This window comes from Lutibacter sp., assembly GCF_033723435.1.
Lineage (GTDB): Bacteria > Bacteroidota > Bacteroidia > Flavobacteriales > Flavobacteriaceae > Lutibacter.
The window spans coordinates 1-115,343 of sequence record NZ_JAWVXC010000001.1 but is presented as its reverse complement, the minus strand read 5'-3'; the positions used below and the strand labels follow the sequence as shown (position 1 = coordinate 115,343).

Below are 115,343 nucleotides of genomic sequence, written 5' to 3'. Positions count from 1 at the left end.
TTTATAGTTTTAACAATTCCTTTCTGATTGATAATCAATAATCTATCTTCACCTTTAAATTCCCCTAATAACTCTCCTCTGCCATCAACATTTAATCTTTCAGTTACATCATCAAACCAAATTTTACGAGGTTTTAAAGTAGAAACTCCTTCTGCTTTTAACTCAATTTTTTTAATAGCATTTTTAGTTACTCTATTTCCTCTAACTCCTCTTCCTTTAATAGCTAACTCTGAAAAATCAATATCCCATTTCAACTTTTTAATGCTGCCAACTGCACGCAGGTAAACAGTAACTGTTTCTGCTTCACCATTAGGGTTTGCAGTAAAATAATGAACTATAGAAGCCTTAGAACCATTGGTTAAATCGTATGTTTTATCTCTGGTAACTCCAGTAACATTAAATCGTTTTATATAACTTGGTCCACCTCTACCATCTCTATAAATCATGTTATAAACCGTACGTTTATCATTCTTTTTAAATACTGCAACATGAATAATATCTTTCCCAACAAAAGTTTTAGTGTCTACTTTTGTTACTAACATATTACCATCTTTTCTAAAAATAATTACGTCGTCTATATCTGCACAATCTGCTACGTATTCATCTCTTTTTAATGAAGTTCCAACAAAGCCTTCTTCTCTATTTACATACAATTTAGAATTACGCATTACTACTTTTGTAGCGACAATATCGTCAAATGAACGTAACTCTGTTTTTCGCTCTTTTCCTTTGCCGTATTTTTTCTTTAAATTTTGAAAATAGTTAATTGCAAAATCAATTATATTGGCCAAATAACCTTTTACTTCCGCAATTTTATCTTCTAAACTTTCAATAAATTGTTTAGCCTTATCAATATCAAATTTGGATATTTTTTTGATTTTAATTTCTGTTAACCTAACAATATCTTCTTCTGTAATAGCACGTTTTAAGTGTTTAATATGTGGTTTTAAACCTTTATCTATTGCTACAATTACACCTTCCCAAGTTTCTTCTTCTTCAATATCACGATAAATTCTATTTTCAATAAAAATTCGTTCTAAAGAAGCAAAATGCCATTGTTCTTCTAATTCATTTAACTGAATTTCAAGCTCTCTTTTTAAAAGGTCTACAGTATGGTCGGTTGAAATTTTTAAAATTTCAGAAACACCAATAAATACAGGTTTATTGTCCTCAATTACACAACATAATGGCGATATTGAATTTTCGCAACTAGTAAATGCATATAACGCATCCATAGTTTTATCAGGTGAAATTCCACTTGGTAAATGAACTAAAATTTCAACATTAGCAGCTGTATTATCTTCAATACGTTTAATTTTAATTTTACCCTTTTCATTTGCTTTAAGAATAGAATCAATTAACGATGAAGTTGTGGTTCCAAAAGGAATTTCATTAATAACTAATGTTTTTTTATCTAATTGAGAAATTTTTGCTCTAACTCTAATTCTACTACCTCGTTTTCCATCATTATAATTAGAAACATCCGCAATTCCTCCTGTTAAAAAATCTGGAACTAAAGTAAAACTCCTTCCTTTTAAATACCTAACTGATGCATCAATTAATTCGTTAAAGTTATGTGGTAAAATTTTTGTAGAAAGTCCAACTGCAATTCCTTCTGCTCCTTGCGCAAGTAACATTGGAAACTTTACTGGCAAATCAATTGGTTCTTTTCTTCTTCCATCATAAGAAGCTTGCCATTCTGTAGTTTTAGGATTAAATACAACTTCTAGCGCAAATTTAGATAAACGTGCTTCAATATATCTTGAAGCTGCAGCACGATCGCCGGTTAAAATATTTCCCCAGTTACCTTGCATATCAATTAGCAATTCTTTTTGCCCAATTTGCACCATAGCATCAGCAATAGAAGCATCGCCATGAGGATGATATTGCATTGTATGTCCTACAATATTAGCAACTTTATTATATCTTCCATCATCCAAGTCTTTCATAGAATGTAAAATTCTACGCTGTACTGGCTTAAACCCATCTTTAATTGCAGGAACGGCACGTTCTAAAATTACATACGATGCATAATCCAAAAACCAATTTTTATACATTCCTGTAACTTTGGTTATGGTTTCCTGATTCTCAAAATTTTCGTTAATGGCTTCGTTGTTTTCTTCTTGCATGTTATGCTTCTTCTACAATATCTAATTCAACTTTTAAATTTTCAATGATAAATTTTTGTCTATCTGGAGTGTTTTTTCCCATATAAAACTCTAATAATTTATCAATAGACATTTCTTTATCTAACATCACTGGATCTAATCTAATATCATTTCCTATAAAATGAACAAACTCATCTGGGGAAATTTCACCTAAACCTTTAAATCTAGTTATTTCAGGTTTTCCTTTTAAGTTTTTAATTGCATCTTTCTTTTCATCTTCAGAATAGCAGTAAAATGTTTGTTTTTTATCACGAACCCTAAATAATGGAGTGTCTAAAATATATAAATGTCCTTGTTTTATTAGCTCTGGAAAAAATTGTAAAAAGAAAGTAATTAATAATAATCGAATATGCATACCATCTACATCCGCATCGGTAGCAATTACAATATTATTGTAGCGCAAATCTTCTATTGACTCTTCAATATTTAAAGCAGCCTGTAATAAATTAAACTCTTCATTTTCATACACAATTTTTTTACTCATATTGTATGAATTCAGGGGTTTACCACGTAAACTAAACACTGCTTGAGTATTTACATTTCTTGATTTAGTAATTGAACCACTTGCTGAATCTCCCTCCGTAATAAATAAAGTACTTTCTAATCGATTATCATCTTTTAAATTATTTAAATGAACTCTACAATCGCGTAATTTTTTATTGTGCAAACTAGCTTTTTTAGCTCGTTCTCGTGCTAACTTTCTAATTCCAGATAAATCTTTTCTCTCTTTTTCTGCTTGAAGTATTTTTTTTTGAATTTTTTCAGCTACATCAGGATTTTTATGAAGATAATTATCTAATTTAGTTTTAACAAAATCTCCAATAAACGTTCTAACAGTTGGTAAACCGCCTCCCATTTCTGTAGAACCTAATTTTGTTTTAGTTTGGCTTTCAAAAACTGGTTCCATTACTTTTACACTAATAGCGGAAACAATGGATTTTCTAACATCCGAAGATTCATAATTTTTACCAAAATAATCGCGAATTGTTTTTACAACTGCTTCTCTAAATGCATTTTGATGTGTTCCGCCTTGTGTTGTATGCTGTCCGTTTACAAATGAATGATATTCTTCACTATATTGAGCTTTACTGAAAGTTATAGCTACCTCAATATCTTCTCCCTGTAAATGAATAATTGGAAATAACATAGATTCATCTGCAATATTTTCTTCTAATAAATCTTTTAATCCATTTTCAGAAAAATATTTTTCACCATTAAAATGTATGTTTAATCCTGTGTTTAAATACACATAATTTTTAATCATTTTTACAATGTATTCATTCCTGAATTTATATTTTGTAAAAATGGTTTTATCTGGCGTAAAGGAAACCTTTGTTCCGTTACGTTGGTTAGAATTTTCAGGGTTTTGGTGAATAGTTAATTCTCCTTTAGCAAATTCAGCAATTACAGTTTTACCTTCTCTAAACGATTCTACTTTAAAAAATGAAGAAAGTGCGTTAACCGCTTTGGTACCAACTCCATTTAACCCTACTGATTTTTTAAATGCTCTAGAATCGTACTTTCCACCTGTATTCATTTTAGAAACCACATCTACTACCTTTCCAAGTGGAATTCCTCTACCATAATCTCTTATAGTAACTAGATCATCTTTAACGGTAATTTCAATTTTTTTACCAGCTCCCATCACAAATTCGTCAATAGAATTATCTAATACTTCCTTAATAAGTATATAAATTCCATCATCTGGTGAAGAACCATCTCCCAACTTACCAATATACATTCCAGGACGAGTTCTAATATGTTCTTTCCAATCTAATGAACGAATATTATCTTCAGTATAAGATGTTTGCGATGCCATATATTTTTGTAAAATTTTTTGAAGCGATGCTAAAGTACTATTTTGCTTGAAAATATAAAAAAAAGTCTGTTAAAATAGTTATTAACAGACTTTTTAATATCTTTTATTTTATAATTCCGTTAAACGTTAAATCTAAAATGCATAACATCTCCATCTTTAACCACATATTCTTTACCTTCCACTCTCATTTTACCAGCTTCTTTAACTTTGGCTTCACTTCCATAATGAACAAAATCATTATAAGCTATAACTTCGGCTCTAATAAATCCTTTTTCAAAATCTGTATGGATAACTCCTGCTGCTTGTGGAGCTGTATCTCCAATATTAATGGTCCAAGCTCTAACTTCTTTAACTCCAGCAGTAAAATAGGTTTGTTGATTTAATAATTTATATGCTGCTCTAATTAAAACAGATGCACCTGCTTCTTCTAAGCCTAAATCTTCTAAAAACAATTGACGTTCTTCAAAAGATTCTAATTCGTTTATATCTGCTTCTGTAGCTACTGCTAACACTATAATTTCAGCATTTTCATTTTTAATAGAATCCTTAACGGCATCTACAAATTTATTTCCGCTTACCGCAGATTTTTCATCTACATTACAAACATATAATACTGGTTTATCCGTAAGTAATTGTAAAGGCTTTACGTATTCTTCTCTTTCTTTTTCAGTAAGCTCAATTGCTCTTACTGAAATAGCAGATTCTAAACCTGTTTTCACTTTTTCTAGAACTTCTAATTCTTTTTGAGCTTCTTTATTACCTGTTCGTGCAGTTTTTTTAACTCTTTCTAATTTTTTATCAAGCGATTCTAAATCTTTTAACTGCAATTCAAAATCAATAGTTTCTTTATCTCTAACTGGATCAATAGTAGTATCTACATGAACTATATTATCATTTTCAAAACAACGTAAAACGTGAATAATAGCATCTGTTTCTCTAATATTTCCTAAAAATTGATTTCCTAATCCTTCTCCTTTACTAGCGCCACGAACTAAACCTGCAATATCAACAATATCAACAGTTGCGGGCAAAACTCGTTCAGGGTTAACCAATTTTTCTAATACAGCTAATCTATTATCTGGTACATTTACTACTCCAATATTTGGTTCAATAGTACAGAATGGAAAGTTTGCACTTTGCGCTTTTGCGTTTGATAAACAGTTAAATAAGGTTGATTTTCCAACGTTTGGTAATCCTACAATTCCAGCTTTCATATATTATTTTTTAGCGGTGCAAATATAGTATTTCCTTTTAATATAAAATAAGTTAGGTTAATTGGTTTTTAAAAGAAATTAAAATTTAATCTTCATTATATAAAAATCTTTTTTTCGTCAATAATTCTTCTTCCGATTCTATATGATTTTCATCAGGCACACAACAATCTACAGGACAAACTGCTGCGCACTGTGGCTCATTGAAAAACCCTTTACATTCAGTACATTTATCCGAAACAATATAAAAATAATCATCCTCTACCGGCTCTTGATCTTCTTCTGCTTTTAACTTTTTCCCATTTGGCAATACAACAACTCCTGTTAAATAAGTTCCTTCTGATAATTTCCAATTTTCCGATGGCTCATAAATGGCGTTATTTGGACATTCCGATTCACAAGCACCACAATTTATACATTCATCGGTTATTATTATTGCCATACATTATTATTTAGATTATTTTTGCAAATATAAAATTAAAATTACGATGAATTTAGAGGAACGAATTCAATCCTTTGTTAAACTAGGTAACTTCTTTAAGCAATTTACAACTTCTAAAATTGAAAAATTTGAAGAATCTGAAAATAACATACTATTTTTTGATGCTTTTAAAATGCAAATTGAAAGAGCTTACGAAAGCAATGGTTGGTTTACAAAGGAAAATGTATTGAAAGCAATAGAAAATTGGGCGAATGCTTTAACTTATGAAAATTTAACTACTTGGACATCTAATTACAATTTTAACGCAGAACCCAAAATAGTTGCCTTAATTTTAGCAGGTAATATTCCACTAGTTGGTTTTCACGACTTTTTATCTGTATTAATAAGCGGGCATAAAGTTATTGCTAAGCTTTCTTCAAATGATAAATATTTTTTACCTTTAATAGCAAAGTTTTTAGAATATGAAAACAATTATTTTAAAGATAAAATTGTATTTACCGATAAAAAATTAAAACAATTTGATGCAGTTATCGCAACTGGCAGTAATAATACAGCCAGATATTTTGAATTCTACTTTAAAAATAAACCAAATATTATTCGAAAAAACAGAAATTCAATTGCTATTTTAACAGGTAATGAAACCAAAGAAGAACTAGAATATTTAGGAGAAGATATTTTTCAATATTTTGGTTTAGGCTGCAGAAGTGTTTCTAAAATATTTGTTCCAAAAGATTATAATTTCGATTTACTCTTTAATGCTTTATACAAGTATAAAAATATTATAGAATATAAAAAGTACGAAAACAATTACGATTATAATAAAGCCATTTATTTAATGAGTCAATTTAAGTTTTTAGAAAATGGTTTTTTTATGCTTAAAGAAGACGCTAATTATGGCTCACCAATTGGGACTTTATTTTATGAATACTATACATCATTACCAAATTTACAAAACAGATTAGCTCAAGAAAAGGATAAAATACAATGTATAGTTAGCAATCTAAAACAATCCAATTCCGTTTATTTTGGGCAAACTCAACATCCAAAATTATGGGATTATGCCGATGATGTTGATACAATAGAATTTTTATTAAATTTTTAATGTTTTTTTACGCAAATTATAACAAGTAATCCTACTTTTTTTCCGAAATTTGTGGTATTCATAAATTTCATATTTAAACCAAATGAAAAAACATAATTTCAGCGCAGGTCCTTGTATTTTACCACAAGAAGTTTTAAAAAAAGCATCCGATGCAATTTTAAATTTTAACAATTTAAATTTATCCTTAATTGAAATATCTCACAGAAGTAAAGATTTTGTTGAGGTAATGGAAAATGCACGGAGTTTAGTAAAAGAATTATTAAACCTTCCTGAAGGCTATTCCGTACTATTTTTACAAGGTGGAGCAAGTTTAGAGTTTTTAATGAGTGCATACAACCTATTAAAAGTTGATGGTAAAGCAGCTTATTTAGATACTGGTACTTGGAGTTCAAAAGCAATTAAAGAAGCTAAAAAATTAGGTGAAATTGAACTAGTAGCGTCTTCTAAAGATAAAGGATATAATTATATTCCTAAAAATTATGAAGTTCCATCTAATACAGATTTTTTCCATTGTACATCCAACAACACTATTTTTGGAACTCAAATTAAAAGTTTTCCAAAAACAGATAGTTTGTTAGTTTGTGATATGAGTTCCGATATTTTTTCACGTCAATTAGATTTCTCAAAATTTGATTTGATTTATGCAGGAGCTCAAAAAAATATGGGTCCCGCAGGAACTACTCTAGTTATTGTTAAAGATGAAATTTTAGGAAAAACCGGTCGTGATATTCCTTCTATGCTTGATTACCAAGTTCATATTAGTAAAGATAGTATGTTTAATACTCCTTCTGTTTACGCAGTTTATGTATCTATGCTAACTTTAGAATGGCTGAAAAATTTAGGTGGAATTCCTGAAATTGAAAAAATAAATGAAGCTAAAGCTGCTTTATTATATGCTGAAATTGATAGAAATCCACTATTTAAAGGTTACGCCAATAAAGAAGATAGATCTTTAATGAACGTAACTTTTAATTTAACCGATGAAGCACATAAAGAAACCTTTGATAAAATTTGGAATGCTGCAGGTATTGTAGGAATTAAAGGTCACCGTTCTGTTGGTGGATATAGAGCAAGTATTTACAACGCAATGCCAATTGAAAGCGTTCAAGTTTTAGTAGATGCTATGCAAGAATTTGAAAAACAAATCTCTTAAAATTAATAAAACTGTATTATGAAAGTATTAGCAAACGATGGAATAGCAACTAGTGGTGTAATAGCACTTAAAGAAGCTGGTTTTGAAGTAGAATTAAAAACCGTAGCCCAAGAAAATCTTATTGATTATATAAATGAAAATGATATTTCAGTTTTATTAGTAAGAAGTGCAACAAAAGTTAGAAAAGATATTATAGATAACTGTCCCGGTTTAAAAATAATTGGACGTGGCGGTGTTGGTATGGATAATATTGATGTTGAATATGCAAAACAAAAAGGTATAAAAGTTATAAATACTCCTGCGGCTTCTTCTCATTCAGTAGCCGAACTTGTTTTTGCTCATTTATTAGGTATGGTTCGCTTTTTACATGAATCTAACCGTCAAATGCCTTTAGAAGGAGACTCAAAATTTAAAGATTTAAAAAAATCTTTTGCAAAAGGAGTTGAATTAAAAGGAAAAACTATTGGTATTATTGGATTTGGTAGAATTGGTCAAGCAACTGCAAAAGTAGCTTTAGGTTTAGGAATGAGAGTTGTAGCTTATGACCCATTTTTAGATGCTGTAAATTTAGAACTTAATTTTTACGATCACCAATCTATATTTTTTAATATAAATACTATTTCTAAAGAAGAAGTTTTAAAAGAAGCTGATTTTATTTCATTACATGTTCCAGCTCAAAAAGATTATATTATTGATACTCCTGAATTTGAAATGATGAAAGATGGTGTATGCATAGTAAATGCTGCACGTGGAGGTGTAATAAATGAAGTAGCTCTAGTAAAAGCTATTGAAAATGGTAAAGTTGCCAACGCAGCTTTAGATGTTTACGAAAATGAACCAAAACCTGAAATTCAATTGTTAATGAATGAAAAATTATCATTAACACCTCATATTGGAGCAGCTACTAGTGAAGCACAAGAACGTATTGGAACAGAATTAGCAACTCAAATAATTTCTATTTTTGAAGAAATAGCTTAAAATTTTAAAACAACTTAATTAAAACCCAAAACATGGCAATTATTAAACCTTTTAAAGGACTTCGTCCTCCAAAAGATATTATAGAAGAAGTAGCAAGTTTGCCTTACGATGTAATGAATTCTGAAGAAGCTACCAAAATGGCTGAAGGCAAAAATGCATCTTTACTTCATATAACTCGTGCTGAAATTGAATTTGAATTAGGCACAGATCCACATGAGGAAAAAGTTTATATTAAAGCTAAAGATAATTTTAACGACTTTCAAAATAAAGGAATTTTAGTTCAAGATAGCGAAGCACATTATTACATTTATGCGCAAACTATGAATGGCAAAACACAATACGGAATTGTGGGAGCTGCAGCTTGTCAAGATTATATAGATGGCATTATAAAAAAACACGAATTAACTCGTCCGGATAAAGAGGAAGATAGAAAAGTTCTTACACGATATTTAAAAGCAAATATTGAACCCGTATTTTTTACATATAGAGCTGTTCCTGAAATTGATGCTATTGTTGAAAATATAGTAAACACAAAAGATCCAGAATACGATTTTACTGCAGAAGATGGTTTTGGTCATCATTTTTGGGTAATTGAAAATCCTGAAACTAATGCAACTTTAGAAAAACTTTTTGAAGAAAAAGTTCCTTTTACATATGTAGCTGATGGGCATCATAGAACTGCTGCTGCTGCTGGTATGAGTGAAGAATTCAAAAAAGCAAACCCAAATCATACTGGTAATGAGCCTTATAACTATTTTATGGCTGTTCATTTTCCAGATGATCAACTACAAATAATTGATTATAATAGAGTTGTAAAAGATTTAAATGGTTTAAGTAATGAAGATTTCTTAAATAAAATTGAAGAAAACTTTTCTATTTCAGAAGTTAGTGAATCCATTTTAAAACCAACAAAATTACACAACTTTTCTATGTATTTAAATGGAAAATGGTATGGTTTAACCGCTAAATCTAATACGTACAATGATAATAATCCTATTGATAGTTTAGATGTAAGTGTTTTATCTAAGTTTATATTAGAACCTGTTTTAAATATTAAAGATTTAAGAACAGATACTAGAATAGAATTTATTGGTGGAATTAGAGGTTTAGGTGAATTAAGTAAACGTGTAGATAATGGTGATATGGCAGTTGCTTTTGCTTTATTTCCAGTTAGCATGAAACAGCTAATGAATATTGCAGATACTAATAATATAATGCCCCCAAAAGTAACTTGGTTTGAACCAAAATTACGATCTGGATTAGTAATAAATAAATTAGATTAATTGTATTGAGTATACAAAATAATTTACATACCATACAAAGTACATTACCTATAAATGTCCAATTAATAGCCGTTTCAAAAACTAAACCTATTGCTGATATTTTAGAAGCTTATAATGCAGGTCAAAGAGCATTTGGTGAAAATAAAATTCAAGAAATGGTTGGTAAATTTGAACAACTTCCAAAAGATATTGAATGGCATATGATTGGACATTTACAGCGTAATAAAGTAAAATATATGGCTAGCTTTGTTCATTTAATACATGGCGTAGCTGATTTTAAAACTTTAAAAGAAATAAATAAACAGGCAATAAAGCATAACCGCACTATTAATTGTTTATTAGAATTAAAAATTGCAAGTGAAGACACAAAATTTGGACTTTCATTTGATGAATTAGAGCAAATTCTTACTTCTTCCGAATTAAAAGAATTAAAAAACATTAACATTCAAGGATTCATGGGGATGGCAAGTTTTACAAACGATGAATCAATTATTCATGCAGAGTTTAAAGCTTTAAAAAATCAATTCGAATCCTCAAAAAAACACATTAGCACTAATTTTAACCCAACTATTTTATCTATGGGAATGAGTGGTGATTATAAAATTGCTATAGCCGAAGGAAGTACAATGATTAGAGTTGGAAGCGCAATTTTTGGAATAAGAAATTATAATTAATGTATGCTATTTTAGACATAGAAACTACTGGTGGAAAGTACAATGAAGAAGGTATTACGGAAATAGCTATATATAAATTTGATGGACACCAAGTAGTTGATCAATTCATTAGTTTAGTTAATCCTGAACGAGAAATTCAACCATTTGTAGTTAAATTAACAGGTATAAATAATGCTATGTTAAAAAATGCTCCTAAGTTTTTTGAAATAGCAAAACGAATTATTGAAATTACGGATAACTGTACTTTGGTAGCTCATAACGCAAATTTTGATAATAGAATTTTAACTACAGAATTTAAAAGGCTTGGGTACGATTACGAAAAGCAAACTCTTTGTACGGTTGAATTAAGTAAAAAATTAATTCCAGACTTACCTTCCTATAAATTAGGAAATTTATGCCACTCGTTGGCAATTCCAATTTCAAGTCGTCATAGAGCTGATGGAGATGCAATGGCAACTGTTCAATTATTTAAATTGTTATTAAATAAAGACGTAGATAAAGAAATTGTAAAAAAATCTATAAAAAGAACAAACACAAAAAAATTAGCACCTAAATTACAAAGTCTTTTAGATGATTTACCTCATAGAACTGGATTATTTTATATTCATAACTGTTCTAGTAATATTTTATACATAGGCAAAGGAAAAAATATAAAAAAATCTGTAAATCAATTATTTTTACGCACTTCAAAAAAAGCAAAAGAAATTCAAAATAAAGCAACTTCAATATCTTATGAAGACACTGGAAACGAACTAATTGCACAATTAAAGTTTGCAGAAGAATTAAAAATTAACAAACCCAAATACAACTTTGTAAGAAAAAATCATTTAAAAGATGTAAACTTTAATAATGATAATTTTTTAATTGTAGAAAAAGGGCGAGATGTTGGAGAAAAATCAGTTTTACTTATTGAAAATAATCAAGTAAAAGGCTTCTGTTTTACCGATTTAAATTATCAATTAAATAATTTAGAAATATTACATAGCTTACTATCACCTATGGAAAATAGTATGCTTAACCGAAATATTATAAAAAAATACTTACAAAAAAATAATGTAGAAAAATTAATACGCTTTTAATAAATTAAAATGAAAAAAAATGAAAAAAATTGCTATCCTATTTACACTGTTTACCATAAATATCTTTGCACAAAAACAAAGTGATTACACTTTTGGAAAAGTTACAAATGAAGAACTTAATTTAACTAAATACGACAAAGATACAACTGCAAACGCATTAGTTTTATTTGATTATGGTAATACCACTTTTAAGGTTAAAAACAACAGAATTATTATTCAAACGAAATTTTACAAAAAAATTAAAATATTTAATGCTGAAGGATATAAATATGGAACAGAAAAAATTCCTATATATAATAATAAATCTGAAAATGAAGAGGTATTATCTATTAAAGCTGAAACGCATAATGGCTCAACAATTAGTCATCTCCTAAAAGGTAATATTTATAGAAAAAAAATTAATGAAAATTGGAGTGAAGTTAGTTTTACGTTGCCAAACTTGAAAAAAGGTAGTGTTATTGAATATGAATACACTTTAGAATCTCCTTTTAAATTTAACTTAACAGGTTGGTATTTTCAATCTTCTATTCCTAGTAAAGTTAGCCTATATAAAGCTTTAATACCTGGAAATTACGTTTATAACAGAAAATTAAATGGCTATTTAAAATTAACTAAAAATTTAGCATCTGTTAAAAAGAAATGTTTTCATGTTCCTCCATATATGGGAGATTCAGACTGCGAGAAATTAACTTATGAGATGAGAGATATTCCTGCATTTGAGAAAGAAGATTATATGACTAATGAAGATAATTTCATTTCAAAAATTAAATTTGAGTTGTCAGAACTAAGATGGTTTGATGGATCAAATATCAAATATACTAGTACTTGGGGCGCGGTTGATAAAGAATTTAAGCATGACAGAGATATTGGTGGTCAATTCAAAAAAACTAAATTTTTTAAGGATAAACTACCTAAAAAAATTAGTTCCTTAAATTCTGATTTAGAAAAGGCAAAAGCAATTTATACATTTATACAAAACCACTATACTTGGAATAAAAAATATAGTATTTTTAAAGGTAGTAATGTTAAAAAAGCCTTCGAAATAAAAATTGGATCGGTTGGTGAAATAAATATTTCATTAATTAATGCTCTTAAATCTGCTGGTTTAAATGCAGAATTAGTATTGCTTTCAACTAGAGAAAATGGTTTTCCAACAAAGATTCATCCTGTAATTACTGATTTTAATTACATAATTGCAAAAGTTAATATTAATGACACTTATTATTTACTAGATGCTACGGATAAACTAATTCCTTTTGGAATATTGCCATTTAGATGTTTAAATGGTTCAGGTAGAGTTATGGATTTTAAAAATCCTAGTTATTGGATGGATATAAAACCTAATAATACTTCAAAAACACAATTAAATGTTAGTTTAAAATTAGATAATGAAGGTAATATTACTGGAAAATTAAGAAAAGTATATTTTGGGTATGATGCAATTGATAAACGAAAAGACTTACTCACTAAAACTGAAGACGATGTTCTCTCAAATTTTGAAAGCTCTTTTGATAATCTAGAAGTTTTAGATTATAAATTACTAAACCAAAAAGATATTGACAAACCTATTGTTGAAAATTATGATATAGCTATAGATTCCGATTCAAATTTACAAACAATATTTTTACATCCATTTTTTGATATAGTAGTTAAAAAAAATCCTTTTAAACAAGAAAACAGATTATACCCTGTTGATTACGGATATCCTAAAAAAGCTGTCGTTAATTTTTCTTTAGAACTCCCTGAGAATTTTAAAATAAAATCTCTGCCAAAATCTGTAGCATATAAACTTCAAAAAAATGGTGGAAGCTTTAACTTAATCACTAAAAATCACGATAATAAAAGGGTAACACTAAACAGTACTTTTTCTATCAATAAGCCTATTTTTTATAATTATGAATATTATTCATTAAAGGAATTATATAAATTAATTATTAATACAGAAAAAACACCTATTGTTATATCATCATCTAAATCTAATATCACAAGTACTAATTAAAATAAATCTACTATTTTAGTAAATAAATATATTTTCTATACAATTTGAATACATTAAAATCAAATAAAAACTGGAAGTCTAAACTTTATGAAATTATTTATGAAGCAGATACTAAAGCTGGTAAATGGTTTGATATTATTTTAATTTTAGTAATTATAGCAAGTATTATTATTGTAATGCTAGAAAGTGTTAATAGCATTGACGCTAATTATCACAATTTTTTAAACATTGCCGAATGGATTATTACTATACTTTTCAGTTTAGAATATTTTGCTAGAATTATTTGTATTCAAAAACCTACTAAATATATTTTTAGCTTTTACGGTATTATTGATTTTTTAGCTACCATACCAAAATATATTTCTATTTTTTTTATCGGAACTCATGCCCTTGTTGCTCTAAGGGCGCTTAGACTTTTAAGAGTTTTTAGAATATTAAAATTAGCACGTTATTTAGGTGCTTCCAATAAATTAATGACAGCATTAAAAGCTAGTAAAATTAAAATTGCAGTATTTTTATTTAGCGTTTTAGTACTTACAATAATTTTAGGAACAATAATGTACATTATTGAAGGTCCTAAAAATGGATTTACAAGTATTCCTTACAGTATGTATTGGGCTATTGTAACGCTAACTACAGTAGGTTATGGAGATATTTCTCCTCATACTCCAGTTGGTCAATTAATTGCTAGTATGGTTATGATTTTAGGTTATGGAATTATTGCAGTACCAACTGGAATTGTTACTTCTGAAATGACCAAACAAGATGTTATTCATACCAATACACAAACTTGTCCTAATTGTTTACATGACAAACATTTAGACAACGCAATATATTGTAATAAGTGCGGAGAAAAACTTAACCATGAATAATTATTTAATTACCATTGTTGGAGCTACTGCTATAGGAAAAACTAATTTAAGTATTGAAATAGCAAAATACTTTAAAGCTGAAATCATATCTTCTGATTCTCGACAGTTTTATAAAGAAATGAGTATTGGAACAGCTGTTCCTTCTAAAGAAGAATTAATGGCTGTTCCTCACCATTTTATTCAAAACCGAAGTATTTTTGATGATTATAGTGTAGGTCAATTTGAGAAAGATGCCTTATTAAAATTAGAAGAATTATATAAAAAACATAATATTGTGGTAATGGTTGGTGGAAGCGGTTTATACACCAATGCTGTAATTAATGGTTTAAGTTATTTTCCAGAAGTAGATCCTGAAATACGAACAAAATTAAATAAGGAAGTAGAAAATGGTAATCTAGCTAAATTACAAAATCAATTAAAAGAGTTAGATATTGATAGTTATAATACCTTGGCTATTGATAATCCACACCGTATAGTTAGAGCCTTAGAAATTTGCATTGGAACGGGTAAGCCATATTCTTCATTTAAAAAACAAACTAAACAAAAACGAAATTTTATTCCTATAAAAGTTGGATTAGAAGCTCCACGAGAAATTATGTACCAACGGATTAATAAGAGAGTAGATATTATGATAAAAGAAGGTTTAGTTAAAGAAGCTAAAAAACTACACCAATACAAAAAATTAAATGCTTTACAAACCGTTGGTTATAAAGAAATCTTCGATTATTTAGATGAAGTATATACTTTGGATTTTGCTATAGATGAAATAAAAAAGAACACACGCCGTTTTGCTAAACGACAAGTAACTTGGAATAAAAAAGACACTTCTATAAACTGGTTTAATTTTCAAGAAAAACCAACCACTATTATTAAAAAAATTGAAAAATTAATAGTTTGAATAAATTAGAACTCAAAGATTTTTTAGATGCAAAAGTTTTGGAATATAATCATCCAAAGTTTATTGAAAGTGATCCTATTCAAATTCCACATAAATTTAATTTAAAAGAAGATATTGAAATTTCAGGTTTTTTAACAGCCACAATTGCTTGGGGGAATAGAAAAATGATTATAAAAAATGCTACTAAAATGATGGAGCTTATGGGCAATTCACCATATGATTTTGTGATGAATCACAAAGAATATCATTTAGATTCATTAGATGGTTTTGTGCATAGAACTTTTAATTCAGAAGATTTAAAATATTTTATAACTGGCCTAAAACATATCTATTTAGAATGTGGAGGTTTAGAAGAATTATTTTCAATACATACAACTAGTAATTCTACGCAACCAGCAATTCATAAATTAAAAGAAGTATTTTTTGAAAAACCACATTTACAAAGAACTGAAAAGCATATTTCAGATCCTTTAAAAGGTTCAGCAGCAAAAAGAATAAATATGTTTTTAAGATGGATGGTTAGAAATGATAAATCTGGAGTTGATTTTGGAATTTGGAAAAGCCTCTCTCCTGCTCAACTTTCATGTCCTTTAGATGTTCATTCTGGAAATGTTGCTCGAAAATTAGGTTTGCTAACCAGAAAGCAAAATGATGCAAAAGCCTTAAAAGAATTAGATACTTCTTTAAGAAAAATAGATAGAAATGATCCTGTAAAATATGACTTTGCTTTATTTGGTTTAGGTGTTTTTGAAGGATTTTAAATAAACCATTACAAAAAACTCTCTAAAGCTAATTCATAACTCTGTAATCCAAATCCAGCAATTACACCTTTAGCATTTGGCGCAATATACGATACATGCCTAAACTCTTCACGAGAATAAACATTTGAAATATGAACCTCAATTACAGGAGTTTCAATCGATTTAATTGCATCACCAATTGCAACAGAAGTATGTGTATAAGCGCCTGCATTAAAAATTATAGCATCAAAACTAAATCCAACTTCATGTAATTTATCAATTAATTCTCCCTCAATATTACTTTGAAAATAATGCAACTCAACATCAGCATATTTCTTTTTTAAAGTTTCAAAAAACTCATTAAATGTTACATTTCCATATATAGAAGGCTCTCGTTTACCAAGTAAATTTAAATTCGGGCCGTTTAGAATTAGTATCTTCATAAGATAAAAGTATTATTAAATTTTAACAAAAAAAAACCGAAAGCAATAACTTTCGGTTTTAAATAATTATTAATTATAATTAGTTGAATTTATATCCTAATCCAACATTTAAGAAATTAATTCTAGAAGTAACATCTTGATTACCGGTGTAATAATTATTAACTTGAAAAGTATATCTGCTTTCAATAAAAAATTTCTCAGAAAAATCATAAGCAGCACCTAAACCTAATCCTATATTAAATTTGGTAGCATCTCCATAAGTTTTTTCCAAAGTATAGGTTATTTCAGGTCCAACTTGCAAACTAAATTTATCAGCCACATAAAATTTAGCCATAATTGGAATTTGCATAAAACTTAAGTCACTAATGTTTGTATAAACTAGTTCGGGCTGTACGTGAAATTCTTCTGATACCTTAATATCAGCAACTATTCCAACATAAAATCCTGAATTTGAATCTGTGAACTTAGTTCCTTCTAAATCTAATTTACTTTCAGCACTTAAATACCCTGAAGTAACTCCAAATGATGTTTGAGCGCTCATACTCACCATAGTAACAACTGTTATAACAACAGTTAATAATAATTTTTTCATAATAATTTTTTTGTTTGAATTAATGTTAATAAATAAATTAAATCCTTAAACTAGAAAAGTATACCTAACTAGTATATTTATAACAGAAAGAATTATTTTAATAAAAATAAAGTTATATTTTATATACAGTTAAGGCTTTTCATAGCATAATTTTTTAACACTACAAATATATATTTTTCTTTACAATTTTAATTATATTTTATTGATAATATTGCGTAAATTTCAATCATGAAATGGCTTAATACATTACAAGATTACACTTACTATTTAAAAATTGAAAAAGGTTTATCAAAGAATTCTATAGATGCTTATAGTAGAGATGTTAAAAAATTAATAGCGTATTTAGAAGTGAATAATATAAGCCTTTCTCCTATTTCCATTAGTAATGAAGAAGTTAAACAGTTTATGTATGAAACTGCAAAAGAGTTAAATGCACGTTCTCAAGCTCGTTTACTTTCCGGACTTCGAAATTTTTTTAATTATTTAATTTTTGAAGATTATAGAAATGATAACCCAACTAGTTTATTAGAAACTCCTAAAATCGGTCGAAAACTACCTGATACGTTATCTATACATGAAATAGATTTAATTATTAATAGCATTGATTTAAGCACAAATGAAGGTGAACGAAACCGAACTATAATTGAAACACTATACAGTTGTGGTTTGCGTGTATCAGAACTAATAAATTTAAAACTATCCGATATATTTTTTGATGAAGGTTTTATTAAAGTAGTTGGAAAAGGAAACAAACAACGTTTTGTACCAATAAATAATCAAACTCAAAAATATATTGAAATATATAAAACGTCTATAAGAAATCATATTTCTATTCAAAAAGGATTTGAAGATTATTTATTTTTAAATAGAAGAGGAAAAAACCTAACTCGTGTTATGATTTTTACCATAGTAAAAAAATTAGCAGAAAAAGCAGGAATTCATAAAAATATTAGTCCTCATACATTTAGACATTCATTTGCAACACATTTATTAGAACGTGGTGCTAATTTATTAGCTATTCAACAAATGTTAGGTCATGAAAGCATTACTACTACCGAAATTTATATGCATTTAGATAAACGATTTTTAAAGGAAGTAATGACTAATTTTCATCCTAGAAAATAAAAATCCCGCCTTTGCGGGATTTTAAATAACACTTATATTTTTATCTATTTGGCTATATTTACAGCTCTAGTTTCTCTAATAACAGTAACTCTAACTTGACCAGGATAAGTCATATCATTCTGAATTTTTTGAGATATATTAAAAGAAAGTTCATTTGCTTTTGCATCAGTAACTTTTTCACTTTCTACTATTACTCGCAATTCTCTACCTGCTTGAATGGCATAAGCTTTTTGAACTCCTCCAAATCCAAAAGCTATATCTTCTAAATCTTTAAGTCTTTGAATATAAGAATCTAGAACTTGGCGACGAGCCCCTGGACGAGCTCCTGAAATTGCATCACAAACTTGTACAATTGGAGCTATTAATGTTTTCATTTCTATTTCATCATGGTGAGCTCCAATAGCATTACATACCTCAGGATTTTCATTATATTTTTCAGCCCATTTCATTCCTAGTAAAGCATGTGGCAATTCACTTTCTGTATCAGGCACTTTACCTATATCATGTAACAATCCTGCTCTTTTCGCTAATTTTGCGTTTAAACCTAATTCAGCGGCCATAATTCCACATAAATTAGCAACTTCACGCGAGTGTTGCAATAAGTTTTGACCATAAGAAGAACGATATTTCATTCTACCAATAGTTTTAATTAATTCAGGATGTAATCCGTGAATACCAAGATCTATAACCGTTCTTTTACCTACTTCTATTATTTCTTGTTGAAGTTGTTTTTCAGTTTTTTTAACCACTTCTTCAATTCTAGCAGGATGAATTCTTCCATCAGTTACTAAATTATGTAAAGATAATCGAGCAATTTCTCTACGAACAGGATCAAAACAGGAAAGAATAATTGCTTCCGGCGTATCATCTACAATAATTTCAACACCAGTTTCAGCTTCTAAAGCTCTAATATTTCTTCCTTCTCTACCAATTATTCTACCTTTAATATCATCGGATTCAATGTTAAATACAGAAACACAGTTTTCTACAGTTTGTTCAACTCCAACCCTTTGAATAGTGTTTAGAATAACTCTTCTAGCTTCTTGTTGCGCTGTTAGTTTGGCTTCTTCAATAGTATCTTGAATATGAGCCATAGCATCTGATTTAGCTTCTTCTTTTAAAGATTGAACTAATTCTTTTTTAGCATCTTCTGCTGATATTCCTGAAATAGCTTCTAAATTTTCAACTTGCTTTCTGTGTAACTTGTCTACTTCTTCAGTCCTTCTTTCAAAATAATCTACTTTTTTAGTGTAGTCTTCTAATTTTGAAGCAACTTCTTTATTTAGTTTTTTATTTTTGTCTAATTCCTGTGATATTTGAGATTCTTTATCACGAATTCTTTTTTCTGCATCAGCTATTTTTTTATCTCTGGTAATAATTACCTTTTCATGCTCTGATTTAAGCTCGATAAATTTTTCTTTTGCTTGTAATATTTTATCCTTTTTAAGTGCATCTGCTTCTAGTTTTGCTTCTCTAAGGATTTTTGTGGCTTCTTTTTTTGTATTTCTAATAATTTTTGTAGCCTTATTTTTTTCAACAACTTTTGCAATAATGTATCCTATTGCTAAGCCTATTCCAATTCCAATTATTACTGGTAATATATAGTTTTCCATAATTATAGTATATAAAAAAACCTACATTAGTACGGTTAAGTAAACTCCTTATAACAAGATTAGGACTAACTAATTGTTCAAGGATCCGCGCAAGACGGCATGCTTTTACAACTACGACTCATCCTTTATAAAGATATAGTGTTGAGTTAACAAACAAAAACTAATGTAGGCAGTATTATTATTTTATTTAAAAGAACTTATTTTTTTAATTGCTCATCAATTAAGTTACTTAATTGATAAATTTTTTCTGTTGCTTTATTTATATCGTCTTCTTTATTAATAGCGTTTATCTCTACTAAAGATGCAAATTGCAAAGCACACATTGCTAATACATCTTGCTTATCACTTACGGCATAATTTTTTTCAAACTTTGTAACTAAATCGTTAATATGTTTTGCTGCTTTACGCATTCCTTCCTCTTCATTTTCGTGGTTAACCCTAATTGGATAAACTCGCCCAGCAATAGTTACTTTTATTTTTAAAGGTTCTGCCATTTTAAAGATCTTATTCGCTTAATTGTTTAATACAAACGTCTACTTCACGAATTAAAGCATTTATTTTGAGTTTTGTTTCTCTTCTATCTTCTTTACTGCCTTCTATAGTTTTAGCAATTTTTAATGAAGTATATTTTTCATTTAATTCATTATACAATTGCTCATTCTTAACTATTTGATTTTCTAAATCTGAAATTTTGTTTAGTAAGAACTCATTTTCATCTTTCAAAAAATTATAATTTTCTAAAAGTTTTTTAAGTTTTATTTCTACTAAATTAACAACTTCAGTTATTTTACTCATATATAATTTAAGAATATAAACTACGTAATACAAAGTTAGTGTTAGTAAACCAATATTACAACTGTTTTAATTTATTTTATGAATTTAATTTAAAAAGCTACCTCTATTTTTATACCTAATTAAATTCGAATTTTAATAAATATTAGTATTTTAGCTTTAAATCAATAGATTTGAAAAAACTAGTAGTCTTATTATTTATTATTTCTTTTATAAGTGGATTTTCACAAGGTGATTTATCTATAAGTAATTCATTACCTAAAACTTACTTTAAAAAACCGCTTAATATTCCTTTAGTACTTTCTGGTACATTTGGAGAGTTAAGAACCAATCATTTTCATGCTGGTTTAGATATTAAAACAGAACAAAAAGAAGGTTTAAAAGTTTATGCTTCAGCAAATGGGTACGTTTCTAGAATAAAAATTTCGCTGTGGGGTTATGGCAAAGCGTTATATATAACACATCCTAATGGTTATACAACTGTTTATGCGCATTTAAGTAAGTTTAATCCAATTATTGAAAAATACATTAAACAAAAGCAATACAAAAAGGAAAGTTTTGAAATTCAAGTTTTTCCAAAGTCTAATGAATTACCTATTAAATCTAATGAAATTATTGCTTACACAGGTAGTACAGGTGGATTTGTTGGACCACATCTACATTTTGAAATAAGAAACACCAAAACAGAAAAACCAATTAATCCGATGTTGTTTGGTGTTACAATAAAAGATAATATTAAGCCTACAATTAATACTCTTATTGGGTACTCATTAAGTGATAGTTCTGCTATAAATCAAATAAATACACCAGTTCAAATTCCTTTTAAAAAATTAAAAAATGGGAATTTATTAGCTACTAAAATAAACGCTATTGGCACTATTAGTTTTGGAATTAACGCTTTTGATAGGCTGAATAATGCAGCTAATAAAAATGGTTTATATGATTTAAAAATGTTAGTAAATGGAAAAAAACAGTTTGAATTTATAGCATCTACTTTTTCTTTTTCAGAATCAAAATACATTAATTTATTAATTGATTATAAACGGTTTGAAGAATTAAAACAACGAATTCAAAAATGTTTTATTGAACCACAAAACAAATTAAGCTTATATAAAACACCAAATAATGGTTACATAACTATTAAAGATGGATTAAATTATACTGTAAAAATTATTGCATCTGATTTTAAAGGAAATAAACGTACAATAACTATTCCTGTTCAAGGAAAAAAATTACCAATTTTAGTAAAACCCGAAGTAAGTACAACTCCGTATAAAATTGATTACACTAAATTTTCAAAATTTACACAAAATGGAGTTACAATTGCTTTTCCTAAAAACACATTTTATAATAATCTTTATCTAAAATTTGATGTTTCGGATACTTTAGCCAAAATACATGTGCCAACTGTACCCTTAAATAAAAAATTCACGCTAACTTTTAATGTTTCAAAATATAACCAGGAAGCTAGAAAACAATTATATATTGCTTATGTAAACGAAAATGGAAGTACTAGTTATCAACCAACTGTGAAAAAAGATTCTACTTTTTACACTCGAACCAAAAAACTTGGAAATTATAAATTAATGACGGATAGCATAGCTCCAACTATAAAATTGAAGAATTTTAAAGATAAACAATGGCTTACACATTATAATTACTTAAAAGTTAAAATAAATGATGAAGGCTCTGGAATTAAAAGTTACAGAGGCGAAATTGATGGTTCATGGATTTTAATGGAGTATAACGTTAAAAAAGGGATGTTAACTTATAATTTAAACGATAAAAAATTTAACACCGCAAAACATCAGTTAAAAGTTACTGTTACGGATAATGTTGGAAATAAAACTATAGTAAATTCAACTTTTTTTAGAAAAAAATTATAGCCATTTTGAAAAATATTATAACCCTACTCCTATTTTTTCTTTTTAGCACTTTTTTAATAGCTCAAACAGCCACTATTAAGGGAGTTGTTAAAAATGAACAAAAAACACCTATTGAAGGAGTTGCAATTCATGTTAAAAATTTTGGTACTACTACTAATGCAGATGGAGAATTTACCTTAAAAGTTCCTGCTTCGCAAAAAATTACGATTACATTAAGTCATGTATCTTATGAGTCTTTTCAAAAGACAATTACAATTCCTAATAATAAAACCTATCGATTTTATCCAATATTAAAATCTAAAATAGAAAAAATTGAGGAAGTTACCGTAATTGATAAAAAGAAAGAAGCACAAGGAATAATTACAGTAAACCCATCAGATATTACTAAAATACCAGGTGCTAATCAAGGTGTTGAAAATATTTTAATGACCTTAGCTGGCGTTAATAACAATAATGAATTAAGTACGCAATATAATGTTCGAGGTGGTAATTTTGATGAAAATTTAGTTTATGTAAATGGTATTGAAGTTTATCGCCCATTTTTAGTTCGTTCAGGTCAACAAGAAGGATTAAGTTTTGTAAATGGAAATTTAGTAGAAAATGTAAAATTTTCAGCCGGTGGATTTCAAGCTAAATATGGCGATAAATTATCATCGGTTTTAGATATTACTTATAGAACTCCAAAAGAGTTTGCAACTCGTATTAATGCAAGTTTATTAGGAGCTAGTGCTACAGTTGAAGGTTTGCTTTTAAAAAATAAATTGAGTGCTTTATTAGGAGTTAGATATAGAAATAACAGTTTATTTATTAATAGTAAAGATATCCAAACCAACTCAAATCCAAATTTTACAGATGCTCAATTATTTTTATCTTATTTGGTAAATCCTAAACTTAAAATTGATTTTTTAGGTAATTTTTCATTAAATAACTACAATTACACTCCAAACACAAGAAGAACTAAATTTGGAACCATTACTAATCCTTTAGAACTAATAGTTTATTATAATGGAAAAGAAGCAGATAGTTTTAAAACTACTTTTGGAGCTTTAAAAGGAAGCTATATTGTTAACAAAAATTTAAATATTAGTTTAACTACTTCTACCTACCATACTATTGAAGAAGAGTATTATGATATTTTAGCAAGTTATAATTTAGGGGAAGTTAATTCTGATTTTGGATCAAGTAATTTTGGAGATGTTACATTTTCCGAAGGAATTGGTTCTCAACTTAATCATGCCAGAAACGATATTGACGCATTAATAAGTAATGCACAACTAAAAGCTACTTACAAAAAAGGAAAACATCAAATTGATGTTGGGTTAAAATATCAAAATGAAGATATAAAAGATCGAATGAAAGAATGGGAAATAATTGATTCTGTTGGGTTTAGTGTTCGTCCTCCAAATCAATTTTCAAATAATCAACCTTACGAACCTTTTACTGGTGAAATTGTTCCTTTTCAAAATATAAGTAATAAAAATCACGTAACAATTGATCGTTTAGTTTGGTTTGCACAATATAGCACAACAACCTTTTGGAAAGCAAATAAAGTTTGGTATAATCTAGGTGTTCGCTCACATAACTGGAATGTAAATGGTGAAAATTTACCAACATCAAATCAAATAATATATAGTATCCGTGGTCAATTTGCTATTAAACCCGATTGGCAAAAGGACATGCTTTTTAGAATAGCTGGCGGAATGTATAACCAACCTCCTTTTTATAAAGAATTAAGGGATTTTGATGGAAATGTAATTCCTTCAGTTAAAGCACAAAAATCGGTACAATTAGTTTTAGGACACGACTATAGCTTTAAATTATGGAAGCGCCCTTTTAAATTAATTTCAGAAATATACTATAAAAACTTAGCCGATGTAAACGCGTATACGGTTGATAATGTTAAAATTAGGTATAAAGCAGATAATAATGCTACTGCCTACGCAACAGGTATTGATGTTAGATTGAATGGCGAATTTGTTCCTGGTACACAAAGCTGGATTAGTATTGGTTATTTAAAAACGGAAGAAAATTACAATCATTTAGGTTATATTTCTCGCCCAACCGATCAACGATTTAAATTTGGAATGTTATTCCAAGATTATGTTCCTAATATTCCCAATATAAAAATGTATTTAAATTTAGTTTTTAACACAGGCGTTCCGGGAGGCTCACCATCCTATGCAAATAGTTATGATTACCAAAACAGATTAAATGCTTACAAAAGAGCGGATATAGGAATTTCATATGTATTTACCGATGAAAACTACAAAAGTAATAGTACTTTTCTAAAGAATTTTAAAGAGTTTTCTATGGGAGTAGAAATTTTTAATATGTTTGATATTCAAAATTCAATTACTAATACTTGGGTAAGAGATGTTTATTCCAAACAATTTTATGGCATTCCAAATTACATGACGCAACGGATTTTTAACATTAAAATGGATATCAAATTTTAATTATTTTAAAATTTGACTAGTATGTTCTTTGGTTTTAACCTTAGTAATTATATCTTCTATAATTCCGTTTTCATCTATAATAAAAGTAGTTCTATGAATTCCATCAAACTCTCTTCCCATAAATTTTTTAGGTCCCCAAACTCCAAAAGCATTAATTACTTGTTTATCCTCATCAGCTAATAGCGGAAAAGGTAATTCATTTTTTGTAATAAAATTTTGTTGACGTTTTGCCGAATCAGCACTTACTCCAAGTACAGCATAACCTTTAGCTAAAAATTGATGGTAATTATCTCTTAAATTACAGGCTTCCATAGTACAACCTGGCGTACTTGCTTTTGGATAAAAGAACAAAACTAGTTTTTTACCTTTATAATCTGTTAATTTAATTGCATTTCCATCTTGATCTAATGCTTCAAATTTTGGAGCCTTATCTCCTATTTTTAGTGTTATCATAATTTGTATTTTAGCTTTCTGTAAAGATAATTAAAAAATGACCAAACAAGAAAGAGTTCAATTTGTAATAGACACACTTGAAAAAATTTATCCTGAAGTACCAATTCCCTTAAAACATAAGGATCCTTATACACTATTAATAGCGGTATTACTTTCTGCCCAAAGTACTGATGCAAGGGTAAATACCATAACCCCAATTTTATTTACCAAAGCAGATAATCCTTATGATATGGTAAAACTTTCAGTAGATGAAATTAGAGAAATTATAAAACCTGTTGGATTATCTCCAATGAAATCGAAAGGAATTTATGGTTTATCTAAAATTATTATTGAAAAATTTGATGGGAAGGTTCCACAAACATATAAAGATTTAGAGGCTTTACCATCCGTTGGACATAAAACGGCAAGTGTAGTTATGAGTCAAGCTTTTGGTTTTCCTGCATTCCCAGTTGACACACATATTCATAGATTAATGTACCGATGGAATTTAAGTAACGGTAAAAATGTTCAGCAAACTGAAAAAGATGCAAAGCGTTTATTTCCAAAAGAACTTTGGAATAAATTACATTTACAAATTATTTATTATGGTAGAGAATATTCTCCAGCACGCGGTTGGAATTTAGAAAAGGATATTATTACCAAAACTATTGGAAGAAAATCACTTTTAAAATAAAAAAACCCATTTTAGCTAGTAAAATGGGTAAAAAGAACATTAATTCAAATGTAATTCAATATGTTTTAAGTTGGTTTTAACTACTCTTAATTGTTTAGAGTAATTGAGCAAATATTGAATTATTTCTTCGCTAGGTTGCTCCTTAACAGGAGACTTTTCAGAGTAAAGTTTCATCATATATTATTGGTTTATAATATACTAACGACAAAAATTTACTTTTAGTATATATTTTTATGAACTTACTAAAATAATTTGATGCTTTTCAATTAATTTTCTCAAATTAATTAGTGCATATCGCATTCTTCCTAAAGCTGTATTTATACTTACATCTGTACTTTCTGAAATTTCTTTAAAGCTCATGTCTTTATACATTCGCATTATTAAAACTTCTTTTTGATCTTCTGGCAATTCCTCAATTAAATCTTTAACATCATCTAAAATTTGCGATTTAATTATTTGATTTTCAGCATTTAAAACATCATCACCTATTATAGAAAAAATATCAAATTCGTCCGAATTATTAATGGTTGGAATTCTTTTTGAACGTCTAAAATGGTCAATAACTAAATTGTGGGCAATACGCATTACCCAAGGTAAAAATTTACCTTCTTCATTATAAGTTCCTTTTTTTAAAGTTTTTATCACTTTAATAAAAGTATCTTGAAAAATATCTTCTGCAATATCTTTATCTAAAATTTTAGATAAAATAAAACTAAAAATTCGCTGTTTATGTCGATGTATTAAAATCTCTAAAGATTTTTCATGTCCATCAATGTAATTATTAACTAACACGCCGTCAGGTAGTTGTATACTTTTCATAATTGAAATACATTTAGGGGTTAAATTGATTCGTATTTTATTTTAATTTATAAAAAGTAATTTTGTAGTATAGGCGTTCTTTTGATTTTATATTAGGCTTCAAATATGCTATATTTTTTTTACAAATACAAATTTATTTTACACATAATCATATAGTTAAAAATTAATTTTTTGTAAGTATCTTTGCATTTATTCACTTTTTTACAGAAAATGACACAAAATATAGCAACATTAAATCCTAAAAAAAATATTTTAATAAAAGGAGCAAAACTTCATAATTTAAAAAATATTGATGTTGCAATTCCACGAAACAAATTAGTAGTAATTACTGGTTTGTCTGGTTCTGGGAAATCTAGTTTAGCATTTGACACTTTATTTGCCGAAGGTCAAAGGAGATATGTAGAAAGTTTATCATCTTATGCTCGTCAATTTTTAGGGAAATTAAATAAACCAAAAGTAGATTATATAAAAGGTATTGCACCTGCCATTGCAATTGAGCAAAAGGTAAATTCAACAAATCCAAGGTCTACGGTTGGTACTTCAACAGAAATATATGATTATTTAAAATTGCTATTTGCAAGAATTGGAGACACCTACTCTCCTATTTCTGGTAAAAAAGTTAAAAAACATTCTGTTACAGATGTTATTGACTTCATAAAAAATACAGAAGAAAATACAAAACTTCTATTACTTGCGCCTGTACATATTCCAAGTAAAAGAAGTGTTAGTCAAGCTCTCAAAATTTTAGCGCAACAAGGTTATGCTAGAATCAAATATAAAGATGAAATTTTAAGAATTGATGAAATTGATACTAACATTAACCACGATTTTTATCTGGTAATTGATAGGATTATAGTAAAAAAAGAAGAAGATTTTTATAACAGATTAGCCGATGCAGTACAAATTGCATTTTTTGAAGGCAAAGGAGAATGTATTATTGAAGAAATTTCAAATAACAAACAAACCTTGTTTAATAATAAATTTGAGCTTGATGGCATACAGTTTTTAGAACCTAATGCTCATTTATTTAGTTTTAACAATCCTTATGGAGCTTGTAAAAAATGTGAAGGATATGGAAGTATTATTGGAATTGATGAGGATTTAGTTATTCCTAACACAGCACTTTCTATTTTTGAAGACGCTATTTTACCTTGGAAATCAGATTCTTTTAAAAAATATAAATCCGATTTAATTAACGCAGCTTATAAATTTGATATTCCTATTCATAAACCTTGGTTTGAATTAACTAATGAACAAAAACAATTAGTTTGGAATGGAAACAAAAGTTTTAAAGGAATTACAGCCTTTTTTAATCATTTAGAAGAAAAAAGCTATAAAATACAATACCGAGTAATGCTCTCTCGATATCGTGGAAAAACAAAATGTCCAACTTGTAATGGTAAACGATTAAGAGAAGAAACTAACTATGTAAAAATCAACGACAAAAATATAAGCGATTTAGTAGATTTACCTTTAGATGAACTAACCGATTTTTTTAAAAATCTTAAATTATCTGAACACAATCAAAAAATAGCCAAACGATTATTAGTTGAAATAAATAATAGGTTAACCTTTTTAAACAACGTTGGGCTTAACTATTTAACTTTAAACAGAACTTCAAATACATTATCTGGAGGTGAAAGTCAACGTATTAATTTAGCAACATCATTAGGTAGTAGTTTAGTAGGTTCTATGTATATTTTAGATGAACCTAGTATTGGATTACATCCAAAAGATACACAGAGATTAGTTAAAGTGCTAAAAGATTTACGAGATTTAGGAAATACAGTTATTGTAGTAGAACATGATGAGGATATTATGAAAGCTGCTGATGTTATTATTGATATTGGTCCAGAAGCAGGTACACATGGTGGTAATATTGTAGCTGAAGGGAATTTCACTGAAATCTTAAAATCTAACTCATTAACAGCAAAATATCTAAATGGAAACTTAAAAATTGAAGTTCCAAAAAAAAGAAGAACTTCTAATAAGTTCATTAAAGTAATAGGAGCTAGAGAACATAATTTAAAAAATATAGATGTTACTTTTCCATTAAATGGTTTAACCATAGTTACTGGAGTTTCTGGAAGTGGAAAAAGTACTTTAGTTAAAAACATTTTATATCCTGCAATTCAAAAACATATAGGTGGTTATGGAGAAAAAGTTGGACAGTTTACTAAATTGGAAGGTAATTTTAATCAAATTGAAGAAATTGAATTTATAAATCAAAATCCTATTGGTAGATCAAGTAGATCAAATCCAGTTACTTATCTAAAAGTGTACGATGATATTCGCACCTTGTTTACGCACGAAAAATTATCAAAAATTAGAAACTATAAACCAAAACACTTTTCATTTAATGTAGAAGGTGGACGATGTGAAGTTTGTAAAGGTGAGGGTGAAGTTACTATTGAAATGCAATTTATGGCAGATGTTCATTTAGAATGTGAAGCTTGCAAAGGGAAACGTTTTAAAAAGGAAATATTAGAAGTTAAATTTCAAGATAAAAATATTAGCGATATTTTAAATGCAACAGTAGATGATGCTATTGACTTTTTTAAAGAACATGCCGAAACTAAAATAGTTAAAAAATTACAACCTTTACAAGATGTTGGTTTAGGTTACATAACTTTAGGACAATCTTCTTCAACTCTTTCAGGTGGTGAAGCTCAACGACTTAAATTAGCATCCTTTTTAGTAAAAGGAAACCGACAAAGTAAATCCTTGTTTATTTTTGATGAACCAACTACAGGTTTACATTTTCATGATATTAATAAATTAATAAAATCATTTAACGCACTTATAAATAATGGGCATTCTATTATTGTTGTGGAACATAATATTGAACTCATAAAATGTGCCGATTATATTATTGATTTAGGAAAAGAAGGCGGTAAAAAAGGAGGATCATTACTATTTCAAGGCACGCCTGAAAAACTAGCAAACTGCAAAGAATCATATACAGCTCCATATTTAGCTAAAAAATTGAATTAATATTTTAACAGCTTACTTTTCCTTTAATTTTCTGGTTAAAACCTCTTCAGGGAAAGGGAAAACAATTGTCGAATTTTTTTCTGAAGCAATATTTGCAAGAGTTTGGTATAACCTTAATTTTATAGCTGATGGAGATTCATCAATAATTTTCCCCGCTTGTAACAGCGCTTCAGCTGCTTGTTCTTCTGCTTTAGCTAAAATAATTCTTGCTCTTCTTGAACGTTCTGCTTCCGCTTGATTAGCCATCATTCGTTTCATATTTTCAGGTAACTGAATATCCTTAATTTTTACATCTATTATTTCAATTCCCCAATCGTTAGTTTCTAAATCGACGATAGTTTTTATGTTTTTACCCATTTCTTCACGCTTAGATAAAATAATATCTAATTCGACCTTACCACAAACATCTCTAAGTGCAGCTTGTGCTAATTGTGTGATTGCAAACGTATATTCTTCAACTTCTAAAATAGCTTTTTCAGGATTGTTGATTTTAAAAAAAACTACTCCATCAATACTACAAGGAACATTATCTTCCGTCATAACTTCCTGTGATATTATATTAATAGTAATCACCCTAATATCAACAATTTGAATGGTCTCAATTGCAGGTATAATCCATCTAAAACCCGGTTCTAAGGTGGAAATATATTTTCCAAATCTAAATTTTAGTCCTCTTTTATATTCATAAATAATTCGAATACCACTAAATAAAAAAAGTATAAATAGTATTGTAAATAACATTGTTAAGTTCATTTTTATTAATTTTAAATTAGACTGGGATTAGCAATAATAAACCTAGCAATTAATTTATTGAAATTACTAGTAGAAATAAGCTAAGAATTAAGTTTAACAACTCTCACTTTTTTGATATCCATATAAAGTTACGATAAATGGGGAGTAAAACAAAATAACTAAATTGTTGATTTAAAATTATTTATGAAATTAAACAAAAAAAGCTTCTCAAATTTTGAGAAGCTTTTATTTTGGGTGAAAGACCGGTTTCGAACCGGCGACCTCCGGAACCACAATCCGGCGCTCTAACCAGCTGAGCTACAATCACCATTTATTTGGAGTGCAAATGTAAAACATTTGTTTTTTTCTACAAACCTTTTTTTAAATTAAATTATCAAAAGATTTTATTGCCACATAACGTTCTGTAGTAAAGCCTTCTGCAAAATCTGTACCAATTAATCTACCTAAATCTTTCGCTCTATATTCAATACTGTCAAAAAAGTTTTTACTAGTTATAGGAGAAATTGGTTCTTTACTTTCAGGGTTGTAAAATTGTGAACTATAAGCCTTTACAGCCTTAATTTTAATGTCTATAAAATCAGAAACATCCACAACAAAATCTGGTTCAATATTTTTCCATTGAATATAATGGTAAACTTGTTTTGGTCTCCAAGCATCTTGTAATTTATTATTTAGCTGAGTTTCAATTTTTATTAACCCTGATAAAAAACAAGCATCTGAAACTAATTTACTTCCTTTACCGTGATCTATATGTCTGTCATCTATTGCGTTACAAAGTACTATTTCAGGTTTATATTTTCGAATAATTTTAATAATTTCAAGTTGATTTGTTTTATCATTCTTAAAAAAACCATCTGCAAAACCTAAATTCTCACGTACATCAACTTTTAAAATTTCAGCAGCATCTTTTGCTTCTTTTTCTCTAATTTCAGCCGAACCACGAGTTCCTAGTTCTCCTTTAGTTAAATCTAAAATTCCTACTTTTTTACCTGAATTAATTTCTTTCGCTATAGTTGCACCACAACCAAGTTCTACATCATCAGGATGAGCTCCAATTGCTAAAATATCTAATTTCATAAAATGATTTCTGTTTAAAGATTACAAATATACTACAAAAAATATTTGAAAAATACTGGTAATTGAAACCTTAAATACTAATAAAATTAAGTTGTAATACCATATACAATAATTATATTAAAAATAATAAATGGTAAAAAAACTTAAATAAAAGGTGATTTTATTTGGTTATATGGAAAATGATTATTACATTTGACATAAGATTTTAAAACTATTAACCCCAAAATCCCCACCCCGATGAAAAAAATAGTAACCCCAATCTTAATTGTATTAGCTACATTTCAGTTTGCTTTTTCACAAATTACAGATACCGAAAAAACCGCGTTACTTGATTTATACAAATCAACTAATGGAGAAAGTTGGAACAATACTTGGGATTTATCTGCGGATGTTAATACCTGGTATGGAGTAACTGTAGAAAATAACACTGTTACTAAAATTGATTTAGCAATGAATAATTTGTCAGGAGAAATTCCTGAATCTATTGGTAACTTAAAATCTTTAACTAGCTTAAATTTGGGTTTCAATAAATTAAGTGGAAGTATTCCTCAAGAAATTACTAGCTTACAATCCTTAGAAAATTTACAATTATTTATGAACCAATTAGATGGTGAACTACCAGCTTCAATTGGTAACCTAAAAAACTTAAAAGTTTTAGAAGTTTTTAATAATTTTTTAAGTGGAAATTTACCTGAATCTATTTATAATTTAACTAAACTTGAAAAATTACAATTAAGTAGTAATCGTTTAACAGGTTATCTTTCATCAAACATAAAAAACTTACAAAATTTAAAACAATTAAGTGTTTTTGATAACTCTTTCTATGGAAAAATTCCACAAGAATTAGGTTCTTTAATTGGTTTATCAGAACTTTCATTAGGTAATAATTTATTTGAAGGAAATGTACCTGTGCAGTTAAATAAATTAACAAACTTAGAAACACTTTTACTAAATAATAACAGATTAATTGGAACTATTGACGCTAGCATTAAAAAATTACCACATTTATTAACTATTGAGTTTGGTAATAACCCTAAAATTATTGACGTTAATGCTAATGCTGTTACACAAAATACATTAAAACCATAATAACCCAAATAAACAACCCCACGAAAAAAAGGAGACTGAGAAATTGGCCTCCTTTTTTTTATAACTTTTCTTTCTCAAATAATTTTTTATACGCTATTTATCTGGTTTGATTTTTTATATTTGTTCAGGATGCAAAGTTTGTACTTAACATCCATAATTAAAGATCAATTAGCAACAAACTTAATCAATTAAAAAATGAGAAAATTAGTTTCCATAATTTTATCAGTTATCCTTTTAGTAGCTGCTTTTTTTTTGGCAAAATATCTAATAGCCAATAAAAAAAAGTCGAAACCTTTAACTGAAAAAATAATTAATACTGCAGCATACACTAAAACAGTTAAAAATTCAACAATTCCAGTAAGAATTTCTACTACAGGTAATTTAGTTGCAAAAAATAAAATAGATCTATATGCTGAAGTTCAAGGCGTACTTGAGGTTTCTAAAAAGGATTTTAAACAAGGAACTCATTATTTAAAAGGGGAAACAATAATAAAAATTAATAGCGATGAATTTAATGCAAATTTACAAGCTCAAAAAAGTAATTTGTTTAATGCTATAACAACTATTATGCCTGATATTAGGCTAGATTACCCAAATGAATATGCTAAATGGCAAACTTATTTACAAAACTTTGATATTAATAAAGAAATTCAGAAACTTCCTAAAGCTAATTCAGAAAAAGAAAAGTATTTTATTTCAGGACGTGGTATAACTTCTGCATATTATAATGTAAAAAATTTAGAAGTTAAACTTAACAAATATAATTTAAAAGCTCCTTTTAACGGTATACTTACAGAATCTTTAGTAACACCTGGAACATTAATCCGACAAGGTCAAAAATTAGGTGAATTTATTAATCCTTCTATTTACGAAGTTAGTGTTTCTGTCAAATCTGAATACAGAGATTTATTAGAAATTGGTAAAAAAGTAGAACTGTATAACCTTGAAAAAACTAAAAATTGGATTGGTAAAGTAATTAGAATTAATGGAAAAGTAGATACTGCTACTCAAACTATAAAAGCATTTATTCAGGTTAATGGGAAAGACTTAAAAGATGGTCAATATTTAGAAGTTATTTTACATGCTAAACCTGAGAATAATGCTTTAGAAGTAGGAAGAAATCTTCTAATTAATAATTCCAACTTATATATTGTGGAAGATTCTAAATTAAGCCTAACTCCTGTTTCAATAGTGTTTGAAAATAAAGATTCTCTTATAGTAAAAGGATTAAAAGATGGGGCTCAATTACTTTCTAAGCCAATTCCTGGTGCTTTTGATGGTATGCTAGTTAAAACTTTTAAAGATAATAAAAGGTAACTATGAAAAAAATAATTGCATATTTTATAAAATTTCCAGTTGCCGTTAATATTTTTATATTAGCATTTATTGGTTTTGGTCTTGTTGGGGCATTATCTATGAATTCTTCATTTTTCCCACTAGTTCCTTCTCAAAATATTTCTATAAATTTAAATTATCCAGGCGCTTCTCCCGAAGAAATGGAAGAAGGAATTGTGCTAAAAATAGAAGACAACTTAAAAGGTATTGTTGGAGTTGATCGTGTTACCTCTGTATCTAGAGAAAATTCTGCAACCATTAATGTGGAAACTATAAAAGGTAAAAATATTGATGTTGTTTTATCCGATGTTAAAAATGCTGTAGATAGGGTACCCTCCTTCCCTTCTGGTATGGAACCTCCTATTATTGCTAAAATTGAAACTATGCGACCAACCATAAGTTTCACCATTAGCGGTAACAATATTCCTCTTGCAACTCTAAAACAGTTTGCTAGAAAAATTGAAAGTGATTTGAGAAATATTAGTGGAATTTCACAAGTTGAAGTTACAGGATTTCCTGATCAGGAAATTGAAATTGCAGTTCGTGAAAAAGATTTAAGAGCTTATAACTTATCGTTTGAAGAAGTTGCTAACGCAGTTAAGAAAACAAACTTACTTATTTCAGGAGGAAATATTAAAACGGATAGTGAAGATTATTTAATTAGAGCTAGAAACAAAAATTATTACGGAAGTGAATTGGTAAACTTAGTAGTTAGAGCCAATGCTGATGGTAATATTATACGATTAAAAGATATTGCAAGTGTTTCTGATACCTGGTCCGAAAATCCAGATAGACTATTTTTTAACGGGAAAAAATCAATTCAAATTACAGTAAATAATACTAATAGTGAAGATTTACTTTCCTCTGCAGAGAAGGTTAAAGAATATATAACAGAATTCAATCAACAGCATCAAAATGTTCATATCGATATTTCAAGTGACAACTCTGTAACTCTAAAACAACGCACTAATTTACTGCTTAAAAACGCAACCATGGGTGTGTTTTTGGTATTATTTTTCTTAGCATTGTTTTTAAACATCCGATTAGCTTTTTGGGTAGCTGCCGGAATTCCAATTGCATTTTTTGGCATGTTCATTTTTGCTGCAAATGCTGGAGTAACTATTAATGTATTATCACTATTTGGTATGATTATAGTTATTGGAGTTCTAGTTGATGATGGAATTGTAATTGGTGAAAATATTTATCACCATTACGAAAAAGGAAAAAGTCCGATAAAAGCAGCTATTGATGGGACTTTAGAAGTTATTCCTCCTATTATATCTGCGGTATTAACTACTATTATAGCTTTTTCAACCTTCTTCTTTTTAGATGGAAGAATGGGTAACTTTTTCAGCGAAGTTTCAACTATTGTAATGTTAACGCTAACTGTTTCTCTTATAGAAGCTATTATTATTTTACCAGCACACATTGCACATTCAAAAGCATTACAACGAAAGGAAAAGAAAAGAAATAAATTAAATACCTTCTTTTTTAATGTAAACCAAATTGCCGAAAAAGGACTTTTCTATTTTAGAGATAACGTTTATGCTCCGTATTTAAAATTCTTTCTAAAAAACAAAGTATTAGGTTTTGCTATTCCAATATCCTTATTAATTTTAAGTATTGGAGCTCTTGGAGGTGGAATAGTTAAAACATCGTTTTTCCCATCTGTAGCGAGTGACAGGGTTTCTATAAGTTTAAAAATGCCTCAAGGAACTAATGAGTCTGTTACAGATTCTATTATTTCTAATATTGAAAAAGTTGCTTGGCAGGTAAGTAAAGAATATACAAAAAAGCAAACCGGAAATATTCCTGTAGTACAAAATATTATTAAAAGAATTGGTCCTGGAACATCAAACGGAAGTTTAACTGTTAATTTACTTCCTGGTGAGGAACGAGATTTTTCGTCTCCTGAAATTACCAACGCTATTAGAGATAAAGTAGGAAAAGTTTATGGTGTGGAAAGTTTAACTTTTGGTTCGGGAGGAAATTTTGGTGGTAGTCCTGTTGCTGTAGCTTTATTAAGTAATAATATAAAAGAGTTGAAAGCTGCAAAAATTGAATTGAAAAGCATTTTAAGTAAAAACCCCCTTTTAAAAGATATTGCAGATGATGATCCTGCTGGAATTAAAGAAATTCAAATTAAATTGAAAGATAATGCTCATTTACTTGGATTGAATTTACTTACTGTAATGAATCAGGTTAGATATGGTTTCTTTGGATTGCAAACACAACGATTTCAACGTGGACAAGATGAAATTAAAGTTTGGGTACGCTATAAAAAAGAAGATAGATCTTCCATTAAAAATTTAGATGATATGTGGATTACCACACCAACAAACAAAAGTGTTCCTTTTTCTGAAATTGCAACTTATACAATTAAACGTGGTGATGTTGCTATAAACCATCTAAATAGTAAACGTGAAATACAAGTTACTGCAGATATGGTTTCTCCAAATGGAAGTGCAACGGATATTTTAGATAATATTAAGCAAAATATTATGCCAGAAATATCCTCAAAATACCCAACAGTTTCTGCTGCTTATGAAGGTCAAAATAGAGAAATGCAAAAAACTTTAAAATCAGTTAAAACCGTAGGATTAATCATTTTAGCCCTTATTTATATGGTAATTGCATTTACCTTTAGATCTTTTGATCAACCGCTTTTACTAATACTACTTATTCCTTTTAGCTTAATTGGAGTTATTGTTGGGCATTGGATTCACGGTTTTGCAATCAATATTTTATCTTGGTTAGGAATTATTGCTTTAGTTGGAATTATGGTTAATGATGGTTTAGTTCTCATCGAAAAATTTAATGGTTATTTAAAAGAAGGAATGAAGTATAATGACGCTCTTATTCAAGCATCAGTTTCAAGATTTAGAGCTATTTTATTAACCTCACTAACTACAGTAGCAGGGTTAGCTCCGCTACTTTTAGAAAAAAGTAGACAAGCACAATTTTTAAAACCAATGGCAATTTCAATTTCATATGGTATAGCAATTGCAACAGTACTAACTTTAGTAATGCTTCCTTTATTATTATCGGTCTCAAATAGCTTTAAAGTTTTTACTAAATGGTTATTAACTGGTAAAAAAGTCACTAAAGAAGAAGTTGAAAGAGCAATTATAGAATTAAAAAATGAGGAGAATGAAATACGTTAACAAACTTACCTTTTTATTATTAGTAAGTTTTTCAGCTACATTTGCTCAAGAAAAACTAACAAAAGAACAAGCTATTAAATTAGCGTTAGAAAATAATTATGGCATTAAAATAGCTAAAAATCAAGTAAAAATTGCTAAAAATAACGCAAGTATATATAATAGTGGTTTTTTGCCGAAAGTAGTAGCAAATGCTGATGCAAGATATAGTTTAAACAATACTGAACTTACAAACAGAGATGGAGAAACATCTGAAATAAATGATGCAAAATCACAAACATATAATGCCTCAATCGGCTTTAATTATACGCTTTTTGATGGTTTAGGAAGATCTTATAATTATAAAAAATTAAAAGAAACTTATAATTTATCTGAACTTGAAGCAAAAACTATTATTGAAAATTCAGTACTACAAATTTTCTCCGTTTATTATGAAGTAGCTAAACTTACTGAAGACAATAAAAATATTTTAGAATCACTAAATATTTCAAAACAGCGATTAGAAAGAGCTAAATACAGTTTTGATTATGGGCAAAGTACAAAGCTCCAATTATTAAATGCTGAAGTTGATGTTAATAATGATAGTATAAGTTATATAAATAATTTACGCTTTTTAGCTAATGCAAAACGCGATTTAAACTTGCTTTTAGGAAGACCAGTAACTACCGATTTTACAATAGTAACAGATGTAAAATTTAATATATTTTTTGAACTTAATGCTTTGTTAGAAAAAGTAAAAAAGCACAATATTGAAGTGCTAAAATCAAACAAAAATATTGAGTTAAATAAATACGATTTAAAAGTAAACAAATCATTTTTACTTCCTAGCTTAACATTAAGTGGATCATATGGTTACAATAAATCTAAAAATGATGCCAGTGTTTTTATAAATCAATTATCAAATGGTTTAAATACAAGCTTAAATTTAACATGGAATTTATTTGATGGTGGCACAACTAAAACACGTATTCAAAACTCAAAAATCACTGCAGATAATTTACTAATTCAGAAAGAACAAATTGAAAATGAATTAGAACGTACAACTGCAAATTCATTAGAAGTTTATAATAATGCATTATTCATTTTGAAGGCTGAAGAAAAAAATGTGGAAACTAATAAACGAAACTTTTCAAGAACCGAAGAACAGTTTAAATTAGGTCAAATTACATCCATTGAATTTAGACAAGCTCAAGTTAATTTACTTAACGCAAAGTCTAGCTTAAATCAAGCAAAATACGACACAAAAAATGCAGAATTAAAATTATTACAACTTTCAGGAGAATTATTAAATACTAATTTTTAAAATAAAGCGAATACGATGATAAAAAAATAAGGCTTGTAGTTTAGTTTCATTTTTTTATCTACTGTTAATATTTTTGTAATTTTTATAACTAAAACGTTTTCGTACTAAAAATCAATGATATATGTCACAAAAAACAAATTAGCAATCCTTATTTTTGTAGTACTTTTTAAAAACTAAAATAATTTAAAATAAAATATAAAGATGGAGACGCTAAAAGACGTTAAACAACGAGTTTATAAATTTGGTAATAAAACCGCTGATGGTAATAGTACCATGAAAAATTTGTTAGGTGGTAAAGGAGCTAATTTGGCTGAAATGAGTGCAATTGGAATTCCTGTACCTCCAGGATTTACAATTACTACAGATGTTTGTACTGAATATAATAAATACGGTAAAAATGAAGTTGTTGCTTTATTAAAAAACGATGTTGAAGAAGCTGTTGCCAATGTAGAAAACTTAATGGGAACAAAATTTGGAAGTAATGAAAATCCTTGTTTACTTTCAGTTCGTTCTGGTGCAAGAGTCTCAATGCCAGGAATGATGGATACCGTATTAAACCTTGGTATGAATGATAACTCTGTTCAAGGACTAATTGCAAAAACTGGTAATGCAAGATTTGCTTGGGATTCTTATAGACGTTTTGTTCAAATGTTTGGTGGAGTTGTTTTAGGTGTTGGCGCAAAATCAAAAGAAGATCATGATCCATTCGAAGAAATCATTCATAAAGCTAAAGAAGCTAAAGGTGTTCAATTAGATACTGAATTAGAAGTTGAAGACTTAAAACAAATGGTAGCGGACTTTAAAGCTGCTTGTACTGCATATACAGGAGAAGAATTCCCTGAAGATCCTTGGGATCAGCTTTGGGCAAGTATCACAGCCGTTTTTGATAGCTGGATGAATCCTAGAGCTATATATTATAGAGGAATGAATCAAATCCCTGAAGAATGGGGAACAGCTGTAAACGTACAAGCTATGGTTTATGGAAATATGGGAAATAATTCTGGTACAGGTGTTGCTTTTACTAGAGATGCTGCAACTGGTGAAAATGTTTTTAACGGAGAATATTTAATAAATGCACAAGGTGAAGATGTAGTTGCAGGTGTTAGAACTCCACAACAAATCACCCTAGAAGGCTCAAAAAGATGGGCAGTTTTAGCAGGTGTTAGTGAAGAAGACAGAAAAAATAAATATCCTTCATTAGAAGAATTAATGCCAGCTATTTATGAAGAATTAAATAACACTCAAGATATTCTTGAAAAACATTACAATGACATGCAAGATTTAGAGTTCACTATTCAAGATGGTAAACTTTGGATGTTACAAACTCGTAATGGTAAACGTACCGCTGCAGCTATGGTTAGAATAGCAATGGAGCTATTAAAAGATGGTATGATTACAGAAAAAGAAGCTTTATTAATGCAAGAACCAGCTAAACTTGATGAACTTTTACACCCAGTTTTTGATGGTGATGCAATTAAAGCAGCTAAAGTTTTAGCTAAAGGATTACCTGCTTCTCCTGGTGCTGCAACTGGTCAAATTGTTTTCTTTGCTGACGAAGCAAATAAATATCCTCAATCTATTCTTGTTCGTGTAGAAACTTCTCCTGAAGATTTAGAAGGAATGAATATAGCAAAAGGTATTTTAACTGCTCGTGGAGGTATGACTTCTCATGCAGCAGTTGTTGCTAGAGGAATGGGTAAATGTTGTGTTTCTGGTGCTGGTAATATTCAAATCAACTACAAAACAAGAGTAATGACCATTGATGGTGAAGAATTGAAGGAAGGTGATTGGATTTCTTTAAATGGTTCTACAGGTGAGGTTTACGATGGTAAAATTGGAACTAAAGATGCTGAGCTAAGTGGAAATTTTGGTGAAATAATGAAACTTGCCGATAAATACAGAAAACTTGGTGTTAGAACTAATGCAGAAACAGAAAGAGAATGCAAAGTAGCAGTGCAATTTGGAGCTGAAGGTATTGGTCTTTGTAGAACTGAACACATGTTTTTTGAAGGAGAACGTTTAGTTCGTATGCGAGAAATGATTTTAGCAGAAGATGAAGCTGGAAGAAGAGAAGCTTTAAATAAGTTATTACCTATTCAACGTAAAGACTTTAAAGACGTTTTTGCTGCAATGGCAGGATTCCCTGTAACCGTTCGTTTATTAGATCCACCTTTACATGAATTTGTACCTCATGAAGAAGAAAATCAAAAAGAAATGGCAGATGAAATGGGTATTTCTGTGGAAGCTATTAAACAAAAAGTGGAAGACCTTAAAGAATTTAATCCAATGCTTGGGCATAGAGGTTGTAGATTAGGAATTACGTATCCTGAAATTACAGAAATGCAAGCAAGAGCTATTATTGAAGCTGCAATGGAATTAAAAGCTGAGGGAGTAAAAACATTCCCTGAAATAATGATTCCTCTTATTGGAACAGTAAAAGAATTTAAATTACAAGAAGAAATTGTAAGACGTATTGCTGAACAAGTTTTTGAAGAAAAAGGAGATAGAATAGATTATTTAGTTGGAACAATGATTGAAATTCCTAGAGCTGCTTTAACTGCAGATAAAATTGCTGAAGCTGCAGAGTTTTTCTCTTTTGGAACAAATGACCTTACTCAAATGGGCTTTGGTTATTCACGTGATGATGCTGGTAAATTCTTACCAATTTATATAGAAAAAGGTGTTTTAAAATCTGATCCTTTCCAAGTATTAGATCAAGAAGGAATTGGACAATTAGTTGAAATAGGAACTTCAAAAGGTCGTTCTACAAATCCAAAACTTAAAGTTGGTATTTGTGGAGAACACGGTGGAGAACCTAGTTCTGTTGAATTTTGCCACAGTGTTGGCATGAATTATGTAAGTTGTTCTCCTTTTAGAGTGCCAATCGCTCGTTTAGCTGCCGCACAAGCTGCAATTAAAGAACAAGCTTAATTATATTTTAAATAGTTTTAATTAATATTAAAAATTCCATCTTTTTTTAAAAGGTGGAATTTTTTTTATCATTCAATTCAATTATATTCGTTGTATGATTAAAGTTGTAATACTCGGAGCTGGAAATGTTGCCTTCCATTTGACTAATGTTTTATTGAAAACTAATAAAGTTGAATTACTACAAGTTTATAATAAAAACCTGACTAAAATTGAATATTTAAAGCCTTCTGTAGAAATAACAGATAACTTATCTAGACTTAATAAAAATGGTGATATTTATATTATTTCAATTTCAGATGATGCAATTTCTACTTTCTCCAAACAACTGATACTTTTAAATAAATTAGTAGTACACACCTCAGGAAGTGTTTCTATAAATGACTTGCAGTCAAGCAGTAACAAAGGTATTTTTTATCCTTTACAATCATTTAGTAAAAATAAAAAAGTAGATTTTAGCACTGTTCCTATTTGTATTGAAGCAGAGACTTCTAGTGATTTAAAATTATTAGAACAGTTAGCTAAAATAATTTCAAACAAGTGCTATATTATAAATTCTGAACAAAGAAAACAATTACACTTAGCGGCTGTTTTTGTTAACAATTTTGTGAACCATTTATATTATTTAGGTAACAAAATTTGCGATGAAAATAATATTCCTTTTGAAATTTTGCATCCACTAATAAAAGAAACTTCTGAAAAATTAGAGGAACTCTCCCCTTTTGAAGCACAAACTGGACCTGCAAAAAGAAACGATGTAAAAACTATGGAAAAACAGTTAGAATTGTTACCAAAAAAATCAAAAGAAATTTATACATTGCTTAGCAATTCTATCATAAAAACATATGGAAAAAAGTTATAAAGAAATAATGCCAGAAATAACAACTTTTATTTTTGATGTTGATGGTGTTTTAACTAATGGAGAAGTTACTATAACTACTGATGGTGAGTTAGTTAGGAATATGAACACTAAAGATGGTTTTGCTTTAAAAACTGCTGTTTTAGAAGGGTTTAATGTTTGCATAATTTCTGGAGGAAATAATGAAGGAGTTAGAACTCGTTTAAATGGACTAGGCATTCAAGATATTTATTTAGGAACACATCATAAAATTGAACAGTTTGAAACTTATATTAATTCAAAAAATATTAAACCTGAAAATATTTTATATATGGGCGATGATATTCCTGATTATCTTGTAATGAAAAAAGTTGGATTGCCAAGTTGTCCAAAAGATGCAGTGCCAGAAATACAAGAAATATCTTTATATGTTTCACAAAAAAAAGGTGGAAAAGGTTGTGTAAGAGATGTAATTGAGCAAGTATTAAAAGTTCAAGGAAAATGGCACAAAAATTTTAATGCTAAATACGATTAACATAAAACTTATTATAAATAAACATAAATTTTTAAACTCATGAAAAAACATATTTTTTTAGCAATTTCATTAATATTTGCTTCCGTTCTTATTAGTAATGCACAATCTATTTTTGGTAAATGGAAAACTATTGATGATAATACTGGTGTTGAAAAATCTATTGTAGAAATTTATAATGTAGATGGAAAAGCGTATGCTAAAGTTGAACAACTTTTAGAAAAAGGAAAAGAAAATGAAATTTGTGATAAATGTAAAGGAGCAAAAAAAGATAAACCTATTAAAGGAATGGAAATTATTAATGGATTATCTAAAGATGATGACGAATGGAATGATGGTAAAATTTTAGATCCTAAAACAGGCAAAGTATATAAATGTTATATAACTCTTGAAGAACCTAACAAACTAAAAGTTAGAGGTTATATTGGTTTTGCTTTAATTGGTAGAACTCAATATTGGTATAGAGTTGAAGAATAAATAATACTATTTCTAATTTATTAAAAAAGCCAAGGTTGACCTTGGCTTTTTATATTTAAAACCTAATTCTTTTTTTTCAACATAGGAACAAATTTAAAGTTTCCCAGTTCGTATTTTTCAAATTTCTTATCTGCAGTTCTTATAAAAAGTGTCATAACTTGAGTGTCATCTCCAATTGGAATAACTAACCTACCTCCTATTTTAAGTTGTGCTAACAAAGGCTTTGGCACAAACGGAGCTCCGGCAGTTACTATAATTCCATCAAATGGAGCTTCCGTTGGTAATCCTTTGTAACCATCACCAAATATCATTCTTTTTGGGGCATATCCTAACTTGGGCAAAAATAAATTGGTTTTTTTAAACAATTCCTTTTGACGTTCAATAGTATAAACTTTTGCGCCCATTTCAATTAAAACAGCTGTTTGATAACCAGAGCCTGTTCCAATTTCTAAAATTTTATCTCCATTTTTAACCTCTAATAATTCTGTTTGAAATGCAACTGTATAAGGTTGAGAGATGGTTTGCTCAGCTGCTATTGGAAATGCTTTATCTTGGTATGCAAAATCTACAAATCCTGAATCCATAAATAAATGACGTGGCACTTTAGCAATAGCATTTAAAACATTTTCATCTTCAATTCCTTTATTTTTGATAGTGCTTACTAATTGATTTCTAAGTCCTTTATGTTTGTGTGTATCTTTCACTATTTAATTAAATTTCAAAAGCTAAAAGTAGGAATAAATGCATAAAGATTAGTACTTTTGTTATCATAAAATTAAATAATAAACTATGCTTAACGTAGGAGTTTTAGGTGCTGGGCATCTTGGAAAAATTCATTTAAAATTATTACAACAATCCAAAAAATATAATTTAGTTGGTTTTTATGATCCAATTGAAGAAAATGCTGAAAAAGTTGCTAAAGATTTTGGTTATAAAGCTTTTAAAAATGTTAGTGAACTCATAAAGAATGTAGATGTAGTTGATATTGTTACTCCAACACTTTCTCATTTTGATTGTGCTAAAGAATCAATTATAGCAGGAAAACATATTTTTATTGAAAAGCCAATTACAAAAACTATTGAACAAGCTGATGCTTTAATTGAGTTAACAGAAAAGTACAAAGTAAAAGGACAAGTTGGACACGTTGAACGATTTAACCCAGCATTTACTGCGGTTAAAGATAAAATTCATAATCCAATGTTTATTGAAAGTCATCGATTAGCGGAGTTTAATCCAAGAGGTACAGATGTTCCTGTTGTTTTAGATTTAATGATCCATGATATTGATATTATTTTAAGTATTGTAAATTCAAAAGTAGCCCATGTAAGCGCAAGTGGTGTTTCTGTAATTAGTGACACTCCTGATATTGCAAATGCTAGAGTTGAATTTGAAAATGGTTGTGTTGCAAATTTAACTGCAAGTAGAATATCCTTAAAAAATATGCGTAAAACTCGTTTTTTTCAAAAAGATGCTTACATAGCTGTTGACTTTTTTGAAAAAGCTACAGAAGTAGTTAGAATGAAAGATGCGCCAGAAAAACCTGGAGATTTTGATATGATTTTACAAAATGCCGAAGGAATAAAAAAACAGATTTACTTTGAAAATCCAGAAGTTCAGGCTAACAATGCTATTTTAGATGAATTGGAAACTTTTGCTGATGCAATAAATAATAATACAACTCCAATAGTTTCTTTAAAACAAGGCACAGAAGCCTTGAGAGTTGCACATATGATAATAAATGACTTTTAAATAAAATAAATTATGAAAAATATAGCTGTTATTGGAGCAGGAACAATGGGTAACGGAATTGCTCATGTATTTGCCCAAAATAATTTTACTGTTAACTTAATTGATATTTCTGAAGAAGCTTTAGCTAGAGGATTAGCTACTATTACAAAAAATTTAGATAGATTACTAGTTAAGGAAAAAATTACAGAAGAAACAAAAAATAAAACACTTCAAAATATAACTACTTTTACTTCTATTTCTGAAGGTGTAAAAAATGTAGATTTAGTAGTAGAAGCTGCGACTGAAAATATAGATTTAAAATTAAAAATATTTAAACAAATAGACTCTGAAGCTCCTAAAAATGCTATTTTGGCTACCAATACTTCTTCAATTTCTATTACTAAAATTGCTTCGGTTACTAGCAGACCTGAAAAAGTTATTGGTATGCACTTCATGAACCCTGTGCCAATTATGAAATTAATTGAAATCATTAGAGGATATTCTACTTCAAATGAAGTGACTTCTAGTATTATGGATTTATCTAAAGAATTAGGTAAAGTTCCTGTTGAAGTTAATGATTATCCAGGATTTGTAGCAAATAGAATTTTAATGCCAATGATTAATGAAGCTATTGAAGCTTTATATAATGGAGTTGCAGGAGTTTATGAAATTGATACCGTAATGAAATTAGGAATGGCGCATCCAATGGGTCCTTTACAATTAGCTGATTTTATAGGTTTAGATGTTTGCTTATTTATTTTAAATGTAATGTATGACGGGTTTAAAAATCCAAAATATGCACCTTGCCCATTATTAGTTAATATGGTTCAAGCAGGTAAACTTGGTGTTAAGTCTGGTGAAGGTTTTTACGATTATACAGAAAGTAAAAAAGCAGAAAAAATTTCAAACCAATTTATTTAAAAAAAAAGAGCCGTTTAAAAACGGCTCTTTTTTTATAAATATTTTAAGAAAAAATCCATCATCTCTTCTTTAAGCTGATAATGCATTTTAATAAATGTTTTCATTTCTTCTCTAAGTAGAACTTGTTTTTCGTGAAATTTAGCTTCACTCCCATCTTCAAATTTAGTTTGAGCTATCTCTCTTTTCTTCATTCTAATTCTATGTCTTAAGTGTCCCATCACTTCTTTTTCCCTAATTATCTTATTCTGAAATTTCTCTAATTGAACATCTACTTCTACACCTAATTTCCGCATTACAACTTCCTCTAATTTTTCTTCGAAATAATCCATTTCGCTTTCTTGAAATTTCAACTCTCTTTTCCAAACATCTAAGTTGAAGTTTAGATCACTTAAGAATACTAACTGACTTTCCATATCCTATTTCCTTTTTAAATTTATATTATAAAGTTCTGAATTTTATTATAATTTCCCATTGATAAAAATCATAAATATTTTGAATTTTAATACTTATAATGTATATAATATTGTGGTTGTATAAAGATATAAAAAAAGCGTTTTAAAATAAATTAAAACGCTCATAAATTTATATTAAAATTATTTAGTTGTTATTTTCTTCGTCTTTATCCTTTTTTGAAGTTTTATTCCAGATTTTAATTTCATCATCTTTAGCTACTCCTGAAAGGATTTCAACGTTAATTCCATCAGAAATTCCTAACTCAACATCTTTCTTTTCAAATTCTTGATCTCCTGTTTTAACTTCTACAAAAGGTTTTTCCGTTTTTTTATCAAATTGTAATAAAGCTTCTTTAATTGCTAAAACACTATCTTTTTTTGCTAAAACAATATCGGCATTAGCACTATAACCAGCTCTAACAAAGTATTCATCATCTAAAGTAACATCTCCTTTAATTTTAAACTGTACTGCTCCATTTTCTTCTGTTCCCTTAGGTGCTATAAAATTTAATTTAGCTGGATATTTTTTCTTTTCTATTGCTCCAAGTGAAACCTCTAAAACAGTTCCTTTTTTTATTTTACCTACTTCAGCTTCATCTACTTTTCCTTCAAAAATCATTTTAGTCATATCTGCAATAGTAGCAATAGTTGTACCTGCATTAAAAGTATTAGCTTCAATAACTTGATTCCCTTTACGAACTGGTATTTCTAATATGGTTCCTGTAATTTCAGCTTTTACATAGGTATTTGCTGTTTTACCCATACCAGATGCAGAACCTTTTCTAATAATTTCAAGATTATTTTTTGAATTTAATAAATCTTGTTTAGCACTGTTATAATTTAATTCTGCTGTTTCAAAATCTTGTTTTGATATAACTCCTTTTTCAAATAGTAGTTTATTTCTATCATAAAGTGTTTTGGTATTATCAAATCTCAATTGTGCATTTTTCACACTTCCTTGTGCACTATTTAATGATTGAACATTTGGAACTACACGAATGGTAGCAATTAAATCTCCTACTTTAACTTTAGCCCCTTCTTGAACAAATATTTTATCAATAATTCCAGATACTTTCGGTTTAATTTCAATTTCTTCTAAAGGAACAACTTTACCTGTAGCTACTGTTTTTTTAACAATATTGGTTACAAATGGTTTTTCTGTTTCATATTGAATAGGAGACTTACTATTCTTCATTCCAAAAAACACTAAAACAGCTATTAATAATACTGCTATGGTTACAAAAATTATTGTTTTTTTCATTATTGTTGATTTTCGATTTATGACTTTTTATTATTCTTCTCTTAATGCTTCAATTGGTTTTATACTAACTGCCGTTTGTGCAGGTATCAATCCTATTAATGTTCCTAAAATTACCAATGTTAGTGCTGCAATAATTATTACTGGAATATCTACCGTCGGGTTTGTTAATGTTGGGTTTTCTCCGCTTCCTAATGTTGCATCAATAATCATTAAGACAAACCCTCCAGAAATGATTCCCAATGCGCCAGCTATACCAGTTAAAAATACCGATTCTAAAATAATTTGACGTTTAATTTCCCAAGGTTTTGCTCCTAATGCTCTACGAATTCCTATCTCCTTAGTACGTTCTTTAACTGTAATTAATAATATATTACCAATTGCAAATACACCAGCTATTAAAGTTGCAATACCTACAAACCAAGTTAAAAATTGCATTCCAGTTAAAAATCCAGTTACTTTTTTTATTCGTTCACCTAAATTAAAACTTCCAAATGCTCTATTATCATTAGGGCTAACATTATGTAAGTTTTTTAACAACAACTTTACATCAGCTTCAATTTGAGTGATATCAAAACCTGGCTTACCAGTTATCATCATCCAACCAATAGAATTTCCCCTATTATATACTTGCTGAAAAGTTGTAAATGGTATATGTATATTACCTTGAGGTCCACCTGTACCAACTTGACCTTGTTTATACATACCAACTACTTTATAATTGATATCATTAATTTTAATATAAGTCCCAATTGGATATTCATCTTTTTCAAATAGTTGCTTAAAAATTTCTTCTTCTATTACGCAAACTTTTCTTTTATTAATTATATCTTCATGATTTATAAATCTTCCATAAACCATATCCTTTTTTTGAACCTTATCCAATTCTGGATAATCACCAAAAATACCAAATGTACCTGATTTAAAATTATTAATAGCTAATGCCTGTGTTTGGTGCCTTGGTACTACAAATTCTAATCCTTTTATTTCATTTTTAATATTCTGAAGATCTGTCATTTTAAGCGTTAATCTTCTACCTTCTTGAAAGCCTTTAAATGGCTCGCTAGTTTGCTGAGCCCATACAAAAACACTATTAGTTGCAAAATTCCCAAAAATCCTATTAAAATTATTTTCAACGCCTTTTGCTGCGCCTAACAAAACAACTAATAAAAAGATACCCCACATTACACCAATAATGGTAATTCCTGTTCGTATTTTGTTTTTACGAATACTACTATAAATTTCTTGCCAAGTATCTCTATCAAATAAAAAACTCATATCTATTCGTCGTTTAATGCTACAATTGGTTTTATTCTAGAAGCTCTTTTTGCTGGTAAATAACCTGCAATGGTACCTGCTAATATTAAAATTATAGTTGCTCCTACAACTACATAAGTTTCTACACTAGGATTTACAATAAAATATTTTTCTAAACTATTGCCTAAAGCTTTTAATACAAAAACACCTATCATTAATCCTGAATAACCAGCAATAGCTGTAACAAAAATGGATTCAAGCATAATCATTCCAACTATAGATTTTGGTGTAGCTCCTAAAGCTTTACGTATTCCTATTTCTTTGGTTCGTTCTTTAACAATATAAACCATTATATTACTTATACCTATAATACCGGCTATCAAAGTTCCAATACCTATAAACAGAATTATTACATTTAAAACGAACATAAATTGCTGTACGTTTTTAGTTCCTTCTGCGTAATTTTGAACTCGAATTGCTCTTTGGTCTCTTGGATCAACTTTGTGTTTTTCTTTTAATACTTTAGTTAGTAAATTTGAAAATGAAATAGCTTGATCTGCTGTTAATTTTGGATTAAACGTTAATCCAAATCTATCTAATTCATCATTTGGTTTATAAATACCTTGAATGGTAGTAAATGGCGCATAAATAAAACGTTCATCATTATCTCCTCCTGGATCATTAAAAACACCTACTACTTTATAGGATATTCCATCTAAAATGATGTTTTTACCATAAGCGTTTAAATTTTTAAATAAATCTTTTTCAACCATTCTACCAATAGCAATCACTTTAGCCTTCTCTTTTAAGTCAATAACACTTATAAATCTACCTTCTTGAATTACAGCAGATTCTAAAGGTTGGTAGTCTGGATATACTCCTCTAACTGTGTACCTGTTTTGCTCTCCTTTGTATGATGCTTGAACATTAAAACGTTCAATATTTGGGCTAAAAAATTGGATGTCATTATTGAACTTATCATTTATAAATTTTGAATCATCATTTCTAAACTGAATTCTTCTTCCGCTTTGTAGTCCTTTATACGGTTTTGTAGTTCTTCCTGAGCGTATATAAACAGAGTTTTGTGCATCACCTGCAAATTGTTTTTCAAAAGTATGCTTAAGTCCGTTACCTACACCAAATAATAAAGTAAATAGTAAAATTGCAAAAGCAATGGTAAAACCTGATAACGCAGTTCTTAGCTTATTTTTGCTAATAGTTTGAAAAATTTCTTGCCAACGATCTAAATCAAACATAATTTATATAGTTGCTTTTTTGTTAACTCTTTCATCACTTGTAATTACACCATCTTTTAAACGAACAATTCTATCGGTTTCTTCTGCAATATCTTCTTCATGGGTAATTACTAAAACAGTCATTCCTTCTCTATTTATTTCCTTTAATAATTCCATAACGGAATGAGAAGTAGTAGAATCTAAAGCACCTGTTGGTTCATCGGCTAATACTACTTTTGGGTTTGTAGCTAAAGCTCTTGCTATAGCCACACGTTGTTTTTCACCTCCTGAAAGTTCACTTGGCAAATGATCGGCACGTTCTTTTAAGCCTACTTTTTCTAAATATTGCAATGCTATTTTCTGACGATCTTTTCTTCCTATTCCCTTATAATACAATGGAAGAGCTACATTTTCTAAGGCATTTTTATAGGTAATTAAGTTAAACGATTGAAACACAAATCCTAAAAATTTATTTCTTAGAGTTGCCGCTTTTTTTTCATCTAAATGCTCAATTAACTGACCGTTTAAATAATATTTACCTTCGTCGTGTTCATCTAGTAAGCCAATAATATTTAATAAGGTAGATTTTCCAGATCCTGATGATCCCATAATTGATACAAATTCTCCTTCTTTTATGTGTAAATCTAACCCTTTTAAAACATGCAAAGAATCTTTACCTATTGGATACGATTTGTGTAGTTTTTCAATCCTAATCATTTGGTTGTTGTTTTAAACGAATATAAAAATTGCTAATGATAGATGTTACTAATTTTTTGTTAAAAGACGATTTAACTTTAAACTTGTAACTTTGAATCGTGTATATTTTGAAAAAAAAATCTATTATATTATTTGATGGTGTTTGCAATTTGTGCAATACCTCTGTAAATTTTGTTATCAAACACGATACTAAAAAACAATTCTTATTTGCTTCACTTCAATCAGACGCAGCAAAAGAATTATTGTTACAATATGGAATTAAAAATTTAGAAATGAAGTCTATTATTTTAATTCACAATCATAAAATTTATACAAAATCAACAGCTATATTTTTGATTTCCAAATACTTAAGTAAAGGTTTGAAATTTTGTTATATTGGCATAGTAATACCAAAATTTATTAGAGATGCTATATACGATTTTATAGGTAAACATCGATATAAATGGTTTGGCAAAAAACAAAAATGTATGTTGCCAACTGAAGAATTAAAAAATCGATTTATTCAATAAGTTATCTTTTTGGATAATTGTCGTCCCATTCTTTAACTTTAGGTTTTCTTAATTTTCCTAATGATTTAGCCACTAACATACTTACAGATGCATCTCCTGTAACATTTACAGTAGTTCTACACATATCTAATGGTCTATCAATAGCAAAAATTAATGCTAAACCGGCTTCTGGAATACCTGCTTGTCCTAATACTATTACTAACATAACCATACCTGCACCTGGTACAGCTGCTGAGCCAATACTAGCTAAAGTTGCAGTTACTATAATTCCTAACTGCACACCTAAAGTTAAATCCATTCCAAAGGCTTGCGCAATAAATACAGCTGCTACAGCCTGATATAAACTTGTTCCATCCATATTTATAGTTGCTCCAATAGGCAATACAAAACTACTTACCTCCTCATCTACTCCTAAATGTTCTGTTACTCTTTCCATAGTAACTGGCAAGGTTGCAGCACTACTACTTGTAGAAAATGCTAATAATTGTGCAGGTGAAATTCCTTTTAAAAAGGTTGAAGGATTTTTTTTAGTAACTACCCATACTAATAAATTGTAAAAGACAATCATTAAAACCAATCCTAATAAAACTGTAAAAGCATACCAAATTAATGCTTTAAATAAATCTAAACTAGGTGATTCAACTACTAATGCAGCTAATAATGCAAAAACTCCATATGGTGCTGATAACATTATTAAATCAATAATTTTTAAAATAACTTCATTAAACCCATCAAAGAATTTTTTAACTGGAGTTGATTTTTCTTCAGGAATTAAAATTAGTCCAATACCAAAAATAATTGCAAAAAATATTACTTGAAGCATATTTCGATTATTAGATGCTGCTCCAAAAATATTATCTGGCACAATATCAATTAATGCTTGTAACGGACCACTTTCTTTTTGTTTTGCTGCCTGTTCTTTGTATTTTGTAGTATTACCACTATAGTTTTGAACTAACTCCTGTCTTGTGCTTTCTGAAATAGAATTTCCAGGTTTTATAATATTTACTAACAGTAAACCTATAGATACTGCTATTACTGTAGTTATTAAATACAAACCTATAGTTCTTCCTCCCATTGCAGAAAGTTTAGATATATCTTTTAAATCTGAAACTCCTTTTATTAAAGATGCTAATATTAAAGGAACTGCTATTAATTTAAGTAAATTGATAAATATTTTACCAAAAGGCTTTATCCAATCTTGAACTATTTCTTTTCCGCCTTCAAAATATGTAAATAAAATACCTACTAGTACACCTAATACCATTCCTATTAAAATTTGCCAATGCAATGCTAATTTTTTCATGAAGTTATTTTAAAATTCTTCGAAAGATAAAAAAATACTTAAAACTTATAGAGTATAATGCATAAAAAAAGCACTTAAAGTGCTTTTTTAAAATTATATATTCTTATTTTCTATTTAAAATTGATAACGTAAAGATAGTGCAAAATCTAAATCGGTATTTTTACCATAATCACCTATTACACCTATTTCAGGCCTAAAATCCAGTGAAATTAGTAAAGGAATATCAAAATTATATTCAATTCCAACATCACCAACTGCATTTATAAATAAGCCATCATTTCTAGTTGAATTTAATATAGAATCGTTCCAAGAGCCAATTCCTGCTCCAAAACCAGCGTACCAATTAAAACCATTATCAATATTCCAAACCCATTGGTAAATTCCTGTTAATTTATAAGCATCATAATCCGTTTGATTTCTATAACCTAAATCTAACTCAAATCTATTTATATCTGATAGTTTTTGTTGGTATGAAATTTCACCTCCAAATCCGTTGTTATCTCCAAACCTTATTCCCAAAGCATGTTTAGATACTTCTTGGGCAAATGTTGCCAAACTAATACCGCTAAACAGTATAATAAAACCCACTATTTTTTTCATAATATTCTATTTTTAATCATTAAATTAAAAACGTAAATTTATAAACATTATTTCATTTTAATATTTTTAAATTTACTTTTACATTCCTACAAAACATTCAACTAAAAACAAAAATTATGGCAGGATTATTAGATTTATTAAACAGCGACTTAGGAAAAACATTAGTAAATAGTGCGAGTCAACAATTAGGAGAAAGCAAGGGTAAAACTACATCTGCTTTAACAACTGCATTACCATTAATTTTAGGCGCAATGAAAAACAATACAGCAACTACAGATGGAGCTAATGGATTATTAAATGCATTATCTAAAAAGCATGATGGTAGTATATTAGATAATTTGGAAGGTGTGCTAACTAACCAAAATGTATTACAAGATGGAGCTGGAATTTTAGGACATGTATTTGGAGGAAAAGAACAAAATATTGCTAAAGCTGTGAGTTCAAAAAGTGGTATAGATCTTAATTCTGCAATGAATTTACTAAAAATGGCTGCTCCTGTAATTATGGGTTATTTAGGTAAACAAGCTAAACAGCAAAATGTTACCGATAGTAATGGTATTGAAAATTTATTAGGAGGTTTATTAGGTAGTGGATCAAATGATCAAAGTTTAGTAACAAAACTTTTAGATGCTGATGGAGATGGTAGTGTAATTGATGACATTATTGGAATGGCTTCTGGAGGAAAAAAAGGTGGTATTGGAGGTCTTTTAGGAGGATTATTTGGAGGAAGATAGAAAAATTAAAATTTATTTATTATTGCTCAGATTTATTTCTGAGCAATATTTTTTATCTTGCTTATCAATTTTATAACCGATTCTTAAATTAAATATATCCATGAGCAAATTAAAAGAACGCTGGGGAGTTACCTCTAATTTCCAAGTAGTTTTAATAATTATTGTTTTCTCTTTAAATGGTACCTTTGCAACTTGGGTGGCAAAACCCGTAACTGGAATTTTTGGATTGCACTCAGACACCAGTAATCCATGGATATTTTGGCCGGTAAGAATTTTGCTTGTATTTTTAATTTACCAATTTACATTACCAGTTGTTGGCTTTTTCTTTGGTCAATATAAGTTTTTCTCTAATTTTTCTAAAAAAACTTTATCAAGAATTGGTTTTAAATGGCTGTTTAAACAAAATTAGATATTTAGATACTTTTAAAAACATTTTTATAAAACCACATTAAAGTAAATGTTGGTAAAAAATCTGTTCCAAAAATTCCCGCTTCTTCTATAAAGGAAACTACGCTTGCTACTTTTCCTTCCATGCCATTATACATTTTATACATTATAAATGCAGAAAGTGGGGCCCAAATAACATCAGAAAATTCACCAACAAAAGGAATTACAAATGATAACATACCAATACCATCAAAAATAATACTCACCAATAGCATTTGGTACTTCTTTTCCATTATTGATCTTTCTTCAGTTTATCTTTATATTTTTTAATGAATTTTTCTAATTTAGGATTAATAACAGCTCTACAATATCCTTGAGTTTTATTGTTATTATAATAATTTTGATGATAACTTTCTGCTCTATAAAATTCTTTAAATGGTACTATTTGTGTTACAATTTTTTTATCAAAAACTTTTGCATCCGTTAAAGCTTTTATAAATTTTTCTGCTACTTCTTTTTGAGTTTCAGAATGATAAAATATAGCCGAACGATATTGGGTACCAACATCATAACCTTGTCTATTTAAAGTTGTTGGATCATGCGTGCTAAAAAAAACATCTAAAATTTCCTGAAATGAAATAATATCAGGATTAAATGTTATTTCAATTGCTTCTGCATGACCCGTACTACCCGAAGAAACTTCGCTATATGTTGGGTTTTTAATATCACCTCCCGTATACCCAGAAACTACGGATTCTACACCTTTTAAACGCTGAAATATAGCTTCAGTACACCAAAAACAACCATTAGCTAAAGTTGCTGTTTCTAAATTTGTTGTCATATTTGATTTTTTCGCTACAATAGATTGACTAAAGACTGTAGTAAAAATAGTTAGTGTTAATATTATTGTTAAAAAATATCGATTCATAATATATCTAATTTCTAGATAAGTCGAAAATAGTTATTATGAATTACATTCCACTTGGAATTAATTTATTTGGGAACTGAACAATACTTTCAGCACCATTAATTCCAACACTTGCAACACCAAATAAATAATTATCAATAACTATATTTTTCAATTTGTAATCGTCAACTTTACCTACAAACCTACTGTATTGCCATTGTGGAGAAGTTGTATCTCTCCAATAAATTTTATATCCAATTATATTTTTATCATCTGAAGTTTCCCATTTTAAACGTGTTGAAGGCTTAACTGCACCTGCAATCATAACATTTTTTGGAGCCATAGGAGCCGAAGCTAAGGATGCTAAGGTTAAGCAATTAACCGCAGTTAATTTTGCCGCATAATCAAAATTTACTCCTTCTATAACATCCCCATAATGTATTCCGTTTTCAGTTCTAACATCTTGATGCTGTCTATTATAATTTTCATGAGTTTCCATTATTCTAACTCCTGTAAACCCTTGATCGTTAAATGATTTATGATGTCCACCTCTTCCAAATCTATCTAATCTATATACCATTATTGGCTTTAAATTAGTCATATAATTCGTTGCCAGTTTTGTAATATATCGAGCTAATTGTCTTGAAGGCCCATCCACTTCACCTCCATAATAACGCATCATTTTTCTCTCTCTATCTGTAGTTTTCATTGATATAGCTTCAGAAAATACTCTAAAAGTACTATTATCAATCACTCCATCAATTCCTGCTATATTACCAATCATATCATTATTTAAAATACCAATAATATTCCATTTATGTTCTTTAGCATATTTAGCAAGTATGGTTCCTCCATATAAACCTTGTTCTTCTCCAGAAAGCCCTACATAAATAATTGAAACTGGAAATTTATATTTACTTAAAACACGCGCAGCTTCAAGTGTTCCTGCTAATCCAGTTGCATTATCGTTGGCACCAGGAGCATCACTAGTATAATCATTTACATCAGATACTCGTGAATCAATATCTCCTGACATAATAACATAGTGATTTGGATAAGTTGTTCCTCTTTGTATTGCCATTACATTTACAATTCTAGTGTCTTTTGTAATTCTTCTCCCATCAGTTTTAATTAAATCTCCTAAATAACTAACTTCTAAACAATTATTACAATTATCAGATATTGTATTGAACGATTTTAAAACCCATCGGCGTGCTGCTCCTATTCCTCTTGTATTAGAAATAGTATCTGAAAGTGTATGACGAGTACCAAAATTTACTAATGAAGTAATATCTGCCTTTATGTTCTTAGCAGAAGGAGCTGTTGCAATTTGAATTAGAATTTTATCCACTTTAGATTGTGAAAACCCCAATGAAATTACAAATAACGTTGTTAAAATTAATAGTGATTTATTTTTCATGTTTAAAGTTTTTATAATGTTTCAATTGTTTTAACAACTTTATCTAACATTTCTTCTGTAAAATCTAGATGTGTAACCATGCGAAGTTTTCCTTGTCCCATAGAAATTAATGAAATACCTGCTTTGTTTAATCTATCTATAAAATCTTTTTCATTAATATCATCAATAACGTTAAAAATAACAATATTAGTTTCAATGGGTTCAACATATTTAATTAAATCACATTTTTGCAAAGCATCTCCAATAATTTTTGCTCTATTATGGTCAATTGCTAGTCTTTCAACATGATTATCTAAAGCGTAAATTCCTGCTGCTGCTAAATAACCAACCTGACGCATTGCACCTCCAAAAAGTTTTCTAATTCGTAATGCTTGTTCTATATGTTTTTTTGATCCTAATAAAACAGAACCAACTGGAGCTCCCAACCCTTTTGACAAACAGATTGAAATTGTATCAAAGACTTTTCCATATTGTTCTGGAGTTTCATTTTTAGCAACTAAAGCATTAAATAATCTTGCTCCATCTAAATGCATAGCTAAATTTTGTTGCTTACAAATTTTTTGAATTTTTAAAATTTCTTTAAAATTCCAACAAGCTCCTCCTCCTTTATTTGTTGTATTCTCAATTGCCACCAATCTTGAATATGGTACATGAATATCTGATCTTCCACCAGAAACTGCTTCGTCTAATTGACTTGCCGTAAACATTCCTCTATCTCCATCAATTAAATGGGATGTAACTCCTGAATTAAATGCGGCTCCTCCTCCTTCAAAATTATAAACATGTGCCCATTTATCACAAAACATTTTATCACCAGGATGTGTATGAAGTTTTATTCCAGTTTGATTTGCCATTGTACCTGATGGAAAAAACAAGGCATCTTCCATGCCAAACATACTTGCTATTTTTTCTTGTAAAGCGTTAACGGTTGGATCTGTTTTAAAAACATCATCGCCTACTTTTGCATTCATCATAGCGGTTAACATACCACTAGTTGGTTTAGTTACTGTATCACTAATTAAATTTATTTGCATAGATTAAAAATGAAAGGTTATTTTTGTAGTTATAATTAAAAAAATGATTTCAAACGAACATATAAATAAATTACAAGAACGTACGGGCAAGTTAAAAACTTACCTTGGTATTGACAAGAAAAAAATTGAAATTTCAAACGAAGAAGAAAAAACTGCAAATCCTGACTTTTGGAACAACACAAAAGAAGCAGAAATAGTCATGAAATCAATTAGGTCTAAGAAAAAGTGGGTAGAAGATTTTGAAACTATTAAAGCTAATATTGAAGAACTTTCTGTTTTATATGAATTTTTTACCGAAAATGAAGTTTCTGAAAACGAAGTTGAGAAACAATACCAAAAAATATTATTGCTAATTGAGAATTTAGAATTTAAAAATATGCTTTCTCAAGAAGGCGATAATTTAAGTGCTGTACTTCAAATTACAGCTGGTGCAGGTGGTACCGAAAGTTGTGATTGGGCTGAAATGTTATTGAGAATGTACAGTATGTGGAGTCAAAATCAAGGATTTAAAATTAAAGAATTAAATTTTCAAGAAGGAGATGTTGCTGGAATTAAAACGGTTACCATTGAAATTGAAGGAGAATATGCTTTTGGATATCTAAAAGGTGAAAATGGAGTGCATAGATTGGTTAGAATTTCTCCTTTTGATAGCAATGCTAAGCGTCACACTTCTTTTGCTTCTGTTTATGTATATCCGTTAGCTGATGATAGTATTGAAATAGAAATTAATCCAGCAGATATTTCATGGGAAACCATGCGTTCAAGTGGAGCCGGAGGACAAAATGTAAACAAAGTTGAAACTGCAGTTCGTTTACGACATAAACCATCAGGAATTATGATTGAAAATTCTGAAACTCGCTCACAATTGGATAATAAAACAAAAGCTATGCAGTTGTTAAAATCTCAATTGTATGAAATTGAATTACAAAAACAACGTGAAAAACGTAATGAAATAGAAGCCAATAAAATGAAAATTGATTTTGGTTCTCAAATTAGAAATTATGTAATGCATCCATACAAATTAGTAAAAGATGTTAGAACCAATTTTGAAACAGCTAATGTTGATGCAGTTATGAATGGCGATTTAGATGGTTTTATAAAAGCCTATTTAATGCAACAAGGTCAGCAGAATGAAACAAACCCAGAATTATAACTTTTAGTAATTCATTAAAATAATAAACCTATATAGATATTAGATAATCATTAAAAATTTAGCAAATTAATTTAAATTAATTTAAAACAAATAACGTTTTATTAATCATAAATAGTTGTTTATTCATAATAATTTGTATTTTTACGTTTGAAAAAAGATTGATATTATCAATAAATAAATTGATAATAAAAAATTGCTTGTAAATTAAATTAACCTTAGCTTATGAGAAGAGTATTACTACTACTTATCTTTATTACTCCTGCGCTAATTTTTAGCCAAAATTCCCAAAAAATTATTTATACTATAACTGGTAAAATAGTTGATGTATCTAATAAAAGTCCTTTAGAAGATATTACAGTTGTTTTTAAAAACTTAGATTCTAGTAAAATAATTTATGGAGGCATTACAAATAATAGAGGAAAATTTACAGTAGATGTAGAAAAAGGCAACTATATTGCAACTGTAGGTTCCTATCCATACAAAGCTAAAAAATTAAATATATCAACTATTACTAGAGATATTAATATTGGTACTGTTGCCATTGAATTAAATACTGAATATTTAAAAGAAGTTGAAGTTGTAGCTGAAAAAAGCACTATAGAATATAAAAAAAACAAACAAGTTTTTAATGTTGGTAAAGATATATCCTCTAATGGAGCTACTGTAAGTCAAGTTTTAGGAAATATTCCTTCTGTTAATGTGGACCCTTCTGGTAATATAAAAATAAATGGATTAAATAATGTTGCCGTAATGATAAATGGAAAAACATCTACTTTATCAAAATCAGATGTCTTAAAAACACTTCCAGCAGGTACTATTGAAAAAGTAGAAGTTATTTCAAATCCTAGTGCTAAATACAGTGCTACTCTGCAGGGAGTTATAAATATCATCCTAAAAAAAGGTAAAGATGAAGGACTAAACGCTTCCTTAACTGGAACTGGAGGTTACAAAGATTATTCTGGAGGTTTACTAACTTTAAATAATAAAACTAAAAATTTAAATTTTTATACAAACACTCAATATTCACATAGAAATCCAATAGATGTAGCTAGCTATGAAAATGAATATTTTAATAATAATACTACAACTTCATTTTTAAATGAAAACTCGATTAATCAACGACCAGCAAATACTTTTATTAGTACTGTTGGTATGGACTTTTATTTATCTAAAAAAAGTACGCTAAGCACCTCTGTAAATTATACAAATATTGATGCTAAAAATTATTCTGAAACATATTCAGAAATATTTGATGCAAATAACAATTTAACTGCAATTAACAATAGAAAAAATGATGGGACTTTTACAGATGAAATTGTAGAATTAGTTGCAGAATTTAATCAGAAGTTTAATAAAGACGGTGAAAGTTTAAACCTTTATGTATCCAACAGTTTTGATAAAGAAAATTACACCAATAAGTTTAGTAATACCAATTCCAATTTTTTAGATGAAGATTATAAGCAAGATAATACTCTAAAAAACACTAATACTAAAGTTGTATATACTAATACCATTTCTAAAAATACGGATTATGAAGTTGGTTATGAAGGTAATTTTGGAGATACTCCCTTTAAATACATACAAAATAATACAACTCAGAAAATTGATTTTAGAGATGAAAGCAATGCATTTTACGGTGTTTTAGGTAGTCAACTAAATAAATTTTATATCCAACTTGGATTACGTGCTGAATTTTTAAAATACAAAATCAATTATGATTATTTAAATACCATTCAGAATAAAAAATTTAATAATTTATTTCCCGACTTTTATATAGATTATAGTCTTTCCGACTATAAAAGTTTAAGTTTTTCTTATACGCACAAATATCAAGTACCTGGCTATTATCAATTACAACCCTTTGAACAAAAGTTAAGTGAAACCATAAGTTATAAAGGAAATATAGATTTAAACCCCGTATATTCAAACAATTTCCAGCTAACTTATTTATATTATGGAAAAAGAATAACCCTACAATCCACATTAATATATTCCATTTATAAGGACTATACTCAATACGTAACTTACGAAACAGGAGAACAAGTTAATGGACTTAATAAATTATTATCTACTCCAATTAACTTAGGTAAATTAAATTATGCAGCTGTTAATATAACAGCCATATATAAACCTAGTAAAATAGTTAATTTCACAGCAAATGCAAGCATTTCTAATTTTGACCAATCAGGAGTGTTCCAAATAGTAAATACAGCTAACAAAACAATAACACAAGATTTTAATAACAATAGTTATAATGCCAACTTTGGCTTATTAACTAAAATTAAAATTCCTAATTGGTTCAATTTTCAGACTAATGTAAAACACTATTTACTATCAAAAGGGCCTGTTTCTACAAGACAAGCCTATACATATGCAAACATGGCTATTAGCAAAGATATATTTAATAAAAATGCTACAATTAGTATAACTTCTAACGATATTTTTAATTCAAATAGAATTAAACGCAAACGTTTTGATGCAAATTATGTTTCTAATATATATTTAAAGCAAAAATATCCTACCATTATTGCTTCGTTCACATATAGATTTAATCAACGTAAGCAAAATAGAAGAATTAATTTTGACAAAAAAGAAGAGGAAACTAGAAATAAATTTTAATCCTTATTTTTGTTAAAACTTTTTTATGAAAATATATCACAATCCACGTTGCAGTAAAAGCAGGCAAGGTTTAGCTATTTTAAAGGAAAATAAACAACCTTTTGAAATTGTTAAATACTTAGAAACTCCTCTAACAAAAACTGAACTATCTAATTTAATAAAATTATTAGCCATAAAGCCTATAGATCTAGTTAGAAAAAACGAAACTATTTGGAAAATTGAATTTAAAGGTAAAAACCTTTCCGATAGTGAAATTATAACTGCTATGGTAAATAATCCAAAATTAATTGAGCGTCCAATTGTAGTTAAAAATGATAAAGCAGTTATTGGTAGACCTCCAGAAATAATTAAAACTATATTATAAATCTCCTGTTTAAGATTAAATCTTTTTGTAGTTTAACAAGCGTTAACATTAGTTAACATTCTTTCATAATATTAACCTATATATTTGTGCTGAAAAATAGTAAATATACTTATGAAAAATACTTTTAGTTTAATAATACTTTGTTTCTTTTTTATAATTTCAGGTAATGCACAACAAAACCAAAACGCTAATTCAAAAATTTTAGTTAAAGGTAAAATAGTTGATAATGAAACCAAACAACCTTTAGAATATGCAACTATAGTTTTAACTCCTGTAAATGGTAAAAATATAACTGGAGGTTTAACCGATGCTAAAGGTGATTTTTCCATTGATGTAAAAAAAGGAAATTATAATATATCCGTTGAATTTATTTCATTTAAACCAAAAAAAATAAATAATTATTCATTTTTAAAAGATACTAACTTAGGAACAATTTACTTAAGTCCAGATGCACAAGCCCTAAATGAAGTTGAAATTATTGCAGAAAAAAGTACGGTAGAAATTCATTTAGATAAAAAAATATACAATGTTGGTAAAGATATGACCGTTAAAGGTGGTACAGCTTCTGATGTGCTTGATAATGTTCCATCTGTTGATGTTGATGTTGAGGGAAATGTTAGTTTACGAGGTAATGACAATGTCCGTATTTTAGTTAATGGAAAACCATCTGGTTTAGTAGGTTTAAGTGGCACAGATGCTCTTCGCCAATTACCTGCTGATGCTATTGAAAAAGTGGAAGTAATTACTAGTCCATCCGCTCGCTATGATGCCGAAGGTACCGCTGGTATTTTAAATATTGTTTTAAGAAAAGGAAAAGCTTTAGGATTTAATGGTTCGTTTACTGCAACAGCTGGAAATCCAGATAATTTTGGAGGATCTGCTAATTTAAATTTACGAACTAAAAAATTCAACTTATTTACTAATTCAGGATATAGCTATAGAAAAGCACCCGGAAATTCATATAATAACACTACCTACTTTGATGAATTAAGTAATATTTTAAGTTCTAAAGAAGAAAATAGATTGTATGACAGAAAAAGAAATAGTTTCAACTCTAGATTTGGTATGGAATACTATTTAACCGATAAAAGTACTTTAACAGGTACTTTTTTGTATAGAGAATCTAACGGATTAGATATTTCAAACAATACAAGTAATGAATTTGACGCTTTAAATAACTTAACCAGAACTAATGAAAGAATTGAGCGTGATGATGAAAATAATAAAACCCGTGAATTTTCTTTAAATTTCACTCAAAATTTTAAAAAAAGTGGGCATAAATTAACTGCCGATTTTCAATATAATAATACAGATGAAAATAGTTTTGCTTTTATAACAGATAGCGACTTGTTTCCATCCTATTCCGTAAATAATCCAGAAAGGAATTCAACCATACAAAATTCTCAAACAGTACTACTTAAAAGTGATTATGTTTTACCTTTTGGTGAAGAATCACAATTTGAATTCGGTTTTAAATTCGATTTAAATAAACTAACCTCTGATTATTTAGTTGAGGATTTTGATGATACTACAAATCAATATGTTAATAATACCAATTTCTCAAATAACTTAAATTTTGAACAAAATATATATGCCGTTTACTCACAGTATGGAAAAAAAATAGATAAATTTTCATACCTATTAGGTTTAAGAATGGAAACTACCGATAGAAAAATAAACCTAATTCAAACTAATGAAATCTACAATAAAAATTTTACTGAATTTTTCCCTACAGTTAACTTAGGTTATGAATTTAATGATTCTGAAAGTCTTACTTTAGGTTATAGTAGAAGATTAAGAAGACCTAGGCATTGGTTTTTAAACCCTTTTGAATCAAGAACTAGTGAAACTTATATTAGAAAAGGGAACATTAATTTAGACCCAACTTACACTAATTCTTTTGACTTTGGTTATTTAAAAAGATGGAACAAGTTTACATTAAACTCTTCAATTTATTACCAACATTCCATTAATAACTTTGAATTTGCTCAAAAGGAAGAAACAAGACTTATAAATGGTGTGGAAACTTTGGTAATTATTAGAAGTCCTATCAATTTAAGTTCTCAAGATAGATATGGATTTGAGTTTACAGCAAATTACAATCCGTTTAAATGGTGGAAATTATCCAATAGTTTTAATTTCTACAGCTATAAAACTAAAGGGAGTTATAATGATATTAGCTATGATGCTAACGATGTTAGTTGGTTTACTCGTTTAAATTCAAGAATAACTTTGCCTGGTAAAATTGATTGGCAAACTAGAGCTATGTATAGAGGTCCAAGAAAAACAGCTCAATCGGATAGAAAGGGAATATACATTGTTAATTTAGCTTTTAGTAAAGATGTGTTTAAAGAAAAAGGAACTCTATCATTAAATGTAAGAGATTTATTTAATACTCGTAAACGAAAATCAACTGATTATACACCAACAACTATTTCAACTGGTGAATTTCAATGGAGAGAACGCCAAATATTACTAAATTTTACCTATAGATTTAATCAAAAAAAGAAACGTGAAAGGCCTGAAGGCAATTATAATGATGGTGGAGATGAAGAAAGATTTAAAGCATAAAAAAAGAGGCAACTATTAGTTGCCTCTTTTTTTTATATATGTAAATGAATTATTTCTTTTCTTTTTTTGCCTCTTTTCTATATTTAATAGCTTCTTTAATATTTCCATATAACCAATAAGGAACTATAAAACTTGCTAAAAAAATCATCAACCAAAATCCCATAGTGAAAATTGATAAAAAGATTAAAAAACCTGTAAATTGAGATAAATCCATGTTAAAATTGTCTAATTGTTTTATTTATTGACAAAACTACTATTTATTTTTAATTTAACAATAATTTTTTATTTTTTTTATTACGTTACAATTCTTACAAAAAACCACAAAAAAAATAGCTAATTTTCAAGAAGTTAAAAGTCACATTTTGTAACTTTGAACAACCTTACTACTTATCTTAAAAATAGTTAATTAATTAAAATATAATCGTTATAAAATTTTATTATGAAATACAGAATTGAAAAGGACACTATGGGTGAAGTTAAAGTTCCTGCTGATAAATATTGGGGAGCTCAAACAGAACGATCAAAAAATAACTTTAAAATTGGTCCAAGCGCTTCAATGCCTCAAGAAATTATCGAAGGTTTTGCTTATTTAAAAAAAGCTGCAGCACATGCTAATTGTGAATTAGGTGTTTTACCGGAGGCTAAAAGAGATTTAATTTCAAAAGTTTGTGATGAAATTTTAGATGGAAAATTATACGATCAATTTCCTTTAGTAATTTGGCAAACAGGTTCAGGTACACAAAGTAATATGAATACCAATGAAGTAATTGCTAACCGAGCACATGAACTTGCTGGAAAAGTAATTGGAGAAGGTGAAAAAACCATTCAACCAAATGATGATGTAAACAAATCCCAATCAAGTAACGACACCTTCCCTACCGGAATGCATATTGCTAGTTACAAAATGTTAGTAGATGTAACTATTCCAGGTATTGAAAAACTTCAAAAAACTTTAGAAGCAAAATCTATTGAATTTAAAGATGTAGTTAAAATAGGAAGAACACATCTAATGGATGCAACTCCTTTAACTGTTGGACAAGAATTTTCTGGTTATGCCTCACAATTAGCTCACGGATTAAAAGCTTTAAAAAATACATTACCGCATTTAGCAGAACTTGCTTTAGGAGGAACTGCTGTTGGTACAGGATTAAATACCCCAAAAGGATATGATGTTTTAGTAGCTAAAAAAATAGCGGAATTTACAGGATTACCATTTGTAACTGCTGAAAATAAATTTGAAGCTTTAGCATCTCACGATGCTATTGTGGAAAGCCATGGAGCATTAAAACAACTAGCAGTATCATTAAATAAAATAGCGCATGACATTCGTATGATGGCATCAGGTCCACGTTCAGGAATTGGGGAATTAATTTTGCCAGCAAATGAACCTGGAAGTTCTATAATGCCAGGAAAAGTAAATCCTACTCAAGCTGAAGCATTAACCATGGTTGCTGCGCAAGTTATTGGTAATGACGTAGCTATTACTGTTGGAGGTACACAAGGTCATTTTGAATTAAACGTATTTAAACCAGTAATGGCAGCTAATTTTTTACAATCGGCTCGTTTATTAGGTGATGCTTGTGTTAGTTTTAATGATAATTGTGCTGTTGGAATCAAAGTTAATAATGAACGTATTACTGAATTATTAAACAATTCATTAATGCTAGTTACCGCTTTAAATCCTAAAATTGGTTATTACAAAGCAGCAGAAATTGCTAATACTGCACATAAAAATGGTACAACTTTAAAAGAAGAAGCGATTAATTTAGGTTATTTAACTGCCGAACAATATGACGAATGGGTTAAACCTGAAGATATGATTGGTTCTTTAAAATAGAAGAACTCCATACATATAATTCTATAAAAAAAGCATTGAATAATTTCAATGCTTTTTTTTATGAATATAAGTTTAATTATTTTACTAATTGATAACTTTGTTTTGCTATTTCAACTTCTTCATTTGTTGGGATAATAAGTACTTTTACTTTTGAAGTTTCGGATTGAACTTCTGTTAGCTTCTTAGCTCTTAAATCATTTTTTTCAATATCTAAATCAATACCTAAATATTGCATATCCTTGCAAACTAACTTTCTAATGAAAACTGAATTTTCACCAATACCTGCAGTAAACACAATAGCATCTAACCCATTCATAGCAGCTGCATAAGCTCCAATATATTTTTTAATTCTATAAGCATTCATATCTAATGCTAGCTGACATTCTTTACTACCTTTTTCAGCTTCAGATTCAATATCACGTAAATCGCTAAAACCAGTTAAACCAAGCATCCCACTTTCTTTTTGAAGCATCGTATTAACATCATCTAATTTATAACCTAAACTATTTACTAAATGAAAAATAATAGCTGGGTCAATATCTCCGCTTCTGGTTCCCATAATTAATCCAGTTACAGGTCCAAAACCTAGCGTATGATCCATACTTTTCCCATCCTTAATAGCAGTCATACTACACCCATTACCAAGGTGAATAGTTATGATTTTAGAATCATTAATTCCTAAATGAGCTATAGCTTTTTCAGAAACATATTTATGACTAGTTCCATGAAATCCATATAATCGAATTTTATGTTCGTTTAAAAATTTGTTTGGAATAGCATATTTATAAGCTACTGTAGGTATTGTTTGATGAAAAGCAGTATCAAAAACAGCTATTTGCTTAGCTTCTGGAAATATAGATTCCGCTACATCAATACCAACATAGTTAGGTGGATTATGCAACGGCGCTAATGAAAATAAACTCTTAATTTTATTTTTTACCTCTTTATCAATAATAGTAGTGTTAGAAAAAGAACTACCTCCATGCACTACTCTATGTCCTACTGCTTCAATCTCTGAAGTAGATCTGATAACACCAACTTCATTATCTAATAACAGATCTACAATTTTTTTTAAACCTACCTTATGATCTGGTATATCCGCTACATCATCAATTTTATGATTATTAGATTTATAATGTATTTTGGCATCATATATTCCTATTCTTTCAACTAATCCTGAACAAATAACTTCTTCTTCAGGCATTTTAAATAATTGATATTTAATTGAAGAACTACCTGAATTTATTACTAAAATTTTCATTTTAAATTCCTTGTGCTTGTATTGCTGTTAAAACAACTGTGTTAAAAATATCATCTATAGTACAACCTCTACTTAAATCGTTAACAGGTTTGTTTAAACCTTGTAACATAGGTCCAATTGCTAGTGCTCCTGTTTCTCTTTGTACTGCCTTATATGTGTTATTTCCTGTATTTAAATCTGGAAAAATTAAAACGTTTGCTTGTCCTGCTACTTCAGAATCTGGTAATTTACTTTTACCTACACTTAAATCTACAGCTGCATCATATTGAATTGGTCCTTCTACTTTTAAGTCTGGTCTCAATTTTTTAATAATTTCTGTAGCTTTTCTTACTCTATCTACATCTTCACCTTTACCAGAAGCTCCTGATGAATAAGACAACATCGCTATTTTAGGATCAATACCGAAGTTTATGCTTGAATTAGCAGAAGATATGGCAATTTCTGCTAATTGTTCTGCAGTAGGGTTTGGATTAATAGCACAATCTCCAAAAACAGAAACTCTATCATCTAAACACATAAAGAATATTGAAGAAACTACTGAAACTCCTGGTTTTGTTTTTACAAATTGTAATGCTGGTAAAATTGTATGCTGAGTTGTATGAGCAGCACCAGATACCATACCGTCAGCCAACCCTTTATGCACCATCATGGTTCCAAAATAAGAAACATCACACATTAAATCTTCCGCCATAGCCATAGTTAAACCTTTATGTTTTCTTAATTCAAATAATGAATTAACAAAATCTTGGTAGTGCTCAGATTCTCCTGTATTTACTATATTTATTTTCTCAATATTTGTTTTAATGTGAAGTCTTTTAAGTGCACTTTCAATTTTATCTCTTTTCCCTAAAATTGTTAAATCCACAATATCCATTTCAATCAACTTACAAGCTGCTGTAATTATTCTATCGTCATTACCTTCAGGCAATACAATGTGCTTTCTTACTTGCTTAGCTCGTTTAAGTAAATTATATTGGAACATTCTTGGCGTTATTCCTTCATTTGTAAATGAAATTAATCTCTCATTAAGTTTGTGAGATTCTACATATTTATCAAATGTATTTAATGACGTAATAATCTTCCTTTTGTTACTTGCATACATTTGAGCTCTAACTGAACCAATAATATTTGTGGCCTCAAAAGTTCCTTGTTCTGCAGAAATTATTGGCACTATTTGATTTAAACCATCAATTAATTTTACAATAGGTTCATCTGGTATAATTCCTCCTGTTAAAACAATTCCTGATATTGAAGGATAATTTGAAGATATATTTGCTTGTAATGCTCCTAATATTACATCAGCTCTGTCACCAGGAGTTATAATTAAACTATTTTCTTCTAAGTGAGTTAAATAATTACGTAACTGCATAGCTCCTACTTTATAATTTGCAGCTTGATTATTTAAATGATCCTTCCCAAAAAGTACTTTTGCATTTAAAGCTTTTGAAATTTCTTTTATAGTAGGATTATTTAAAGATGGAATTAACGGAATTACATTAACAAATACATTTTTTGGTAAATTTTTCTCTACTCCATTTTGTACAATTTCAATATTTTCTTCTTGTACTTTATTAGCAATAACGGCTAAAACTTCAACTTCTTTTTCTTTAAAAGAATCATACGCTAAATGTAATCCATTAATAAATTCATCTAAAGTTTTGCCTATTCCAGTAGAAACTATAATTGCTGGTATTCCTAAATTTTTTGCAAATAATATGTTTGCATCTAATTCAATCGCTGTTCCTTCTCCAGAAAAATCAGTGCCTTCAACTAGCATAAAGTCATACCTTTCCTCTAGCTTTTTGTACTTATCAATAATTATATCTAAAACTTCACCTTCTCTACCATCATTTCGTTTATTTATAAACTCAGTACGTGTTAATCCATAAGCTTCTTCTGGGTTTAAATCTAATTCAAAATGAGATATAATAGTTTTAATATGATTGTCTTTTTTCCCTTTTTTGACATCATCTATAATAGGTCTAAAATAACCTACTTTTGCTGTTTTACCAAGCATCATTCTCATTAAACCTAAGGTTACTAAAGATTTACCACTATGAGCTTCGCTTGTAGCAATGTATATCGCTTTATTCATTTTTTTATTTTTTTACAAAGATAATTCAATATTGGATGAAAACCTTAGCAATTACGGTAAAAAATAGTGACTAATGTCACTAAATCGTTATAGCCTTCAATACTTAAACCTTAAAAAAATAGATGTATATTTGAATACTTAATTTATGCTAAAAATGACAACTTTAATTACTAATATAAAAGAATTAATTCAGGTTGAATATTTTCCAAAACAAATGGTTGTTGGAAAACAAATGAAAGAGCTTCCGACTATTAAAAATGCATTCCTTTTAATTGAGAATAATTTAATCAAAGATTTTGGTTTAATGGAAAATATTCCTCAATTAAATGTAGATAAAACTATTAACGCAAAAGGAAAAATGGTTTTACCTGCTTGGTGCGATAGCCATACTCATTTGGTATTTTCAGGAAATAGAGAACAAGAATTTGTGGATAGAATAAATGGACTTAGTTATGAAGATATTGCAAAAAAAGGTGGAGGAATTCTAAATTCGGCTAAAAAACTACAAAACACTTCAGAAAATGATTTATACGAACAATCTGTAGTACGCATTAAAGAAGTTATGGAAATGGGAACTGGAGCTGTAGAAATAAAATCTGGTTACGGATTAAACAAAGAAGCTGAGTTAAAAATGTTAAGAGTAATTAAAAAATTACAACAAAATTTTCCAATAACCATAAAAGCAACATTTTTAGGAGCGCACGCTTTACCAATTGAATATAAAAATGATAAAAAAGGTTTTTTAAATTTAGTAATTGATGAAATATTGCCAGTTGTAGCAAAAGAAAACTTAGCTGATTTTATTGATATTTTTTGTGAAACTGGTTATTTTTCGGTTGCTGATACTGAAAAATTATTAGATGCTGCTGTAAAGCACAATTTAAAACCTAAAATTCATGTAAATCAATTTACAGCAATTGGTGGAGTTCAGGCTGGGATTAAATATAACGCCTTATCTGTTGATCATTTAGAAGAAATGAGAGATGAAGATATAAATAGTTTAAAAGACTCTAAAACTATGCCTGTTGCACTTCCTTCTTGTTCCTATTTTTTAAGTATACCTTATACTCCTGCTCGTAAAATGATAGATTCTGGATTACCTATAGCACTTGCTACAGATTATAATCCTGGTTCTACTCCATCAGGTAATATGAATTTTGTGATTTCTACTGCTTGCGTAAAAATGCATATGACTCCTGAAGAAGCAATAAATGCAGCAACCATAAATGGTGCTTATGCTATGGGAATTGAAAAAACTCATGGTAGTATTTGTAAAAACAAAAGAGCTAATTTTATTATTACACAACCAATACCAAGCTATAATTTTTTACCTTATTCCTTTGGAAATAATCTTATTGATAAAGTGTTTATTGAAGGAAATGAAATTTAGCTTTTCTTCTTTTTAAACCATTTCTTAAAAAATGATTGTTTTTCATTTTCGTGGTAACCATTTGAATATTTGCCGTAACCGTAGCCATATCCATAACCGTAGCCATAAGAATATCCGTATTTAGCTTTTACTTTAAAATCATTTAAAACAATACTAATATTTGAAATTTCTTCTTTCAAATACTTTTCATTAATCATTTTAAGCATTCCCTTTTGTGAATATCCATGTCTGGCAACATAAATTGTAGTATCTGCATATTTTAATAGTTCAATTGCATCACTAACTAAACCAATTGGTGGAGTATCTAAAATAATATATTCATAATCTTTCTTCAATTTATCAATCAGTTCGTCCATACTAGAATTGATTAATAATTCAGAAGGGTTTGGTGGTACTGGTCCAGAAGTAATTACATCTAGATTAGGTACTTTTGTTTTATGAATAATTGAAGGCAAATCAGAGTCATCAATTAAATAATTAACTACACCTTTTTTATTAGTAATTTCAAAATCACCAAATATTTTTGGTTTACGCAAATCTAATCCAACCAAAATTGTCTTTTTCCCTCCTAATGCAAATACCGTAGCCATATTTATAGATACAAAAGTTTTACCTTCTCCACTAACTGATGATGTTACTAAAATAGTTTTAGGTTTATCCTTTAAATCTCTTGAAATTAGAAATTGAATATTTGAACGTAAAGCTCTAAAAGATTCGGCAACTGTAGATTTTGGTTTTAAAAAAACTGCCAAATTATTATCTGCCATATTTTTCCCTAAAACTCCTAAAATTGGAATTGGAGAAATACGCTCAATATCTTCGGAAGTATTAATTTTATTATCAAAAATTTCCATTGCAATTATTACAAATAAAGGCAATATAATACCTAATAAAAGTGCAATCATATAATTAAAAGAAGTTCTTGGTAAAATATATCCTTGTCCTGTATCTTTTGCTGAATCTAACACTGTAATATCCGATACACTTGCAGCAATTGCAATTGCTGCTTCATATCTTTTTTGCATTAAAAAAACTACATTAGATTCTGTTAAACTATACTTTCGTTGATAGTTTAATAACTTCTGCTCTTTGTTTGGTAATTTATTTAATTTATAATTATAAGAGCTTAATCGCTTTTTACTATTATCCAAGCTAACGTTAATAGTAGTAATTAACGATGAAATATTTTCTAATAAAACTTTTCTTGTAGTTTCAATTTCATGACTTGCCAATTTTAATGAAGGATGATTAGCGGTAACTTCATTTGCAAGTTGTTCCTTTTTAACAGACAATTCTGTTAATTTACCAACCATTTCAGCAATAGAAGCATCATCTACATTTATAATTGCAGGCGCTGGTATTTTTGCATAATTTGTATGCGTTTTTATATAATTTTCTAATTGTTTTAAATATTGAATTTTATCTGTGAGTTCTTTTTGAACCTTATCTAAACCTGTAGTTTGTGAAAATATTTCAACTCCTTGGGCAGATAAATCGTAAATAGAATTTCTCTTTTTAAATTTACCTATATTATCTTCAATTAGTTTTAAACTATCTGAAGTATTTTTGAATTGTTCATCAATAAATCTTTTGGTGCTTCGTGCATAATCTGTTTTTTCTGCAAGTTGATCTTTTGCTAAAACCTCTACAGTTTTATTTAAAAAATCTACTATTTTATGTTTGTTAGCTCCTGTTAATGAAACTTCAATTAACGAAGTTCCCGATAAACCCTTTGCTCCAATATTTTTATAATTATTAGTAACCTGATTTATTGATTTTAATTGAACATAATACGTTTTTCCAGACAAATTATTTTCGGGATTTTTCTTTATAATTTCTCCCTTTAAAAATGGCTCATTTATATATTCATTAACTGCATATTTTTTTGAAAAACTATTATTTTCAGGTGTAAATTTTTTAATTGATTCATTAGTATAATTCATCAATTTATACTTAGAATCCTCATTGAAATCAACTGAAATAGTAAAATTATCGTTATCAATAAATGTAATTTTTATAAAATTATTTAATAACTGATATTGGTTAACTTGTAATTTTATTCCAAATGGATTTTTGCCATAAATATCCTCTTTTCTAAATTTACCATCTACATAATAATCTATATATAATTTAAGTTGTTTAACTACTTTTTCATTATGAGATCTTGATGTTAACGTTTTTCTGATATTTTCAACTTTATCACTAACTCCACCCCAATTAAAAGCAATATTAGTACCAGTTGCAAATAATGGATTTTGCTTTTCTTTTACAGCAATTGTTGTTTTTAATCCATAAATTTTTTGAGTAGAAATATTAAAGAAATAAGCAATTGCCAATGCAATTCCAATAGCTAATACAAACCATTTCCAATTAGCTAACACTCTAAATAAATAGTCTTTAATATCGGTAATTTGTTCGTTTGCTTTTTCTGTAAAATTAAATTGTTTATTCATCACAAACTGTTATAAGTTTTTAACTAATAAAACCGAACTTACTATAAAAGATAACACCGTAACTACTGTTGAAAATGTTTGGAATCCAGTAGTTCCTGTGCCCCAAGATTTCTGTTTTAGTGGAGCTACATATATAATATCATTAGGTTGTATGTAAAAATATTTTGAATTAAACACATCAACACTAGTCAAATCTAAATGGTATTTTTGGACTCCATCAATAGTTTTTCTAATAATAGTTACATCACTTCTATTACCAAGTTGTGTTATTTCTCCTGCATTTGCAATAGCATCAACTATTGAAACTTGATTTTGCATTAAATTAATAGTTCCTGGCGAACCTACTTCTCCAGTAACCACAAATTTAATTCCAGCTAATTTTACAGTAACAAAAATTAATTCTGGATTTTTAAAAAACTTACCTAATTCTTCTTCAATTTTTTCACGAACTTCTTTAGTTGTGTAACCTAAAACATTTATTTCACCAATGTATGGAATTCTTATATTTCCATGTCTATCAATGGTATAACCATTAAAATACAAAGCATCTCCTTTACCACTAGTTGCATTTCCCGATTTACTTTCCACATTTTTAAATACAGAAACAATTTTAGGATTATCTGCTTTTATATCAATGTACAAAATGTCATTAACTTGTAATCGATATGGTTGATTATTTAATTTATAAATTTCAGATTTTTTAACTGGATTTCCTTGAAAATAAGTCATTTGTTTTGTCGTAACGCACGATGTAGACAGACTTATAATTAAAAGGTATATTAAATATTTGTTCATAAAATTTTATTGAAGGTAAGGCAAATATAATTTTAAATGACCTATTAAAATAATTTTTCTTTTAATTTCGCATTTAAATATACTAATAATGTGGTTTAAAATTAAACTATATATTCTTTTTTTATTCAAATCTACTAACAAGCATGGAGTACATTCTCCATTTGTTTTTCATTTGATTACCAAATGTTTTAATCGTAAAACTGATTTATCACAAAAAAATAAATTTATTAAGGTAAAAAAATGGCTTTTAAAAGATGAAACAATACTAAATGTTACAGACTTTGGAAGTGGTTCGAAAGTATTTAAAATGAATGAACGAAAAGTTTCTGATATATCAAAAGTTGCTGGAATAAGAACTAAAAACGGTCTTTTATTAATTAGATTAATAGATTATTTCAAACCTAAATCTATTTTAGAAATAGGAACATCCGTAGGATTAAGTAGTACAGCATTAAGTATTGGAAATTCAAATGCAAAAATTATTAGTTTAGAAGGTTGCCCAAATACAGCCAATTATGCGACACAATTATTTGAAAGATTTAATTTATCTAATATTGAAGTAGTTACAGGAGAATTTAACCAAACACTTCCTAATATAATTCATAATAAATCTTTTGATTTCATATATTTTGATGGCAATCATACTCAAAAAGCTACTTTAAACTACTTTACAAAATGCTTAAAAACTACTCATAACAATTCTATTTTTATTTTTGATGATATTAATTTATCCAAAGAAATGCACCAAGCTTGGAATATAATAAAAGAGCATCCTAAAGTTACGGTTACTATAAATACTTTTTACTGGGGAATTGTATTTTTTAGAAAGGAACAAAACAAACAACATTTTACAATACGCTTATAAATTAGTTAATATTTATTTAAATTTACCTTATGAAAATTTACACAAAAACTGGAGATAAAGGAAAAACATCTCTTTTTGGAGGAGAAAGAGTTCCAAAACATCATATTAGAATTGAGGCTTATGGCACCGCTGACGAATTAAACTCATTTATAGGCTTAATTAAAGACCAAAAAATTGATGAAGACACAAAAAAAAACTTATTAAAAATTCAGACAGAATTATTCACTTTAGGAGCAATGTTAGCAACGCCTCCTAGCAAGGAAAAATTAAAAAGCGGAAAAGACCGTCTTAATATACCTAAACTTAACAGTAATGCCATTGCTTTTCTTGAAAATGAAATGGATGTCATAAATGAAAATCTACCACCAATGACACATTTTATTTTACCAGGAGGTCATCCGGTAGTTTCCTATTGCCACATTGCAAGATCCGTTTGTAGAAGGGCCGAACGAATTTGTACTTTATTAAATGAAGAGTCTCCAATTAACGAATTAATTATCATTTATTTAAATAGATTATCCGATTATCTATTCACTTTAGCTAGAAAATTTTCAAACGATTTTAAAGTAGAGGAAATAAAATGGGTTCCAGAAAGATATTAAATGTTATTATTTAATTAAAAATCAAAAAAAAACTTGTTTTATTAAGTAAAAAAATTATTTTTGCAAAAAAATTAATACTAGAAAATTATGTATTGGACTTTAGAATTGGCATCTTATTTAGCAGATGCACCATGGCCAGCAAAAAAAGATGAATTGATTGATTATGCTATAAGAACTGGAGCTCCATTAGAAGTTGTTGAAAATCTACAAGATATTGAAGATGAGGATGAAAATTTTGATTCAATTCTTGAAATTTGGCCAGATTATCCTTCACAAGAAGATTATCTTTGGAATGAGGATGAATACTAATAAACTTAAAAAATCTAAAAAAGTCTCAAACGAGGCTTTTTTTTTGTTTAAAAGATATATTTTTGAACAAAATTTTAACACTTATCCAGTTAAAATATTTTAAATTCGTGCACAAATCCATTATCTATTAAAAATGGATCATAAAATATAACATTGAGAAAAAAAGATATGAGTATTATAAATTCAGTATTGAAAGTATTTGTTGGTGATAAAAAGAAAAAGGACTTAAAAATACTTCTACCAATTGTTGAAAAAGTTAGAGCTTTTGAACAGGAAATGAACAATTTATCTAACGATGAACTAAGAGCTAAAACTGCTTATTTTAAACAAAAAATTTCAGATGGAATTAGTGAGTTTAAACAAAAAATTAATGATTTAGAAGAAGAATCTAAAACAGCAAACATAGATAGAAAAGAAGAAATTTATGATGAAATTGATGATTTAACAGATAAATCTTACAAAGTTTCCGAAACTATTCTTGAAGAAATTATGCCAGAAGCTTTTGCTGTTGTAAAAGAAACTGCAAAACGTTTTACCGAAAATAAATCTATTACCGTTACAACAACAGCATTTGATAGAGAACTTTCTGCCATTAGAAATCAAGTTACATTAAATGGCGATAAAACAGAGTGGGCAAATAATTGGGATGCTCAAGGTATGGAAATAACTTGGGATATGATTCACTACGATGTCCAATTAATTGGAGGTTCAGTTCTACATCAAGGTAAAATTGCAGAAATGATGACAGGTGAAGGTAAAACTCTAGTTTCTACTTTGCCAGTTTATCTAAATGCTTTAACTGGAAATGGAGTTCATGTAGTTACTGTAAATGATTATTTAGCAAAACGTGATGCCGCTTGGATGGGGCCTATATTTGAATTTCATGGTTTAAGTGTAGATTGTATTGATTTACATCAACCAAATTCTGATGAAAGACGCAAAGCATATAATTCAGACATTACTTATGGCACAAACAACGAATTTGGTTTTGATTATTTACGTGATAATATGGCGCATTCGCCAAACGACTTAGTACAAAGACCACATAATTATGCCATTGTAGATGAGGTCGATTCTGTTTTAGTTGATGATGCAAGAACTCCATTAATTATTTCTGGTGCAACTGCTCATGCTGACAGACACGAATTTAACGAGCTTAAACCTAGCGTTGATAAAATTGTAAACACACAAAAAAACCATTTAATTGGCGTACTAGCTGAAGCTAAAAAATTAATTCAAGAAGGAAATACTAAAGAAGGTGGTTTCTTATTACTACGAGTTTATAGAGGATTACCTAAAAGTAAAGCTTTAATTAAATATTTAAGTCAAGAAGGTATAAAACAACTGTTACAAAAAACAGAAAATTTTTATATGCAAGACAATAATAGGGAAATGCCTAAAGTAGACAAAGACCTATATTTTGTAATTGACGAAAAAAATAATTCTATTGAACTTACAGATAAAGGAATTACATTCTTATCAAGTGATGATATGGATAATGATTTCTTTATACTTCCAGATTTAAGTATGGAGATTCATAAAATTGAAAATGAATCGGATTCTCCTGATGATATAGCTACAAAAAAAGAAGAATTATATCGCGATTATAGTTTAAAAAGTGAGCGAATTCATACTATGAATCAACTATTAAAAGCATATACCCTATTTGAAAAAGATGTGGAATATGTTATAATGGAAGATAAAATAAAAATTGTGGACGAGCAAACTGGACGTATTATGGAAGGAAGACGTTATTCTGATGGTTTGCATCAAGCAATTGAAGCCAAAGAAAACGTAAAAATTGAAGATGCTACACAAACTTATGCAACTATAACACTTCAAAATTATTTTAGAATGTACCGTAAATTATCTGGTATGACAGGTACTGCGGTTACAGAAGCTGGTGAATTTTGGGAAATTTACAAATTAGATGTAGTTGAAGTTCCTACTAACAAACCTTTAATTAGAAATGATAAAGAAGATTTAGTTTATAAAACAAAACGTGAAAAATACAATGCAGTAATTAATGAAATTGAAAAACTGGTAAATCAAGGACGTCCTGTTTTAGTTGGTACAACTTCTGTAGAAATTTCTGAATTATTAAGTAGAATGCTTAATATTAAGAAAATTCAACATAATGTATTGAATGCGAAACTTCATAAAAAAGAAGCAGATATTGTTGCTGAAGCTGGGAAATCGGGTGTGGTAACTATTGCAACAAATATGGCTGGTCGTGGTACAGATATTAAATTATCCGACGATGTTAAAAAAGCTGGAGGTTTAGCAATTATTGGTACAGAACGTCATGATTCTAGACGAGTTGACCGTCAGTTACGTGGTCGTGCTGGTCGTCAAGGAGATCCAGGTTCATCACAATTTTACGTTTCGTTAGAAGATAATTTAATGCGTTTATTTGGTTCGGAAAGAATTGCCAAAATGATGGATAGAATGGGATTAAAAGAAGGTGAAGTAATTCAACATTCTATGATATCTAAATCTATTGAACGTGCGCAACAAAAAGTAGAAGAAAACAACTTTGGTGTTCGTAAACGATTATTAGAATATGATGATGTTATGAACTCGCAACGTGAAGTAGTTTACAAACGCAGAAAACATGCTTTATACGGTTCTAGATTAAAAGTAGATATTGTAAATATGATTTACGATACTTGTAATTTATTGGTTCGTGAAAATAAAGGAACAAATGATTACAAGAATTTTGAATATGAACTAATTAGATTTTCAACTACTACCTCTCCATTTACAGAAGACGATTTTAAAACACTGTCTGAACAAGAACTAACAGATCAATTATTTGATGTAGTTTACAAACATTATAAAAATAAATTAGAGCGAAGTGCTAAAATGGCTTTTCCTGTAATTAAAGATGTTTACGAAAACCAAGGAGATAAATACGAACGTATTGTGGTTCCTTTTACAGATGGTAGCAAAGAACTTAAAGTTATAACCAATTTAAAAGAAGCATACGAATCTGAAGGAAAAGAATTGGTTACCGATTTTGAAAAAAATATAACACTTGCTATTATTGATGATACTTGGAAGGACCATTTACGTCAAATGGATGAATTAAAGCAATCTGTTCAAAATGCTACATACGAACAAAAAGATCCTTTATTAATTTACAAATTTGAATCTTTTGAGCTATTTAATTCAATGCTTGATACAGTTAATAAAGATGTGTTATCCTTCTTATTTAAAGGTGAATTACCATCTAATGACGCAAACCAAGTTTCTCAAGCTCAAGAGCGAAAACGTGAAAATGTAAAATTGACCAAAGAAGATTATAGTAACATATCTGAAAATACGCAAACTAATCAAACTCAACAACCACAAGTGGTAGAAACTATTGTTAGAACTGAGCGTAAAATTGGAAGAAATGAGCATGTTACTATAAAAAATATTATGTCAGGCGAAAACAAATCCTTAAAGTATAAACAAGCTATTCCGTTAATACAAAAAGGAGAATGGGTTTTAGTTGACGAATAAGTTTTGTTAAAATCTAAAACTTATTTCGCATAACTAAATAGAAAATATGCAAACTTTAAAAAAAGAGTTTATCAATTACTCTTTTATTATAATTGGTAGCTTTATTACATCAGTTGGAGTTGTTGGCTTTTTAATACCCAATAAAATTGTAACTGGTGGTACTGCTGGTTTATCCATAGTATTTCACTATTTATTCAATTTACCAACAGGAGTTTTAATGTTTTTGATAAACTTTCCTTTATTATTAATTAGTATTAAATATTTAGGGAAAAAATTTGCAATTAGAACTGTTGTAACTATTATTCTTTTATCCGTTTTTATTGATTTATTAGCCGAACTTATACATTTTCCTATTTTAAGTACAAATACACTATTAGCTACTATTTATGGTGGAATTGGTGTTGGCGTAGGCTTAGGATTAATTTTTAAAGGAGATTCTTCTGCTGGTGGAAGTACAATTATTGCAAAATTAGTAACTTCTAAAACAGGTTTTAAATCTGGTAGTGTAATCTTATTTTTAGATATTATAGTTGTTATTTCTGCGGGAATAGTTTTTAAAAATATTGAATTAGCTCTTTGGAGTATGATAAGTATTTTTGTGGCTTCAAAATTTATTGATTTAGTATTAACTGGAATAAAACAAAATAAAATAGTTCATATTTCTTCCACCAATTTAGAAGATTTAAAACATACTATTACAACCGAAATGGGAATTACAGGCACTTTAATTAAAGGGGATGATTTACATTTTGACCACAGTAGAAATATTATTTTTCTATCAATTAATAAAAATAGAATTATTGCCCTTAAAAACCTTGTAGAAGAGCACGATAAAAATGCTTATATGATTGTTTTAGAAGCTACAGAATTGTTGGGTACAAGTAGAAAATTATAAGAAACTCTATACTTTTAATTTTTTATCGTAAGGAATACTTTCTAATATGTGGTTTATTGCTGCAACTCTAGCGTAAGTTTTTCGGTTAGCTCTAATAATTTTCCAAGGAACTCCTCCACCTTCACTAGTTTTTTCAAACATTCTTTGTTTATATTCCGTATACACATCCCATAATTCCTGAGCTCTTTCATCAACATCAGTCATTTTCCATTGTTTTAATGGATCTTTTTTTATTTCTTCAAAACGTTTTGCTTGTTCTTTTTTTGAAATAGACATGTAAATTTTAACCAATCTAATTCCCGATTCTGTTATCATACGCTCAAAATCATTAACCTGATTCATAAATGTAGTGTATTGATGTTGTGTACAAAATCCGTTTACAGGCTCAACTACTGCTCTATTATACCAGCTTCTATCGAAAAAAACCATTTCTCCTGCAGCAGGAAATTGTTTTACATATCGTTGAAAATACCATTGAGTTTGTTCTAATTCTGTAGGCTTAGGTAAAGCAATAATTCTAAAAAGACGCGGGTTAATTCGTTCTGTAATTCTTCTAATAGCTCCGCCTTTTCCAGCAGCATCTCTCCCTTCAAAAATTACAATTATACGCTCATTTTCTTTAATTGCCCAAGTTTGTAATCTAACCAATTCAACCTGTAATTTTTTTAATCTTTTTTCGTATTTAACATACCTAACCGCTTTTTCTAAATTATACGGTTCTTTAGAAAGTAAGGCTACCAAACCTTTGTTGGTATTTAAAATATCAACGTCTTTTTGTTTTAATTTAAAAGAATCCATAATTAATCTAATTGTTTTGATGAACGATGATATCTCATAATAATATTTGGATCTGGAAATAATGTAGTCATAGCTTTACTTTTTCCTTCGTATTCAAATTGTGATAAAACATAACGAATACATTCTAACCTCGCAGTTTTTTTATCGTTTGCTTTTACAATAATCCAAGGGCTATAACTTGTATGCGTTTTACTAAACATTTGGTTTTTGTAATGCGTATATTTATCCCAATATTCTTGCCCTTTTTGATCAACAGGACTAAATTTCCAACGTTTTAAAGGTGTTTTTAATCTTGAATTAAATCTATTTAATTGTTCATCTTTTGAAATAGAAAACCAAAATTTTATGATGGTAACTCCATCTTCATAAAGCATATGTTCAAACTCTGGTACTTGTAACATAAATTTATCGTATTGTAAATCGTTACAAAACCCCATAACAGGTTCAACAACTGCTCTATTATACCAGCTTCTATCAAAAAAAACAATTTCACCTGGATTTGGTAATTTTCTAATATAACGTCTAAAATACCACTGACCTCTTTCAATATCAGTTGGTTTATTTAAGGCTACTAAACGCATTGAACGAGGATTTAAATGCTCCGTAAAACGTCTAATATTACCACCTTTTCCTGCAGCATCTCTTCCTTCAAAAATAATAGCTACTCTTTTTTTATTTTTAGCAACCCACTTTTGAAGTCTTATCAATTCAATTTGCAGTTTACGCAACTCTTCTTCATAAAATAGCTTTTCTTCAACTTTATTAAAAGGTATATTTTTCTGCTCAATTATTTCTAATAATTCTTTATTAGATTTAATTTTTTTAAAATCTTCAATGGTTAAAGTTGGTTGCACACCCATGGATTACTAATTTTTATCTATAGTTACACATTCTACTGGATTGCTCGATAATTGCAATTTAGCATCTGGAGGAGAAATATAAGGAATTCCTAATCCTAATCCACGCAAAATAAATAATAATCCGATAATAATTACTAAAATTGGTATAATTTTTTGAATTTTATTTCTAATAGATACATTAATAAAATTTCCTAAAAGTATTGCTCCGCTCATCATTGGTATTGTACCTAAACCAAATACTGCCATATATAATCCTCCTTGAAAAGCATTTCCTGTTGAAATTGCTCCAATTAAAGCCATATACACTAATCCACAAGGCAAAAAGCCATTTAAAAACCCTATAGTAAAAAGAGCTTTATTAGATTTTTTATTTAAATACAAAGCTAAATTTTGTTTGAGCTTTCCAATTAGTTTATATAAAGGTTTTGAAAAATTAAATTTATTAAAAATTCTTACAGGAATTATAACCGTTAGTATCATTATAACACCCATTAAAATAGATAAGTTTTGCTGAAAACCAGCTAAATATAATCCTTTTCCTAAAAAGCCAAATAAAATTCCAATTATTGCATAACTTATTAAACGTCCAAAATGATATAAAAATGTTTGGATAAAAGTTTTTGCTACTGAAGATTTATCTATAGGCAGTATAAAAGCTATTGGACCGCACATACCAATACAGTGAAAACTTCCTGCGAGTCCTAATATTAATGCTGTCCAAAGCATATTGTTAATAGCTTAATGTTTGTTTTAATAAAAAGGTTTGTTTGCCTACATACCAATCAATTTTAACATCCCAGATTCCTTCAACCAATTTATCATTACCTATCATAAACTCATTTTCAGTTAAATTAATTGGTATTTGAAAATCAAGTTTATTATTTGATGGTCTCTGAAAATTAATTGTTCCTTTTATATCTGAGGCCTTAAATTCAGTAGGAAATTTAATTAACAAACCATTATTTTTGTGTTCAACAACTATATTTTGTTTTAGATTAGAAGCTCTTTCTAATTTATCAATCTCTGTTTGGTAATTTAATTCATCTTTATAATAATGTTCGGACACTAAATGATGATCGTATTTTTTTACAAAAGTTGCTTTATAAACATACGATAAAATAAATATCATAAACGATGCCAACGCCAGAATAATTCCCATTGGCCAAGTAAATTTAATTTTCATAATTATTTAATAATTAAAGGTCCTGTAAAGTTAGTGGTTGTTTTTGCTATTAATTTTCCATCAGAATAAATACCTAATTTTAACTTTACTTTAGAAGATTTTAAATCTGATTTATTAATTTCAATAAATAATGTTCCATCGGTTAATCCCTGCTTTTTAATAGATAAATCACCTCCTACCATGATAACTTTTCCTTTATGAGATAATAATTTAACATCTACATTATTAATTGCTTTTGTTGTTTTATTAATAAGCGTAATTGTAAAAACGTTTTTTATTGTATTCTCTGTCGATTGAAAAGTTTGACCTGGCAATCTTAAAACCGTTGCCTCAACATCAGTCCTTAAAAACAACATGGTTACTAAAATACCAAATAAAATAGTTAAAACTGCTGTATATGCAATTAATCTTGCATTGAATTTAAATTTTTCTTTTTTCTCAATTTCATCTTCCGATGCATATCTAATTAATCCTCTGTCAAATCCTGCTTTATCCATTATATTATCACAAGCATCAATACAGGCTGTACAATTAATACATTCTAATTGTGTACCATTTCTAATATCAATACCTGTAGGACAAACTTGTACACATTGCTTACAATCAATACAATCTCCGTTTCCTAACTCTTCTCTATTTTCATTTTTACGTAAAGGTTTTCTTCCATTTTCTCCTTCACCTCTCACAAAATCATAAGCAACATTAATAGATTTGTTATCTAATAAAACGCCTTGTAACCTTCCATATGGACAAACAATAATACAAACTTGTTCTCTAAACCAAGCAAAAACAAAGTAAAATACCCCAGTAAATACTAACAATTTAATTAAAGTTCCTAAATGGTTTGATGGTCCTTCTAATATGTATTTTATAACTACATCTGAGCCAACTAAATAGGAAAGAAAAACATTAGATATTAAAAAAGATAAGATGAAAAATATACTCCATTTTAATGCTCTTTTAGTTATTTTTTCAGCATCCCAAGCTTGTTTAGAAAGTTTTATTTGTTTAGATCGGTCACCATCAATAAGGTATTCGATTTTTCTGAAAATCATTTCTAGAAATATGGTTTGTGGGCACATCCATCCGCAAAATATTCTACCAAATATTACAGTAAACAGAATTATAAAAACTATACTAACTAGCATAGAAATAACTAATAAATAGAAATCTTGAGGCCAAAAAGGAAAACCAAAAATATTAAATTTTCTATCTAATACATCAAATAATAAAAACTGATTACCTTTAACTTTAATAAAAGGAGCTGCTATAAAAAACACAAGTAATACCCAGCTAACTATAGTTCTATAATTATAATAACGTCCTTTTGGTTTTTTAGGGTGAATAAAATTTCGTGTTCCACTATCTGTGATTGTTCCTATAGAATCTCTAAATTTTTCTTTATTAGGATTATTTTCGCTTTGCATTATTTTTAATATTTTTTAATTGCCTTACCTGAATTGTAAAATTAATATTATATGCCTTATCGAACGATACATTTGTAACAAAAAATGAATTAAAATTTTCATTATTTACTTAAAATCAATAAAATACCGCAAATTTTAAAATTAAAAATTTGCGGTATTGTTTAATTATAATTTACTCTTATTTTTCAGGCCAAATAATATCACCTTGAGGTGCTTTTGGTGCTGCAGGAGTAGTTCCTTGCATTGAAATTATATAACTAGCTAACTGCTGACGTTCTAATTTGCTAATAGTAGCTTCCCAAGCAACCATACCTTTTCCAGGTCTTCCTCCTTTAGAAATAGTATGGAAAATATTTTTAATTCCTCCTCCTAAAATCCAATGATTATCTGTTAAGTTAGGTCCAATACCTCCGCCTAAATCTGCAGCATGACAAGCAAAACAAGTTTTTGAAGTAAACAATGCTTTCCCTTTAGCTATATTTTCAGCATCTGTAAATGCTGTAATATTTTCAGTGCTAAACAGCTCTGGGTGCTCTGATTTATAAGTTTCTACTTGTTTTTTAGCAGTTGCCAACTCATCTTTTAATTCATCAAATTGATTGTATTTATTAAATCCTATTACCATAATAGAATAAAACACACCAATAGCTATAGTAATATAAAATCCTGCTTTCCACCATGGTGGCAATACATTATCTAGTTCTTTAATTCCATCATAGTCATGATCTAACATTACATCTTCTTCTTTTCCAAGTTCGTTGGCTTTAGTCATAGACTTTAAAAACCTTTGCCAACCTGATATATTTTCTGATTTTTTATTCATGATTATCCTCTTTATTTTTTGTGTCGTCTTCTAATGGTAAATGGCTTACTTCGTCTATTCTTTTTTTAGAAATATTCATAACAATAATAAACATAGTTACAAATACGATAAAAAATAGTACCAATGAAATAATCGGGTATATTTCTACACCATCCATTCCATCAAAATTGTGTCTAATAAATTTTAACATTTTAATTATTTTATTGCTGTAGCAGTATTACTATCAACTTTAATATCTGTTCCCAAACGTTGTAGATAGGCTATTAATGCTACTATTTCTTTATTTTGAATATTACTATCTCCAAAGTTTTTAACAAATTCTGGATCTTGTCTTAAATTCGTTTCAATTGTATTAGCTTGCTCAACAATACTTTGTTTAGCATTTGCTATTTCTTTATCCGAATAAGGTACACCTAAGGTAACTAAACCTTTCATTTTGGCTTCTATATCTGAAGCGTTTAAATCATTTTTAATAATCCAAGTATAACGAGGCATTATTGAACCTGGTGATGTAGATCTTGGATCCATCATATGATTAAAATGCCAGTTATCGTTATATTTTCCTCCAATTCTATGTAAATCTGGTCCTGTTCTACGTGAACCCCATAAGAATGGATGATCGTAAACAAATTCACCTGCTTTAGAATATTCTCCATAACGTGCTACTTCTGAACGGAATGGACGAATCATTTGAGAGTGACAGTTATTACAACCTTCCCTCATATATATATCTCTACCTTCCAATTCTAGTGGAGTATATGGTTTTACACTTGCTATTGTTGGTACATTTGATTTTACTAATATCAATGGTACAATTTCAACCATACCACCAATTAAAATAGCAACTGTTGTTAAAATAGAGAATAAAACCGTTCTTCTTTCTAACCAAGTATGCCAAGCTTCTCCTGCAATTCTTTTTCCACTAATTTTTTTCAACGGAGCAGCTTCTGCTAACTCATCTTCAACAGCGGAACCTGCTTTAGCAGTTTTAATAATATTATAAGCTAATAAAATGAAACCTGTTAAATATAAAGTACCTCCAACAGCACGCATTGCATACATTGGAATAATTTTAGTAACAGTTTCTAAGAAATTACCATAAACTAAAGTTCCATCAGGATTAAATTCTTTCCACATTAATGCTTGTGTGAATCCAGCAACATATAATGGAATTGCGTAAAATAAAATTCCTAATGTTCCTATCCAAAAATGAACATTTGCTAATTTTTGCGAATACAATTCGGTTTTCCAAAGTTTTGTAGCTAGCCAATATATCATACCAGCAATTAAAAAACCATTCCAAGCTAAAGCTCCAATATGTACGTGACCAATTATCCAGTCTGTATAATGCCCAATTGCATTTACATTTTTAAAAGATAACATTGGCCCTTCAAAAGTTGCCATTCCATATCCTGTAATTGCAACTACAAAGAATTTTAAAACTGGATCTTCACGAACCTTATCCCAAGCACCTCTTAACGTTAACAAACCATTAATCATACCTCCCCAAGATGGGAAAATTAACATTACTGAAAATACAGTACCTAAGTTTTGAGCCCAACCAGGTAATGCAGTATATAATAAATGGTGAGGACCCGCCCATATATAAATGAATATTAAAGACCAAAAGTGAACTATAGAAAGTCTATACGAGTAAACTGGCCTATTAGCGACTTTAGGTACAAAGTAATACATCAACCCTAAAATTGGTGTTGTCAAGAAAAATGCTACTGCATTATGCCCATACCACCACTGTACCATTGCATCTTGAACCCCTGCATAAACAGAGTAACTTTTAAAAGCTGTAACAGGTAATTCTAAATTATTAAATATATAAAGAACAGCAATTGTAACTAGTGTAGCAATGTAAAACCAAATAGCTACATAAATATGTCGTTGTCTTCTTTTTAAGATTGTACCAATAAGGTTAATACCAAATACTACCCATACTAAAACTACTGCTATATCTATAGGCCATTCTAATTCGGCGTATTCTTTAGTTGAAGTAAAACCTAGTGGTAATGTAATAGCCGCAGCCACAATTATTAATTGCCATCCCCAAAAATTAATTCTACTTAAATTATCATTAAACATCCTGGTTTTTAACAATCGTTGTGTGGAATAATATACACCTGTAAAAATTCCATTACCCACAAAAGCAAAAATAACGGCATTTGTATGTAATGGACGTAAACGCCCAAAACTTAGCCATGAAATTGCATTGTCTGAACCAGCAAATTCTAATAATCCGGGAAATACAAATAGCAATGCTACTGTAAGCCCAACTAACATACCTACAATTCCCCAAAGAATTGTAGCTGATAGAAACATTTTAACGATCTTATTATCGTAATAAAACTGTTCTTTTTCCATACTTAATTATTTATTTATTATTTTGGTTAATTATGTTCTTCTTTTTTATCATTAACTAGTTCGTCATCAAATAGCATTCGTACCGATGGCGTATAAGTATCCTCGTATTGTCCAGATTTTATGGCTTTTATGAAAATTATTAGAAAAAAGATAGCAACAACAACGCTAACGCCTATAGTAATGTAGACAACTTCCATTTGGTTACTAGTTTAATTTTTTTAGTTAATCAATAATTGCGTCAAATATATATTATTCATACTTTTCAAAAAATGATAATTATCACATAATGCAATAATAGCATTATATAAAACTACATTTTTTTATTTATCAGCACAAATAATTAATTGTTTTTTGCTGTCCAATTAGTTAATAATGTGACAAATATGACAATTGATATAGAGCTTGCAGGCATCAAAATTGCAGCAACTACAGGTGTTAGCTGTCCTGTTAACGCAAAATACATTCCTACTACATTATATAAAAATGAAAGCACAAAACTTACTTTTATTATACTTACCGTTTTTGATGCTAATGTTAAAAACTTAGGTATTTTGTTGAAAAGATTTGCATCTAATATACCATCACACGCTGGTGAAAACACATTTATATTCTCTGAAATGGCAATTCCAACATTACTTTGAGCCAAAGCTCCTGCATCATTTAAGCCATCGCCAAGCATTAATACATGTGAGCCATCCTCCTGTATACTTTTAATAAAATTAAGTTTATTTTCTGGTTTTTGATTAAATTTAAATATCGTTTCTTTAGGTAACATTTGAGATAAAAATTCTTTTTCTCCTTCATTATCTCCTGAAAGAATTATGAGTTTATATTTTTTTGAAAGTTCTTCAAAAACCCTCTGTGTATCTTCTCTATAATTATTCGAGAATTTAAATTTACCTTTTAATACCTCATTAATATTAATATAAATAACAGTTTCATTTATATTTATTTGTTCAATTCCCATAAAATTTGCAGAACCTAATTTAAGATTATACTCTTTAAATTTAGCTTCAATACCTCTACCTAATATTTCATTAAAAAACTCCAAATCATCTGTTAAACATGGCTCCTCAATAAAATCGTATAATGATCTGCTTAATGGGTGATTAGATGCTCTAATAACTGTTTTAATTAATTGTAGTTCAAAAGAGGTTAATGGAATACCTTCGTAACTTATTTTAGAAATATCATTTGAAGTTATGGTACCTGTTTTATCAAAAATTACAGTATCTATTTTAGCCATATTTTCAATAGTTTCCGAATTTTTTAAATAAAATTTTCGATAACCAAAAATCCTTAACATATTTCCAAAAGCAAATGGAGCAGATAAAGCTAAAGCACAAGGACAAGCAATAATTAATACTGCAGTTACAATATTAAACGCTAATGAAGGATTTATAAAATACCAATAAATACCTGCAATTAAAGCTATACTTAAAATTACGGCTGTAAAATACTTACTTATTGAATCTGTAATGTTTTTTATGTTTTTTTCTTCATTTTTATTAAAAATATCATTACTCCAAAGTTGTGTTAAATAACTTTGTTCAATAGTATTTATAACATCCACTTCTATGGCTCCTGCGGTTTGTTTACCTCCTGCAAATAATTTATCGCCTGATTTTTTAACTACAGGTACTGATTCTCCTGTAACAAAACTATAATCTATATAAGCTGTTCCGTTTATTAAAATACCATCTACAGGAATTAATTCTTGATTTCTAATTAATAACCTATCGCCTTCACAAATATCTTTAACTGGAACAGCTTCTTCTTTTCCATTAAATATTTTAGTAACTGCAATTGGAAAATACGATTTATAATCGCGTTCAAAAGATAAAAAATTATACGTTTTTTGTTGAAAAAACTTTCCTAAAAGCAAAAAGAAAATTAATCCTGTTAAACTATCAAAAAAACCTGCTCCTATATTTAAAAATACTTCTATAGAACTTCGTATAAAAAGAACCGAAACTCCCAAAGCTACTGGAACATCTATATTTAATATTTTATGACTTAAACCTTTATATGCTGATATAAAATAATCTTTAGCCGAATAAACCACAACAGGAATAGACATAAAAAACATAAGCCATCTAAAAACAATTTTATATTTATTTATCCAAAACCCATCTACTTGAAAATATTCAGGAAAAGAAAGCATCATCACATTTCCAAAAACAAAAGCTGCAATAACTAATTGATAAATTAATGTTTTGCTTACCTTATTCTTTTTAGAATCCGCATCATCTAAACTTATATAAGGTTCATAACCAATAGAAGTTATTAATTCTACAACCTCCTTTAAATTTGTAGATTTAGTTTTATAAGTAATACGTGCTGTTTTTTGGGGAAAATTTACTAATGAAGTTAGTATTCCGGGGTTTAATTTGCTCAAATTCTCTAAAACCCAAATACAAGAACTACAATGAATACTAGGAATATAAAACTCAACAACAGCAATTTCTCCATCATCAAATTCTAGAAGTTTACTTACAATTTCTTCATTTTCTAAATAAGCATATTTACCTTTTATTTCAGAAGGAATTGTTCCTGGGTTGTTTTCAAAATCGTAATAACAGCCCAATTCATTAGCATTTAATATCTCATAAACCGTTTTACAACCGTTACAGCAAAAGCATTTATCATTAAATTTTACGGGATTTTTACCGCAATCTAGCCCACAATGATAGCAATTGTTGGTACTCATACATCTATATATTTATACTAACAAAACTATTGATTTATTACTTCACATCTATGACAAATATCATTAAATTTTGTACATTTGTGCAAATTATTCATTACAGACAAGATTTGAGCTAAATATGGGAAATTGTACCCAATGCATTGTAAAAAGGTTAAATGCATTAAGAAACCTATCACACGAAGAATTAGAGAGATTTTCTGAACATAAAACATCGCTAATAATTAAAAAAGGCGAAAACTTAATGACAGAAGGTAGTGCTATAAATGGTTTATATTGTATTAATCAAGGTAAATGCAAGTTAACTAAACTTAATACAAACGGTAAAGAACAAATCATAAAATTTATTAAAGGAGGCGATATTTTAGGTCATAGATCTATTTTAAGCGATGAACCTGTGGGTTTAAATGTCACGGCATTAGAAGATATGAGAGTTTGTTTTATACCTAAAGGAGATATTTTAGATGTTATTAAAGAAAATTCTCAATTTTCTTTAAGTATCATGAAAAATATTTCTCATCAATTAAATGAAGCTAATAGCTTAGTTTCAGAAATGGCTCAAAAACCAGTTAAAGACAGATTAGCTACCATTATTATAAATTTAAACGATATTTTTGGAAGTGATAGTGAAGGATTTATTGATATTATTTTAACTAGAGAAGAAATTGCTAATACTATTGGTACTGCCACAGAATCTGCTATTCGTTTATTATCTAATTTAAAGAAAGATAAAATAATTGATTTAAAAGGGAAAAAAATTAAAATTTTAGATATAAATTCACTAAAAAATATATCCGAAGGTTATTAAAAAGAATTTAGATATGTATAAAAAAAGCCTTTTAGAAATTCCTAAAAGGCTTTTTTATTTATTGTTTAATCATTGCTGCAGCAATTCGTTTATAAATACCTTTCTCTAATTTTTCTCTTATAGCAGAAAAAGCAGTTATAGTTTCTTTAACATCGTCCAAATTATGAGTTGCAGTAGGAATTAATCTAAGTAAAATCATTCCCTTTGGAATAACTGGATATACTACAATAGAACAAAATATTCCATAATTTTCGCGTAAATCATTAACCATTGCCATTGCCTCTGGAATATCTCCTTCTAAAAACACAGGAGTTACACAAGTATTTGTTCCTCCTATATTAAAACCATTTTCTTTTAAACCATTTTGTAATGCGTTTACATTTTCCCAAAGTTTTGCTTTTAATTCAGGCATAGTTCTTAACATGTCCAAACGTTTCAAAGCCCCTTTAACCATTGGCATTGGTAACGATTTAGCAAACATTTGCGAACGCATATTATATTGTAAATACTGAATAATATCTTTATCTGCAGCAAAAAATGCTCCAATACCAGCCATAGATTTTGCGAAAGTTGCAAAATATACATCAATATCATCTTGAACTCCTTGTTCAAAACCTGCTCCCTTTCCGTCTTTTCCTAACGTACCAAAACCATGAGCATCATCCACTAATAATCTAAAGTTATATTTTTTCTTTAAGGCAACAATTTCTTTTAAAATTCCTTGTTCACCTCGCATTCCAAAAACACCCTCAGAAATTACTAAAATACCACCGTTATTTTCTTCTGCTATTTTAGTTGCTCTTCTTAAATTTACATCTAAACTTTCAATATTATTATGTTGAAAAGTAAATCGTTTACCTGGATGCAATCTAACACCGTCAATAATACAAGCATGGGCATCCATATCATAAACAATTACATCATTTTTGCTAACAAGTGCATCAATTGCAGAAACCATACCTTGATAACCAAAATTAACTAAATAAGCAGATTCTTTTTCAACAAACGCTGCTAATTCTTCTTCTAATTGTTCATGAAATTTAGTGTGACCTGACATCATTCTGGCTCCCATTGGGTATGCCATTCCATATTCTGCTGCGGCTTCAGCATCTGCTTTTCTAACTTCAGGATGATTTGATAAACCTAAGTAATCATTAATACTCCAGGTAATTACCTTTTTCCCATTAAAAATCATTCTATTTGATATTTCACCTTCTAATTTTGGAAAAACATAATATCCTTCAGCCTGTTTAGCCCATTTTCCAAGGGGCCCTTTGTCCTTTATAATTCTTTCAAATAAATCTCTCATTATATTTTCTTTTGGAGTAAATGTAAATTTAAAGGTTACATTTATAAGTTTACAAAGTAAGGTATTTTTTTTGTGCTAATCAAATGTAAAGCCTATAAAAAAAGAGGTTAAACTAATTTAGCCAACCTCTTTTTAAAATTGTATAAAAATTATTTTTTATAAATATTCAACTTCTTCTAAAGCTTGTTTTTGGGTATCAAAAAAACCTTGTTCTTTCATCCAATCATCACTATAAATTTTTTCCATATAGCGTGAACCATGATCTGGTAAAATTAGTACAACATTAGATTTTTTGTCAAACATACCTTTTTCTGCATATTGAATAGCAGCTTGAATTATTGCACCACTTGTATATCCTGTAAATAAGCCTTCAGTAACAGCTAGTTCTCTTGCTCTATGAGCTGCAGCCTCATCCGTTACCTTTTCAAACATGTCAATTACTTCAAAATGAGTAGCAGTTGGAACTAAGTTTTTACCTAATCCTTCAATTCTGTATGGATAAATCTCATCTTTATCAAATACACCACTTTCATGGAATTTTTTCAAAATAGAACCGTAAGCATCTACTCCTAACGATTTAATTTTAGGATTTTGTTCTTTTAAATACTTTGAAACTCCTGAAATAGTTCCTCCAGTTCCGCTTGCAGCTACAATATGCGTAACTTTACCTTCTGTTTGTTTCCAAATTTCAGGACCTAATGAACGATAATAAGCTTCTGAATTTAGTTCGTTGAAGTATTGATTAATATAAACTGAATTTGCTGTTTCTTTGTGTAATCTTTTAGCAACTTCATAATAAGATCTTGGATCATCAGCTTTAACATGCGCTGGACAAACATAAACTTTTGCTCCCATAGCTTTAAGCATATTTATTTTTCCTGCAGATGCTTTTGAATTTACTGCCAACATACACTTATAACCTTTAATAATACTAACTAAAGCTAAGCTAAAACCTGTATTACCTGAAGTTGTTTCAATAATTGTACTGTCTTTATTCAGCAATCCTTTTTTTTCCGCAGCTTCAATAATATGCAATGCAATTCTATCTTTCATAGAATGTCCAGGATTAAATCCTTCATACTTTGCATAAAAATTTCCGGGAAGTTTTTTAGTTATTTTGTTTAATCTAATTAATGGAGTGTTACCTATAAGGTCTAAAATAGTATTACTAATACCTGTATTTCTTGTCATTTTTTAGAGTTTTATTTCTAATAATAAGTCATAAATTTCTATAGAACTTATTAATTAGTTAACACGCAAATTTAATAATTTTTTTTTAATGAAGTGTAACCTTCTAATCCTAATATAAATCCATAATCTATTGCCGTTTCTTTTAAAGCATTAAATCTACCTGAAGCGCCACCGTGTCCAGCGTCCATATTTGTATGTAATAATAAAATATTTTTATCCGTTTTGTAATCTCTAAGTTTAGCTACCCATTTAGCTGGTTCAAAATACTGAACTTGCGAATCATGTAAACCTGCTGTTACTAACATATTTGGGTAATTTTGAGCAGTAATATTATCTATAGGAGAATACGTTTTTATATAATCGTAATATTTTTTTGTTTTAGGATTTCCCCATTCATCAAATTCACCTGTTGTTAATGGAATGGTTTCATCTAACATAGTAGTTAGTACATCTACAAATGGAACACTTGCTACTACTCCATTAAATAAATCTGGTTGCATATTAATTATTGCTCCCATTAATAATCCACCAGCTGAACCACCACTTGCGTATAAATGTTTTTCTGAAGTGTATTTTTCAGAAATTAAATGTTTCCCACAAGAAATGAAATCGGTAAATGTGTTTGTTTTATGAAGTAATTTTCCTGTATCGTACCAATTTCTACCTAAATATTCACTTCCTCTAACATGGGCAATAGCAAAAACAAAACCCCTATTTAATAAACTTAAACGAGTTGTACTAAATCCAGCATCAATAGTATAACCATAAGAACCATAACCATACAGCAATAAAGGTGTTTTTTTGGATAACTTTGTGTTTTTATGATATACTAATGATATAGGAATTTTTGTTCCATCTTCTGCTTTAGCCCAAATTCGTTTGCTTTTATAATTATTTTTATCAAAATCTCCTCCTAATACTTGTTGTTCTTTTTTAATGGTTTTAGTTTTATTGTCTACATTAAAATCAATAACAGAATTTGGTGTAGTCATTGAATTATAACCATACCTAATAATATTTGTATCATATTCCGGATTAAAATAAACACCTGCCGAATAGGTTTCTTCTTCAATTGGTAAGTAAAAATCTTCGGATTTGTCCCATCTTATTATTCGTATTTTATTTAAACCATTGCTACGTTCTTCCACTACTAAAAAATCTTTAAATATGGAAATATCTTCTAGCAATACATCTTTTCTATGTGGCAAAACTTCTTCCCAAAACTTTTTATTGGTGTTTTTTTCAGAAGTTTTCATTAATTTAAAATTAATAGCATCATCTTTATTGGTAAGTATATAAAAATGATCATTAAAATGAGCGATATTATATTCCAAATCTCTTTCTCTGGTCTGAAAAACTCTAAATTCGCCTGTTGGGTTATCCGCCTCTAAAATTCTAAATTCGCTAGAAACCGTACTATAAGAACCTATAATAATATACTTTTCAGATTTTGTTTTATATACATAAGTACTAAAAGCCTCATCTTTTTCAAAATATATTTCAACATCCTCATTAGAATCAGTTCCTAAAATATGTTTAAATATTTTTTCTCCACGTAAAGTAGTTGGATTTTTTTGTGTATAAAAAATAGTTTTATTATCATTTGCCCAAGTGGCTGAACCTGTAGTATTTAGAATTTTATCTTCTAAAATTTCATTAGTTTCTAAATCTTTAAAATACAATGTATACTGTCTTCTACTCACTTTATCTATTCCAAAAGCAGCTATTTTATTATTTGGACTTACAGATATACCTGATAAATTAAAATACGCATGTTTTTTAGCCATTTGATTGACATCAAACATAATTTCTTCAACGGCATTTAAATTGTCTTTTTTACGCGTATAAATGGGATATTGTTGTCCAGTTTTAAATTTAGTAATATATAAATATTGATTTTTTTTATAAGGAACAGATTCATCTTCTTCCTTAATTCTTGATTTCATTTCTTGAAATAAATCTTCTTGTAATTGTTTAATCTTTGCAGTTTTTGCATCATAATATTCGTTTTCTGCATTTAAATAAGCAATAACTTCAGGGTTTTCTCTATCATTTAACCAATAATAATTATCTACTCGTTCGTCTCCGTGTTCTGTTAATTTTTTAGCTATTTTTTTTGCTTTTGGTGGCTTTATATTCATTTTCCTATTTTCATTTAACTTGGCAAAAGTAGTATATTTGTCTACTATAAAAATTAAAATTATATTAAAATGTTTGGTGATTTAAGTAATATGATGGATAAATTAAAAGAAGCTCAACAAAATATTGAAGCTACAAAACAACGCTTACATACTATAATAATTGATGAGCAAACAAATAATGGAGCCGTTAAAGTTTCTGTAACTGCAAATAATGAAATTAAAAGTATAACTATTTCAGAAGAACTAACTGATAAAGAAGAAATTGAAGATTATTTAGTTATTGCTTTAAATAAAGCACTTTCTAAAGCTAATGAAATAAAAGAAACTGAACTTTCTGCTGCTGCTAAAAATGGAATGCCAAATATTCCTGGAATGAACGATTTTATTTAATCTTCAAACATTTCATCTTTAAAACCAATTAAATATACTTTTTCTTGTGCTCTAGTTACAGCAGTATACAGCCAACGTAAATATTCAATATTTTGACCTTCAGGTAAATATGGTTGTTCAATAAAAACCGTTTTCCATTGTCCACCTTGTGATTTATGGCAGGTTACTGCGTATGAAAATTTTATTTGTAATGCGTTAAAATATTTACTCTTTTTTATTCCTAAAAGTTGTTTGTATTTGGATTTTTCAGTTGCAAAATCTTTGGCAACTTCTTGATATAATCTATTAGAATCTTCATAAGATAATGATGGAGTTTCCGAACTTAATGTATCTAAAAGCAATACGGTTTCAAAAGGGCGTTGATTTGGATAATCAATCATTCTAATTTTAACTTCAGCAAATCTAAATCCATAAAGTTCTTTTATAGAAAAAATTTCTAAAATTTCACAAATATCTCCGTTAGCAATAAAACCAGCCTCACTACTTTCCTTTAGCCAATAATAATTATTTTTTACAACCATTATAAAATCGCCTGTAGAAATTTCATTTTCCTGACCTCTAATTTTGCTTCTAATTTGTTGATTATATTGATTTGCACGCTTATTTGACCTAACAATAAAAGCAGTATCCTCTACCCCAATATTATCGTATGCAGTATTAATTGCATCTTGAATTTCATAACCATCTATTAATCTAATTAAATCAGGAAAGTTTAATTGAAATTTAAATTGATTTCCTTGGTTTGCAATTCTTAAACGTAAATCTGTTGCATTTATTAAAATACCAGATTCTTCATGTTGACGCATAACTTCATCCAATTCAAACTCTGTTACCTCCTTATTATAATTAACACTTAATTTATGTGCATCTAATGCCGGACTTATAGATAGTTTAACAGGTGGCAATTGGGCCGTATCTCCAATTAAAATTAATTTACAATGTACTCCTGAATAAACATATGATATTAAATCATCTAGTAAAGAACCATTTTCAAACAATTTTGCTCCTGTAACAGCATCTGAAATCATAGATGCTTCATCAACAATAAAAATTGTGTTAGAATGTTTATTAGGTTGCAAAACAAAATTAACACCTCCTGACTTATTTTTTTTGGGAAAATATATTTTTTTATGAATGGTAAAAGCTGCACGATTTGAATATCCAGAAATTACTTTGGCCGCCCTACCTGTTGGAGCTAATAACACTGCTTTTTTTCCTACTCTCCATAAATTATTAACAACTGTACTTATGGTAGTGGTTTTACCAGTACCAGCATAACCTTTTAACAAAAAAAGGGATTGATAATTTTTATCAAAAATGAAATCTGATAACTTTTCAAGTAGTATTTCTTGCGAATTTGTTGGCTCAAAAGGAAATTTATTAAGTAAATCTTTAAAAAAATCTGGTGCAGTTTTTGTCATAGGTAAAATAAAATTCAAATATACAAATTGATTTATGCAGAAAAATTTTTCTCATTAAAAAAAATTTGTAGATTTGCTACAAACAAAAAAAACTCAAATGACAACATTTTTAATTATACTAGCAGCTATTGTAGTTACTGCTTTGTTGGCTTATGCCGTTGTAAATTACATACCTAGAAAATTGCATTGGATTATTTCTGTAGTACTAATTGCCATAGCAGCATTTTTAGTTTATAAAATTAATTTTGAAATAACTAAACCTATTAAATTTAACAAAGAGAAAAAAGTTAAATATGCTAAAGTAATTAATGTACTTAAAATATTACGTGATGCTGAAGTTGCTCATAAACGAGTAACTGGTACTTATACAGATAAAGGAGAAGATCTAATTGCCTTTATTGATACTGCTCAATTTGCGTTAACCCAAACTAAAAACGTTCCTAAAACTATTCATATCGGTGGTGGTATTACCAAAGAAATTGAAGAAAGAGTTGTAGATACTGTTGGTTATGAACCTGTAAAAGATTTATTTAAAGGTAGAGATTACAAAAATATGTTGCAAATTCCTGGAACTGATCAACAATTTAAAATTGAAACAGGAACTATTGAAAAATTTGGAACTATAAAAACTCCTGTATTTGAAATTAAAGTAGACAAAGGTTTAATTTTAAAAGGAATGGATTATAACTTAATTAAACAAGAAAAAGAAGCCATTGGTGGAGAAGAAATTAAAGGTGCTTATATAAAAGTAGGTTCTCTTGGTGAAGTTAGTGAAGATGGTAACTGGCCTCCATTTTATGATAAAGGAGATAAAAAAGATACAGATAAATAACGTAGATTATCTAAATCTATTAGATAACCATTTATCCATCCAACTTAGTTTGGATGGATTTTCTTTTTGTGTTTATAATAAAATTCAAAAAAAAATAGGCGTTTTTGAAGTTTATGAATTTACTGAACAAAATATTTCCCCTAAAAAACATTTAGAATTAGTTAAAGAAATATATGTGAATCACAAAATTCTTTCTTTAAAATATAATTCAGTTAGTGTTACACATTTCAATAATTTAGTATCTCAAGTTCCTGAGCCATTTTTTGATAAAAATAATTTACCCAATTATTTACAATACTCGGTAAAATTATTAGAAGATGATTTTATAGCTTATGATACTATTCAAAATACAGAAATAGTAAATGTTTATGTACCTTTTGTAAACATTAATAATTTTATGATTGATGTTTACGGAACATTTTTTTACAAACATTCTTCCACTATTTTAATTGAAAAATTACTACAACAATTTAAAAATACAGATAAAGAAATTTGTTTTATAAATGTTACTAAAAATCAATTTGAAATTGTAATAATAAACAACAATAAATTACTTCTATATAACTGTTTTGATTTTACAACAAAAGAAGATTTTATATATTATATTTTATTTACAGCAGAACAATTAAAACTCAATCCAGAAGAAGTTCAAACTATTTTATTAGGAGATATTGAGGAAGAATCTGAATTATATACCATTCTTTATCAATACATTAGAAATGTTTCTTTTTATAAACCAACCTTTTTTCCTGAAGCTTTAAAAGATGTGTCCAAGCATTATTTTTTCACCTTATTAAATCAATTTTAAAATGAAAATAATTTCAGGAAAATATAAAAGTAAGCATATACAAGCACCTAAAAATTTACCAGTTAGACCAACAACTGGAATGGCAAAAGAAGCTCTTTTTAATATCCTTAATAACCTATTTTATTTTAGCGAAATTAGTGTTTTAGACCTATTTGCAGGAACAGGAAATATCAGCTTTGAATTTGCATCCAGAGGCACAGAAAACATAACTTCTGTAGATTCTTTTTTTGGTTGTGTAAAATTCATAAATAAAACTGCCAGCGATTTAAATGAAAATATACACGCTATTAAAAGTGATGTTTTTAAATTTTTAGCCAATTCTAAAACATCATACGATGTAATTTTTGCAGATCCACCTTATAATTTTGAACTTACTTCGTTTGAAAAAATTGTAGATTTAGTTTTTGAAAATGAAATAATTAACAAAGAAGGGCTTTTAATTATAGAGCACTCTAAGCATACAGATTTATCAAATCATTCCAAATTTAGCTACAGTAAAAAATATGGAGGAAATATGTTTAGCTTTTTTGAAAACTAAAATAAAGATTCTATAATTTGCATTTCTGAAATTCCTTCAGCTTCAGCCTTGTAATTTTTAACAATTCTATGCTTTAAAATAGCGTAAGCAACTGCCTGAACATCTTCTATATCTGGCGAATATTTACCATGAACCGCTGCATTAGCTTTAGCTCCTAAAATTAAGTTTTGTGAGGCTCTAGGACCAGCTCCCCAATCTATATAATTTTTCACTAAATCTGGTGCGTTTTCAGAAGCAGGTCTAGTTTTAGAGACTAATTTAACTGCATATTCAATAACATTATCTGCTATTGGAATTCTACGTATTAAATGCTGAAAAGCTACAATATCCTCGCCAGACATTTGAGAATTTAAATCAACATCAACATCACTTGTTGTAGCTTTTACAATCGAAATTTCTTCCTTAAAAGAAGGATAATCTAAATTTATAGAAAACATAAATCTATCTAATTGCGCTTCTGGTAATGGGTATGTTCCTTCTTGTTCAATTGGATTTTGAGTTGCTAATACGAAAAAAGGTTTTGCCAAAATGTGGTGATGGCCTGCAACAGTAACTGTTTTCTCTTGCATAGCTTCTAGTAAAGCTGCTTGTGTTTTTGGCGGAGTTCTATTTATTTCATCTGCTAAAATAATATTGCTAAATATTGGCCCTTTAATGAATTTAAACTGATTATTTTCATCTAAAATTTCACTCCCTAAAATATCTGAAGGCATTAAATCTGGAGTAAATTGAATGCGTTTAAAATCTAACCCTAAAGAATTAGAAATTGTTTGTACCATTAAGGTTTTAGCCAATCCTGGAACGCCAATTAATAAAGAATGACCTCCGCTTAAAATAGATAATATAATTAAATCTACCGCTTTATTTTGACCAATAATAATTTTGCCAATTTCTTGCTTAAGTAGGTTATATTTATCTACCAGTTTTGATAATTCTTCTACATCTGACATCCTTATTCTTTTTTCCAGTTATGTTTAAAGTTACACTTTTTAAAATCTTTATTGATTTTTATATAAGTATCTACAATTTTCTCTTTTGCCCATTTATCAATAGTTTCTTCTTTCTTTTTTTCAAGGGTTAACTGTTGAATTTTTTCATAATCTTTTTGAAAATCAGCAGTATGTGCGTCAGTTTTACTTTTCACTAATAATATTTTAAACATTTTAGGTCCACCTCTAACCTCATCGTAGAATGGTGCAGTAATTTCACCCTGTTTTAAATTACTAATTCTTCCATATAAAGTAGGATCCATACGAGTTAAACTAAAATGTGTATCATTAGTTTGAGGGTTTAAAATTAATCCCTTATTATTTTTAGTCTCTTTATCATCTGAATATTTTAAAACAGCCTCTTCAAATGTTATTTTTCCATCTAAAATTTGTTGGCGAATATCAGCTAATTCTTTTTTTGCAGCAGCTAATTCTTCTGGGCTTATTTTTGGTTGAATTAAAATATGACGAACGTCTCTTTCTTGACCTTTAATTTTTTCAACTTTTAAAATATGCCAACCAAAACCAGATTCAAAAGGTTCTGAAATTTCTCCTTCATCTAAACTAAAGGCAACATCTTTAAACTCTTTAATAAAATTACTTTGACGTGTAATAGTATATAGACCTCCTGATCCAGGTCCTTCTCCTGAAACTGCAGGATCATCAGAATTTATAATTGCTTTTAAGCGGAAACTAAAACCATTTTCAACATCTTTTCTAATTTCATTTAATTTATCAACTACACGTTTTACTTCTTCTTTAGAAGGTTTTACTGTTCTTACAATTTGAGCTAATTCAATTTCAGCACCAAATTCTGGTAAATTGTTACTTTCTTTTAAGTTTTTATAATAAGTTCTAACTTCTTCTGGAGTAACATCAATTTTTTCAGTTATACTCGCTCTTTCTTTACGAATTAGCATTTGTTCTTTCTGAATTTTATATAACTCACTTCTTAAATCTGCTTCGTTATTAAAACCATACAGCTCTAATACTTTATCCATACTTCCTAATTGTTGGGTAAAATAACTTATAGTTCTTTCTACTTCAGAATTGACTTCGGTATCAGCAACAACCATACTATCCACTACAGCATGGTGCGCCAATAGTTTTTGCATCATAATTTCTTCTAATATTTCACAATCAGAAATATCAACTTTCCCTTCTGTACGCTGTTTCAGCTCTTTTTTAAATTTATCAATATCGGAATCTAGTACTATGTTTTTACCAACTACCACTGCTACTCCATCCACTTTAATTTTTTTGGCTTTATTATCTAGTTTTTCCTGAGCATTTATTCCTAAATAGCATAATAATAGTCCAAATAATATAAATTTTTTCTTCATTTTAATATATTTCAAATTGTTGTTTTTTTCTTGCGTCGTTAACTAAAGTTTCTTCAATGTTTTTTAAAAGTTTTAGCTTTCGTTGCTGTAAAATTACTTGTTTAATTGTTGGCTTAATATAGCTTTTTGGAGCAAAGTTTCCAACAACTAATACATTTGATATTTTCAGCAAATATAAACTTAATGAGTCTTCTTTTTGAATAAAATAATCTTTTTTTAGCAATTGTTTTTTATCAATATCTTTAAAGATAGGAACCTTTGAAACTAGATCGGAATATTTTACCCAAATAGAATCATTTAAATTCATTGATTTCAACTGTAGTTCTTTTGTTTTTAAACTATCTAAATCCTCTTGTTTATCTGATTTAAATAATTTTGTAAGCTCTTTTTTATTTAATACATTTTTACCAATTTTTATGTATTTGAGCTTAATCAAATCTTCACTTAGTCTAAAATTACTGTGGTTGTTTTTGTAAAAATTTTCAATATCATTTTCTGTCACAACAGTATCTAAATACTGCTCAACTACTTTTTCTTTGTATGAATTAATAAACAAATCTTCTCTGTATTTTTTAACTAATTCTTCAAACTTTTTGGTTTCTTCAACTAAATTTAATTTAGCTTTATTTAAAAGAAGTTCGTGTTTAATCCACGAATTAATATAGTTTTTAACAAGTTTTATACTATCTTGTTTAGAGTTATTACTTGTAAAAATATTTTGTAAATCACTTTCATATAAATAACTATCATTTACTCTGGCAACAGGCTTTCTATCATCTTTTTTAAAGGTGAAATAATTACAAGAAAACAAGTTAATTGCAATAAATATTAGTAAAATCTGTTTCATATGGGCTTTAAATAGTTGATTTTAAAATTCGTTTTTCTTCCGCTTTATTCATTTCAACTTTATATTTTAAATGTAATTGTTCTATTAATTTTTTTTCTAAATAATTTTGATAATCTGAAATTATTTCTCCTTTGTTTTCAACTAATTTTTTGTTTCTGTATTTTTTGTTTTTAAAAGTTTCATAAAAATTTCTTAGACCAACGCTATCTTTTGATTTTTTCCAAACTTTACTTTCTAATAAATCAAATAATAACATTCCGTCTTTAAACTCATCAAACATTTTTACAAAATCTGGATTTGTATTTTCTAAATAGTTTTTATAATAATCTAACAATTTATTTCGCTTATACTTTTGATAAACTAAAGGAATGTTTTTTTGATTTTGCCTATTTAAAAACTTACCAAAATCTTTTTGAGTATATTTTTTTTGCTCAATAGTAAGCAATACTTCATCAAATTTTTCAGGATTAGTTTTCCAATTATCCTTACTAAATTGCTCTAAAGCAGTTGTATTTGTTTTTACATTAAATTTATCATTCAATTTTTTATATAAAGCTTCATTTACTACTTTAAAACGTTCATCACGTTTAACTTTATCCGTTAGTTTGGGCATTATTATATCAAAACTTTCAACTGGATACTTTTTAATCAATTTAATAATATGCCATCCAAATTTAGTTTTAAACGGCTTAGAAATATCATTTGCCCTGTTTAATGAAAAAGCTACATTTGTAAAACTTTCAATCATTTTTCCTGTACCAAATTTATTTAATCTACCTCCGTTTATTGCACTAGCTTTATCTTCAGAAACCTTTTTTGCTAAACTGTAAAAATCCATTTTTTTATGCATCAAAATTTGATAAATAGAATCAATCTTTTGTTTTGATTTTTTACCATCATTTTTAATCATAATATGCGCTACTTCTACTTCACCTCTATTATTTCTAATATCATTAACCTTTAAAATATGATAACCAAATTTCGTCCTAAAAGGCATAGAAACTTTGTTTACAGGTGTTTTATACGCTTCGTTTTCAAATGGATAAACCATTTGAAAAGCAGTAAAATAACCAATATCACCTCCATTTTGTTTTACAGAAGGATCTTGGGAAAACTTATTAGCTACTTCTTCAAATTTTTCTCCACCTAAAATTAAGTTTCTTGCTTTTAACAATTTATTATATGCAATTAGAGTGTCTTTTGGCGCTGCATTTGGACTTAAAAAAATTAAGATATGACTTACATTAACTTCTTTAGTTAGTCTGTTATAAGCCTCCTCAACCAACTTATCTGTTAAACTATCATTTCTAAAATAAGGAATTATTAATTGATTTTTATATTGTTGAACTTCATTTTTAAACTTTTGAATAGTATCTAAACCTAAGTTTTTTGCTTCTTCAACTTTTAATTTATAATCTATAAATAATTTCAAATAATCTTTAATGTTTTCGTTATTTGATTTAGTTACTTGGATGTTTTTTTTATAAGTATTTATAAATTCTTGAGTGTAATACGGTTTATTATTTATAGTAAATAATACATGCTTATTATTTTGGGAGAAACCTTTGCTGAAAATTAGAAATACAATACAAATTTTAAGAAATTTCATATATAATACTAGAATTGTTTTTATATAAAACGGTGCAATTTATTTTTAATTATTTAATAAAGATGTTAAAAGTCTCATAAAGAAATTATCCCTTCTACAATTTCAACTTCTTTATATTTTTTAATAACTTCATCTGCATCATCCATTTTAACCAAAATTGAAATACTAATAAACTTGCCTGTTTTTGATGATTTTTTAGTTATAACCGCTCCCATATGATCAAAAGTAGTTTCCACCTGTTGTATTTTTTTTTCATCCGATGGAACTATAAATTTATATAAGTATTTTGTTGGAAATTTTGTAGTTTCCTCTAAATCAATTTTTAACTTTTTGTAAAACGCTGCTTTCTTATCCATTTATTCTTAAAAAATAATTAAATCTTCACCAAAAGAAATAATTGTTAATAGTAACTAACAAAATTACATGAAAATTTTTAGTATAATTTAATGAATACCTTATTTTTGCATATGCAAAAAAAAATAGTAGTTACTGGCGGACCAGGAACAGGTAAATCAACTGTAATTAACGAATTGGTAAATCGAAATTATACTTGTATGCTTGAAATTTCGAGAGAAATTACCTTAAATGCTAGAAAAAATGGTATAGATCAATTATTTTTAACAAAACCTCTACTTTTTAGCGAACTATTATTAGAGGGAAGAGTTAACCAATATATTGATGCTGAACAAAAAAATAGTGAAATCGTTTTTTTTGATAGAGGAATTCCTGATGTTCATGCTTATATGAATTATATAAGTATTGATTACCCAGACACCTACATTACAAAAAGTAATTTGTACCGTTACGATTATATTTTTTTAATGGCGCCTTGGAAAGAAATTTATATTTCAGACAATGAACGCTATGAAAATTTTGAGCAATCTTTAGCTATTCACAACCATTTAGAACGAACTTATAAAGAATTGAATTACAACATTATAGAAGTACCATTTGGATCTATAAATGACAGAGCTAATTTTATTTTAGAAACTATAAAATAATGAAAACTCCTATTGAGATACTTCAAAAATACTGGAATCATTCTAGTTTTAGAAACCCTCAAGAGGAAATTATAACTGCAACTATACAACAACAAAATACAATTGTTTTATTACCAACTGGAGGTGGAAAATCACTTTGTTATCAAATTCCAGCTTTATTACAAGAAGGTATTTGCGTTGTTATATCTCCATTAATTGCTTTAATTAACGATCAGGTAGATCAATTAAAAGAAAAGCAAATAAAAGCTATTGCATTAACTTCTCAGCTTAATTTTGAGGAAACTATTGTTGCGTTTGACAATTTACAGTTTGGCGATTTTAAATTTCTATATTTATCTCCCGAAAAATTACAAAATCCATTAATTCAAGAAAAAATACAACAGTTAAATGTTTCTTTAATTGCAATTGATGAAGCTCATTGTATTTCAGAATGGGGACATGATTTTAGACCTTCTTATTTAAAACTTCATCTATTAAAAGATATTTGCCCTAATGCAAACATAATGGCTTTAACAGCCACAGCTACACCACAGGTGTTATTAGATATTCAAGATAAATTAGAACTTCAGGATGCTTTAATTTTTAAAAAATCTTTTAAACGAGATAACTTAAAATATAAAGTAATTACTACAGAAGATATTTATGGACAACTAATACTGAGTCTTCAAAAAATTAAAGGTTCGTGTATTATTTATGTTGGTACTCGAAAGCAATCTAAAGAAATTAGTTTCTTATTATCTAAAAATGGATATAAAAGCAGTTATTATCATGGTGGAATGTCTACATCCGAAAAAAGTTTAGCTTATGATAGTTGGATTTCTAATAAAAGTCCAATAATGGTTGCTACCACAGCTTTTGGAATGGGAATAAACAAGCCTGATGTTCGTGCTGTAATTCATATTGCTATGCCAAATAGCCTTGAAAACTACTTGCAAGAATCTGGTAGAGCTGGTAGAGATGGTAAAATTTCAGAAGCTATCATTTTAAGTAATTTAAGTATTATTAACGAAGCATCCCGTCAATTTGAAATTAATACTCCTAATTCTAAATTTGTTAAAGAAATTTATCAAAAATTAAACAACTATTTTAAAATTTCTATTGGAGAAACACCTAAAGATATTTTTGATTTTTCAATTCAAGAATTTTGTTTTCATTATAAATTTCCTCTATTAAAAACATACAATGCAATTAAAATTTTAGTTAGAGAAAATATTATTTTTTTAGATGAAAATTTTAGTAAAAAAACAACTGTAAAATTTTTAATTCAAAGTCAGCAAGTTTTTGATTACCTTGAAAACAAACCTAATAAAAAGAATTTAATTAATTTATTACTAAGAAGTTACGGTGGTATTTACGATTATAACACAACCATCAATGAGTTTGCTTTATCTAAAAAAATGAATTGTTCCGTTCAAAATATAATTAATGAATTAAAAGAACTTCATACTAATAAAATAATCCATTATCAAGCTAATACTAACCAGTCTAAAATCTCCTTTTTAGTTGCTCGTGATGATAATTATATTATAAACAACATCTCAAAACATATCAATCAACAATACCAGATAAAACAAAAAAAATTAGAAGCAATAATTCAATATATCACTAATAATAAAACTTGTAGAAATGTTCAAATTTCTAATTATTTTAAAGAAAATTTAAATAATTCTTGTGGTATATGTGATGTTTGCGAGCAAAAAAACAAACCTTTAATTTCAGATAAATTTATTACAGAACAAATAGTTAATTTATTAAAAAATCAGGAATTGTCCTCCTCCTCTATTTGTCAAAAATTAAATTTTTCAAAAGAAGATATTTTAAAGTGTTTAAAATATTTACTTGACGAAGATAAAATATATATAAATTCGCAAAACAAATTTAAAGCAACTAAATAATGAGAGAATTACGAATAGTTTTTATGGGAACTCCAGATTTTGCAGTTGGAAGTTTAGATGCGCTTGTAAAAGCAAATTTTAATATTGTTGCAGTAATTACTGCTCCAGATAAACCTGCTGGACGAGGAAAAAAATTAAATCAATCTGCCGTAAAAAAGTATGCTCTAGAGCATGACTTAAAATTATTACAACCTACAAATCTTAAAAACGAAAACTTTTTAAAAGAACTAGAACAATTAAATGCAAACTTGCAAATTGTTGTGGCTTTTAGAATGCTTCCAAAAGTAATTTGGCAAATGCCGAAATTTGGTACATTTAATTTACATGCATCATTACTTCCTAATTATAGAGGTGCAGCACCAATAAACTGGGCTATTATAAATGGAGAAACAAAAACTGGCGTTACTACATTTTTTATTGATGAAAAAATTGATACTGGCTCAATTATTTTACAAGAAGAAGTTGCTATTAATGAAAACACAAATGTTGGAGAATTACACGATATATTAATGGATATTGGTAGTAAACTAGTGGTAAAAACAACGCAATTAATTGCTGAAGATAATATTAAAACACTTCCTCAAATTGAAAAGGATAGCAAATCTGCTCCAAAAATTTATACAGAAACTTGTAAAATAAATTGGAATAAACCCTTAAACGAAATTTATAATTTAATAAGAGGTCTAAACCCATATCCAGCAGCCTGGAGTTTGCTTTTAAATGAAAATGAGGAAATTAAAGTCAAAATATTTGATGTAGAAAAAGAATTAATAAATCACACATACAATATTGGAAAAGTGATTTCGACTAAAAATGAGATTAAAATTGCAACTGCAAACGGTTTTCTAAAAGTAAATAGTTTACAGTTAGCTGGTAAACGAAAAATGGATGCTAAAAGTTTATTAAACGGATATAGCTTTTCCTCAAATGCTAAAATGCTGTAACCCCATTATTTTATAGGGTTAGCAGTATTTTTTGATTTATAAATTCATGTTTATTAACATTTCCTGTCATTTATTAACAAAATAGTCAGTTTTTATACTAAAAACTTGCATAAACCCTTATTCCGTATAACTTTGTTAAGCTTTTAAAAGCAAAATATGTTTAACCTAAATTAATTTAACATTTAAATTATGAACAAATCAGATTTAATTGATGCTATGGCAGCAGATGCTGGCATCACAAAAGCAGCTGCAAAATCAGCATTAGAATCATTAACTGACAATGTAACAAAAACTTTAAAAAAAGGTGGAAAAGTTGCTTTAGTTGGATGGGGAACTTGGTCAGTATCTAAAAGAGCTGCAAGAACTGGTAGAAATCCTCAAACAGGAGCTACAATTAAAATTAAAGCTAAAAACGTAGTTAAATTTAAAGCTGGAGCTGGATTTAGCGATGCTGTAAACTAATTTTAAAGATTATTTCTTTATTATTCAAACTCTCTTTTTTAAAGAGAGTTTTTTTATTTATTTATTTTTTATATATTTAATGAAATGTTAATGAGAAATGTCAGTGAAAAAACTTCTAAAAGGCAAATTATTAGTTTCCGAACCTTCCATATTAAACGATAGTTCGTTTAATAGATCTGTCATTTACTTAACTGAAGATAATGTGGATGGAAGCGTTGGCTTTATTATTAATAAAACTACAGATTTTGTTTTAAAAGATTTGATTCCTGATATAAACTGCAACTTTAAAATTTATAACGGAGGTCCCGTAGAACAAGAAAATTTATACTTTATTCATAAAATCCCTGAATTAATACCTGATAGTATTGAAATTTCTAATGGCATATTTTGGGGTGGCGATTTTAATATTTTAACCAATTTATTAAACAATAATAAAGTAAACCAATCTGATATTCGTTTTTTCTTAGGATATTCTGGATGGACAGAAAATCAATTAAAAGAAGAATTATCTGAAGCTAATTGGGTTGTTGTTGATAATAAATATCCTGATTTATTAGGTTTAGAAAGTGATGATATTTGGAAAAATCAAATACTAAAGTTAGGTGGTGAATATCAAATTTGGGCAAATGCACCTAAAAATCCTTCCTTAAACTAACTTAGTTAATTCAATTGCTAATTCAGTTGCAACTTCTGTAAAAAAATCATTCTTCTTATATTTTGTAACCGATTGAATTCCTACTATTGAATTGGTAATAAATATTTCATCTGCTTTTAATAAGTCAAACGGAGAAATTTGAGTTTCATCTAAATTATACTTTTCGCTATTATTTACAATTTCAATAATTTTTTTTCGGATAATTCCTTTAACACATCCATCAGAAATAGGTGGTGTTTTAATGAGATTATTACTAACTATAAATATATTGCCGTTTATAGCCTCTACTACATTCTTTTTTTCGTTTATTAAAATACAATTATCTAATTCATTTTCAGAAGCATAAATACTTGCTAAAACGTTTGTTAATTTGTTTGTAGTTTTAATAGTAGATAATAAACCTGAAGAAATAAAATAATCTTTAAAAATATCTATTTCATAGTTAGGCTTAGGAATTGTATTTAATTCGTTCGCCTCAATTAAATAATTGATAGAATTTTCTTTTGGCAAATACAGTCCTCCATCTTTTCTGTATACAGTTATTCTAACTCTTGCATTTTGAAGGTTTGAATCTGAGACTGTTTTAATAATTTCTTCTTGGAAAAATTCTAACGAAAAATTCAATGGAATTTCCATTCGTAACATCCGCATAGAAGCCATTAGTCTAAAATAATGATCTTCTAAAAAAACAACCTTTAAATTGATAACTTTAATAGTTTCAAATAAAGCATCGCCATATTTAAATGCTCTATTTAAGTTATTAAATACTTCTGCATTGTTTTGTAATAATTTGCCGTTTAAATTCATTAATACTAAATTTTAACTTTAATAAAATTAAAAAAACCTTGAAAAATCAAGGCTTTAATATCTATTTTTTTTAATAAAGGTTATGCTCCAATAGTATGCTTTAATTCTTCTATTTGATTTTCCCAAAACATTTTAGATTCTTCCACTTCTTCTTCTTCTGCAAAATCAGTTATAATTAAGGAAACATCATTAGTTAACTCGTCTACTTGAATTTTAAATTCAAAATATATTTTTTCATTATCTTCTTCAAGCCAAGTAAATTTAATTTTTTCATTAGTTCTTTCTTGGAGCACTTTTGCCTTTTCTTCAGATCCATCCCATATAAAAGTGTAAATAACACCTCTTGAATTTACATTGTCTGCAAACCATTCCGATAACCCAGATGGAGTTGCAAAATATTGAAATAACATTTGTGGAGAAGCCTGTATTGGGAATTCTAATTCAAATTTTATTTGTGTTGACATATTTTCTATTTAAAAGCACAATATATATAAATAATTCATGTAAAAAAAATTAAGTTTTAAAAAAATTAGCTAATAACTTGTAGTAACATTTAATTTATTTTTTATATTTGCACCCTCATTAAATGGCGAGGTAGCTCAGTTGGTTAGAGCGTCGGATTCATAACCCGGAGGTCTCGAGTTCAATTCTCGATCTCGCTACTAATTTAATCCTATTAAAAACAACAGTTTGGCTTTTCTAAACTGTTTTTTTTATGTCTAATTTAAATGAACTTCTTATCTTTAAATACAAAAGTGCATACGATTTGCTGATGGATTTGTAATTACTTTTTTTAAAAGCTACTTATTTGTTGAAATAATATAATTTTCAATATCTGTTTCAGGAAAGTATAATTTCTAAAATAGTTACCAACGGTTGGGCTATGATTTCGGTGTGGAATCGTCCGCAGAGAAATCAAGTTAAATATATGTTTTACTTTTCGGTTATTCACTGTCGACACGCTGAATTATAGCCGTTGTTATCTGCTGGTTTTTATTTGTTTACATAACAATTAGTATTAAAACTAAGGCTATTATTCCAATACCAGTCGTAATTTTTCCCGTTTTTTTTGATTTAGTAAAGCCTGCTAAAGATAATATGGTAAGTAATGATAGGATTCCAAAAAAAAGACTAACCATTCCTATTATTCGCTCTGATGATATATCGCTTAAGTCTAATCTTAAAGGATACCCTTTGGTTGTTCTCATAATTATGCTATTCATTGCAATAACATTAACTAAAAAGAAACTAGCAGCTAAAGAGAATATAATCATTATACTTCTTGATAATCGAGTATTTAATTCAGAAATCAAAAGGTTTGCAATTATAGCAATTGAAAAGCCTCCAAGTAATGTGCTAATGAGAGGCAAGTTTATTTATAAATTCAAATGTATTATCCATCATAATTTCAGTGCTTTTTAATTCAGTTTTATTTCTATTGTTCAGTTTTCAACATCAATGTCAATTCATTCAGTTTGAGAATACGTTTCAGGTATACATTCAGACAAGTTATTTCCCTTAGCAAATTTTCTCAATGCTTTTTTTACCGAAATGAATAGTTGCTTTGTATACATCTTGACCATTTTTTCCAATCCATGCTTTGGTTATTATTTTCCGTTTATCATTCTCATTTTTTTTAGCCAGCTGATTGTCTGTTGGAAACCAACAAACTCTCTATTTGCTATATACAGTGTTACCAACAGTTTTTCTTTTTATTAATCTCCTTCAATAGTCATGTTGTAACTATAGGCCTTCCTTCCCAAGTAAAATACACAACTCTATCTATTTCAAAATCTTTTATGTTCTTATGAATCTTTTGAATTTTGCTTTCGAATTCTTTGGTCAAACCTTTTTTCTCCGCCAATTTCAATTGCTCTTCATTCTGAAAGGTTATTTCAAAACTTGGATAAGCATACGAATAACTCGTCTTAAGTTTGGGTTTATTGATTTCACTATCTATGAAGGTTTTTGAGAACGCATCTTGATATTGTCGTTTTTTCTTACGCAGATAAATCACCCTGTAGATTAACCATCCCAAAATGATTCCTCCGATAATATATAAAACGATTTTTAGCATCTAGTTTTTTTATTGTTGGTAACGGAATTATATAAGATTTCTTCGACTGGAAAATCTGAGATTTTTCGGGAGTAGCAAATCGACTTGTTAGAATTATTGTCGTTTTGTGTTAAATCAAATTTAAGCATAAATTATATGAGTTGTTGGTAACAATTTTATTCAATCAATAAATTAACGGTTATGTAATCTGTGTCATTTGATTTAAATCTTAATTCATAATCTCCAGAAGTTTGAGTTGCAAACTCATAATTCACAGTTCTAATTGGCGCATCTTGAGTGCAAACACACCCTTCATATCTTGCTTTTACCTCAATAATTTTTACGTTTCTGTTTTCCGTTTCAATAAATTCTCCAAATTGTCCACATCCATTGCTTACTCCAAAATTAACCTCTATATTAATAATTTCATTTATTACACCACTAGAAGGAGAATCAACAGAGGTCACATATGCTAATTTATTCTCAATACAGTCATTTTTATCATTTTCAGAACAGGATATATTTGCCAGTAGAAAAACACTCATAATTATAATATACTTTTTCATAAATATTCAGTTTTAATTAATTTTCAATCGTGATTGTTACCAACGGGTAGAATATGAAAAATTGCGGATTTGAAAATGTAATTTTTCGTTTTTTTAAAATAAGTATTTTTAATTTTAGAACCATATCTATTTTATTGAATTAAGCCATTTTTATATTAATTGTTGGCAGCTTTTTTCTCTAACTCATTAAAGACTAATTTTTCATAATTAGGATTAAAATCTATCATCATACTATTTTTAAATATTTCAATAAGCTTCTTGTATTTATCTTTCTTCCCCAATTTATAATAATATTCAGATAGATTATAAAAAGAACTGAAATAATTAGATGATATGCTTCTTGAAATTCGTGGAATATCCTTTGTTTTTATGGTTTTATAATCTATAAATGATTTGTTTTGAACTAATTTTATAATTTTTTCATAATCATACTCATATTCTGTCTGCTTCGTTTTTAAAGGTGTTAATTCTGAAACTAGTCCACAATTCCTAAAAAAATCATCTAATCCATTCAAAAAATATTTATTTGCCCCATTAGAAAAATAAATTGGTCTATATTGATAATTATCTTCTACTATTTGCAATAATATCGCTTTCTGTGGGCTTAGATATGTTCTTTCATTTCCCACTTCACTCTTTAATTTGGAATGAATCCGATTTGAAAATAAATCAGGTTCCATTGTCCAAATCATTTGATAATTTTCATCAAGATTGTATTTTTCTCTTGTTTTTGATGTTATAGGAATTTGAATATCCGTTTTTTTCCATTTAAAAGGGTGGATATCATATATCTGATTATCCGATAAATTTAGAGTTATTTTTTTTACACCACCTTCTAAACCTTGTTTCAAAAATTTGACATACCAAGGTCTATCAATATAACCTATTGGAATTATTGAAATGTCTGTTCGATAATTTTGATGTAATTGAAGGTAGGAACAAATATCTAAATCAGCATTACCAGCTGTAAATAATATTGCGTTATTATCACATGAATTTAACAAGTTTTTTCCAAATTCTATGAGCCAATCGGGATATGCCTCTTTCTCAAAAGCAAGATTGTAAAAATATTTTAATTTTTTTAAATCGTAATTTTTCATTGAAACAAATGCATTTGCACTACATTCTGCACCATAAAAATATTTGGCATCCCCATAATTAGGGTTTAGTTCAATCGCCTTATTTAAATATTTAAAGATTTTCTCGGAATAAGTAAAATTATATCCATTTAAGGGACGACTGTCATATGCTTTATAGTGGTTGAAAAAACCTAAATAGTAATAAATTTCCGCATCTTCAGGTGAAATTTCCAAAGCATTTTTTAGTAAATCTATTGCTTCATCATAATGTTCACTCTTAAACTCGTTAAGAGCTTGCTTTTTCAATGATAATTCTTGTGCTGATATATTCGTAGTAAATAGAATAATTATCAGAAACATTAACTCAATTTGTCTCATTATTCTTTTTTATTAAAATCTTAATTGTATTATACTGATATAGGTTGACCATTTTTTTGTTAATATTCGTTTTCTTAAATAGTCAAATACTGTAAATTTTGTTTATTCCTTCGATAACATTTATAGTCTATATTTTGATTTAAATGCACGTGATTTGGTGTTAAT

104 protein-coding genes, 2 tRNA genes and 1 other RNA gene (1 of these 107 running past the window's edge) are annotated in these 115,343 nt (G+C 28.3%); 50 read left to right on the top strand and 57 right to left on the bottom strand.

Annotated elements, in window-relative coordinates:
- From R3342_RS00535 to R3342_RS00520, 4 genes are all read right to left on the bottom strand, one after another.
- Positions 1-2,129: the 5' portion of a DNA gyrase/topoisomerase IV subunit A gene (locus R3342_RS00535; RefSeq protein WP_318937604.1), read on the bottom strand. It extends 508 nt beyond the left edge of the window; 2,129 of the gene's 2,637 nt are visible here — the first part of the coding sequence; the start codon lies at positions 2,127-2,129; the stop codon falls past the left edge of the window.
- A gap of 1 nt (position 2,130) precedes the next feature.
- Positions 2,131-3,987 carry a DNA topoisomerase IV subunit B gene (locus R3342_RS00530; protein ID WP_318937603.1) on the bottom strand — a complete coding sequence of 619 codons (1,857 nt, stop codon included), beginning with the start codon at positions 3,985-3,987 and terminating at the stop codon, positions 2,131-2,133.
- Between the two features lie 119 nt (positions 3,988-4,106).
- Positions 4,107-5,201: a redox-regulated ATPase YchF gene (gene ychF / locus R3342_RS00525; protein WP_318937601.1), complete on the bottom strand. Its 1,095-nt coding sequence runs from the start codon at positions 5,199-5,201 to the stop codon at positions 4,107-4,109.
- 85 nt (positions 5,202-5,286) lie between these two features.
- A complete protein-coding gene (locus R3342_RS00520; protein WP_318937600.1) occupies positions 5,287-5,640 on the bottom strand; it encodes a 4Fe-4S dicluster domain-containing protein in 354 nt (117 codons plus the stop codon).
- 46 nt (positions 5,641-5,686) lie between these two features.
- Between R3342_RS00520 and R3342_RS00515 the strand changes: the two genes are divergently transcribed.
- The 10 genes from R3342_RS00515 to R3342_RS00470 all read left to right on the top strand — a co-directional run bounded on the left by R3342_RS00515 (position 5,687) and on the right by R3342_RS00470 (position 16,439).
- Positions 5,687-6,742: an acyl-CoA reductase gene (locus R3342_RS00515; protein ID WP_318937598.1), complete on the top strand. Its 1,056-nt coding sequence runs from the start codon at positions 5,687-5,689 to the stop codon at positions 6,740-6,742.
- A gap of 82 nt (positions 6,743-6,824) precedes the next feature.
- On the top strand, positions 6,825-7,895 hold the full coding sequence (gene serC, locus R3342_RS00510) for a 3-phosphoserine/phosphohydroxythreonine transaminase (protein ID WP_318937595.1): 1,071 nt from the start codon (positions 6,825-6,827) through the stop codon (positions 7,893-7,895).
- Positions 7,896-7,913: 18 nt separating this feature from the next.
- Positions 7,914-8,873 carry a D-2-hydroxyacid dehydrogenase gene (locus R3342_RS00505; RefSeq protein ID WP_318937594.1) on the top strand — a complete coding sequence of 320 codons (960 nt, stop codon included), beginning with the start codon at positions 7,914-7,916 and terminating at the stop codon, positions 8,871-8,873.
- Between the two features lie 32 nt (positions 8,874-8,905).
- Complete coding sequence (locus R3342_RS00500; RefSeq protein ID WP_318937592.1) at positions 8,906-10,156, top strand: DUF1015 domain-containing protein; 1,251 nt, start codon at positions 8,906-8,908, stop codon at positions 10,154-10,156.
- Positions 10,157-10,161: 5 nt separating this feature from the next.
- Entirely contained in the window at positions 10,162-10,830 is a 669-nt protein-coding gene (locus tag R3342_RS00495) for a YggS family pyridoxal phosphate-dependent enzyme (RefSeq protein WP_318937590.1), read from the top strand.
- Positions 10,830-11,909 carry an exonuclease domain-containing protein gene (locus R3342_RS00490; protein ID WP_318937589.1) on the top strand — a complete coding sequence of 360 codons (1,080 nt, stop codon included), beginning with the start codon at positions 10,830-10,832 and terminating at the stop codon, positions 11,907-11,909. The genes R3342_RS00495 and R3342_RS00490 overlap by 1 nt, the downstream gene beginning before the upstream one ends.
- A 19-nt stretch (positions 11,910-11,928) precedes the next feature.
- Positions 11,929-13,908: a hypothetical protein gene (locus R3342_RS00485; RefSeq protein WP_318937588.1), complete on the top strand. Its 1,980-nt coding sequence runs from the start codon at positions 11,929-11,931 to the stop codon at positions 13,906-13,908.
- Positions 13,909-13,952: 44 nt separating this feature from the next.
- A complete protein-coding gene (locus R3342_RS00480; protein WP_318937586.1) occupies positions 13,953-14,780 on the top strand; it encodes an ion transporter in 828 nt (275 codons plus the stop codon).
- Entirely contained in the window at positions 14,773-15,678 is a 906-nt protein-coding gene (gene miaA, locus R3342_RS00475) for a tRNA (adenosine(37)-N6)-dimethylallyltransferase MiaA (RefSeq protein WP_318937584.1), read from the top strand. Before R3342_RS00480 ends, miaA begins: the two co-directional genes overlap by 8 nt.
- Entirely contained in the window at positions 15,675-16,439 is a 765-nt protein-coding gene (locus tag R3342_RS00470) for a TIGR02757 family protein (protein ID WP_318937582.1), read from the top strand. The genes miaA and R3342_RS00470 overlap by 4 nt, the downstream gene beginning before the upstream one ends.
- 8 nt (positions 16,440-16,447) lie before the next feature.
- Here the strand turns inward: R3342_RS00470 and aroQ are convergent, their stop codons facing one another.
- Together aroQ and R3342_RS00460 are read right to left on the bottom strand one after the other, a co-directional pair.
- Entirely contained in the window at positions 16,448-16,861 is a 414-nt protein-coding gene (gene aroQ, locus R3342_RS00465; protein ID WP_318937580.1) for a type II 3-dehydroquinate dehydratase, read from the bottom strand.
- Between the two features lie 79 nt (positions 16,862-16,940).
- Positions 16,941-17,453, bottom strand: coding sequence for an outer membrane beta-barrel protein (locus R3342_RS00460; RefSeq protein WP_318937579.1), 513 nt, complete (start codon positions 17,451-17,453; stop codon positions 16,941-16,943).
- A 228-nt stretch (positions 17,454-17,681) separates the two neighbouring features.
- Between R3342_RS00460 and xerD the strand changes: the two genes are divergently transcribed.
- A complete protein-coding gene (gene xerD / locus R3342_RS00455) occupies positions 17,682-18,578 on the top strand; it encodes a site-specific tyrosine recombinase XerD (protein WP_318937577.1) in 897 nt (298 codons plus the stop codon).
- 44 nt (positions 18,579-18,622) lie between these two features.
- Here the strand turns inward: xerD and rny are convergent, their stop codons facing one another.
- From rny to R3342_RS00435, 4 genes are all read right to left on the bottom strand, one after another.
- A complete protein-coding gene (rny, locus tag R3342_RS00450; RefSeq protein WP_318937574.1) occupies positions 18,623-20,191 on the bottom strand; it encodes a ribonuclease Y in 1,569 nt (522 codons plus the stop codon).
- A gap of 41 nt (positions 20,192-20,232) precedes the next feature.
- Positions 20,233-20,338, bottom strand: a non-coding RNA gene (gene ssrS, locus R3342_RS00445) — 6S RNA.
- 50 nt (positions 20,339-20,388) lie between these two features.
- Positions 20,389-20,685, bottom strand: coding sequence for a cell division protein ZapA (locus R3342_RS00440; protein ID WP_318937572.1), 297 nt, complete (start codon positions 20,683-20,685; stop codon positions 20,389-20,391).
- A gap of 10 nt (positions 20,686-20,695) precedes the next feature.
- Positions 20,696-20,986 (bottom strand): hypothetical protein, encoded by a 291-nt coding sequence (locus R3342_RS00435; protein WP_318937571.1) that lies wholly within the window; start codon positions 20,984-20,986, stop codon positions 20,696-20,698.
- 170 nt (positions 20,987-21,156) lie between these two features.
- Here R3342_RS00435 and R3342_RS00430 point away from each other — a divergent pair, with 170 nt between their 5' ends.
- Complete coding sequence (locus R3342_RS00430) at positions 21,157-22,869, top strand: M23 family metallopeptidase (RefSeq protein ID WP_318937569.1); 1,713 nt, start codon at positions 21,157-21,159, stop codon at positions 22,867-22,869.
- 5 nt (positions 22,870-22,874) lie between these two features.
- Positions 22,875-25,325 (top strand): TonB-dependent receptor, encoded by a 2,451-nt coding sequence (locus R3342_RS00425; RefSeq protein ID WP_318937567.1) that lies wholly within the window; start codon positions 22,875-22,877, stop codon positions 25,323-25,325.
- On the opposite strand, the gene bcp is transcribed toward R3342_RS00425, so the two are convergent.
- The gene (gene bcp / locus R3342_RS00420; protein ID WP_318937565.1) at positions 25,326-25,778 is read right to left on the bottom strand and encodes a thioredoxin-dependent thiol peroxidase; all 453 of its coding nucleotides are present in this window, start codon (positions 25,776-25,778) and stop codon (positions 25,326-25,328) included.
- A gap of 37 nt (positions 25,779-25,815) precedes the next feature.
- Here bcp and R3342_RS00415 point away from each other — a divergent pair, with 37 nt between their 5' ends.
- Positions 25,816-26,451 carry an endonuclease III gene (locus R3342_RS00415; RefSeq protein WP_318937563.1) on the top strand — a complete coding sequence of 212 codons (636 nt, stop codon included), beginning with the start codon at positions 25,816-25,818 and terminating at the stop codon, positions 26,449-26,451.
- 39 nt (positions 26,452-26,490) lie between these two features.
- Here the strand turns inward: R3342_RS00415 and R3342_RS00410 are convergent, their stop codons facing one another.
- Together R3342_RS00410 and R3342_RS00405 are read right to left on the bottom strand one after the other, a co-directional pair.
- Complete coding sequence (locus R3342_RS00410; protein WP_318937562.1) at positions 26,491-26,628, bottom strand: hypothetical protein; 138 nt, start codon at positions 26,626-26,628, stop codon at positions 26,491-26,493.
- A gap of 54 nt (positions 26,629-26,682) precedes the next feature.
- Positions 26,683-27,270 (bottom strand): RNA polymerase sigma factor, encoded by a 588-nt coding sequence (locus tag R3342_RS00405; protein WP_318937561.1) that lies wholly within the window; start codon positions 27,268-27,270, stop codon positions 26,683-26,685.
- Positions 27,271-27,480: 210 nt separating this feature from the next.
- Between R3342_RS00405 and uvrA the strand changes: the two genes are divergently transcribed.
- The gene (gene uvrA, locus R3342_RS00400) at positions 27,481-30,264 is read left to right on the top strand and encodes an excinuclease ABC subunit UvrA (RefSeq protein ID WP_318937560.1); all 2,784 of its coding nucleotides are present in this window, start codon (positions 27,481-27,483) and stop codon (positions 30,262-30,264) included.
- Positions 30,265-30,276: 12 nt separating this feature from the next.
- Here the strand turns inward: uvrA and R3342_RS00395 are convergent, their stop codons facing one another.
- The 3 genes from R3342_RS00395 to bshB1 all read right to left on the bottom strand — a co-directional run bounded on the left by R3342_RS00395 (position 30,277) and on the right by bshB1 (position 32,094).
- Positions 30,277-31,017, bottom strand: a complete 741-nt coding sequence (locus R3342_RS00395) for an SPFH domain-containing protein (protein ID WP_318937558.1) — start codon at positions 31,015-31,017, stop codon at positions 30,277-30,279.
- Positions 31,018-31,249: 232 nt separating this feature from the next.
- A tRNA-His gene (locus R3342_RS00390) sits at positions 31,250-31,325 on the bottom strand.
- A gap of 52 nt (positions 31,326-31,377) precedes the next feature.
- Entirely contained in the window at positions 31,378-32,094 is a 717-nt protein-coding gene (gene bshB1 / locus R3342_RS00385) for a bacillithiol biosynthesis deacetylase BshB1 (protein WP_318937557.1), read from the bottom strand.
- A gap of 237 nt (positions 32,095-32,331) precedes the next feature.
- Here bshB1 and R3342_RS00380 point away from each other — a divergent pair, with 237 nt between their 5' ends.
- From R3342_RS00380 to R3342_RS00345, 8 genes are all read left to right on the top strand, one after another.
- Positions 32,332-33,183, top strand: coding sequence for a Two component regulator three Y domain protein (locus tag R3342_RS00380; protein ID WP_318937555.1), 852 nt, complete (start codon positions 32,332-32,334; stop codon positions 33,181-33,183).
- Positions 33,184-33,378: 195 nt separating this feature from the next.
- Positions 33,379-34,500 carry an efflux RND transporter periplasmic adaptor subunit gene (locus R3342_RS00375; RefSeq protein WP_318937554.1) on the top strand — a complete coding sequence of 374 codons (1,122 nt, stop codon included), beginning with the start codon at positions 33,379-33,381 and terminating at the stop codon, positions 34,498-34,500.
- A gap of 2 nt (positions 34,501-34,502) precedes the next feature.
- Positions 34,503-37,682, top strand: a complete 3,180-nt coding sequence (locus R3342_RS00370; protein ID WP_318937553.1) for an efflux RND transporter permease subunit — start codon at positions 34,503-34,505, stop codon at positions 37,680-37,682.
- Positions 37,669-38,982, top strand: coding sequence for a TolC family protein (locus R3342_RS00365; RefSeq protein ID WP_318937552.1), 1,314 nt, complete (start codon positions 37,669-37,671; stop codon positions 38,980-38,982). Before R3342_RS00370 ends, R3342_RS00365 begins: the two co-directional genes overlap by 14 nt.
- A 201-nt stretch (positions 38,983-39,183) precedes the next feature.
- Positions 39,184-41,913, top strand: coding sequence for a pyruvate, phosphate dikinase (ppdK, locus tag R3342_RS00360; RefSeq protein ID WP_318937551.1), 2,730 nt, complete (start codon positions 39,184-39,186; stop codon positions 41,911-41,913).
- Between the two features lie 94 nt (positions 41,914-42,007).
- Complete coding sequence (locus R3342_RS00355) at positions 42,008-42,772, top strand: DUF2520 domain-containing protein (protein WP_318937550.1); 765 nt, start codon at positions 42,008-42,010, stop codon at positions 42,770-42,772.
- On the top strand, positions 42,756-43,283 hold the full coding sequence (locus tag R3342_RS00350; RefSeq protein WP_318937549.1) for a KdsC family phosphatase: 528 nt from the start codon (positions 42,756-42,758) through the stop codon (positions 43,281-43,283). Before R3342_RS00355 ends, R3342_RS00350 begins: the two co-directional genes overlap by 17 nt.
- A 39-nt stretch (positions 43,284-43,322) precedes the next feature.
- Positions 43,323-43,757 (top strand): DUF2147 domain-containing protein, encoded by a 435-nt coding sequence (locus R3342_RS00345; RefSeq protein ID WP_318937547.1) that lies wholly within the window; start codon positions 43,323-43,325, stop codon positions 43,755-43,757.
- Between the two features lie 62 nt (positions 43,758-43,819).
- Here the strand turns inward: R3342_RS00345 and R3342_RS00340 are convergent, their stop codons facing one another.
- Positions 43,820-44,461 (bottom strand): protein-L-isoaspartate(D-aspartate) O-methyltransferase, encoded by a 642-nt coding sequence (locus R3342_RS00340; RefSeq protein ID WP_318937546.1) that lies wholly within the window; start codon positions 44,459-44,461, stop codon positions 43,820-43,822.
- An 85-nt stretch (positions 44,462-44,546) separates the two neighbouring features.
- On the opposite strand from R3342_RS00340, the gene R3342_RS00335 reads away from it, so the two are divergent.
- The gene (locus R3342_RS00335) at positions 44,547-45,506 is read left to right on the top strand and encodes a Gfo/Idh/MocA family oxidoreductase (RefSeq protein ID WP_318937545.1); all 960 of its coding nucleotides are present in this window, start codon (positions 44,547-44,549) and stop codon (positions 45,504-45,506) included.
- Between the two features lie 12 nt (positions 45,507-45,518).
- Positions 45,519-46,406 carry a 3-hydroxybutyryl-CoA dehydrogenase gene (locus tag R3342_RS00330; protein ID WP_318937543.1) on the top strand — a complete coding sequence of 296 codons (888 nt, stop codon included), beginning with the start codon at positions 45,519-45,521 and terminating at the stop codon, positions 46,404-46,406.
- A 32-nt stretch (positions 46,407-46,438) separates the two neighbouring features.
- On the opposite strand, the gene R3342_RS00325 is transcribed toward R3342_RS00330, so the two are convergent.
- The 5 genes from R3342_RS00325 to R3342_RS00305 form a co-directional block, all read right to left on the bottom strand.
- Positions 46,439-46,735 (bottom strand): hypothetical protein, encoded by a 297-nt coding sequence (locus tag R3342_RS00325; RefSeq protein ID WP_318937542.1) that lies wholly within the window; start codon positions 46,733-46,735, stop codon positions 46,439-46,441.
- Between the two features lie 268 nt (positions 46,736-47,003).
- Positions 47,004-48,119 carry an efflux RND transporter periplasmic adaptor subunit gene (locus R3342_RS00320; protein WP_318937540.1) on the bottom strand — a complete coding sequence of 372 codons (1,116 nt, stop codon included), beginning with the start codon at positions 48,117-48,119 and terminating at the stop codon, positions 47,004-47,006.
- Between the two features lie 30 nt (positions 48,120-48,149).
- Complete coding sequence (locus R3342_RS00315; RefSeq protein ID WP_318937539.1) at positions 48,150-49,394, bottom strand: ABC transporter permease; 1,245 nt, start codon at positions 49,392-49,394, stop codon at positions 48,150-48,152.
- Between the two features lie 2 nt (positions 49,395-49,396).
- Positions 49,397-50,629, bottom strand: a complete 1,233-nt coding sequence (locus tag R3342_RS00310; protein WP_318937538.1) for an ABC transporter permease — start codon at positions 50,627-50,629, stop codon at positions 49,397-49,399.
- A gap of 3 nt (positions 50,630-50,632) precedes the next feature.
- On the bottom strand, positions 50,633-51,325 hold the full coding sequence (locus R3342_RS00305) for an ABC transporter ATP-binding protein (RefSeq protein ID WP_318937536.1): 693 nt from the start codon (positions 51,323-51,325) through the stop codon (positions 50,633-50,635).
- Positions 51,326-51,423: 98 nt separating this feature from the next.
- Between R3342_RS00305 and R3342_RS00300 the strand changes: the two genes are divergently transcribed.
- Complete coding sequence (locus tag R3342_RS00300) at positions 51,424-51,834, top strand: thiol-disulfide oxidoreductase DCC family protein (protein ID WP_318937535.1); 411 nt, start codon at positions 51,424-51,426, stop codon at positions 51,832-51,834.
- A gap of 1 nt (position 51,835) precedes the next feature.
- Here the strand turns inward: R3342_RS00300 and R3342_RS00295 are convergent, their stop codons facing one another.
- Positions 51,836-53,140: a dicarboxylate/amino acid:cation symporter gene (locus tag R3342_RS00295; protein WP_318937534.1), complete on the bottom strand. Its 1,305-nt coding sequence runs from the start codon at positions 53,138-53,140 to the stop codon at positions 51,836-51,838.
- Positions 53,141-53,254: 114 nt separating this feature from the next.
- Entirely contained in the window at positions 53,255-53,740 is a 486-nt protein-coding gene (locus R3342_RS00290; RefSeq protein WP_318937533.1) for a hypothetical protein, read from the bottom strand.
- A 116-nt stretch (positions 53,741-53,856) separates the two neighbouring features.
- Here R3342_RS00290 and R3342_RS00285 point away from each other — a divergent pair, with 116 nt between their 5' ends.
- The gene (locus R3342_RS00285; protein ID WP_318937532.1) at positions 53,857-54,474 is read left to right on the top strand and encodes a DUF937 domain-containing protein; all 618 of its coding nucleotides are present in this window, start codon (positions 53,857-53,859) and stop codon (positions 54,472-54,474) included.
- A gap of 100 nt (positions 54,475-54,574) precedes the next feature.
- The gene (locus tag R3342_RS00280; RefSeq protein ID WP_318937530.1) at positions 54,575-54,883 is read left to right on the top strand and encodes a DUF6787 family protein; all 309 of its coding nucleotides are present in this window, start codon (positions 54,575-54,577) and stop codon (positions 54,881-54,883) included.
- Positions 54,884-54,887: 4 nt separating this feature from the next.
- Here the strand turns inward: R3342_RS00280 and R3342_RS00275 are convergent, their stop codons facing one another.
- From R3342_RS00275 to R3342_RS00260, 4 genes are all read right to left on the bottom strand, one after another.
- The gene (locus R3342_RS00275; RefSeq protein ID WP_318937528.1) at positions 54,888-55,154 is read right to left on the bottom strand and encodes a hypothetical protein; all 267 of its coding nucleotides are present in this window, start codon (positions 55,152-55,154) and stop codon (positions 54,888-54,890) included.
- Complete coding sequence (gene msrA / locus R3342_RS00270) at positions 55,154-55,702, bottom strand: peptide-methionine (S)-S-oxide reductase MsrA (protein ID WP_318937526.1); 549 nt, start codon at positions 55,700-55,702, stop codon at positions 55,154-55,156. The genes R3342_RS00275 and msrA overlap by 1 nt, the downstream gene beginning before the upstream one ends.
- Before the next feature lie 130 nt (positions 55,703-55,832).
- Entirely contained in the window at positions 55,833-57,188 is a 1,356-nt protein-coding gene (locus R3342_RS00265) for a M28 family metallopeptidase (RefSeq protein ID WP_318937524.1), read from the bottom strand.
- A gap of 11 nt (positions 57,189-57,199) precedes the next feature.
- Positions 57,200-58,222, bottom strand: coding sequence for a GntG family PLP-dependent aldolase (locus tag R3342_RS00260; protein ID WP_318937523.1), 1,023 nt, complete (start codon positions 58,220-58,222; stop codon positions 57,200-57,202).
- A 43-nt stretch (positions 58,223-58,265) separates the two neighbouring features.
- Here R3342_RS00260 and prfB point away from each other — a divergent pair, with 43 nt between their 5' ends.
- The 4 genes from prfB to R3342_RS00240 all read left to right on the top strand — a co-directional run bounded on the left by prfB (position 58,266) and on the right by R3342_RS00240 (position 64,929).
- Positions 58,266-59,375, top strand: coding sequence for a peptide chain release factor 2 (prfB, locus tag R3342_RS00255; RefSeq protein ID WP_318937521.1), 1,110 nt, complete (start codon positions 58,266-58,268; stop codon positions 59,373-59,375).
- A 222-nt stretch (positions 59,376-59,597) separates the two neighbouring features.
- Complete coding sequence (locus tag R3342_RS00250; RefSeq protein ID WP_318937519.1) at positions 59,598-61,994, top strand: TonB-dependent receptor domain-containing protein; 2,397 nt, start codon at positions 59,598-59,600, stop codon at positions 61,992-61,994.
- 25 nt (positions 61,995-62,019) lie between these two features.
- Positions 62,020-62,358, top strand: a complete 339-nt coding sequence (gene arsC / locus R3342_RS00245; RefSeq protein ID WP_318937517.1) for an arsenate reductase (glutaredoxin) — start codon at positions 62,020-62,022, stop codon at positions 62,356-62,358.
- Between the two features lie 111 nt (positions 62,359-62,469).
- Positions 62,470-64,929, top strand: a complete 2,460-nt coding sequence (locus tag R3342_RS00240) for a TonB-dependent receptor domain-containing protein (protein WP_318937515.1) — start codon at positions 62,470-62,472, stop codon at positions 64,927-64,929.
- 49 nt (positions 64,930-64,978) lie between these two features.
- Here the strand turns inward: R3342_RS00240 and R3342_RS00235 are convergent, their stop codons facing one another.
- Complete coding sequence (locus R3342_RS00235) at positions 64,979-65,143, bottom strand: hypothetical protein (RefSeq protein WP_318937514.1); 165 nt, start codon at positions 65,141-65,143, stop codon at positions 64,979-64,981.
- A gap of 225 nt (positions 65,144-65,368) precedes the next feature.
- Here R3342_RS00235 and fumC point away from each other — a divergent pair, with 225 nt between their 5' ends.
- On the top strand, positions 65,369-66,766 hold the full coding sequence (gene fumC, locus R3342_RS00230) for a class II fumarate hydratase (RefSeq protein WP_318937511.1): 1,398 nt from the start codon (positions 65,369-65,371) through the stop codon (positions 66,764-66,766).
- Positions 66,767-66,842: 76 nt separating this feature from the next.
- On the opposite strand, the gene R3342_RS00225 is transcribed toward fumC, so the two are convergent.
- Both R3342_RS00225 and pta read right to left on the bottom strand, forming a co-directional pair.
- Positions 66,843-68,027 carry an acetate kinase gene (locus R3342_RS00225; RefSeq protein ID WP_318937509.1) on the bottom strand — a complete coding sequence of 395 codons (1,185 nt, stop codon included), beginning with the start codon at positions 68,025-68,027 and terminating at the stop codon, positions 66,843-66,845.
- Between the two features lies 1 nt (position 68,028).
- Complete coding sequence (pta, locus tag R3342_RS00220; protein WP_318937507.1) at positions 68,029-70,122, bottom strand: phosphate acetyltransferase; 2,094 nt, start codon at positions 70,120-70,122, stop codon at positions 68,029-68,031.
- Positions 70,123-70,276: 154 nt separating this feature from the next.
- Here pta and hutI point away from each other — a divergent pair, with 154 nt between their 5' ends.
- The gene (hutI, locus tag R3342_RS00215; protein ID WP_318937506.1) at positions 70,277-71,512 is read left to right on the top strand and encodes an imidazolonepropionase; all 1,236 of its coding nucleotides are present in this window, start codon (positions 70,277-70,279) and stop codon (positions 71,510-71,512) included.
- On the opposite strand, the gene R3342_RS00210 is transcribed toward hutI, so the two are convergent.
- Both R3342_RS00210 and R3342_RS00205 read right to left on the bottom strand, forming a co-directional pair.
- Positions 71,509-73,965: a polysaccharide biosynthesis tyrosine autokinase gene (locus tag R3342_RS00210; RefSeq protein WP_318937504.1), complete on the bottom strand. Its 2,457-nt coding sequence runs from the start codon at positions 73,963-73,965 to the stop codon at positions 71,509-71,511. The two genes, hutI and R3342_RS00210, sit on opposite strands and share 4 nt — an antisense overlap.
- A gap of 9 nt (positions 73,966-73,974) precedes the next feature.
- On the bottom strand, positions 73,975-74,694 hold the full coding sequence (locus R3342_RS00205; protein ID WP_318937502.1) for a polysaccharide biosynthesis/export family protein: 720 nt from the start codon (positions 74,692-74,694) through the stop codon (positions 73,975-73,977).
- 154 nt (positions 74,695-74,848) lie between these two features.
- On the opposite strand from R3342_RS00205, the gene R3342_RS00200 reads away from it, so the two are divergent.
- From R3342_RS00200 to R3342_RS00180, 5 genes are all read left to right on the top strand, one after another.
- Positions 74,849-75,625 carry a class I SAM-dependent methyltransferase gene (locus R3342_RS00200; RefSeq protein ID WP_318937500.1) on the top strand — a complete coding sequence of 259 codons (777 nt, stop codon included), beginning with the start codon at positions 74,849-74,851 and terminating at the stop codon, positions 75,623-75,625.
- A 29-nt stretch (positions 75,626-75,654) separates the two neighbouring features.
- Entirely contained in the window at positions 75,655-76,227 is a 573-nt protein-coding gene (locus tag R3342_RS00195; protein WP_318937499.1) for a cob(I)yrinic acid a,c-diamide adenosyltransferase, read from the top strand.
- Between the two features lie 87 nt (positions 76,228-76,314).
- Positions 76,315-76,536 (top strand): DUF2795 domain-containing protein, encoded by a 222-nt coding sequence (locus tag R3342_RS00190; RefSeq protein WP_318937497.1) that lies wholly within the window; start codon positions 76,315-76,317, stop codon positions 76,534-76,536.
- A 168-nt stretch (positions 76,537-76,704) separates the two neighbouring features.
- Positions 76,705-80,043 carry a preprotein translocase subunit SecA gene (gene secA, locus R3342_RS00185; RefSeq protein WP_318938158.1) on the top strand — a complete coding sequence of 1,113 codons (3,339 nt, stop codon included), beginning with the start codon at positions 76,705-76,707 and terminating at the stop codon, positions 80,041-80,043.
- A gap of 46 nt (positions 80,044-80,089) precedes the next feature.
- Positions 80,090-80,938 (top strand): YitT family protein, encoded by an 849-nt coding sequence (locus R3342_RS00180; RefSeq protein WP_318937496.1) that lies wholly within the window; start codon positions 80,090-80,092, stop codon positions 80,936-80,938.
- A gap of 6 nt (positions 80,939-80,944) precedes the next feature.
- On the opposite strand, the gene ppk2 (R3342_RS00175) is transcribed toward R3342_RS00180, so the two are convergent.
- From ppk2 (R3342_RS00175) to R3342_RS00135, 9 genes are all read right to left on the bottom strand, one after another.
- Entirely contained in the window at positions 80,945-81,736 is a 792-nt protein-coding gene (gene ppk2, locus R3342_RS00175; RefSeq protein ID WP_318937495.1) for a polyphosphate kinase 2, read from the bottom strand.
- A 2-nt stretch (positions 81,737-81,738) separates the two neighbouring features.
- Positions 81,739-82,596, bottom strand: a complete 858-nt coding sequence (gene ppk2 / locus R3342_RS00170; protein ID WP_318937494.1) for a polyphosphate kinase 2 — start codon at positions 82,594-82,596, stop codon at positions 81,739-81,741.
- 6 nt (positions 82,597-82,602) lie between these two features.
- Entirely contained in the window at positions 82,603-83,322 is a 720-nt protein-coding gene (locus R3342_RS00165; RefSeq protein ID WP_318937492.1) for a sulfite exporter TauE/SafE family protein, read from the bottom strand.
- Between the two features lie 4 nt (positions 83,323-83,326).
- A complete protein-coding gene (locus R3342_RS00160) occupies positions 83,327-83,779 on the bottom strand; it encodes a FixH family protein (protein WP_318937491.1) in 453 nt (150 codons plus the stop codon).
- A 2-nt stretch (positions 83,780-83,781) separates the two neighbouring features.
- Positions 83,782-85,206: a cytochrome c oxidase accessory protein CcoG gene (ccoG, locus tag R3342_RS00155; RefSeq protein ID WP_318937489.1), complete on the bottom strand. Its 1,425-nt coding sequence runs from the start codon at positions 85,204-85,206 to the stop codon at positions 83,782-83,784.
- A gap of 178 nt (positions 85,207-85,384) precedes the next feature.
- Complete coding sequence (locus R3342_RS00150; RefSeq protein WP_318937487.1) at positions 85,385-86,029, bottom strand: cbb3-type cytochrome c oxidase N-terminal domain-containing protein; 645 nt, start codon at positions 86,027-86,029, stop codon at positions 85,385-85,387.
- A 195-nt stretch (positions 86,030-86,224) separates the two neighbouring features.
- Positions 86,225-88,402, bottom strand: coding sequence for a cytochrome-c oxidase, cbb3-type subunit I (ccoN, locus tag R3342_RS00145; protein ID WP_318937485.1), 2,178 nt, complete (start codon positions 88,400-88,402; stop codon positions 86,225-86,227).
- 26 nt (positions 88,403-88,428) lie between these two features.
- Positions 88,429-88,599 carry a cbb3-type cytochrome oxidase assembly protein CcoS gene (gene ccoS / locus R3342_RS00140; RefSeq protein WP_318937483.1) on the bottom strand — a complete coding sequence of 57 codons (171 nt, stop codon included), beginning with the start codon at positions 88,597-88,599 and terminating at the stop codon, positions 88,429-88,431.
- A 143-nt stretch (positions 88,600-88,742) separates the two neighbouring features.
- Positions 88,743-91,112 carry a heavy metal translocating P-type ATPase gene (locus R3342_RS00135; RefSeq protein ID WP_318937482.1) on the bottom strand — a complete coding sequence of 790 codons (2,370 nt, stop codon included), beginning with the start codon at positions 91,110-91,112 and terminating at the stop codon, positions 88,743-88,745.
- Positions 91,113-91,230: 118 nt separating this feature from the next.
- Here R3342_RS00135 and R3342_RS00130 point away from each other — a divergent pair, with 118 nt between their 5' ends.
- Positions 91,231-91,917, top strand: a complete 687-nt coding sequence (locus R3342_RS00130; protein WP_318937481.1) for a Crp/Fnr family transcriptional regulator — start codon at positions 91,231-91,233, stop codon at positions 91,915-91,917.
- A gap of 58 nt (positions 91,918-91,975) precedes the next feature.
- Here R3342_RS00130 and R3342_RS00125 read toward each other — a convergent pair whose 3' ends face one another.
- From R3342_RS00125 to R3342_RS00115, 3 genes are all read right to left on the bottom strand, one after another.
- Positions 91,976-93,226, bottom strand: a complete 1,251-nt coding sequence (locus R3342_RS00125) for an aminotransferase class I/II-fold pyridoxal phosphate-dependent enzyme (protein WP_318937478.1) — start codon at positions 93,224-93,226, stop codon at positions 91,976-91,978.
- 156 nt (positions 93,227-93,382) lie between these two features.
- Positions 93,383-94,417, bottom strand: a complete 1,035-nt coding sequence (locus R3342_RS00120) for a cysteine synthase family protein (protein WP_318937477.1) — start codon at positions 94,415-94,417, stop codon at positions 93,383-93,385.
- A 71-nt stretch (positions 94,418-94,488) separates the two neighbouring features.
- A complete protein-coding gene (locus tag R3342_RS00115) occupies positions 94,489-96,558 on the bottom strand; it encodes a S9 family peptidase (RefSeq protein WP_318937475.1) in 2,070 nt (689 codons plus the stop codon).
- 69 nt (positions 96,559-96,627) lie between these two features.
- Here R3342_RS00115 and R3342_RS00110 point away from each other — a divergent pair, with 69 nt between their 5' ends.
- Positions 96,628-96,948, top strand: coding sequence for a YbaB/EbfC family nucleoid-associated protein (locus R3342_RS00110; protein WP_318937473.1), 321 nt, complete (start codon positions 96,628-96,630; stop codon positions 96,946-96,948).
- On the opposite strand, the gene R3342_RS00105 is transcribed toward R3342_RS00110, so the two are convergent.
- Positions 96,945-98,369, bottom strand: a complete 1,425-nt coding sequence (locus R3342_RS00105; protein ID WP_318937472.1) for an ATP-dependent DNA helicase — start codon at positions 98,367-98,369, stop codon at positions 96,945-96,947. The genes R3342_RS00110 and R3342_RS00105 overlap by 4 nt on opposite strands.
- Positions 98,370-98,466: 97 nt before the next feature.
- On the opposite strand from R3342_RS00105, the gene R3342_RS00100 reads away from it, so the two are divergent.
- Genes R3342_RS00100 through rsmD form a run of 3 tightly spaced genes read left to right on the top strand, consistent with a single transcriptional unit; the run spans position 98,467 to position 100,547 of the window.
- Positions 98,467-99,201 carry a hypothetical protein gene (locus R3342_RS00100; protein WP_318937471.1) on the top strand — a complete coding sequence of 245 codons (735 nt, stop codon included), beginning with the start codon at positions 98,467-98,469 and terminating at the stop codon, positions 99,199-99,201.
- Positions 99,167-100,009, top strand: a complete 843-nt coding sequence (locus tag R3342_RS00095) for a DUF3822 family protein (RefSeq protein WP_318937469.1) — start codon at positions 99,167-99,169, stop codon at positions 100,007-100,009. The genes R3342_RS00100 and R3342_RS00095 overlap by 35 nt, the downstream gene beginning before the upstream one ends.
- A 1-nt stretch (position 100,010) precedes the next feature.
- On the top strand, positions 100,011-100,547 hold the full coding sequence (gene rsmD, locus R3342_RS00090) for a 16S rRNA (guanine(966)-N(2))-methyltransferase RsmD (protein WP_318937468.1): 537 nt from the start codon (positions 100,011-100,013) through the stop codon (positions 100,545-100,547).
- On the opposite strand, the gene R3342_RS00085 is transcribed toward rsmD, so the two are convergent.
- From R3342_RS00085 to R3342_RS00065, 5 genes are all read right to left on the bottom strand, one after another.
- Complete coding sequence (locus R3342_RS00085) at positions 100,544-101,497, bottom strand: MoxR family ATPase (RefSeq protein WP_318937466.1); 954 nt, start codon at positions 101,495-101,497, stop codon at positions 100,544-100,546. The two genes, rsmD and R3342_RS00085, sit on opposite strands and share 4 nt — an antisense overlap.
- Before the next feature lie 2 nt (positions 101,498-101,499).
- Complete coding sequence (locus R3342_RS00080) at positions 101,500-102,879, bottom strand: peptidylprolyl isomerase (RefSeq protein ID WP_318937464.1); 1,380 nt, start codon at positions 102,877-102,879, stop codon at positions 101,500-101,502.
- A gap of 1 nt (position 102,880) precedes the next feature.
- On the bottom strand, positions 102,881-103,726 hold the full coding sequence (locus R3342_RS00075; RefSeq protein ID WP_318937462.1) for a peptidyl-prolyl cis-trans isomerase: 846 nt from the start codon (positions 103,724-103,726) through the stop codon (positions 102,881-102,883).
- Positions 103,727-103,733: 7 nt separating this feature from the next.
- Positions 103,734-105,335, bottom strand: coding sequence for a peptidylprolyl isomerase (locus R3342_RS00070; protein ID WP_318937461.1), 1,602 nt, complete (start codon positions 105,333-105,335; stop codon positions 103,734-103,736).
- A 74-nt stretch (positions 105,336-105,409) separates the two neighbouring features.
- Positions 105,410-105,691 carry a DUF493 family protein gene (locus tag R3342_RS00065; RefSeq protein ID WP_318937460.1) on the bottom strand — a complete coding sequence of 94 codons (282 nt, stop codon included), beginning with the start codon at positions 105,689-105,691 and terminating at the stop codon, positions 105,410-105,412.
- Positions 105,692-105,802: 111 nt separating this feature from the next.
- Between R3342_RS00065 and R3342_RS00060 the strand changes: the two genes are divergently transcribed.
- From R3342_RS00060 to R3342_RS00040, 5 genes are all read left to right on the top strand, one after another.
- A complete protein-coding gene (locus R3342_RS00060; RefSeq protein WP_318937459.1) occupies positions 105,803-106,336 on the top strand; it encodes an ATP-binding protein in 534 nt (177 codons plus the stop codon).
- Positions 106,336-108,231 (top strand): ATP-dependent DNA helicase RecQ, encoded by a 1,896-nt coding sequence (locus R3342_RS00055; RefSeq protein ID WP_318937457.1) that lies wholly within the window; start codon positions 106,336-106,338, stop codon positions 108,229-108,231. The genes R3342_RS00060 and R3342_RS00055 overlap by 1 nt, the downstream gene beginning before the upstream one ends.
- On the top strand, positions 108,231-109,175 hold the full coding sequence (fmt, locus tag R3342_RS00050; protein ID WP_318937455.1) for a methionyl-tRNA formyltransferase: 945 nt from the start codon (positions 108,231-108,233) through the stop codon (positions 109,173-109,175). The genes R3342_RS00055 and fmt overlap by 1 nt, the downstream gene beginning before the upstream one ends.
- A 189-nt stretch (positions 109,176-109,364) precedes the next feature.
- Positions 109,365-109,637: an HU family DNA-binding protein gene (locus tag R3342_RS00045; RefSeq protein ID WP_318937454.1), complete on the top strand. Its 273-nt coding sequence runs from the start codon at positions 109,365-109,367 to the stop codon at positions 109,635-109,637.
- 97 nt (positions 109,638-109,734) lie between these two features.
- A complete protein-coding gene (locus tag R3342_RS00040; protein WP_318937452.1) occupies positions 109,735-110,292 on the top strand; it encodes a YqgE/AlgH family protein in 558 nt (185 codons plus the stop codon).
- On the opposite strand, the gene R3342_RS00035 is transcribed toward R3342_RS00040, so the two are convergent.
- Together R3342_RS00035 and R3342_RS00030 are read right to left on the bottom strand one after the other, a co-directional pair.
- Positions 110,284-111,099 carry an aminotransferase class IV gene (locus tag R3342_RS00035; protein ID WP_318937451.1) on the bottom strand — a complete coding sequence of 272 codons (816 nt, stop codon included), beginning with the start codon at positions 111,097-111,099 and terminating at the stop codon, positions 110,284-110,286. The genes R3342_RS00040 and R3342_RS00035 overlap by 9 nt on opposite strands.
- A gap of 80 nt (positions 111,100-111,179) precedes the next feature.
- Positions 111,180-111,563 carry an START-like domain-containing protein gene (locus R3342_RS00030; protein ID WP_318937449.1) on the bottom strand — a complete coding sequence of 128 codons (384 nt, stop codon included), beginning with the start codon at positions 111,561-111,563 and terminating at the stop codon, positions 111,180-111,182.
- 124 nt (positions 111,564-111,687) lie between these two features.
- On the opposite strand from R3342_RS00030, the gene R3342_RS00025 reads away from it, so the two are divergent.
- Positions 111,688-111,761: transfer RNA gene (locus R3342_RS00025), tRNA-Met, on the top strand.
- Between the two features lie 339 nt (positions 111,762-112,100).
- On the opposite strand, the gene R3342_RS00020 is transcribed toward R3342_RS00025, so the two are convergent.
- The 4 genes from R3342_RS00020 to R3342_RS00005 all read right to left on the bottom strand — a co-directional run bounded on the left by R3342_RS00020 (position 112,101) and on the right by R3342_RS00005 (position 115,178).
- A complete protein-coding gene (locus R3342_RS00020; RefSeq protein WP_318937448.1) occupies positions 112,101-112,469 on the bottom strand; it encodes a hypothetical protein in 369 nt (122 codons plus the stop codon).
- Positions 112,470-112,831: 362 nt separating this feature from the next.
- Positions 112,832-113,176 (bottom strand): hypothetical protein, encoded by a 345-nt coding sequence (locus tag R3342_RS00015; protein WP_318937446.1) that lies wholly within the window; start codon positions 113,174-113,176, stop codon positions 112,832-112,834.
- A gap of 155 nt (positions 113,177-113,331) precedes the next feature.
- Entirely contained in the window at positions 113,332-113,721 is a 390-nt protein-coding gene (locus R3342_RS00010) for a hypothetical protein (protein ID WP_318937444.1), read from the bottom strand.
- Positions 113,722-113,876: 155 nt separating this feature from the next.
- Positions 113,877-115,178, bottom strand: a complete 1,302-nt coding sequence (locus R3342_RS00005) for a tetratricopeptide repeat protein (protein WP_318937443.1) — start codon at positions 115,176-115,178, stop codon at positions 113,877-113,879.
- Between the last annotated feature and the right edge of the window lie 165 nt (positions 115,179-115,343).

Excerpts from the sequence above, each read along its gene's own strand:
- R3342_RS00530 (WP_318937603.1), bottom strand. The coding sequence starts at position 3,987 with ATGGCATCGCAAACATCTTATACTGAAGATAATATTCGTTCATTAGAT.
- ychF (WP_318937601.1), bottom strand. The coding sequence starts at position 5,201 with ATGAAAGCTGGAATTGTAGGATTACCAAACGTTGGAAAATCAACCTTA.
- R3342_RS00520 (WP_318937600.1), bottom strand. The coding sequence starts at position 5,640 with ATGGCAATAATAATAACCGATGAATGTATAAATTGTGGTGCTTGTGAA.
- R3342_RS00515 (WP_318937598.1), top strand. The coding sequence starts at position 5,687 with ATGAATTTAGAGGAACGAATTCAATCCTTTGTTAAACTAGGTAACTTC.
- serC (WP_318937595.1), top strand. The coding sequence starts at position 6,825 with ATGAAAAAACATAATTTCAGCGCAGGTCCTTGTATTTTACCACAAGAA.
- R3342_RS00505 (WP_318937594.1), top strand. The coding sequence starts at position 7,914 with ATGAAAGTATTAGCAAACGATGGAATAGCAACTAGTGGTGTAATAGCA.
- R3342_RS00500 (WP_318937592.1), top strand. The coding sequence starts at position 8,906 with ATGGCAATTATTAAACCTTTTAAAGGACTTCGTCCTCCAAAAGATATT.
- R3342_RS00490 (WP_318937589.1), top strand. The coding sequence starts at position 10,830 with ATGTATGCTATTTTAGACATAGAAACTACTGGTGGAAAGTACAATGAA.
- R3342_RS00485 (WP_318937588.1), top strand. The coding sequence starts at position 11,929 with ATGAAAAAAATTGCTATCCTATTTACACTGTTTACCATAAATATCTTT.
- miaA (WP_318937584.1), top strand. The coding sequence starts at position 14,773 with ATGAATAATTATTTAATTACCATTGTTGGAGCTACTGCTATAGGAAAA.
- aroQ (WP_318937580.1), bottom strand. The coding sequence starts at position 16,861 with ATGAAGATACTAATTCTAAACGGCCCGAATTTAAATTTACTTGGTAAA.
- R3342_RS00460 (WP_318937579.1), bottom strand. The coding sequence starts at position 17,453 with ATGAAAAAATTATTATTAACTGTTGTTATAACAGTTGTTACTATGGTG.
- xerD (WP_318937577.1), top strand. The coding sequence starts at position 17,682 with ATGAAATGGCTTAATACATTACAAGATTACACTTACTATTTAAAAATT.
- rny (WP_318937574.1), bottom strand. The coding sequence starts at position 20,191 with ATGGAAAACTATATATTACCAGTAATAATTGGAATTGGAATAGGCTTA.
- R3342_RS00440 (WP_318937572.1), bottom strand. The coding sequence starts at position 20,685 with ATGGCAGAACCTTTAAAAATAAAAGTAACTATTGCTGGGCGAGTTTAT.
- R3342_RS00435 (WP_318937571.1), bottom strand. The coding sequence starts at position 20,986 with ATGAGTAAAATAACTGAAGTTGTTAATTTAGTAGAAATAAAACTTAAA.
- bcp (WP_318937565.1), bottom strand. The coding sequence starts at position 25,778 with ATGATAACACTAAAAATAGGAGATAAGGCTCCAAAATTTGAAGCATTA.
- R3342_RS00415 (WP_318937563.1), top strand. The coding sequence starts at position 25,816 with ATGACCAAACAAGAAAGAGTTCAATTTGTAATAGACACACTTGAAAAA.
- R3342_RS00410 (WP_318937562.1), bottom strand. The coding sequence starts at position 26,628 with ATGATGAAACTTTACTCTGAAAAGTCTCCTGTTAAGGAGCAACCTAGC.
- R3342_RS00405 (WP_318937561.1), bottom strand. The coding sequence starts at position 27,270 with ATGAAAAGTATACAACTACCTGACGGCGTGTTAGTTAATAATTACATT.
- uvrA (WP_318937560.1), top strand. The coding sequence starts at position 27,481 with ATGACACAAAATATAGCAACATTAAATCCTAAAAAAAATATTTTAATA.
- R3342_RS00395 (WP_318937558.1), bottom strand. The coding sequence starts at position 31,017 with ATGAACTTAACAATGTTATTTACAATACTATTTATACTTTTTTTATTT.
- bshB1 (WP_318937557.1), bottom strand. The coding sequence starts at position 32,094 with ATGAAATTAGATATTTTAGCAATTGGAGCTCATCCTGATGATGTAGAA.
- R3342_RS00380 (WP_318937555.1), top strand. The coding sequence starts at position 32,332 with ATGAAAAAAATAGTAACCCCAATCTTAATTGTATTAGCTACATTTCAG.
- R3342_RS00375 (WP_318937554.1), top strand. The coding sequence starts at position 33,379 with ATGAGAAAATTAGTTTCCATAATTTTATCAGTTATCCTTTTAGTAGCT.
- R3342_RS00370 (WP_318937553.1), top strand. The coding sequence starts at position 34,503 with ATGAAAAAAATAATTGCATATTTTATAAAATTTCCAGTTGCCGTTAAT.
- R3342_RS00365 (WP_318937552.1), top strand. The coding sequence starts at position 37,669 with ATGAAATACGTTAACAAACTTACCTTTTTATTATTAGTAAGTTTTTCA.
- ppdK (WP_318937551.1), top strand. The coding sequence starts at position 39,184 with ATGGAGACGCTAAAAGACGTTAAACAACGAGTTTATAAATTTGGTAAT.
- R3342_RS00355 (WP_318937550.1), top strand. The coding sequence starts at position 42,008 with ATGATTAAAGTTGTAATACTCGGAGCTGGAAATGTTGCCTTCCATTTG.
- R3342_RS00350 (WP_318937549.1), top strand. The coding sequence starts at position 42,756 with ATGGAAAAAAGTTATAAAGAAATAATGCCAGAAATAACAACTTTTATT.
- R3342_RS00345 (WP_318937547.1), top strand. The coding sequence starts at position 43,323 with ATGAAAAAACATATTTTTTTAGCAATTTCATTAATATTTGCTTCCGTT.
- R3342_RS00335 (WP_318937545.1), top strand. The coding sequence starts at position 44,547 with ATGCTTAACGTAGGAGTTTTAGGTGCTGGGCATCTTGGAAAAATTCAT.
- R3342_RS00330 (WP_318937543.1), top strand. The coding sequence starts at position 45,519 with ATGAAAAATATAGCTGTTATTGGAGCAGGAACAATGGGTAACGGAATT.
- R3342_RS00325 (WP_318937542.1), bottom strand. The coding sequence starts at position 46,735 with ATGGATTATTTCGAAGAAAAATTAGAGGAAGTTGTAATGCGGAAATTA.
- R3342_RS00320 (WP_318937540.1), bottom strand. The coding sequence starts at position 48,119 with ATGAAAAAAACAATAATTTTTGTAACCATAGCAGTATTATTAATAGCT.
- R3342_RS00315 (WP_318937539.1), bottom strand. The coding sequence starts at position 49,394 with ATGAGTTTTTTATTTGATAGAGATACTTGGCAAGAAATTTATAGTAGT.
- R3342_RS00310 (WP_318937538.1), bottom strand. The coding sequence starts at position 50,629 with ATGTTTGATTTAGATCGTTGGCAAGAAATTTTTCAAACTATTAGCAAA.
- R3342_RS00305 (WP_318937536.1), bottom strand. The coding sequence starts at position 51,325 with ATGATTAGGATTGAAAAACTACACAAATCGTATCCAATAGGTAAAGAT.
- R3342_RS00295 (WP_318937534.1), bottom strand. The coding sequence starts at position 53,140 with ATGAAAAAATTAGCATTGCATTGGCAAATTTTAATAGGAATGGTATTA.
- R3342_RS00290 (WP_318937533.1), bottom strand. The coding sequence starts at position 53,740 with ATGAAAAAAATAGTGGGTTTTATTATACTGTTTAGCGGTATTAGTTTG.
- R3342_RS00285 (WP_318937532.1), top strand. The coding sequence starts at position 53,857 with ATGGCAGGATTATTAGATTTATTAAACAGCGACTTAGGAAAAACATTA.
- R3342_RS00280 (WP_318937530.1), top strand. The coding sequence starts at position 54,575 with ATGAGCAAATTAAAAGAACGCTGGGGAGTTACCTCTAATTTCCAAGTA.
- R3342_RS00275 (WP_318937528.1), bottom strand. The coding sequence starts at position 55,154 with ATGGAAAAGAAGTACCAAATGCTATTGGTGAGTATTATTTTTGATGGT.
- msrA (WP_318937526.1), bottom strand. The coding sequence starts at position 55,702 with ATGACAACAAATTTAGAAACAGCAACTTTAGCTAATGGTTGTTTTTGG.
- R3342_RS00265 (WP_318937524.1), bottom strand. The coding sequence starts at position 57,188 with ATGAAAAATAAATCACTATTAATTTTAACAACGTTATTTGTAATTTCA.
- R3342_RS00260 (WP_318937523.1), bottom strand. The coding sequence starts at position 58,222 with ATGCAAATAAATTTAATTAGTGATACAGTAACTAAACCAACTAGTGGT.
- prfB (WP_318937521.1), top strand. The coding sequence starts at position 58,266 with ATGATTTCAAACGAACATATAAATAAATTACAAGAACGTACGGGCAAG.
- R3342_RS00250 (WP_318937519.1), top strand. The coding sequence starts at position 59,598 with ATGAGAAGAGTATTACTACTACTTATCTTTATTACTCCTGCGCTAATT.
- arsC (WP_318937517.1), top strand. The coding sequence starts at position 62,020 with ATGAAAATATATCACAATCCACGTTGCAGTAAAAGCAGGCAAGGTTTA.
- R3342_RS00240 (WP_318937515.1), top strand. The coding sequence starts at position 62,470 with ATGAAAAATACTTTTAGTTTAATAATACTTTGTTTCTTTTTTATAATT.
- R3342_RS00235 (WP_318937514.1), bottom strand. The coding sequence starts at position 65,143 with ATGGATTTATCTCAATTTACAGGTTTTTTAATCTTTTTATCAATTTTC.
- fumC (WP_318937511.1), top strand. The coding sequence starts at position 65,369 with ATGAAATACAGAATTGAAAAGGACACTATGGGTGAAGTTAAAGTTCCT.
- R3342_RS00225 (WP_318937509.1), bottom strand. The coding sequence starts at position 68,027 with ATGAAAATTTTAGTAATAAATTCAGGTAGTTCTTCAATTAAATATCAA.
- pta (WP_318937507.1), bottom strand. The coding sequence starts at position 70,122 with ATGAATAAAGCGATATACATTGCTACAAGCGAAGCTCATAGTGGTAAA.
- hutI (WP_318937506.1), top strand. The coding sequence starts at position 70,277 with ATGACAACTTTAATTACTAATATAAAAGAATTAATTCAGGTTGAATAT.
- R3342_RS00210 (WP_318937504.1), bottom strand. The coding sequence starts at position 73,965 with ATGAATAAACAATTTAATTTTACAGAAAAAGCAAACGAACAAATTACC.
- R3342_RS00205 (WP_318937502.1), bottom strand. The coding sequence starts at position 74,694 with ATGACTTATTTTCAAGGAAATCCAGTTAAAAAATCTGAAATTTATAAA.
- R3342_RS00200 (WP_318937500.1), top strand. The coding sequence starts at position 74,849 with ATGTGGTTTAAAATTAAACTATATATTCTTTTTTTATTCAAATCTACT.
- R3342_RS00195 (WP_318937499.1), top strand. The coding sequence starts at position 75,655 with ATGAAAATTTACACAAAAACTGGAGATAAAGGAAAAACATCTCTTTTT.
- R3342_RS00190 (WP_318937497.1), top strand. The coding sequence starts at position 76,315 with ATGTATTGGACTTTAGAATTGGCATCTTATTTAGCAGATGCACCATGG.
- secA (WP_318938158.1), top strand. The coding sequence starts at position 76,705 with ATGAGTATTATAAATTCAGTATTGAAAGTATTTGTTGGTGATAAAAAG.
- R3342_RS00180 (WP_318937496.1), top strand. The coding sequence starts at position 80,090 with ATGCAAACTTTAAAAAAAGAGTTTATCAATTACTCTTTTATTATAATT.
- ppk2 (WP_318937495.1), bottom strand. The coding sequence starts at position 81,736 with ATGGATTCTTTTAAATTAAAACAAAAAGACGTTGATATTTTAAATACC.
- ppk2 (WP_318937494.1), bottom strand. The coding sequence starts at position 82,596 with ATGGGTGTGCAACCAACTTTAACCATTGAAGATTTTAAAAAAATTAAA.
- R3342_RS00165 (WP_318937492.1), bottom strand. The coding sequence starts at position 83,322 with ATGCTTTGGACAGCATTAATATTAGGACTCGCAGGAAGTTTTCACTGT.
- R3342_RS00160 (WP_318937491.1), bottom strand. The coding sequence starts at position 83,779 with ATGAAAATTAAATTTACTTGGCCAATGGGAATTATTCTGGCGTTGGCA.
- ccoG (WP_318937489.1), bottom strand. The coding sequence starts at position 85,206 with ATGCAAAGCGAAAATAATCCTAATAAAGAAAAATTTAGAGATTCTATA.
- R3342_RS00150 (WP_318937487.1), bottom strand. The coding sequence starts at position 86,029 with ATGAATAAAAAATCAGAAAATATATCAGGTTGGCAAAGGTTTTTAAAG.
- ccoN (WP_318937485.1), bottom strand. The coding sequence starts at position 88,402 with ATGGAAAAAGAACAGTTTTATTACGATAATAAGATCGTTAAAATGTTT.
- ccoS (WP_318937483.1), bottom strand. The coding sequence starts at position 88,599 with ATGGAAGTTGTCTACATTACTATAGGCGTTAGCGTTGTTGTTGCTATC.
- R3342_RS00135 (WP_318937482.1), bottom strand. The coding sequence starts at position 91,112 with ATGAGTACCAACAATTGCTATCATTGTGGGCTAGATTGCGGTAAAAAT.
- R3342_RS00130 (WP_318937481.1), top strand. The coding sequence starts at position 91,231 with ATGGGAAATTGTACCCAATGCATTGTAAAAAGGTTAAATGCATTAAGA.
- R3342_RS00125 (WP_318937478.1), bottom strand. The coding sequence starts at position 93,226 with ATGAGAGATTTATTTGAAAGAATTATAAAGGACAAAGGGCCCCTTGGA.
- R3342_RS00120 (WP_318937477.1), bottom strand. The coding sequence starts at position 94,417 with ATGACAAGAAATACAGGTATTAGTAATACTATTTTAGACCTTATAGGT.
- R3342_RS00115 (WP_318937475.1), bottom strand. The coding sequence starts at position 96,558 with ATGAATATAAAGCCACCAAAAGCAAAAAAAATAGCTAAAAAATTAACA.
- R3342_RS00110 (WP_318937473.1), top strand. The coding sequence starts at position 96,628 with ATGTTTGGTGATTTAAGTAATATGATGGATAAATTAAAAGAAGCTCAA.
- R3342_RS00105 (WP_318937472.1), bottom strand. The coding sequence starts at position 98,369 with ATGACAAAAACTGCACCAGATTTTTTTAAAGATTTACTTAATAAATTT.
- R3342_RS00100 (WP_318937471.1), top strand. The coding sequence starts at position 98,467 with ATGACAACATTTTTAATTATACTAGCAGCTATTGTAGTTACTGCTTTG.
- R3342_RS00095 (WP_318937469.1), top strand. The coding sequence starts at position 99,167 with ATGATAAAGGAGATAAAAAAGATACAGATAAATAACGTAGATTATCTA.
- rsmD (WP_318937468.1), top strand. The coding sequence starts at position 100,011 with ATGAAAATAATTTCAGGAAAATATAAAAGTAAGCATATACAAGCACCT.
- R3342_RS00085 (WP_318937466.1), bottom strand. The coding sequence starts at position 101,497 with ATGTCAGATGTAGAAGAATTATCAAAACTGGTAGATAAATATAACCTA.
- R3342_RS00080 (WP_318937464.1), bottom strand. The coding sequence starts at position 102,879 with ATGAAGAAAAAATTTATATTATTTGGACTATTATTATGCTATTTAGGA.
- R3342_RS00075 (WP_318937462.1), bottom strand. The coding sequence starts at position 103,726 with ATGAAACAGATTTTACTAATATTTATTGCAATTAACTTGTTTTCTTGT.
- R3342_RS00070 (WP_318937461.1), bottom strand. The coding sequence starts at position 105,335 with ATGAAATTTCTTAAAATTTGTATTGTATTTCTAATTTTCAGCAAAGGT.
- R3342_RS00065 (WP_318937460.1), bottom strand. The coding sequence starts at position 105,691 with ATGGATAAGAAAGCAGCGTTTTACAAAAAGTTAAAAATTGATTTAGAG.
- R3342_RS00060 (WP_318937459.1), top strand. The coding sequence starts at position 105,803 with ATGCAAAAAAAAATAGTAGTTACTGGCGGACCAGGAACAGGTAAATCA.
- R3342_RS00055 (WP_318937457.1), top strand. The coding sequence starts at position 106,336 with ATGAAAACTCCTATTGAGATACTTCAAAAATACTGGAATCATTCTAGT.
- fmt (WP_318937455.1), top strand. The coding sequence starts at position 108,231 with ATGAGAGAATTACGAATAGTTTTTATGGGAACTCCAGATTTTGCAGTT.
- R3342_RS00045 (WP_318937454.1), top strand. The coding sequence starts at position 109,365 with ATGAACAAATCAGATTTAATTGATGCTATGGCAGCAGATGCTGGCATC.
- R3342_RS00040 (WP_318937452.1), top strand. The coding sequence starts at position 109,735 with ATGTCAGTGAAAAAACTTCTAAAAGGCAAATTATTAGTTTCCGAACCT.
- R3342_RS00035 (WP_318937451.1), bottom strand. The coding sequence starts at position 111,099 with ATGAATTTAAACGGCAAATTATTACAAAACAATGCAGAAGTATTTAAT.
- R3342_RS00030 (WP_318937449.1), bottom strand. The coding sequence starts at position 111,563 with ATGTCAACACAAATAAAATTTGAATTAGAATTCCCAATACAGGCTTCT.
- R3342_RS00015 (WP_318937446.1), bottom strand. The coding sequence starts at position 113,176 with ATGCTAAAAATCGTTTTATATATTATCGGAGGAATCATTTTGGGATGG.
- R3342_RS00010 (WP_318937444.1), bottom strand. The coding sequence starts at position 113,721 with ATGAAAAAGTATATTATAATTATGAGTGTTTTTCTACTGGCAAATATA.
- R3342_RS00005 (WP_318937443.1), bottom strand. The coding sequence starts at position 115,178 with ATGAGACAAATTGAGTTAATGTTTCTGATAATTATTCTATTTACTACG.